The following is a 115,343-nucleotide window of genomic DNA, read 5'->3' as shown; positions in this document are numbered from 1 at the left end:
ATCGGGTTGAATCGATCACCATAATCCGCCCCCATGTTCGGCGGCGCCAGCATGCCCAGCATTAACACAGGGATCCCGCGCGCCTTCAGCCGGTCGAGGATGGCTTCGAGGTTCTTTCGCGTTTCCTCGGGCGCTATGCCCCGCAGGGCGTCGTTGGCGCCGAGCTCGAGGATCACGCCGTCCGTACCGTCAGGCACCGACCAGTCGACACGCGCCAGACCACTCGTCGTCGTATCGCCGGACACGCCGGCATTGGTGATGGCGACGTCAACGCCTTCCTCAATGAGCGCCTTCTGGAGCTTGACCGGCAGCGCATCGTCCGGCGGTAGCTGGTAGCCCGCCATCAGGCTATCGCCGAAGCCGACCAGTTGCAGCGGCTCGGCTGTCGCCAAGGGAACGGCGCCGAGAAGCCCTCCGACGATCACGGCGAAATGAAGCAGGGCTGCTTTAAATCTCATGGGGCCTTTCCTAAATTGGCGGATGCTGCAAGTGGCGGCGCGTGAAGGTTTCTTCGCGTCATCTATATAGGGCGAGAGCGCGTGAGAAAAACCATCATCGAACTGAAGAAGGCCGATCTGACGCTCGGCAATGCGGCCGCATCCGTCCACGTGCTGAAGGACATCGACCTGGAAATTGCCCAGGGCGAGGCGGTGGGCATCGTCGGCCCCTCCGGTTCGGGCAAATCGACACTTCTGATGGTGCTTGCTGGACTGGAAAGACTCGACAGCGGGGAAATCCATGTCAACGGCGCCCCGTTGCATCGGCTCGGCGAAGACGCGCTCGCCGATTTCCGCGGCAAGAACATAGGCATCGTCTTCCAGTCCTTCCACCTGATTGCCAACATGACCGCGCTGGAAAACGTCGCGATCCCGCTCGAATTGGCCAATGTCCGCAACGCCTTCGATATCGCCCGCAAAGAACTCGAAGCGGTGGGACTCGGCGAGCGCCTGCGCCACTATCCCGGCCAGCTTTCGGGCGGTGAACAGCAGCGCGTTGCAATCGCCCGTGCCCTCGCCCCGTCGCCCGCCGTGCTGATCGCGGACGAGCCGACCGGCAACCTCGACAGCGAGACCGGGCGGCAGATCGCCGATCTGCTGTTCGCCCAGCAGGCGGAACGCGGCATGACGCTGGTGCTGGTCACCCATGATTTGGCACTCGCCTCCCGCTGCTCGCGCCAGGTGCGCGTCGCCTCCGGCCGGATCGCTGCAGACGCCACCGCCAGCGCGCGCCATCCGGAAAACCAGCCGGCATGAGGACCCTTTCCGCCCGACTGTCGATCGCCTTTCGCATTGCCCTCCGCGAACTGCGCGGCGGCCTCAAGGGCTTTTACATCTTCCTCGCCTGCATTGCGCTCGGCACGGCGGCGATCGCCGCGGTGAACTCGGTCGCGACCGCGATCACCGGCTCGATCGCCTCGGAGGGCCGCACCCTGCTGGCCGGTGACGTACGCTTCGAACTCACCAATCGCGAGGCGGGACCGGCCGAGCTAAGCTTCCTTGAGGAGCTCGGAAAGGTCTCGGCCTCCACCGTACTCCGCTCGATGGCGCGTCTTCCCGACGGGGCGGACCAGTCATTGGTCGAGGTGAAAGCCGTCGACGGCTCCTACCCGCTGTACGGAACGTTCAAGGCGGAACCGGACCGGCCGCTCGCCGAACTCATAGCACCGGACGGCCCCCGTTACGGCGCGATCGCCGCGCCGCTGCTGCTCGAACGCCTCGGCCTAGCTGTCGGCGGCGAGATCCTGATCGGCAAGGCGCGCTTCGTCATCACCGGCACGATCGTCAACGAGCCAGACGCGATTTCCGACGGCTTCGGCTTTGCCCCGCGTCTGCTGACAAGCAGGGAGGCGCTGAAGGCGAGCGGCCTGATCGACACCGGCAGCCTCGTCGAGCACGCCTACAAGATCCGCCTTGCCGACCCCGCACCGGCCGCCGAAGCGATCCGGCAGAAGGCTCAGAGCGCGTTGCCGAATGCCGGATGGTCGATCCGCACGAGCGATCGTGCGGCTCCTTCGCTCACCGAGAACATCGAACGCTTCTCCCAGTTCCTGACGCTTGTCGGACTGACGGCCCTCGTGGTCGGCGGCGTGGGCGTTGCCAATGCGGTACGCGCCTTTCTCGATTCGAAGCGCACGGTGATCGCCACCCTGAAGTGCCTCGGCGCCCCGGCCTCCGTCGTGGTGATGGTCTATCTGTTCCAGATCGCCATCGTCGCCTCGATCGGCATCGTCGCGGGTCTCGTGCTCGGCGCGCTCGCACCGCTGGTCGCCGCCTATTATCTGGCCGGCTTCCTGCCGATCTCGACCGAACCGACGCTTTATCCGGGAGCCCTGCTGCTGGCCGCCGTCTTCGGCATGCTGGTGACGCTTGCCTTCGCCATCCTGCCGCTCGGTCATTCACGCCAGGTTCCGGCAACGGCCCTCTTTCGCGAACAGGGTTTCGAGCCGCGCGGCCTGCCCGCCTGGCCCTATGTCGCCGCGACCGCGCTTGCGCTATCTGCCCTCGCCGCTCTTGCAATCGTCACCGCCGAGGAGCGCCGGATCGCGACCATCTTCCTGGTGGCGATGGCTGCAGGCTTCCTGCTCCTGCGCCTGGTCGCGATGCTGATTGCCTACGTGGCACGACGCGTTCCGCACCCGCAATCGGCGGCCCTGCGACTGGCGATCGGCAATATACACCGTCCAGGCGCCCTGACGCCGGCCGTCACCCTGTCGCTGGGGCTTGGCCTCAGCCTATTGGTCGCCCTCGCCCTGATTGACGGAAATCTCCGGCGCGAACTCACCGGCAACCTGCCGGAGCGGGCACCCAATTTCTTCTTCATCGACATCCAGAAGGCGGAGATTGACGGCTTCCGCGCCGTTGTAAAGGACAAGGCGCCGGAGGGCAGCCTCGTCGAAGTTCCCATGCTGCGTGGCCGGATCCTGGCCTTCAACGGCAACGACGTGACCAAGATGGACGTCCCGCCCGAAGGCCGCTGGGTGCTGCGCGGCGACCGCGGCATCACCTATTCCGAAAAGGTGCCGGAGAATGCCTCGATCGTCGAAGGCAAGTGGTGGGAGGCCGGTTATGCCGGCGAACCGCTCGTTTCCTTCTCGTCGGAAGAAGCCCGCGAACTGGGTCTCAAGATCGGCGATACTGTGACCGTCAACGTGCTCGGACGCAACATCACCGCGACAATCGCCAACTTCCGCAAGGTCGAGTGGGAGAGCCTTTCGATCAACTTCGTCATGATCTTCTCGCCGAACACCTTTGCCGGCGCGCCCCATGCCTGGCTCGCGACCCTCACTGACCCGAAGGCGACAGGCGCGGACGAAGCAGCCGTCCTCCGTGCAGTCACCCAGGCCTATCCGACGATCACCAGTGTGCGCGTCAAGGATGCGCTCGACGTTGTGGACCGGCTCGTCGGTCAGCTGGCAACCGCCATCCGCGCCGCCGCCGCCATCGCCCTGATCGCCTCCATACTCGTCCTCTCTGGCGCCCTCGCGGCCGGCAATCGCGCCCGCACCCATGACGCGGTGGTCCTGAAGACGCTGGGTGCAACACGCTCCATGCTGATTCGCGCCTTCACCTATGAGTATTTCCTGCTCGGCGCCGCGACCGCCTGCTTTGCCTTGCTGGCAGGCGGCGCCGTCGCCTGGTACGTACTGAGCCAGATCATGCGGCTTCCCTCCAGCTTCCTGCCCGACGTCGCGCTCGCCACCATCGCGATCGCCCTCGTCACGACCATCGGCATCGGCTTGACGGGTACCTGGCGTATCCTCGGGCAGAAGGCTGCCCCCGTCCTTCGCGAGCTCTGACGGCACCGGCAGCGATCCACCAACGCCGGGCATCGGTCCGTAGGCCGTGATAACGGCATTTTGAGGTGTGCGGGTCTTGTCCCGCAGGCCCGGAAACCTCATATTGAAGCAAGGCATGCTGGAGCTCCGCAGCGGCGCCTGGGTATGAAACCCGACACCGTAACCATTCCGGAGCTTGAAAAGAGGAAACAATGTCTGAACTTCGCAACTACCAGAGTCGCATGGGCCAGGGTAACGCCCAGTCGGCGACGATGATCGATGAAGGCCTGCGCGCCTATATGCTGAAGGTTTACAACCTGATGGCGCTCGGCTTGGCGATCACCGGTATTGCCGCGTTCGTCACCGCACAGATGGCGATAAGCGACGGTCAGCTGACGGCATTCGGCCAGGCGATCTATCTGAGCCCGCTGAAGTGGGTTGTCATGTTCGCTCCGGTTGCCCTGGTGTTCTTCATGAGCTTCCGGATTCACTCGATGAGCGTCGCAGCCGCGCAGACGACCTTCTGGGTCTATGCCGCGCTGATGGGCCTGTCGCTTTCGTCCATCTTCATGGTCTACACGGGCGCAAGCATCGTGCAGACCTTCTTCGTGACGGCAGCGTCGTTCGGTGCCCTTTCGCTCTACGGCTACACCACGAAGCGTGACCTGTCGGCGATGGGTTCGTTCCTGATCATGGGCCTCTTCGGCCTGATCATCGCCTCGCTCGTCAACATCTTCCTGGCGTCGTCCGCGCTTGAATTCGCGATCTCCGTCATCGGCGTCCTGCTGTTTGCCGGCCTGACCGCCTATGACACGCAGAACATCAAGGAATCCTACTACGAAGCCGATGGTGCAGACGTCGCCGGCCGCAAGGCCATCATGGGCGCCCTGCAGCTCTATCTCGACTTCATCAACCTCTTCCTGTTCCTCCTGCGCTTCCTCGGAAACCGCGAATAGCAGGATTACGACCATAACGGAGACAGGCATTCGCCTTCTCCGCGAAACGAAGAACCCGCCGGAGACGGCGGGTTTTTTGTTGATACCTTGCCGCCTCCTCCTCGCGGCCTGACAGCGTCGCCGCCGCCTCAGTCGATCAGTTGCTGCGTCGCCCGGGCCGCGTGGAGGGGTGCGGCCACCAGCCGGACAAACTTCGCGATATCGACCGCCGGGTGGCGCGAGGCATAGACCACGTCCCGGTTCTTGATCGGAAAACACTGCCCCGTGATGAGGCTGTCGGCAGCCGACATGTCGAACCGGTAGACGATCGGGAACCGTCCTTCCTTGTCAGGCCTGAGGCCGTTTGCCTGGAGTTGGTGGAAACGTTCCGGCGTCAACAGGTCGGCGACGATCTCCGGCTCCTCGTAGCGGAAGACGAAATAGCCCCGCGCATCGATCCGCTCATCCGCCCCGCCGCCGGCCAGCGCGATCGCCTCCAGGAGATTGACGTCGTTCGAGCCAAAGGGGATCCGGTCGTTCTTCCACACCTCGCCGAGGGCGGTGAAAGTCCGTGGATCATGCGTGACGAAAATCTGGTCCTTCGGCTCGACATGGATATTTTCCGACGGGTTCTCGACGATCGACTGCAAAAGGACGGTGCCGGTTCTGCGACCACGGGCGAGCGTGACATAGGATTCATAGGGTGCCTTCGTCGGGCCGCCGGCCATGGCGATCACTTCCATGATCGTTTCGCCGGAGAGGCCGAGCGAAACCATCGAAGGCTTGCCGACCGCACCCGACACCGTGACGTTCCGTGATGATGTTGCCGCGCTGCTGACGATGACGTCCGGCTCGACCGCCTTGTGCACGAGCTCGGCCAGTATGGCCTGCCGAGCCTGTTCGAGTGTTCGGCTGGAGAAGCGGACCTGCCCGACATAGGGGACAGCGGCCTTGCCATCCGGCTGAACCGTCACCTCGATCTCGGTCTTCTTGGAATCCTGCGTCGAAAAGAGCCCGTCCGATCCCGCCTCGAAGATCGTCACGACGAGCCGGTCGCCGATCCCGATCACCGCACTACGAACCGCACCGCCGATGCCGAAACGCCGCTGGAGCATGCCGATCGAAAAGTCGGAGACGGTTCGCGCCGTCTTCGCATCGACGTCAACGATCTCGAAGACCGTTCGATGGCCGCGCTCGGTCTCCTCCGCCGGCCTGCCGGCCCGGTCATTTATATCCGACGCGAGGGGGCCCGCTCCAGGAACCGCCTTGCAACCAACGACAAAAATGCACAAGGCGACGGTGACAAAGCGTTTCAAATCCGTATTCCCCAACACAACCGGATTTAAAATAATTCCCCTATAGGTTTTGTAGCACGAAACAACGCTTAACATCCAGAGGTAGAATTTCCGCCAAATGGAGTACTCAGCCGCGAAACGCGGCTCGCAGAACGCGATCGTGGAGGACCCACCGTATGCCCCGCATAGCGGTTCCCCATTCGCCGTCCAATCATGAAAAAAGCCCCCGATCTTTCGACCGGAGGCTTTCTAAGAACCGCCAAATGCGAAGGACGCTTACGCGGCCTCTTCCTGGGTGTCGTCTTCCTCGATGCCCTTGCCACGCTTCGGGCCCTTGGCCAGATTGACCTCCACGAGGCGAACGGCCTCGGTTTCGGACATCTTGTTCACGGCAGCGATTTCGCGCGCCATGCGATCAAGGGCAGCTTCATAAAGCTGACGCTCGGAATAGGACTGCTCAGGCTGGTTTTCTGCACGATACAGGTCGCGAACGACTTCCGCGATCGAGATCAGATCGCCGGAATTGATCTTCGCATCATACTCCTGCGCACGGCGCGACCACATGGTGCGCTTGACGCGTGCCTTGCCCTGGACGACCTTGAGGGCGCGTTCGACGAAGTCCGTTTCGGAGAGCTTGCGCATGCCGATGCTGACGGCCTTGCCGACCGGCACCTTGAGACGCATCTTGTCCTTCTCGAAGTCGATCACGAAAAGCTCGAGCTTCATGCCGGCGACTTCTTGCTCTTCGATTGCCGTGATGATACCGACACCATGTGCCGGGTAAACGATCGACTCGCCGGTCTTGAAGCCCTGGCGCGTCGGGGATTTTTTCTGCTGGGTCGTCATTCGTTTCAAAAACTCCCTGTTATGCTCCCGGCATCACGCCGGTGCCGGGTCGGTCAGGCCCGGATGAGACGGGGGAAACCGTCGGGTCACTCCATGCTGGTCCGGCCCGCCACGCAAAACATCCCTATCGTCGCAACAGCAACGCGACAGACGAAGTCGCAGTGCCACGGTAACAGCGTTGGACGATGAGTTTGCTTTCGTGATGGTTCAGGGCATACCAAATGCCGCGAAGTGGAACAGTCTTGTCACCCTATCACAAAAATCTGAGGAAATCAATATTTTACTGCTGCGGCGCCACAAAGGGGCTTGTCACGCCCCAATGAGGCGTGATTCGTGATGATTCAGGCCAGACGGTGGCCGCGGCCACGCCGCGGCAGCCCGATGACGCTCAATCGCCGGAGCCTGGCTTCGTGGAGAAGTACAATTCGTACTTGCCTTCGACGCCGTCCATTTCCTTGGCTTCCGGCAGCGGATCCCGCTTGACCGTGATGTTCGGCCAGATCTTCGCATATTCTGTATTGATCTGCAGCCATTTGTCGAGGCCCGGCTCGGTATCCGGCTTGATCGCCTCGGCCGGACATTCCGGCTCGCAGACGCCACAGTCGATGCATTCGTCGGGATGGATGACGAGGAAATTCTCGCCTTCATAGAAACAATCGACCGGGCAGACCTCGACGCAATCGGTGTATTTGCAGCGGATACAGTTGTCGGTGACTATATAAGTCATGCGGGCACTCCAGGGTCTCGTTTCGGCGCAGGCGACGTTCGAGCCTGCCTCGCGGGCGAATGGTCAGGACCACAAACCGTATGATTGATGGACCGACGCGAGGTGCGGCTGGACAGGGACGTCAGCTACTGTGTTATCCGGCCTATAGCAAGGATAAACGATCCTGAAAATAGCCGAGAATGCCGAGAGTTTTTCTAATCGTCCGACCACGGATCGCCGGGCTGGAGGCGATCGATGGCACGACGCTCCTTCTTCGTCGGCCTCCCCGCACCGGGCAGGCGGGTCGCCTGCTCGAGAGGCCCGAGGCGCTCCCCCTCGCTCGGCGGAGGCGTCAGGTCTTCATAGAGGAGCCGCGCCTCTTCATACGGTCCGCGCCGCTCGCCGGCATTCGTGACTACGAGAATGAGGTCACGCCGCTCAAGGGCGACCTCCAGACGGTCACCTGGACCGACGAGATGGCTGGGTTGGCGCACCACTTGGCCGTTGACCCGCACGTGACCGGCGGAAACGCGTTCCTGGGCCAGCGTGCGCGATTTCAGGATGCGCGCGAAGAAGAGCCACTTGTCGATACGCTGGCGCGGACCGCTTTGTGGCTTCTTCCCGTCCATCTCACTTCTTCATCTGTTCCTTGAGCGCAGCGAGCTTGGCGAAGGGCGAATCCGGATCGATCGGCTTCTCCTTGCGCGGCGGCTTAGCCTCGAAGCGCGCGGGCTGCGACTTTGCGTCGCGGTCCGGACGCGGACCGCGATCCTTGCGATCACCACGCTCCTGACGGTCGCCCTTCTGGCCGAACCCGCCACGTCCGCCGTCCCGGTCGCGTCCCTTGCCGCCTTCGCCGTCACGACGGCGCTCATCGCGCCGACCCTCGGCCTGGCCTTCGGTCGCACCACGGTTCGGGCCGCGATTGCCGCCATGGCGCTGGCGGTCGCCCGCCGGACGCGCACCACGCTGGTTGTCGCTGCGGCCACCGGGGCGCCACAGGAGAACCGGCTTCGGCTCGGCGGGAACGGCAGCGTCCTCCGCGGAAGCCGCTTCGACGACAGCAGCATCAGCAACCGCTTCGACAACTGGCTGAGCCTCTTCAGTAGCCTCTTCGGTGCCGGCATCGACGTCAGCGTTCTCAGCAGCCGCATCGACATCCTCGGCCGGCTTTTCTTCGCCCGGCACGACGGAAGACGCGGTCTGCGACGCAAGAAACGCTTCCGCCTCTTCGGCCGTTACGCTGTCTGCGCGGTAGCCGAGGCCCTTCAGGATTTCTTCCATGTCGTCCGGCGTGGCGCCGAGGATCGACAGCATGGCGGTGGTGGTGGTGAAGCGGCGGCCGTCATAGGCGCCGTCCGGCCGCGTCGTCGCACCCGGCTTCCACTGCAGAAGCGGACGGATAAGGTCGGCAAGGCGCTCGAGGATGTCGATGCGCACGGCACGCTTGCCGAGGAAACGGAACCCCGCCAGTTTGTAGAACATGCGCTCGTAGCCTGCATCGGTGACCACGGAGGTACGACCGGCGGCAAGGACCGGGATCAGGTCCCCGTAACCCGCCTTGTCGAGTCCGTCGTTCTTCAGCGCCCAGAGCAGCGTGATGAGCTCGGCCGGCGCCGGCTTCAGCAGCGCCGGCATGAAGATGTGATAGGCACCGAAGCGCACGCCATAGCGGCGCATCGAGGCGCGGGCATCCTGGTCGAGCGACTTCACGTCGTCGGAGACGTCGCGACGGAAAAGCACGCCAAGGTTCTCGACGAGCTGGAAGGCCAGCCCCTTGGCGAGACCCTGGAGGTCTTCGGCGCGCGAAAGATCATCGAGCGGCTTCAGGACCGTCGAGATGTGGTGATTCACGAAGCGTTCGACACGAGCGACGACATGATCGCGCGCATTGCCGGTCAGCTGTTCGTCGGCCAGCAGGATGACGCGCGGATGCAGCATGTGATCGCTGCCCGTGAGGCGTGCGACGGGATCGCCGAGCCAGCGCACCAGACCGTCTGCGCTGATCGCGAGGTCGTTGTTGCCCGAAGCGTGCAGACGTGCCGCCCGCGCCTCGAACTCCAGCGCGAGCGCCTTGTGCGCAGCGGCCTCAACGGCCTTGGCATCGGGACCCTCGGTACCGGATATGGGCGTAAACCGGAAACCGGCGAGTTGTCCCATGTGATGTCCTTCCACGAAGACATCGCCGTTCACACTGATTTCAGCTTCCAACATCGCATTCTCTCTCAAGCGCTTCATGAGCACAGATGTCCTGCGATCAACAAAGCGTTTCGTCAACCTATCATGTAGCGCATCGGACAATCGGTCTTCGATTTCCCGCGTCTTTTCTTGCCAGTGTGTCGGATCGGCAAGCCAACCTGGCCGGTTCGATACATAAGTCCATGTGCGGATTTGGGCAATCCGTGCCGACAAGGTATCGATTTCGCCGTCGGTCCGGTCGGCACGGCGAACCTGCTCGGCCATGAAGTCTTCGTTGACCGCGCCATGGCGGACGAGGTCGAAGAACAGGCTCTGGATCAGGTCCGCATGCTGGGCCGGCGTGATGCGTCGATAGTCGGGAAGCGCACAGGCTTCCCACAGCTTCTCGACTCTTTCCGGTGTATTCGCCAGATCGGCCACTTCGGGATATCGCGCAAGGAAATCGAGCGCCTGCTGGTCGATGGCCGGCAAGGCGCGCGTCAGTCCCTCGACGCGCGGCGCGGCCTCAAGACTGCGCTGCAGCGCGCCGATCGACGAGAAATCGAATTTCGCCGTTCGCCATTGCAGAACCTTGACGGTATCGAACTGATGGCTTTCCAGCCGCTCGACCAGCTCGTTGTCGAAAGGATCGACCCGGCCGGTGACGCCGAAGGTTCCGTCCTTCAGGTGACGCCCGGCACGGCCGGCGACCTGTCCCAGCTCCCCGGGGTTCAGGTTGCGGAACTGATAGCCGTCGAACTTCCGGTCCTGGGCGAAGGCCACGTGATCGACATCGAGGTTGAGGCCCATGCCGATCGCATCGGTCGCCACCAGATACTCGACATCGCCCGCCTGATAGAGGCCGACCTGCGCGTTGCGGGTCCGCGGGCTGAGCGCGCCCAGAACCACGGCAGCACCACCCCGCTGGCGACGGATCAGTTCGGCAATCGCATAGACCTCGTCGGCGGAAAAGGCGACGATCGCCGTTCTCTGGGGCAGCCGGGTTATCTTCTTCTGGCCCGCGTAGAAGAGCTGCGACAGTCGCGGACGCTCCACGATCGTGATTCCGGGAAGAACCTGTTGCAGGATCGGCTTCATTGTTGCCGAGCCGAGCAGCAACGTCTCATCACGACCACGCAGGTGAAGCAAGCGATCCGTGAAGATATGGCCGCGCTCGAGGTCCCCGGCAAGCTGGATCTCGTCGATCGCGACGAAGGCCGCCTTCGTCTCACGCGGCATGGCCTCCACCGTGCATACGGAAAAGCGCGCGCCAGCAGGAGCGATCTTCTCCTCGCCGGTGACGAGCGCCACTTGGGAGACACCCACCCGCTCCACGACCCGCTGATAGACCTCGCGTGCAAGCAGGCGAAGCGGCAGGCCAATGATCCCGGAGCCATGTGCGACCATGCGCTCGATGGCGAAATGGGTCTTGCCCGTATTGGTCGGCCCCAGCACAGCAGTGACACCGCGGCCGCTCAGGATCATGGGTTGCGAATTCAATTACCGCTCCGCGCTGCAACGGACCGTCGTTCAAGAAGGGTGACCGGCGATCTCGCCCCACACATGGCGACGATTGCCGCCAAAGGCAAGCCACCCGAGGTTTGCGAACCATAATCAAGGGACACAGACCCCAGAATTCGGCTGAAATGACCCGAAATGCCAGTCCCGACGACTCCGGGAACAGTGTGCGAACGAATCGGCGACGAATCGCTGACTCCTCGTGATTCAGGATTTGTTCACGGCTAGATATCGGCGCAATTCGCGGAGTCGCCCACAAAATGCTGAATCGGATCAACGGCTTGTCGTGATGATTCCGAGATGTGGAGAGAACGGCTCGGAAGAGGGGAACAGAAAGCCGTCACGCCGCGTTGATTGAGCCGAGGCTAACCAAGATGACACTGTCGCCACCACCTGCAGAATGGATCAGCAACAAGCCTGGACGGAACTTCGTTCTGATCCACGGCATGGTCATGGCACCCGCGTTCTGGAAGGTCTTTGCCCCGGAAATCACCCGCAAGGGCAGGACCGTCGCCTATCCCCTTCCCGGGCATCATCCGTGGAACCTGCCAGTTCCGGGAGCGGTCATCTCGCCGGAAGCGGTCGTGGATGCGATGGCAGACGCGATTGGCCGAGATTTTGGCGGTGAGCAGGTCGACCTGATCGGTCATTCGACCGGCGGATTTCTCTCCCTCCTTCTTGCTGTCCGTCGCCCGGATCTCGTGCGCTCGGTCGTCCTCCTCGGAGGCTTCGCCTGCGGCCGCTTCGAGGGAAAGGAGCGATTTGCGGCCCGTTTGCTTCGGATCCCGCGGGTTGGCCCTTATGTGTTCCGCCATTTCTTCAAGCGCTGGATCTCGACCAGGGAACAGTTTCGCTGGGGCTCGATCGAATGCGTCTATGACAAGTCCTGCCCCTGGGAGGATGATCGCGCTGCCGCCGCGATGGAAATGGTCCGCGGTCATCTCCTGAAGACACGACCGGAGGACGTTGCGGCCTGCGTGCAATTCATGTCGGGCACCTCGATCCTCGCCGACCTGCCGAAAATCTCGATCCCGGTCCTTAACCTGATCGGCGTTCACGACGCGATCGTGCCTCCCTCCCATCAGTTGCGCCTGTCGAAGTTGCTGCCCAGGGCACAGACCGTGCTGTTCGGAGATTGCGGTCATCTTGTCATGGTCGAACAGAGGCACCGAATGAATAAGATCATCGGCAGCTTCATCGACCCATCTGCGACATCGGCCGCAGCCCTGATTGACCGCTGGTCTCGTTACTTTGAGCCTCTTCTCTCAGGAGAAGATATCGACCTCGGAACAATGAGCCTGGCATCGATGGAACAAACCTCGGCGCCCGACGTTGAGGCATCACGCAAACCGGAATTCGAATTTACCAATCGAGAGGGCCACCATGTTGAGTACAATTCTCATCGTCATCGTCATCCTGTTGCTGATCGGCGCCCTGCCCAATTGGGGCTATAGCCGAAACTGGGGCTATGGACCGTCCGGCGGCCTCGGGCTTGTCGTGCTTATTCTTGTCATCCTGCTGCTCATGGGCCGGATCTGAGCGTAGTCGAAACCGAAGAGGAAAAACGACGATGAAAAAGACACTTCTTGCACTTGCCCTCATCGCCCCGCTGGCATCGTGCACGGCGACCGAACGAGGTGCCTCCATCGGTGCCGCCTCCGGCGCCGTGATCGGTGGCGTGGCCACCAATTCGGTCGGCGGCGCTGCCGTCGGTGCCGTTGTCGGCGGAGCCGCGGGCGCCCTGATTGGCCAGTCACAGGAACGGTCCGGCTACTGCGTTTATCGCGACCGCTACGGACGCACCTATGAGGCACGCTGCCGCTGAACACGCCGCAGCGATGCTCCCAGAAGGCCGCCGGATGCCCCCACCGGCGGCCTTTGACGTTCGGCAAAGTGCCTTGCCGTTAACCCCTCGATCAAAGCCGGAACGAATCGGCGACGAATCGCTTACGGTCAATGTTTCTCGTTTTGTTCATCACCATATATTGTGGAATAACAATCTGTTAACCATAGGAAACCGTGGATATTAGGATTTCTGGCATTCGAGGCCCGCACGAATATTAACCTTCGCCACGGCGGTATGAAAAAAAGGCCGGCCCCGAAGGACCGGCCTTTGATGACCTCGCGTCCGCCTGCGAAAGTCACACGAAGAACTGGCCACCATTCGCAGAGATCGTCGAACCGGTGATGAAGCCGGCATCGTCCGAGGCGAGGAAAACCACGATGCGAGCGATCTCTTCCGGTTCGCCAAGACGCCCTACCGGGATCTGGGGAATGATCCGCTCGTTCAACACCTTTTCGGGGATCGCCCGCACCATCTCGGTACCAATATAGCCCGGGCAGACGGCATTGACCGTGATTCCCTTGGCCGCACCTTCCTGGGCAAGCGCCTTGGTGATGCCGAGGTCCCCGGCCTTGGCTGCAGAATAGTTCGCCTGACCCATCTGGCCTTTCTGGCCGTTGATCGACGATATGGTGATGACGCGACCGAAATTGCGGTCGCGCATGCCGGACCATACCGGATGGGTCATGTTGAACACCCCTGTGAGATTGGTGTTGATGACCTCGTTCCATTGTTCGGGCGTCATCTTGTGGAACATGGCATCCCGGGTGATGCCCGCATTGTTGACCAGCACCTCGACAGGGCCGATCTCGGCCTCCACCTTGGCAATGCCGCTTGCGCAGGCCTGGTAGTCGGACACATCCCACTTGAAGACGGGAATGCCTGTCTCGGCCTCGAAGGCCTTCGCCTTTTCGTCGTTGCCGGCGTAGTTCGCCGCGACCCGATAGCCCGCGGCCTTCAACGCGGTCGAGATCGCCGCTCCGATGCCCCGGGTTCCTCCCGTTACCAATGCCACTCTGCTCATGTCCTGATCTCCCCTCAGTGTAAACTTTCTCCGCCCACCGGCTCTTCTGACGGAGCCGTTGGTAGTGCAGTTTTATGACATGCAGTTCAGCCTCGGACGCGGTGGCACTGCCACCGCCCTCCTCCGGACCGTCTTTTCCTGTTCAGAGCGCCTCGAGGCACATGGCAACGCCCATGCCGCCGCCGATGCAGAGGGTCGCAAGACCCTTCTTTGCGCCGCGGCGCTTCATTTCGAACACCAGCGTATTGAGAATGCGGGCGCCGGAGGCGCCGATCGGGTGACCGATGGCGATCGCACCGCCATTGACGTTGACGATCGACGTGTCCCAGCCGAGATCCTTGTTGACCGCGCAGGCCTGGGCCGCGAAGGCTTCGTTGGCCTCGACCAGGTCGAGATCGGAAATCTTCCAGCCGGCCTTTTCCAGGGCCTTGCGCGAGGCCGGGATCGGCCCGGTACCCATGATCTGCGGATCGACGCCGGCCGTGGCCCAGGAGGCGATGCGAACGAGCGGCGTAATGCCGCGACGGGAGGCCTCGGCCTCGCTCATCAGCAGCGCGGCGGCTGCACCGTCGTTGATGCCCGACGCGTTACCGGCAGTGACCGTGCCTTCCTTGTCGAAGGCCGCGCGAAGCTTGGTCATGCTATCGAGCGTTGCGCCGATGCGGATGTATTCGTCGGCGTCGATCGTGACATCGCCCTTTCGGCCCGGCACGACGACCGGAACGATCTCGTCCTTGAACCGGCCAGCAACCTGTGCCGCCTCCGCCTTGTTCTGCGACGCCAGCGCGAAGGCATCCTGTTCGTCGCGGGTGAGCTGGAACTGGCGCGCGACATTCTCGGCGGTGATGCCCATGTGATAACCGTAGAAGGCGTCGGTCAAGCCGTCCTTGATCATCGTGTCGACCATCTTCAGGTCGCCCATCTTCGTACCGGCCCGCAAGTGCGCACAATGCGGGGCCATCGACATGGACTCCTGGCCGCCCGCGACGATGATCTTTGCGTCACCGGTGGCGATCTGCTGCATACCGAGCGCGACTGCGCGCAGACCTGAGCCGCAAAGCTGGTTCATGCCCCAGGCGGTTGCTTCCTGCGGAATGCCGGCCTTCATCGCCGCCTGGCGCGCCGGGTTCTGTCCGGCGCCGGCGGAAAGCACCTGGCCGAGGATGACTTCGTCCACTTCCTTGGCGTCGACGCCGGCCCGCGACAGCACGCCCTTGATGACGGTAGCCCCGAGATCATGAGCTGGCACATTGGCGAAGGCGCCGTTGAAGGAGCCCACCGCAGTACGGGCCGCGCTGGCGATGACGATGGATGAACTGCTCATGGAGGTCTCCTCGGATATTTTTCGCTTTGGTGATGAAACTGGCAAAGCTTTCCCTCCGAGTCAAACACGAAGAGCGACTGATGTTTCGTTCCTTAGTTGCGTCTTCTTGAGTTTCGTCAAATGCGGGTACCGCATTGCACAAAGAGATTGTCACCGGCCTTCTTTTGCGTTTACACTCACTGCGGGAAGAGCAAAAATCCACAAAAACAACGGGGTTAGGAGACAAAAATGGCCAAAGCCGATGGCGAGATCGTCATAAAGAAATATGCCAATCGACGCCTCTACAATACGGGCACCAGCACCTACGTAACGCTGGAAGACCTGGCCAAGATGGTCAAGAAGGGTGAGGAGTTCACCGTCCAGGACGCGAAGTCGGGAGAGGACATCACCCATTCCGTATTGACCCAGATTATTTTCGAGCAGGAGTCGAAGACCGGCAACACCCTGCTGCCGATTTCCTTCCTCCGCCAGTTGATCAGCTATTATGGCGACCAGATGCAGATGGTCGTGCCAAGCTTCCTCGAACACTCGATGAAGGCCTTCACCGAACAGCAGGTCCAGATGCGAGAGCAGATGACAAAGGCCTTCGGGGACACGCCACTGAGCAAGAACCTGCAGATGCCGATCCAGCTGATGGAAGAACAGGTCAAGCGCAACACCGAGATGTTCCATCAAGCCATGCAGATGTTCTCGCCCTTTCTGGGCGCTCAGCCGGCCAAGGAAAGCAAGAAGGCCGAAGCCAAGGACATCGACGAGCTGAAGGAGCAGCTGCGCACGCTGCAGAGCAAGCTCGACAACCTTTGAGATTGTCGTCGACGCACCCCGTCACATGACCATGCCAGGCAGGGGGAACCCTGCCTTTTTCAAATCTGCAGATCGGTGCCCGACCGGGCTCAGAGACCGATCGAAACGTCGCGCCCGGCCGATCGTATCGAGACCGCAAAGCCACCGATCACATCGATGAACGCGATCGTCATCAGGATGAAGAAGGTCTGCGTGGCCGCCCCCTTGACCAGCAGGAACTCGACAAGGAAGGCGATGAACACCAGCATCGACAGCATGTGGTTCAGCAAAGAACCGGAGCTGTTGCGGGTCGCCTTGAGGATTTCGACGAACAGCACGGCCAGCGCGGCAAGAATGAGCGCATCGCCGACCGACAGCGTCCAGACGGCACCGGACAACATCGACTGCGCCATGAGCTGATCGGAAAGGACCGCGACGCCCCCGCCGCCGAAGGCACCGATCATGGCAAGGTTGTAGAGAACCAGCGGCACGATCATCAACGGAATGGCAGCAAGCATGGGCATGTCCTCGATCGACGGAGCGTGGGGGACGCCTACCGTTGGGCAAGCGGTCGAGGTCGCGATTTAAGTCAAATACCTTGAAAAAATAAAGGCCGGCAAAATGCCGGCCTTAAAAAAGTCATCCGAAAATTCGGATGTTATGCGTTTTCCTTGACGGTCAGAACCTGACGGCCGCGATACATACCGGTCTTGAGGTCGATATGATGCGGACGGCGCAGTTCGCCGGAATTCTTGTCTTCGACGTAGGTCGGAGCCTTCAGCGCGTCAGCAGAACGGCGCATACCGCGCTTGGACGGGCTTGTTTTTCTTTTCGGTACAGCCATTTAACTTACTCCACATGACGGGCAAAACAGGTTTCCGCGGCCGGATGAGGCCGAACAGTACCTGTCTCGATCTCGGAATTTGGCGCGCTTATACATGCCCTGCAGGGCTTTGACCAGTCCCTGAGTCATTTTTTTCCGACCTGGCCCGGCGCATCGCCCCTCAGGCCTCGTCCTCGGGTACGATCCAGGTTTCGGCGATTGCGGCTTCGCGCCAGGCGATCCATGCAGGATGGGCCTCCATCGCCGCCATATAGTCAAGCGTATCATTGGACTTCGCGAGATCATAGACCCTGAAACGGTTGACCACCGGCGCGAACATCGCGTCTGCCGCGGAGAAAGCGCCGAACAGGAACGGCCCTCCCGAACGCTTGCGCATGTCGCGCCAGATGGTTTCGATGCGGGCCACGTCGTCCATCACGCCGTCAGGCAGGTCGATTGCACGCACCTCCCGCCGGATGTTCATCGGGCAGGCGCCGCGCAGCGCGCGGAAACCCGAGAGCATTTCCATCGAGATCGATCGCGCCATGGCCCGGTCGCCGATGTCTTCCGGCCACAGGCCGGCCTCCGGGAACAATTCCGCCGCATATTCGATGATCGCCAGCGATTCCCAAACCCTCAAGCCACCGTGATGAAGCACCGGCACGCGGCCAGTCGGCGAAATCTCCCGGAATTTCGGATTGCCCGCATCGAAATCGAAGGGAATGAGCCTTTCCTCGAAGGGGATCTTGCAGCCGGTCAGCGCCACCCAGGGGCGGAATGACCACGAGGAGTAGTTCTTGTTGCCGATATAGAGAATTAAAGGTTCCACCGTCGCGCTCCCGATTGGCTCGTCTTGCTCGAGGATAGGGGGCGATCGGCCCTCGCACCAACCAAACTTTCAAACGTCATTCATAAAGGCATTTGATGTATGCGCCCGAACGCTTGGCGCGTCGGTCGACGACATTGGCAAGACGTTTCATGCCCTTGCCGGGCTTCCCCGCCACACGCTCGATCGGATTGGGAAGAGAAACGGCAAGGAGGGCCGCCTGGGCAGATGTCAGCTTCGCCGCCGAGGTCTTGAAATGATGTCGCGCAGCGGCCTCGATCCCGTAGATTCCCGGGCCCCATTCGGCGATGTTGAGATAGATCTCCATCATCCGTTCCTTCGGCCAGATCGCATCGGCGACCATGGCGAGCGGGAGCTCCAGCCCCTTCCGGACCATCGACCGGCTATTCCAGAGATAGAGGTTCTTGACCGCCTGCATCGGAATGGTGCTCGCACCGCGGGTCGCCTGGCCGGACAGTGCGTCATCGACCACGCCCTTCATCTGTTCCCAGTCGACCCCGCTATGGAAACAGAACTGGCCATCTTCCGACATCATGACGGCACGCACGACATTGGGCGAGATGTCCTCGAAATCGACCCATCGCCGGTCGTAACCCTGAAAGGTGACGAGATCGGCGAGCATCAGCGTCGAGACCGGATGAATGAAGTCGATCCGATAGACGACGATCAGGGCATAGGGCAAAACGAGCAGCATGAGCGCTATTCGCAGCAGCTTGCGCAACAGGTCGGCCGGCCGCTGCCTTGCGGACCCGTCGTCCTCGATTTCGTCCCCGATATCGCTGTCTTCCGCCAAGGAGGGTCTGTCCGGTCTCTTCGAGTGCTTGTCTCTCTTAGCGGCCTTGATGAATGATAGCCAGACCGCACGGATCGGGACAGCCGCTTTTCCAGCCAGTTTACCGTTGCCAGCCTGTCGGACGCATGCCAAGAAAGCGGCCATGAACGCGCAAGTCACTCCCTTCGAAACGAAACTCCTGGCATCGGCCCGACAGACCGCAACCCTGTTGATGGAGCTCCTCTCCGCCGAACCACGCCCGCAGGAAATCACAAGGCCCGCACGCCTCTTGGACGCCATGCGCCACGGAGCATTGAACGGCGGAAAACGCCTGCGTCCCTTTCTTGTCGTCGAAAGTGCGGCACTCTTCGGTGGTGACAGCGCGGCCGCACTCCGCGTCGGCTGCGCGCTCGAATGCCTGCACAGCTATTCGCTCGTTCACGACGACCTGCCGGCCATGGACGACGACGACCTCAGGCGCGGCCAGCCGACGGTCCACATCGCCTATGACGAGGCGACCGCAATCCTCGCCGGCGACAGCCTGCTCACCTATGCCTTCGACATCATCGCCGCCCCGGAAACCGACCTTCCTGACCGGGCCAAGACCGAGCTGGTACTCGCCCTTTCGCGCGCCGCCGGCATCGGAGGAATGGCTGGCGGCCAGGCTTTCGATCTCGCGGCCGAAAAGCAGGCTCCAGATGAAGCCGGCATCGTCACACTGCAGGCGATGAAGACCGGTGCCCTGATCCGGTTTGCTTGCGAGGCCGGCGCCATCATCGCCGGTGCACCGGCCGCCGATCGTGACCGCATGCGCCGCTTCGGGGAGATTGTCGGCCGCGCATTCCAGCTTGCCGACGACCTGCTCGACCTCACCTCCGATGCGGCAACCCTCGGCAAGGCGGCCGGCAAGGATGCAGCCCGCGGGAAAGGCACGCTCGTCGCGCTGAAAGGGCAAGCCTGGGCGGAAGAGGAACTCGACAGGCTGGTCGGCGAGGCGACTGCTCTGGTCGCCGTCTATGGCGACAAGGCACAGACACTGACCGACGCCGCCCGCTTCGTTGCCAATCGCAAGAGCTGAACGGCCGAACGCATCCCGCAACAGACCCATCAAGCACCGATAGGTCCCGATCAAAACTACTGACGTGTTCGGAGAGCCTGGTCGAGCTAGTCTTGCTCCTCGTCGACCGAAGGAGGAGGGGCGCCGACTATGAATGACATAATCCAACATCTACCGCAGATCGTTGCGGCCTATCTCGTCTACCTGGTCGCCGTCATCAGCCCCGGCCCGGCGATCATGGCAATCGTGTCGACCTCTATCTCGGACGGGCGGCGGGCCGGGCTTACCATGGCGGCCGGCGTCTTTGCAGGCTCCTTCACCTGGGCCATGGCAGCCTCGATCGGCCTTGCCGCGCTTCTCACACAATATGCCGGCTTCCTGCAGATAGTGAAGATCGCCGGGGGCCTCTACCTGCTCTACCTCGCCGCGAAGGCCCTTCGTTCGGCCTCACGCAAGGACGACCAGATCCTGCCGGCGACCGGCAATCCAGAGAAACGCAGTCTGAGGCGCATATTCCTGCTCGGTTATGCCATCCACCTGACCAATCCCAAGGCGATCTTCGCCTGGGTCGCCATCATCTCGCTCGGGCTTCCCGCCAATGCCTCGGCCCAGGTCGTCGCCTTCATCGTCGTCGGCTGCCTGCTCACCGGCATGACGGTCTTCACCGGCTACGCCATCCTGTTCTCGACGGCACGCGCCTTCCGCGTCTATCGCGCCGCCCGCCGGGGCATCGACGCGACCTTGGGCGTGCTGTTCGCGGCGGCCGGGATAAAGCTGCTCGCCAGCCGGATATGAAAAGCGCCGCCCGAGGGGCAGCGCTTCTGTAAATCGTTGGCTCTTTGGTCCGATCAGGCCTTGATCGGCGCGATCTGGATCTCGACGCGGCGATTCTGCGCACGGCCTTCGGGAGTGGCGTTCGAGGCGACCGGCTCGTTCGGTCCGAAGCCCATGGCCGAGACACGGCGCCCGTCCAGCCCCTGGCTGAACAGATAGTTCGCCACCGACTGCGCGCGGTTCTGCGAAAGTTCCTGGTTGTGCGCCAGACTGCCGGTCGAATCCGTGTGACCGTTGATGTCTATCAGGGTCTGGTTGAACTTGTTCAGCACGACAGCAACCGAATTCAGCGTCGGATAGAACTGCGGCATGACCGCATACTGGTCGGTCGCGAAGGTGATGTTGGACGGCATGTTGAGGATGATGCGGTCGCCCATGCGGGTGACCGAAATGCCGGTGCCCTGCAACTGAGCGCGCAGCTCGGACTCCTGGCGATCCATGTAGTTGCCGATAGCGCCACCGGCCAGTGCGCCGATGCCGGCGCCGATCAGCGCCGCATTGCGGCCCTCGCGGCCGCCACCGCCGACGGCAAGACCGCCAAGCGCGCCCGCAGCCGCGCCCAGCATGGCGCCGCCGGCCGTATTCGACACCTTCTGCTCGCCGGTATAGGGATCGGTCGTCGTGCAGGCGGTGAGATAGATCGCGGCAAGCGCGAGAATCGAGAGCTTCTTGATCATTGTCGGACAAACTCCAGGAAAGGTCTGATTTCCGTCAACAGCCGAATTGCGGCATTATGAAGTTGCATGCCCCCGATCTTACTCGGCGGCACTCTTTCGGCCATAGCGCTTTTCGATGTAGTCGATGACGAGCGCCTCGAAATCCGATGCGATGTTCGGACCGCGCAGCGTCATCGCCTTCTGGCCGTCGATGAACACTGGAGCCGCGGGGCTTTCGCCGGTTCCCGGCAGCGAGATGCCGATATCCGCATGCTTGCTCTCGCCCGGTCCGTTGACGATGCAGCCCATCACCGCGACGTTGAGCCCTTCGACACCCGGATATTTCTCGCGCCAGACCGGCATGTTCTTACGGATGTCGTCCTGGATGCGCTGGGCAAGCTCCTGGAATATGGTCGAGGTGGTGCGCCCGCATCCTGGGCAGGCCGCAACGACCGGAACGAACTGGCGGAAGCCCATGACCTGCAGCAGTTCCTGCGCGACCTGCACTTCGCGGGTGCGGTCGCCGTTCGGTTCCGGGGTCAGCGACACGCGGATGGTGTCGCCTATGCCCTGCTGCAGGACATAGCCCATGGCCGCCGAGGAGGCGACGATGCCCTTCGACCCCATGCCGGCCTCGGTCAGCCCGAGATGGAGCGCATGATCGGAACGGCGGGCCATCATCGAATAGACCGCAATCAGGTCCTGGACCTGGGAAACCTTCGCCGAGAGGATGATCTTCGAACGCGGCAGGCCGATCTCCTCGGCCAGTTCCGCCGACAGCAGGGCGGACTGCACAATCGCCTCGCGAGTCACCTGGCGTGCCGAAAGCGGAAAACCCTCAGCCTGGTTCTTGTCCATCAGCCGGGTCAGCAGTTCCTGGTCGAGCGAACCCCAGTTGACGCCGATGCGCACAGGCTTGTCATAGCGGATCGCCATCTCGACGATATCGGCGAACTGCTTGTCCTTCTTGTCCTTGAAGCCGACATTGCCCGGATTGATACGGTATTTGGCCAGAGCCTCCGCACAGGCCGGATGGTCCGCGAGAAGCTTGTGGCCGATATAATGGAAATCGCCGACCAGCGGCACGTCGATGCCGAGCCTGAGCAGACGCTCACGGATCTTCGGAACCGCGGCGGCACTCTCGTCGCGATCAACCGTGATGCGGACGATCTCGGAGCCAGCCTTGTGAAGCTCGGCTACCTGCCTGACGGTCGCGTCGACATCGGCCGTATCGGTGTTGGTCATCGATTGCACGACGACGGGCGCGCCGCCGCCGACGATCACGCCGCCGACATCGACGGCAACGGTTTGGTGGCGCGGCTTGGGATCGAATTCGTCTGCTGAAGTCATGGAATGCCCTTGAACGGCAGGAAAATGTCAGAAACCAGGTGGATCAAACCCGTCCCCTTGTCAACTGCATGCTAAAGCACGGTCAACGTGCATAGGGTCCGATCAACAGGCGGACCAGATCTGCGAGCTTGGTAGAGACGACATCCATGTCCGGCATACGCATTTTCATGCCTTCCGTCGCATCAAGAAGCAGTGAAGCCACGAGCCGGGGAGCGACCCCGGCGCCGGCGAGATCGATCCGGCCAGCGGCTTCCTCGCTTTCCAGACCGACCGAGATCTCGTCTTCCACGGCGTTGATCCATTCGAGGAACAGGTCGCCGGCGAATTCGTCCTTGGCATCCAGGATCTCCGCCCCGTGGGGCGTGTCGGCGATCTGGCGGTACGGACGCACGATCGCCCGATCGAGCGCTTCATGAACCTTCTGGGCGGCGCCGCCCTCCCCTACGAAACAGCGGGCGACGTCTTCCCGCATCTCTGCCATCATGACGCTCATGCAGGCCCGGAAGATATCACCCTTGTTGCGGTAGAAGAGATAGAGCGCAGGGCGCGACAGGCCGGCAGCGCGAGCAATGTCGTCCATTGTCGTGCGCTTGTAGCCATAGGTGGTGAAGGCGGCGAAGGCCTGCTCCAGTATGGCCGCGCGCTTGGGGTCGGTCTTCAGGTCGTCCATGTTTGACATTATGACATATTTTGTTAATTTGTCACGAGACAGTTGATGGGAAATGCGACCCTAGTGCAGCGGGAGGACGAAGTGAACCTGATCGTCAATGGAAAAGCATTGAGCCTCGAGGTCGAACCGGACATGCCGCTTCTGTGGGCGCTACGCGACATCCTCGACATCAAAGGACCCAAATTCGGCTGCGGAGCAGGGCTCTGCGGAGCCTGCACGGTCATCATCGGCGGCGAGGCCGTCCGCTCCTGCCAGGTGGCGGCAGCCGACGTGACATCCGAGGTGCGAACGATCGACGAGCTCGCAAACGGCGACGTCCTCCATCCCGTGCAACAGGCCTGGATCGACGAGCAGGTCGCACAGTGCGGCTATTGCCAGGCAGGCCAGATCATGAATGCGGTCGCCCTTCTGGAGGCCAACCCCTCACCCAGTGACGCCGAAATCGATGAAGCCATGGCCGGCAATCTCTGTCGCTGCGGCACCTATCCGCGCATCCGGGCCGCGATCCACCGGGCCGCAACCCAAGTCACGGGAGCCTGATCATGTCCCGGATCGGAAAAATTGCCCGCCGCACCTTCCTGTTCGGCGCCGCCGCCGTCGCCGGCGGGGTCGCCTTCGGCTACTACAGCTACAGGAAACCCTTCGCCAATCCCCTTTCCGAGGAGCTGGCATCCGGGGAGGCCACCTTCAATCCATATGTGAAGATCGGCAGCGACGGTCGGACCACGATCATCGCACCCCGCGCCGAGATGGGTCAGGGCAGCTACACCACCCTTGCCGCGCTTGTCTGCGAGGAGCTCGACCTTCGCCTCGACCAGGTTTCGGTCGAGCACGGCCCCTCCTCGCCTGCCTACTACAATGCCGCGGCGTTGAGCGAAGGCGCACCTGTCCCGCAATTCGATGAGGGCATGGTCGCCGAGAGCCTGCGTGCCGCGATGAAGGTCGTCGCAAAGTTCGTGGCCCTGCAGTTCACCGGCGGCTCGACCTCGATGGCGGACGGCTTCGAGAAGATGCGCTATGCCGGCGCGGCGGCGCGTGAATCACTGAAGGAAGCGGCAGCCCTCAAACTCGGCGTCGCGTCATCGACCCTGAAGACCTTCGAAGGCGTCGTCAGCGACCCGGCTTCCGGCCGCAGCCTCACTTACGCCGAACTCGCGCTCGACGCGGCGGCAATCGAACCGCCCTCCGGCATTGCGCTGCGCGATCGCAAGGAGTGGAAGATCCTCGGCAAACCGCAGCCGCGCAAGGACATGCGGGCCAAGGTGACGGGCGCGCCGATCTTCGGCGTCGATGTCACGCTCCCCGACATGCTCTACGGAACCGTGCGGATGAACCCGAGCCCGGGCGGGGGGATGAAATCCTTCGACGCTGCCGCCGCCCTCGCCATGCCCGGGGTGCGGAAGGTGATCGCGATCGACAGCCCCTATGGCCAGGGCATCGGCGTAATCGCCGACAACACCTGGCGCGCTTTCCGGGCAGCCGAAACGGTGACCGTGGAATGGGAAGCCGGCCCCAACCCGAAGAGCTCGGCGGACATCGACGCGATCCTTGCCAGGACGCTCGATGGTTCCGACTTCTTCACGCTTCGAACCCTCGGAGACCCGGACCTCGTTTTCGCCGACGCGGCACGCGAAAGGGTGGTCGAGGCGCAATATGATGCGCCTTTCCTCTCCCATGCCACGATGGAGCCGATGAATGCGACGGCGCGCCTTAAGGACGGCCTGCTCGAAGTCTGGGCGCCGAACCAGGGGCCTACGCTGATCGAAGTGGTTGGCGCGCGCATCACCGGGCTTCCCGCCGAAAACATCAAGGTCCACACCACCTTCCTCGGCGGCGGCTTCGGTCGCCGCATCGAACCAGACTTTTCCGACTACGCGATCCGCCTTGCCAAGGAAGCCGAGGGACGCCCTGTCAAGGTGACCTGGACACGCGAGGAAGACATGACTCACGGCCCTTATCGGCCCGTGGCCAAGGGGCGCTACAAGGCGGTGCTCGACGACGATGGGCTACCCAAGGCATTGACGGGCTCTATCGCCGCGCCCTCGGTGGTCGCAAGCGCGGTAGGCCGCTACTATCCGGACGTGCCCATGGGCGGACCGGACAATTCCCTGATCGACGGCGCCTATAACCAGCCCTACGGCATCGAAAACTACCGGATAGACGGCCGCAAGGCGCCCCTCGGCATCCCGGTCGGCTTCTGGCGCTCGGTCGGTTACTCCTACAACTGCTTCATGCACGAGAGCTTCATCGACGAGATCGCCGCCGCCGGCGGCAGGGATCCGCTCGAACTCCGGCGCGCCCTGATGAAGGATTTCCCGGTCGCTCTTGCCGTCGTGGAGAAAGTGGCCGAAATGTCCGGCTGGTCAACGTCGCCCGCCCCCGGCCGCGCCCGAGGCCTTGCCTTCGCTCTTTCCTTCGGGACCTGGGTGGCGCAGGTCGTGGAGATCTCTGAGACCGATGGCGCGATCCGCATCGAGAAGGTCTGGTGCGCGGCAGACCCCGGCATCGTCCTCGACCCGCAGAATTTCAAGGCGCAGATGATGTCCGGCATCGTGTTCGGCCTCTCCGCGGCGATCGGCCAGGAAATCACCTTTGCCGACGGCGTGGTCGAGCAGAACAATTTCCATGCCTATGATGCACTGCGCATCAACCGGTGTCCGGTGATTGAGGTCGAGCTTCTCGAGAATGCCCACCGCATGGGCGGCGCCGGCGAGCCCGGAACGCCGCCGTCGATGCCGGCGCTCGGCAATGCGATCTTCGCCCTGACCGGCAAGCGGCTGCGGGCGCTGCCGTTCTCGAAAGAGGTCGACTTCGCCTGATCGATCAGTGCGCCGCCTCGCCGACCCTGTCGGCGTGGCGGGCAAGCCCCGACATCGCGAGCACCGCCAGATTGAGCAGCGACACGGCCGTATAGACGGTCGACAGGGAGGTGTATTCCGCGATGAACCCGATGACCGACGGCGCAAACAGGATGCCCGAGTAACCGAGTGATGTGACGACCGACAGCCCGATCCCTGGCGCGAGGCCCGGAATGTTGCCGCCCGCGGAAAAGGCGATCGGCACCATGTTGGAAATGCCGATGCCGGCGATCCCGAAACCGATCAGAGCGATCGTCACATTCGGCGCCTGACCGGCAATCACCAGCCCGACGAAAGAGGCGACGGTGCACAGCCTGAGCGTCAGAACAGCACCCAGCCGGTCGCGCACGAGGTCGCCGGCAAAACGCATCACCGACATCGCGAGCGAAAAGGCGGCGAAGGCGAAACCCGAGAGCGCCGTCGAGGCGGACAGTTCATTGCCGAGATAGAGCGCGCCCCAATCGAGGATTGCCCCCTCCGGGATCATCGAGAACAGTGCGATGATCCCGATCAGCCAGGGAAGCGGTGAAAGCGGCAGGCGGGTGCGCTCACGGCGCTCCGCCGGGTGCGGCCGGTCGGCAAGGATCATCGGGCGCGCGACAAGGAACAGGAGAACGCCGAGCCCCGCCACCAGAAGCGCGTGCCCCATCGGTCCGACATGGGCGATCAGAAACCCGCCGGTGGCCGAGCCGACAAGTCCGCCAAGGCTCCAGAAGGCATGGCACGACGACATGATCGAGCGCCGCATGGACCGTTCCACCTCGACCGCATTGGCATTCATGGCAACATCCATGGCACCGCCGAGCCCGCCGAACAGGAAGATCGCCACGACCCCGGCCGGCACCGACGAGACAAGGGTGATGCCGATCACCGTGGGGATGAAGAGCAACGCGGCGGCCTGAACAACGACGCTTGAACCGAAGCGGGCTATCTGCATGCCGGCTACCGGCATCATCACCAGCGACCCGATGCCGAAAACGAACAGCATGACGCCGAGGTCCGCTTCACTGAGCGACAGGGCCTTGGCGAAAACCGGGATCTTCGGAGCCCACGCTCCCATCATCAAGCCGTTCACGAAGAAGAGAAGCGAAACCGCCGCCCGCGTCCTCGTGAAATAACCACCCTTCGACGCGGCGTTGGTGTCGTTGATCGTTTCAGCCATGATCCACTCCTCGATTTGGCGGCACTTTATTTAAATCGATTGAAACGACAACCGCGAAATCGCCATGCGTGTCTCACATTTTGTTTCCCGGCGAAATGGCGAACGTGGCCCGCCGCGAACCCTGAAATGATGCAATTGACAGCCCGAGAGGAAAAAGAAAGATGGCGCCGTTCCTTTCGCGGGCTGTCATTGATTCCGGCGGCAACCGCCTTTCCCTCATTTTCTTCCACAGGTGCATGCGTGAAAACCACCGTCGGACTCGGCATCCTGCTGACCAGCCTGTCCTATTTCCTCTTCACGCTGCATGACGGGGTCATCAAGCTGCTGGTCGAGACGACGACCGTCTGGCAGATCCTTTTCTTCCGCAGTGTTACCATTCTCGCAGGCTGCTTCCTCTTCGGCGGCCCTTCCCTGGTTCGGGAAGCCGCGACGTCGCCGGTCGTCAAGCCGATGGTGATCCGCAGTTTCCTCCTGCTCGGGGCATGGCTGTCCTATTACAATGCCGCCCGCACCATGCAGCTCGCGGAGATCACGACGCTCTACTATGCAGCCCCCGTGGTCGCGACTTTGCTGGCCGTGCCGATCCTCAAGGAACGTGTGACCGCCCCGCGCTGGACTGCGGTCATCGTCGGTTTCGTCGGCGTTCTGGTCGCCACCAATCCGATCGGACTGCGGATCACCTTCCCCGTCTACCTCGCCCTGCAAGCCGCTTTTCTCTGGGCCTTCTCGACGGTACTCTTGCGTCGGACCGCCATGGGCGCCCGCTCGCTGGTTCAGATGACGGTCACCAACAGCTTCTTCCTGATTCTGACCGGCACCATGGTCTTTCAGGTCTGGCACCAGCCCAGCCTTGCCGAGCTGGGCCTGTCGCTGGCGACCGGCATCATCGGCGGCGTGGCCCAGCTCGCCTTCTTCGAAGGTATGCGCAAGGCGCCGATCTCCGTGCTCGCGCCGTTCGAATATACCTCCCTCGTCTGGGCTTTCGTGCTCGGCTATGCCATCTGGGGTGACGTTCCCGCAGCGAACGTCTTCCTCGGTGCGACCCTGATTTGCAGCGCCGGCCTGATCATCATCTTCAGCGAACGTTTGGCGGGGCGCAGCCAGGCGACCTGAGAGACCTACTGACCACTTGTCCTTGAGATCCTTTCATCCTGTCCGGCGCCGCCGGTCGGGAAAATAGCGCTTGCTATAAAGGCAACCAACGTATATACGAATATATGTAGATATATATGTGTGGAGGTTTCCCATGTCCCTCGATCGTGCAGTGCTGGCCTTTGCCGGCGTAATGGTTCTCCTGTCCGTCCTGCTGACGGTCTATGTGAGCCCGCTTTTCATCTGGTTCACCGTGTTCATCGGCGCCAACATGTTGCAGTCCGCCTTCACCGGTTTCTGCCCCGCAGCGATGATCTTCAAGAAACTTGGCTTTCGTCCCGGCACCGCATTCTGAGCGGCCAGAACCGAAGGAAATACCCATGAACGCCTTCACGCTTGCGCGTTTCGCCGCCCTCGCCCTCTGCTTCGGCGCCACCGGTTCCCTTGCAGCCGAGACCATCCGCTTGGACAAGGTGAAGGTGCTCGAATGGAAGGCCGTCTATGGCCGCGTGGAGGCGCGTGACAGCGTCGCCGCCCGCGCGCGCATCGGCGGCACCGTCGTCGACCTCAAGGTCACCGAGGGCGACGACGTTAAGGCCGGTGAGGTCATCGCGACCGTCAAGGACGAGAAGATCGACTTCCAGATCGCCGCGATCGAGGCCCAGTTGCTCGGCCTGCGGGCATCGCTCGACAATGCCCAGTCGGAACTGTCGCGCGGCGAGGAGCTGATCAAGCGCGGCGTCACCACCGCCCAGCGTCTCGACGCCCTGCGGACCCAGGTCGACGTCGTCCGCAACCAGATCGCCGCCGCCGAGGCCCAACGCTCCGTCGTCGTCGAGCAGGGCAAGGAAGGCGCTGTTCTCGCCCCGGCCGACGGCAAGGTTCTGACAGTTCCAGTCACCAGGGACGCCGTGATTATGGCGGGCGAGCCAGTCGCAACGATCGGCGGTGGAGGCTTCTTCCTGCGGCTCGCGATCCCTGAGCGGCATGCCGATCTCCTCCGCCAGGACGCCACCATCGAGATCGACGGCGGCAACGGCCACGAGAGCAAGGGCCGCCTCGCCAAGATCTATCCGGAAATCGATAATGGCCGCGTGATCGCCGATGTCGAGGTCGAAGACCTGCCCGCCTCCTTCGTCAACAAGCGCCTTCTGGTCCGCGTGCCCGTTGGCGAGCGGGACGCGCTTCTGCTGCCGGTTGCTGCGCTAACGAGCCGTTTCGGCGTCGACTATGTGACAGTCAAGTCGGGCGACGCCACGGTCGAGCGCGCTGTCGTCACCGCCAAACCGATCCTGCGCGACGGCAAGGAAATGACGGAAATCCTGACCGGCCTGTCTGCCGGCGACGAGGTAGTACTGCCATGAAGGTTCCCAGTCTCGGCATTGCGGGAAGCCTGACCAAGGGCTTCATCACCTCGCCGCTCACGCCTCTTTTCCTGCTCGCCGCCTTCGCGCTCGGCCTCGTCGCCTTGATGACGCTGCCGCGCGAGGAAGAGCCGCAGATCTCCGTGCCGATGGTCGACATCATAGTGCGGGCCGACGGCCTGAAGGCCGAAGACGCGGTCAAGCTCGTCACCGAACCGCTCGAGACCATCATCAAGGGCATCAACGACGTCGAGCACGTCTATTCGCAGACCTCCGATGACCAGGTCATGGTGACGGCCCGCTTCGTCGTCGGCACATCAGGTGATTCCGCAGTCCTGCGCGTCCATGACAAGATCCGCGCCAACATGGCCTCGATCCCGGTCGGCATTCCCGAACCGCTCGTTGTCGGCCGCACCATCGACGACGTGGCGATCGTATCGCTGACGCTGACCCCTTCCGCCGACAAGGGCGCCGACGTCGATTCGACCGCACTCACCCGCATCGCCCGGCAACTGCGCGTCGAGATGGCCAAGATCGACAATGTCGGCCTGAGCTACCTCGTCGGCGAAACCGGCGATGCGATCCGGATCGCCCCCCAGCCCGAAAAGCTGGCGCTCTACGGCATGACACTGCAGCAGCTCTCCGGCAAGGTCACCGCCGCCAACCGTTCATTCTCGACCGGCCTGGTGCGCAATGACGGCCGGCAGATCGAACTCGTCGCCGGGGAAACGCTCTCGACCCCGACCGAGATCGGCAACCTGTTGCTCACCACCCGTGACAACCGTCCGGTCTACGTCCGCGACGTGGCCGACGTTTCCTTCGTCACCGACACGGCGGACGCCCGCGCCTCGACCGTCACGCGGACGGAGAACGGCGAGCTGAAGCGCGTGCCGGCCGTGACGCTTGCGCTCGCCAAGCGTGCCGGCGCCAATGCCGTTCTGGTCTCGGAGGAGATCCTGCACCGCGTCGAGGAGCTGAAGGGTAACCTCATCCCCGACAGCATGGCGGTCGAAGTCACCCGCAACTACGGCGAGACGGCCAACGAGAAGGCAAACGAGCTGCTCTTCCATCTCGGCCTTGCCACGCTGTCGATCATCGCCCTTGTCTGGGTTTCGATCGGCCGCCGCGAAGCGCTGGTCGTCGCGATCGTCATTCCGGTCACCATCCTGCTGACGCTCTTTGCCGCCAACCTGATGGGCTACACGCTGAACCGCGTCTCGCTCTTCGCCCTGATCTTCTCGATCGGCATTCTCGTTGACGACGCGATCGTCGTCATCGAGAACATCGCCCGCCACTGGGGCTTCAACGACGGCAAGGACCGGCGCGAGGCGGCAATCGACGCGGTCGCCGAAGTCGGCAACCCGACCATCGTCGCGACGCTGACCGTCGTCGCGGCGCTTCTGCCGATGATGTTCGTCTCCGGCATGATGGGCCCCTATATGAGCCCGATCCCGGCCAATGCTTCGGCCGCGATGATCTTTTCCTTCTTCGTCGCGGTGCTCGTCACGCCGTGGCTGATGCTGAAGATCGCCGGCAAGGCCAAGCTTCATCATGACGACAGCCATGCGACCGGCGGCGTTCTCGGCGCCGGCTATGCGCGGGTTGCAGGCCCGATCCTCGCCATCAAGAAGAACAGCTGGATCTTCCTGCTGCTGGTGGGTGCAGCAACACTCGGCTCGCTGGCGCTGTTCTACACGAAGGACGTCACGGTCAAGCTCCTGCCCTTCGACAACAAGTCTGAACTGCAGGTCACCATCGATCTTCCCGAAGGTTCGTCGGTCGAAACGACGGATGCCGTCGCCCAGGCGGTTGCCAAGGTTGCGCTCGACACGCCCGAGGTCCTGAGCGTCCAGACCCATGCCGCGACCGCCGCCCCCTTCAACTTCAACGGCCTGGTGCGTCACGCCTATCTGCGTTCGGCGACCTATATGGGCGACGTGCAGATCAACTTGACGCCGAAGTCGGACCGCGACCGCTCGAGCCATGACATCGCGCTCGACCTGCGCCAGCGCCTTCTCGCTGAAGTGAAGGTTCCCGAGGGCACCTCGCTGAAGGTCGTCGAGCCGCCGCCCGGCCCGCCGGTCATGGCGACCCTGCTCGCCGAAGTTTATGGTCCGGACGCCGACACCCGCCGCGCCACCGCGGAAAAGGTCAAGGCTGCCTTCAAGTCGGTGCCGTTCATTGTCGACGTCGATGACAGCTATGGCCAGCCGGCGAGCCGCCTGCGCGCCACGATCTCAGGCGACGACCTCGACTTCTTCGGCGTCTCCGAAAGCGACGTTTTCGACACCCTGTCGATCCTCAACGGTTCGACGACGCTCGGCTACTCGCATCGCGGCGAAGGCCGCGCGCCGATCCCGATCGTCATCAGCCGTCCGAAGGGCGCCAAGGTCTTCGACGAAACCTTCCTGTCGACCCCGATCCCGGCCAATCTCCTGCCTGGCTCGCGCTCGGTGGTGGAACTCGGCGACGTCATCCTCGTCAACGAGGAAAAGGCCTCCTTCCCGATCTTCCGTCACAACGGCCGCTATGCCGAGATGGTGACGGCGGAGCTCGCGGGCGACTTCGAAGCCCCGCTCTACGGCATGCTTGCCGTGCAGGATGCTCTCGACAAGCAGGATTGGACGGGGCTCACGAAGCCGGAAATCGCGCTCCACGGCCAGCCGGAAGACCAGTCGAAGTCGGTCTTGTTATGGGACGGCGAATGGGAAGTCACCTGGGTCACATTCCGCGACATGGGTGCCGCCTTCATGGTCGCGCTGCTCGGCATCTACATCCTGGTCGTAGCCCAGTTCGGCTCGTTCAAGGTGCCGCTGGTGATCCTGACGCCGATCCCGCTCACCTTCATCGGCATCCTCGGCGGACACTGGCTGTTTGACGCGCCCTTTACCGCGACCTCGATGATCGGCTTCATCGCCCTTGCCGGCATCATCGTGCGCAACTCGATCCTGCTGGTCGATTTCATCCGCCATGCAAAGACCCCGGATCGGGATTTGACCGAGGTCTTGATCGAGGCCGGCTCGATCCGCTTCAAGCCGATCCTCTTGACCGCACTCGCGGCCATGATCGGTGCCGCCGTCATCCTGACGGACCCGATCTTCCAGGGACTGGCGATTTCGCTGCTCTTCGGGCTTGCGTCGTCGACGCTGCTGACCGTTCTCGTCATTCCAGCGATCTACAGGGTCCTGAGAACCTGAAACTTCACGAAGCCGACACGCAAAGGCCCGGGAACACCACGTTCCCGGGCCTTTTCTTTTACGCCTGATCTGCAGGCGCCTTTATTTCGCGGCGAGCCACTTCTCCGTCAGCTCGACCCAGAAACTGGTGCCGATCGGCAGGATGTCGTCGTTGAAGTCGTAACGAGGATGATGGAGAGGCGGATCGTTCGCCGTACGCTGGGTGCCGACGAAGAAATAGCAGCCCGGCCGCTCTTCCAGCATGTAGGCGAAATCCTCGCTGCCCATGGTCGGGCGCGGCAGATCGAAGACCTTTTCCGGCCCCGCGAACTGGGTCGCCAGCGTCCGGATGAAGTCCGTCTCATCTTTGTGATTGATCGTCGCGTTGTAGCCCCGCTGGTAGTCTATGGTGACGCCCATGCCGAAGCTCGCCGCCTGACCCTCGGCGATCATGCGGATGCGCTCTTCCAGCTGGTCGCGCACCTTCGGATCGAAGGAGCGGATGGACAGAAGCATCTCGGCGCGCTCCGGGATGACGTTGCTCGCGCCACCGGCATGGAAGGCACCCACGGTTATGACCGTCGGGTCGATCGGGTGGATGTTGCGCGACACGACCGTCTGGAGTGCCATGATGATCGACGCGCCGCAGACGATCGGGTCCGCCGTATCCTGCGGCTCGGCGCCGTGGCCGCCGCGTCCGTCGACGGTGATCTTGCATTCATCGACGGCCGCCATAATCGGCCCCTCGCGAAGGGCGAACTGGCCGAACGGGATGGTCGGATCGTTGTGAAGCGCAAAGACGGCGTCGCATGGGAACTTTTCGAAGAGCCCATCGTCCATCATGATCTTGGCGCCGCCGAAATTCTCCTCGGCCGGCTGGAAGATCAGGTGCACGACGCCGTCGAAATTCTTGCGTTCCGCAATGATCTTGGCAGCCCCCAGCAACATCGCCGTATGGCCGTCATGCCCACAGGCATGCATCATGCCAGGGTTCTTGCTCTGATATTCGAGGCCGGTTTCCTCAAGGATCGGCAGGGCATCGAAGTCGGCGCGAATGCCGATGCTCCTCGTGCTGGTGCCGCAGCGCAGCGTCGCGACGACGCCGGTCTTGGCGAGCCCGCGCGTCACCTCGTATCCCAGCGCCTCGAGTTGCCTGGCGACGTAGTCGGACGTGTTGAACTCCGAGAGGCCGATTTCCGGATGCTGATGGAGATAGTGTCGGGTCGCAACGACCTCGGCCATATAGTTCGAAAATTGGATCGTCATGTCAGGCACCACGGGTTGGTATGCGGTTTTCAAACATCCTGAACGCCGTCACGAGGACCCCGGTCAGGCACAGATAGATAAGCGCCAGCAATAGCAGCGGTTCGTAAGTGAGGTAAGTGTCCTGCCGGACTTTCGAGATCACCGCATACACGTCGATGACGGTGATCGTCGCCACCAGTGGCGTCGACTTGAGCTGCAGCACGGTCTCGCCGTTGAGTGTCGGCAGCGCCCTGTGCACGGCCCTCGGCAGCCAGACGCGCCGGAAGGCGGTGAACCGGCTCATGCCGAAGGCGCGCGCCGCCTCAAGTTCACCCTTCGGAACCCCGGCAAAGGCACCGCGCATCACCTCGCCCTCATAGGCCGCAAAGGACAGCATCAGGGCCGTGAAGCCATAAGGCCAGGCCTGGCGCAGATAGGGCCAGAGAAAGGAAGAACGGATCTCGGGGTATTGGGCGAAGAGCGAGCCGAGGCCGTAATAGAGCAGCCACAGCTGCAGGAGCAGCGGCGTACCGCGGATCAGGGTGCAGAATATCTTGGCGAGCCAGGCGAGCGGACGCGGGCCAGCCACCTGGACAAGTCCGATCGGCACGGCGAGCAGGAAGCCGACGATCGCTGTGGAAAACAGCATCAGCAGGGTTTGCCCGACGCCTGCAATCAGCCGCCCCTGGTATTTGGGCAACCAGTCCCAGCGCATGAACCACACCACACAGAAGACGAGGACGGCGAAGATCGCCATCAGCGCCAGCCGATGCGGTTCAAACAGGTGCCGGCCGCGCGGCGGTTGGTAGGCGGCGGGTGCGTCGGACACGGTATCGCTCATGGGCTCACACCGGCTCCGCTATGCCACGCCGCGCCCGGCGCTCGATGATGGCGATGACGATGTTGGAGACGAGCGTCAGGGCGAGGTAGAGAACGCCGGCCGCGCAGAAGAACAGCATATAGGCCTTGGTCGTGCCGGCAGCCTGGCGCGTGACGAGCGTCAGCTCGCTGAAACCGACGACGGCCAACAGCGCCGTGTCCTTGGTGGAGATCAGCCACAGATTGGCGAGCCCCGGAATGGCGTAAGGTAGCATGGCCGGTAGCGTCACCCGCGTCAGCGCCTTGAACGGCGACATGCCGAAGGCGCGGGCGGCCTCGATCTGCCCGGCGGGGACGGCCTTGATCGCCCCGCGCAGCACTTCGGTTGAGTAGGCGCCCTGGACCACGCCGATCACGAAGATGCCGGCGACGAGACCGCTGATATCAACAGGTGGCAGGCTGATCAGGGAAAGCAGGGCGTTCACCGCATCGGTGCCCGCATAATAGAGCAGCAGGATCAGCACCAACTCCGGCACGGCGCGGATCAGCGTCGTATAGACCTCCAGCAGGTCCCTGATGATCGGCCCGCCATAGAGCTTGCCGAAGGCGCCGCCGATGCCGATCACGATGCCAAGCGCATAGCCACCGATCGCAAGCTGCAGCGAGCGCACGAAGCCCTCGAGAAGAACGCCGCCCCAGCCGGGAGGCGATAACGCGAGAAGACTGAGATCGAAAAGACCGCCGGCCGCTGCCGCCATCGTGAACTACCCGAAAATGAACAAAGGAAAACGGCATGCGGCGGGATCGCCGCCGCATGCCCCGGGCTATGGCTCAGCCGCCGTAGATGTCGAAGTCGAAATACTTCTTGGAGAAGGTGTCATAGGTGCCGTTGGCGCGGATCGCCTTGATCGCGGCATTGACCTTGTCCTTGAGCTCGGTCTCGCCCTTGCGCAAGCCGACACCGACACCGGCACCGAGGATGGCCGGATCGTCGACGACATTGCCCTTGATCTCGCAGCAGGCACCTGCCTCCGACTTGATGAAGGCATCGAGCGCGATCACGTCGGCCTGCACGGCGTCGACACGGCCGGCGGCGAGATCCTGGTTGGCCTCATCCTGCGTCTGGTATTCCTTAACCTCGGCAGCGGTCGGGCCGAAATACTTGTTCACATAGTCCTGGTGGATGGTCGAGACCTGCACGCCGATGATCTTGCCGGCGAGGCCTTCAGGTGTCGCATCGAACTTTTCGCCCTTCGGCCCCATGATGGCGGTCGGCGTGTTATAATACTTGTCGGAAAAATCGATCGTCTTCAGGCGTTCTTCGGTGATCGACATCGAACCGACGATCATGTCGATCTTCTTCGAGGTCAGCGCCGGGATGATGCCGTCCCAGGCGACCGGCGTGATGACGCAGTCGAGCTTGGCTTCAGCGCAAAGCGCCTCCATGAACTCGACTTCCCAGCCGACCCACTTGCCGTTGGCATCCGGCGATGCGAACGGCGGATAGGGTTCAGCGGCAAAGCCCACCTTCACCTCTTCGGCGAGTGCCGAGCCGAACACTGCACCGCTGAGTGCCACGGCCATGACTGCGATCTTCATTGCATTCTTCATTCCAGTTCCCCTGTTTTATGACTTGGTGAAGTTCTCAATGGATAGAGCTGATGAATTTCTTCAGCCGCTCGGATTTCGGCGCGCCGAACACCTGGTCCGGCGGGCCCTGCTCCTCGATCACGCCCCCATGCAGAAAGACGACGTGGTTCGACACCTCACGGGCGAACTTCATCTCATGGGTGACGAGGATCATCGTCCGCTTCTCCTTGGCGAGGTCGCCGATGACGGAGAGCACTTCGCCGACCAGTTCCGGGTCGAGCGCGGAAGTCGGTTCGTCGAACAGCATGACGAGCGGCTGGATGGCGAGCGCCCGGGCAATCGCGGCGCGCTGCTGTTGGCCGCCCGAAAGGAAGGCGGGATAGGCATCCCGCTTCTCGTAGAGGCCGACCCGCCTCAGAAGCGTTTCGGCAATGTCGACAGCCTTGTCCTTCGGCATGCCGAGGACATGCACCGGCACCTCGATGACGTTCTGCAGAACGGTCATGTGCTGCCACAGGTTGAAACTCTGGAACACCATGCCAAGTTGGCTGCGGATGCGCTGGACCTGGCGGCGATTGGCCGGCATCAGCCCGCCATGCCCGTCCTTTTTCATCTCGATGGTCTCGCCATGCACCGTTACGGAGCCCGCACTCGGCAGTTCCAGCATGTTGATACAGCGCAGGAAGGTCGACTTGCCCGAACCGGAGCCGCCGATGATGGCAATCACGTCGCCTTGTCTGGCCGAGAGGGAAACACCCTTGAGTACTTCGAGAGGCCCGAACCGTTTGTGGAGATTCTGCACCTCGATGGCATGCGCCGATTCCGTCATGAAATACCGCCAATGTCCGGAGAAATACCTCCGGCAGATCGTTGCGACTGTTCCCGCCAGCTTCTTGTCTGCCCGGTGCGCCGCTGGACCACGCCCGGTGAATTGACGCGAGTTTTGCACTTGTGCGCCAATTATTCAACCGTATAAATAAAACGATACGCAGAGCCGCAAATGGTTGCCGGGTCTGCCCGTCGGAGGAAGAAGCGCATGAAGGAATACGGCTCGCAGGAAATGGCAAAGCCGCTGCGTCGCGTCCTGATGCGTCGCCCCGGACCAAGCCTGAGGGCCGCGGACCCGAAGAAATGGCACTATGGCCCGACCTTCGACGGCGAGAAGGCCATCGCCCAGTATGGCGAGTTCGCGCGCCTCGTCGCCGCCTCGGGAGCTGAGATTCTCTGGCTCGAGGACAATGGCGATGGCCTGGCTGATGCCATGTTCACCCACGACCCGTCACTGATGACGGACAAGGGTGCAATCATCCTCAAGATGGGAAAACCGTTGCGCGCCGGCGAGCCGGCGCTGCACGAGGCAGCCTATCGCAAGGCCGGCATTCCGATCCTCGGCCGCGTCGAGGCTCCCGGCACCGTCGAAGGCGGCGACTGTGTCTGGGTCGATGACAAGACGCTGGCGATCGGCCGCGGCGTGCGCTCGAACCAGGCCGGCATCGACCAGGTCTCCGCCATTCTTGCACCGCTCGGCGTGACCGTGCTCGGCTTCGACCTGCCGCTGTGGCAGGGCGAGGAGGCCTGTCTTCATTTGATGTCGGTCATCAGCCCGCTCGCCGACGACCTCGCGCTGGTACATGCCCCCCTACTGCCGGCAGCCTTCTATTTCCTTCTGAAGGAAAAAGGCATTCGGTTGGTGGTCGCACCCGAAAGTGAATTCGCCGCGAGCAGCGGCCTCAACCTCAACGTCCTTCCGACCGCTCCGAACAAGGTCATCATGGTCGACGGCTTCCCCGAGACCCGCGCGGCCATGGAAGCCGCAGGCTGCGACGTTCAGGTCTTCGCCGCGGATGCGCTCTGCATCGCCTGCGAGGGTGGCCCGACCTGCCTGACGCGCCCAATCCTCAGGCTCGAGCCATGACACGCCGCACCTTCCACAGGGCGGGCGAAGCCGAACGCCGCCAGGATCTGATCAGGGCCACGCTTGACTGTATCTCGGAACACGGATTGCAGGGCGCGACCGTGCGCCAGATCGCGGCCCGTGCCGGGGTCACCGGCGGCCTCATCCGCCACTATTTCACCGGCAAGGACCAGATGCTCCAGGCCGCCTATCGCGAGATTATGACGACGATGTCCTCGGCGGCGATCAATGCCGCGGAGACGGCCGGAGAGAGCGCACGCCAGCGGTTGCACGACTTCATCATCGCAAATGTCAGTCCGCCGGTCACCGACCCGCGCACCCTGTCCCTCTGGGCCGCCTTCATCAGCCATGTGCGCGTTGACCCGGAATTCGCCCGCATCCACCGCGAAAACTACCTCACCTTCCTGGACTCGCTCGAGACGCTAACGGCAGCTTTCCTCAAGGAATGCGGCCGCTCGGTTACGCCGGCCGAGTACCGGGAACTCGCGATCGCCATCAACGGACTTATCGACGGATTGTGGCTCGAAGGCTCTCTGGCTGGCGACCTTTTCGACGACGAGGCGCTGCCCCGCATCGCGCTTGCCTCGGTCGAGGCGCTGCTCGGTGGCCTGAGCCTCGTCGAAGCCAACGCCGTCGCACACGACAAGAGATGATTGGACAATCCATGCGTTACGCCACCATCACCGACCGCCTTGCCAATCTCGGATCCGGCAAATGGGCCATTCACATCGAGGCGCGGCGTAAGGCCGCCGCAGGCACGCCCGTCATCGAGTTGACGATCGGCGAACCGGATGTGCGTCCCGATCAGGCCCTGCTCGATGAATGCGCCCGCGCCATGTATGCGGGCCGCACCCGCTATTCTAACGGTCGCGGCGAGGCCTCAGTCGTGGCAGCACTGGTCGGGAAATACCGCAAGCGGCGAGCCGACGTGAGCGAGCGCAACGTGCTCTGCTTCCCCGGCACCCAGACCGCGCTCTTCACCGTCATGCTCGGCCTGCTCGAGCGCGATGACGATGTACTGGTCGGCGACCCCTATTACGCGACCTATGAAGGCGTGATCGCCTCGAGCGGCGCGCGTATGGTTCCGGTACCCCTTCATCCGGAAAAGCGCTTTCACCTCCAGGCAGAGGATCTGGAGCGTGCCGTGACCCCGCGCGCCCGTGTCCTGCTTCTCAACACGCCGCACAATCCGACAGGCGCCGTCCTGACCGCCTCCGAGATTGCCGCCATCGGCGAAGTCTGCCGCCGGCACGATCTCTGGATCGTCTGTGACGAAGTCTATGAAGAGCTGATCTTCGGCGCCGCCTTCGCCTCGCCCTTCGACGATCCCGAACTTGCCGAACGCACCATCGTCGTCTCGTCGATCTCGAAATCCCATGCCGCGCCGGGCTTCCGCAGCGGCTGGGCGGTGGGCCCCACGGAGTTCTGCGACCGTCTTCTGCCTGTCTCGGAAACCATGCTGTTCGGCGTGCAGCCGTTCATCGCCGACATGACCGCGATGGCCTTGACACAGCCGTTCGACACCGCCGCCGTCATGCGCGACAACTACGAGCGGCGTGCGAGACTGGTTGCCGGCATCCTCGACCAGGACGGCATCCTGAAGCCGATGATGCCGGAGGGCGGCATGTTCATCGTCGTCGACGTTTCCGCCTCGGGCCTCGCCGGCCAGACTTTCGCCAAGCGCCTGCTCGATGAAAAGGATGTCGCCGTCATGCCCGGCGCCTCCTTCGGCGAGGAGGCCGAAAACTTCATCCGCATTTCGCTGACGGTCGATGACACGCAGCTGGCAACCGCCACGGGGCGCATGGTCGACCTGGCAAATGAACTGCTCGGCGAGAAGGACACCCCGCGATGGGCGACAAAGTGAAGACGGTCGGCGAGGCTCTGGTCGACATTCTGGAAGCCAACGGCGTCGATGTCGTCTTCGGCATCCCCGGCGTCCACACCGTGGAACTCTATCGCGGCCTTGCCGGCGCAAAGATCCGTCATGTCACGCCGCGCCACGAACAGGGCGCGGGCTTCATGGCCGACGGCTATGCACGCGTCAGCGGCAAGCCGGGCGTCTGCCTCGTCATCACCGGCCCGGGCCTCACCAACACCATCACGGCCATGGCTCAGGCCCAGCAGGACTCGGTACCGCTGCTCGTGATCTCCGGGGTCAATGCCCGGTCGAGCCTTGGTCACGGTCGCGGCCGCCTGCATGAATTGCCGGACCAGCGGGCGATGATCGCGTCTTTCGCGCTGATGTCCCATACGCTCCTCGAGCCGGAAGACCTTCCGGCAGTGATGAAGCGCGCCTTTGCCATCCTCCGCTCCGGCCGTCCCGGCCCCGTGCATATCGAGATCCCGACCGACGTGATGGCAAGACCGATCGCACTGCCGCAGCCGGAGAATCCGCCCGTCCCCCGGCCGCGCGCCGACATCGCATCCGTTCTCGATCTCGCCCAGCGCTGCCGTCAGGCGAAGCGTGCGGTGATCCTGTGCGGTGGTGGCGCGGTTTCTGCCGCGCCAGGCATCGAGGTGCTGGCCGAACGACTGGACGCGCCTGTCGTCACCACAGTCAATGCGCGCGGCATGTTCTACCGGCATCCGCTGTCCGTTCCCGCAAGCCCAAGTCTTGCGGCCGTCCGCCGGCTGATCGCCGACGCGGACCTGGTTCTCGCGCTCGGTACGCAGATGGGCCAGACCGACTACGACATGTACGCCGACAACGGCTTCCCCGAACTTCCGCAGACTCTCGTGCGCGTCGACATTGACGCGGCGCAGCTCGCCCGCGGGCCGTCCGCTTCGCTGCCGATCCTCTCCACGGTCAACAATCTCGTAGACGACCTTTTGACCGAGCTTGCGGAGTTCGGTGGTGAAAAGACCGATGCACAGGGTGCGCTGAGAGCCTTGCAAGCACGCGAAGCGGCGCTTGCCGAACTGACGCCGAAGATGCGCTGCGAGATTTCCATTCTCGAGACGATCCGGGAAACGCTTCCCGGCGCAATCATCGTCGGCGATTCCACCCAGGCCGTATATTCCGGCAACCTCTACTATGAGGCCGATCGCTTGCACGGCTGGTTCAATGCCGCGACCGGCTACGGAGCACTCGGCTACGGGCCGCCGGCCGCCATCGGGGCGAGCATCGCGGAGCCGACAACGCAGATCGTCTGCCTGGTCGGGGACGGTGGGCTGCAGTTCTCGCTCGCCGAGCTCGGCGCGGCCAAGGACGCCGGCGCTCAGGTGATCTTCCTCGTCTGGAACAACGACGGCTATCAGGAGATCGAGACCTACATGATCGAACAGGGGATCGTGCCCGAAGGCGTGAAGCCGAGCCCGCCCGATTTCCTGAAGATTGCCGAGGCCTATGGCCTGCCGGCCGTCCGGCTTTCCGACGTGGATGCGCTGCCGGCAGCCCTGGTCGACGCCAGCCGGACGCTGGGCCCCACCCTGATCGAGATCCACGAGAGAAACACCCGCGGCGCCACCGCTTGATCGCGACGGGCTGCTCGCTCGTGCGGGCCGCTCCTTTTGCCGCACGAAGACTCTGCACGGATCCTTCACATGCCGCCGTAATTTGCCCGCCGCACTGCGCCCGGCCGCGCAGGCGGTTGCTTTAGCGCTTGGCTACGGCTTTGAAATAAGGCATAAAAAAGCCAATTTTCCCAGCGAAGCCACGAACCCATCTCCGCCTGGACCCGTTTTCTTGCCGCCCTCGCGTCGCATAGCTGCCTTTTTGAGTTCAGATGATTGAACGGAAGGCCAAAACCATGCAAAGCGATGCGCGGGAAGGCGGCAGCAGGCCAAGACGAACCCTGACGGCTTCCAGTAAACGAAACACCCGAGAATAAGTCTTTGCCCATGACGCTGCATGTTCAGTCGCGCGACTTAGATACCAGACAGATCGATCACAACGATGCGATCCGGGCCGCCTATTTCACGATCGAGGAGTTGCGCGAAAGCGCCGAAGCTCTGGCCCGCGACGGGGCCACCGACCTGCCCGGTCTGATCGACTTCGATTTCTTTGCGCGCCACCGCGAGAACGAGCGGGAAATCCTGCGCGTCTACCGGGCAACCGCAGCCGATGTCGAAGCCGGCGCGACCATCACGCCTGCCGCCGAATGGCTGCTCGATAACCACTACATCATCGAGGAAGCGATCCAGGAAGTCCGCCGTGACTTCCCGAAGAAGTTTTATCGTCAGCTCCCGACGATGAAGGTCGGGAACCGCGAGATCCCCCGCACCATGGCGTTGGCCTGGCTCTATGTGGCCCACACCCATTCGACCGTGTCGATGGAGGCCATGACCGCGCTTGTCGAAGGCTTCCAGAAACACCAGACGCTGGAAATCGGCGAACTCTGGGCGCTGCCGTCGATCGTCCGTTTCGTTCTCATCGAAAACCTGCGCCGCATTTCCACCCGTGTCGATCGCTCCCGCCGCATGCGCCGTAAGGCCAACGAGGTTGCCGACGAGATCATTCGGCTGAACGATGCGGCAAGCTCGACCGAACTCCTCAAGCAGATCGAACCGCTCGCCGAAGACAATACCTTCGCGACCCAGTTCCTGTACCGCCTCCGCAACGGATCGCAGAACACCAGCTTTGCGATCGCCTGGGTCGAGCAGCGCCTGGAAAAGGCCGGCCGCACCGCCGAGGAATCGATGACGGCGGAGCACAACCGCCTGTCTTCCGGCAACGTGACGACCGGTAACATCGTCAAGAGCCTGCGCGAGATCGACGACAAGGAATGGTCGGTCTGGGTGGAAGACGTCTGCCTCGTCGACAAGATCCTCGGCAACCACACCGACTATCGCGAACTCGACTTCGGTTCGCGTAACGCCTATCGCAACACGATCGAAAAGCTGGCCCGCCGCTCGGACAAGAGCGAGATTGAAATCGCCCAGATGGCGATCGATCTCGCGGCAGAAGCCGCCCGATCCGGGAAAACCGGCGTGACGCCGAATGTCGGCGGCTACCTGGTCGGCGCCCAGCGCCCGCTTCTTGAGCAGGCAATCGGCTACCGCATGCCGCTCTGGCGCAGCCTCGCCCTCGGCATCCAGCGCCTGAACTGGATTTCCATCGCCGTACCGGTCATCGGCCTGACGCTCACCGCAATGGCGGTTGTCGGTTATTTCCTGGAGATGGCCGGCCTGTCGACGCCGATGACCATCGTTCTGCTGCTGCTGTTCTCGCTGCCGGCGTCGGAAGGTGCGACGGGCCTCTTCAACACGTTGGTGACCTTCATCGCGAAACCCGCCCGCCTGACCGGCTACGAGTTCAAGGAAGGCCTGCCGGAAGATGCACGCACCCTCGTCGTAGTGCCCTGCCTGATTGCCAAGCGCGACGATGTCGACGAGCTGATCCGCAATCTCGAGGTCCACTACCTCACGAACCCGCGCGGCGAGATCTACTTCGCACTGCTGAGCGACTGGCGCGACAGCGCGGTCGAGGAAACCGCCGCCGATCTCGAGATCCTGGAATACGCAAAGGGCCAGATTGCCGAGCTTTCCGCCCGTTATGCGCATGACGGCAAGACCCGCTTCTACCTGCTGCACCGCCGCCGCCTCTTCAATCCGGCCGAAGGCGCCTGGATGGGCTGGGAGCGCAAGCGCGGCAAGCTGCACGAACTGAACCTGCTGCTGCGGGGCGACCGCGACACGTCCTATCTTCCGGGCGCGAACATGGTGCCGGAAAACGTCCAGTACGTGATGACCCTCGACGCCGACACGCGCTTGATGCGCGATGCCGTCACCAAGCTGGTCGGCAAGCTCTATCACCCGATCAACCGCCCGGTCCATGATCCGAAGACCGGCCGCGTCGTCAGCGGATACGGCCTTCTCCAGCCCCGCGTGACGCCCTCGCTGACCACCGGCAAGGACGCTTCCGTCTTCCAGCGCGTCTTTTCAATGAACCGCGGCGTCGACCCGTACGTCTTCACCGTCTCCGACGTCTATCAGGACATCACCGGCGAAGGCACCTTCACCGGCAAGGGCCTTTATCAGGTGGATGCCTTCGAGACTGCCCTCAAGGGACGGATCGACGAGAACACGGTTCTGAGCCACGACCTGCTCGAAGGCTCGATGGCGCGTTGCGCCCTAGTCACCGACGTCGAACTGGTCGAGGACTTCCCGACGCGCTACGAGGTCGAGATCTCACGCCAGCATCGCTGGGCCCGCGGCGACTGGCAGCTCATCCCTTACATCTTCGACCCAGCCCGCGGCATCACCTCGCTCGGCCGCTGGAAGATGGTCGACAACCTGCGCCGCTCGCTGACCCCGATGGCCTGGTTCCTCGCTTCCGTCCTCGGCTGGTTCGCCATGGATCCGGTCGGCGCCTTCATCTGGCAGCTTGTGCTGATCTTCTGTCTGTTCGTAGCACCGACACTGTCGCTGCTCTCGGGCCTGGTGCCCCGCCAGACAGACATCGTTCCTGCCGCCCATTTCCAATCACTGTGGTCGGAACTGCGCTCGTCGAATGCGCAGGTTGCCCTGCGCATCGTCTTCATTGCCGACATGGCCTACATGATGGGCGACGCGATCATTCGCTCGCTCTACCGCATGCTGGTCAGCCGCAAGCTGCTGCTCGAATGGCGCACCGCCGCCAGCATCCAGTCTTCTGCGCAGGGCAGCATTTCGACCTACTACCGCAGCATGCTGCATGCGCCGGTCGTGGCGGTCCTTGCCCTTTTCTTTGCGGCGCTGCCGGGCGGCTACGGCTTCCTGATCGGCCTGCCCTTCGCGATCATGTGGGTGCTCTCCCCGCTGGTCGCCTGGTATGTCAGCCAGTCGGCCGAAACCGAGGACAGCCTTTTCGTTCCCGAAAACGTCACCATCGAACTGCGCAAGATCGCGCGCCGTACCTGGCGATTCTACGAGACCTTCGTGACCGCGGGCGACAACTATCTGCCGCCGGACAACTTCCAGGAACGGCCGGAACCCATTGTCGCGCACCGGACTTCGCCGACCAATATCGGCGTCTACCTGCTGTCCGTCGTCTCCGCCCGTCATTTCGGCTGGATCAGCTTCGAGCAGACGATCGAGCGTCTCGAGCAGACGATTTCGACTGTCGAGCGCATGGATAAGTACCGTGGCCACCTGTACAACTGGTATCACACGGATACCCTGAAGACGCTTGGACCGCGCTACATCTCGGCAGTCGATAGCGGCAACCTCGCCGGCCACCTCATCGCGATCTCCTCGGCCTGCCGCGAATGGGCAGAGGCGCCCTCCGCCCATCTCCAGGGAAATCTGGACGGCATCGGCGATGTCGGAGGCATCCTTCTCGAGGTCCTGAAAGACCTGCCGGACGACCGCAAGACGGTTCGCCCGCTACGCCGTCGCCTTGAAGAACGCATCGTCGGCTTCAACAATGCGCTGTCCGCCGTGAAGCGCGAGCACGAATTCGCCTCGATCCGCATCATCAACCTGGCCGTTCTCGCACGGGATATCCAGAAGCTTGCGGCCAACCTCCATCACGAACTGCGCTCCGACCAGAGCGCCGAGGTGATCCGCTGGACGGAATCGCTGGTAGGCATCTGCGAAGCCCACATCGCCGATACCGCCTTCGACCTTTCGAACATCGATCCGCTGCGCCAGCGTCTGACGCTGCTGCGCGACCGCGCCCGCGACATCGCCTTCTCGATGGACTTCGGTTTCCTGTTCCGTCCGGAACGGCGCCTGCTGTCGATCGGCTATCGCGTCGACGGCCGGGAACTCGACGAGGCTTGCTACGACCTTCTCGCCTCCGAATGCCGCCTGACCAGCCTGTTCGCCATCGCCAAGGGCGATCTTCCCACCGAACACTGGTACCGTCTCGGCAGACAGGTCGTTCCGATCGGCGCACGCGCTGCTCTGATCTCCTGGTCCGGTTCGATGTTCGAATACCTGATGCCGCCGCTCGTCATGCAGGAACGCCAGGGCGGCATCCTCAACCAGACCAACAATCTGGTGGTCCAGGAGCAGATGAACCACGGCCGCCGCCTCAATATCCCGTGGGGCATCTCCGAAGCGGCCTTCAATGCTCGCGACCACGAGATGAGCTATCAGTACACCAACTTCGGTGTGCCGACGCTCGGCCTGAAGCGCGGTCTCGGCCAGAACGCCGTCATCGCGCCCTATGCCTCGATCCTCGCCAGCCAGTATTTCCCGGAGGCCGCGGTCGAGAACCTCGAGCGCCTGCGCAAGCTCGGCGCATTGGGTGCCTACGGCTTCCATGACGCGGTCGACTTCACGCCGACCCGCGTGCCGGACGGCAAGACCTGTGCGGTGGTATACAACTATTATGCCCACCACCATGGCATGTCGATCGCCGCAATCGCCAACGTCGCCTTCAACGGCCGCCTGCGCGAACTCTTCCACGCCGACCCGGTCATCGAGGCGGCCGAACTCCTGCTGCAGGAAAAGGCCCCGCGCGAGATCCCAGTGATGAGCGCGAAATACGAACCGCAGACACCCGGCAAGGGTCAGGCCGACCTGCTGCGCCCGGAAATCCGCACCGTCACCGATCCGGCGACCAAGGACCGCGCGGTCGCCTTCCTGTCCAATGGCCACTATTCGGTCATGCTGACGGCGACCGGTTCGGGCTATTCCCGCTGGAATGGTCAGGCCGTGTCCCGCTGGAAGTCCGATCCGACCGAGGATCGCACCGGCACCTTCATCTTCCTGCGCGACATGTCGAACGGCCAGTGGTGGTCGGCGACGGCCGCTCCGCGACGCGCCGAGGACGAGAAGTCCAAGGTCATCTTCGGCGACGACAAGGCCGAGTTCTTCAAGACCGTCGGCGACATCTCCACCCAGGTGGAGTGCATCGTCGCGACCGAACATGATGCCGAAGGCCGTCGCCTGACCATCCTCAACACCGGCCCCGAGGACCGCTTCATCGAAGTGACTTCCTATATGGAGCCCGTTCTGGCCCAGGACGACGCGGACAATGCCCATCCGCTCTTCTCGCGAATGTTCATCAGGACCGAGTTCGGCCGCCGCCGCGACGTGATCCGCGCTGAGCGGAACAAGCGCAGCCCCGGTGATGCGGACATGTGTGTCGCCCACCTCGTGGTGGACAATGCCGGCCCGGGCCGCCCGACGGAATTCGAAACGGATCGGCGCCGGTTCCTCGGCCGAGGCCGCAGCCTCGCCGAGGCTGCAGTCTTCGACCCGGGTGCCACGCTCTCCGGTACCGATGGCTTCACCCTCGATCCGATCCTCAGCCTGCGCCGCCTCGTGCGCGTCCCTTCAGGCAAGAAAGTCAGCGTCATCTTCTGGACGATCGCCGCGCCGAACCGCGAGAAGATCGACCAGGCGATCGAACGCTATCGTCACCCGGATGCCTTCAGCCACGAGCTCATCCATGCCTGGACCCGCGCCCAGGTCGAGCTTCGCCATATCGGGATCACCTCGCAGCAGGCCGCCGCCTTCCAGCACCTCGGCCGTTATCTGGTCTATCCTGACACACACCTCCGGGTCGATCCGGCAAGCGTTCGCAGCGGACTGACTACCCAGTCGGCCCTCTGGCCACTGGCGATCTCCGGCGATTATCCGATCTTCGCGCTACGCATCAATGACGACATGGATACCGACATCGCCCGCGAAGCGATGAGCGCGCTGGAATACCTGCGTCGGCGTGGCGTTGTCGCCGATCTCGCGATCGTCAACGAGCGTGCCACCTCCTATGCGCAGGACATGCAGCATGCTCTGGACCAGATGGCCGAGAACCTCAGGCATCGCCTGCCCGACGGCAGCGGCGGCAAGCCGCATGTCTTCGTCGTTCGCCACGACCTGATGGAAGACAGTGCGTCCCAGGCCCTGCTCGCCGCGGCTCGCGTCGTCCTGCATGCCCGCAACGGCAAGGTCGTCGACCAGATCAACCGGACCGTCTCGCTCTTCGCCACTCCGCGCACGCCAGACGGCTCTGAAGCCGAATGGCCGGGCCTGTTGCCAGCCATTCCAGCCGCCCCCTCGGCGATCTCGCCGGCGATCGACGGAACGGATCTCGACTTCTGGAACGGCTTCGGCGGCTTTGCCAAGGATGGCAAGGAATACGTCGTCCGTCTTGCCGGCCATCAGGCAACTCCGCAGCCATGGATCAACGTGATCTCGAACGAGGAATTCGGCTTCCACGTTTCGGCGGAAGGCTCAGGCTTCACCTGGAGCCAGAACTCGCGCGACTATCAGCTGACGCCCTGGACCAACGACCCGGTCGTCGACCGTCCAGGTGAGGCCTTCTACGTCGCCGACCTCGATACGGGCCGCACCTTCTCGCCGGTCAGCGCGCTGAACCTCGATGAAACGACCCGTTACGAGACCCGTCACGGCCTGGGCTACTCGGTCTTTACGAGCACGCATGACGGACTTGAGCTGCAGCTCACCCAGACGGTCGATCACAGCCGCCCCGTCAAGCTGTCCCGCCTCGTGCTCAGCAACAAGACGCGGGACACCCGCAGGTTCCGCGTCTACGGCTATGCCGAATGGGTCCTTGGCAACAACCAGCAGAAGACCGCGCCCTTCGTCCTTTCGTCCTTCGACGAAGAGACGTCCGCGCTCTTCGCGACCAACCCCTACGACATCAACTATCCGGGCCGCACCGCCTTCCTCGCCGGTCTTACCGCGCCCGATGGCTATACGGCGAGCCGCCGCGAGTTCATCGGTCGAAACGGCACGATCAAGCTGCCGCAGGCGCTTGCCCGCCAGTCGCGTCTCTCCGGCTCGGCCGAGACCGAGAGCGATCCCTGTGCAGCACTCGCCTTCGACATCGAGGTGCCGGCAGGAACCGAGCGGGATCTCACCTTCCTGCTTGGCGAGACGGACACGCCCGAAGCCGCCCGCGCCCTGATCGAAGCCATTCGCAAGGAACGCTTCGAGACGATCCTCGGCACGACAACCGACTTCTGGACCGGCTTTACCGGCCAGTTGCAGGTCCGGACCGACGATGCGGGCTTCGACACGCTGGTGAACCGGTGGCTGCCTTATCAGGCACTCGCCTGCCGTATCTTCGCCCGCGCCGGCTTCTACCAGGCCAGCGGCGCCTTCGGCTTCCGCGACCAGCTGCAGGACACGCTCGCATTCCTGCTTCACGAGCCCGCGCTCGCCCGCAGGCAGATCCTGAACGCCGCCTCGCGCCAGTTCGTCGAAGGGGACGTGCAGCACTGGTGGCTGCCGCGCACCGGCGCCGGCGTCCGGACCCGCATCTCCGACGACGTGGTCTGGCTCGCTCACGCGGTCGACCAGTATGTGACGACGACCGGCGACAAGGCTTTCCTCGCCGAGAAGCTGCCCTTCCTCGAAGGGCCACAGCTCGCCGACGGTCAGCATGACAGCTTCTTCGAGCCGTCGGTGACTGCGGATCAGGACAGCCTCTACGAGCACGCAGCCCGCGCGCTCGACCTCGCCGTCGCCCGAACCGGCCCCCACGGCCTGCCGCTCATTTTGGGCGGCGACTGGAACGACGGCATGAACCGTGTCGGCGAGAAGGGCGAAGGCGAAAGTGTCTGGCTCGGCTGGTTCCTGGCCTCCACCCTCAAGTCCTTCCTCGCCTATGCCCTCGAAAAGGGTGACCAAGCCCGCGTCACGCGCTGGACCGCCCATCTGACCGAGCTTTCGGATGCACTGGAACGCGCAGGCTGGGACGGCGACTACTATCGCCGCGGCTATTACGACGACGGCACGCCGCTCGGCTCGGCACAGTCCGAGGAATGCCGCATCGACTCGATCGCCCAGTCGTGGAGCGTGCTCTCCGGCGAAGGCAAGCCCGAGCACACGGCAAAGGCACTCGACGCCGCACTCGCCCAGCTGGTCGATGACGAGGCAGGCATCATTCGCCTATTCACCCCGGCCTTCGCCAAGTCCAGTGTCGATCCGGGCTATATCAAGGCCTATCCGCCCGGCGTCCGTGAAAACGGCGGCCAGTATACCCATGCGGCCATCTGGCTCGGCATGGCGCTCGCCAAAGCCGGCCGCCCGGCCGATGCGTGGCGCTGCTTCAAGATGCTGAACCCGATCAACCACGCGCTCGATGCCGAAGCGGCGGAACGCTATCGCGTGGAACCGTATGTGGTCGCCGCCGACGTCTACGGCGGAGATGCCTATCTAGGCCGCGGCGGCTGGACCTGGTATACCGGTTCCGCCGGCTGGCTCTACCGCTTCGCCATCGAAAGCCTGTTGGGGATCAGCCGCAAGGGCGGGGTCCTGTTCGTCAAGCCGGCCCTCCCGCCGCAATGGAACGACTTCGAAGCGAACCTCGCCATCGACGGCAAGACCCACGCGATCAAGGTCAAACGCCTGTCCACGGCAGCCGGCTACGCCGTGACGGTCGACGGCAAGGCGATCGCCGACCTAGATGCCGGCCACACGCTGTGACCGGCCCAGCGGCCGCCTGAGGACGGTCGTGGCCATCGCTGAAATGACAAAAGCCCCGCCGAGCGATCGGCGGGGCTTTTCGTTTCAGACGGCAGTAAGAAGCGTCAGGCGGCGAAGACCACCAGCAGGTCCTTCGCGTCGATCTGGTCCCCGGCCTTGACCAGCACTTCCGAGATCGTACCGTCGCGGTCGGCGTGCAGCGCCGTCTCCATCTTCATCGCCTCGATCGACAGCAGAACGTCCCCGGCCTTGACCGACTGGCCCGCGGCCACGGCCACGGTCGAGATGACGCCCGGCATCGGCGCGCCGACATGACCGGCATTCGCCGGATCGGCCTTGCGGCGTGCAGCACTGCCGGCAGCGCCATGGGCGCGATCCGGGACCTTGATGCGGCGCGGCTGGCCGTTGAGTTCGAAGAACACCGTCACCATGCCCTTGTCGTCGGTGGCGCCCATCGCCTGGTTGACGACGACCAGCGTCTTGCCCTTTTCGAGATCGACGAACAGTTCCTCGCCGGCTGGCAGACCGTAGAAGTAGTAGGGCGTCGGCAGCACGGAAACTGGACCATAGGTATCCGCAGCCAGAGCATAGTCGGTAAAGACCTTCGGATACATCAGGTAGGAAGCGAGCTCGAAGTCGCTGATCTTGCGGTCGAGCTTCTCCTCGATCGCCTTGCGCTCGGCTTCGAGGTCAGTGTCTTCGAGCAGTGAGCCGGGACGTACGGTGTAAGGCTGTTCGCCCTTCAACGCCTTCTTCTGCAGACCCTCCGGCCATCCGATCGGCGGCTGGCCGAGATCGCCGCGGAGCATCGAGACGACCGATTCCGGGAAGGACACGTCCTTCGCCGGATCGACGACGTCTTCGACCGTCAGGTCCTGGCTGACCATCATCAGCGCCATGTCGCCGACCACCTTGGAGGACGGCGTCACCTTGACGATGTCGCCGAACATCTGGTTCGCGTCGGCATAGGCCTGAGCGACCTCATGCCAGCGGGTCTCGAGGCCGAGCGAACGGGCCTGTTCCTTGAGATTGGTGAACTGACCGCCCGGCATTTCGTGCAGGTAGACTTCGGAAGCAGGCCCCTTGAGGTCGCTCTCGAAGGCAGCATACTGGTTGCGCACGGCCTCCCAGTAGAACGACAGGCGACGGATCCAGTAGGGGTCGAGGCCCGGATCGCGTTCCGAACCGCGCAGCGCCTCGACGATCGAACCCAGGCAGGGTTGTGAGGTGTTGCCCGACAGGCTGTCCATCGCCGCATCGACCGCATCGACGCCTGCCTCGACAGCGGCCAGAACGGTCGCGGCCGAGATGCCCGAGGTGTCGTGCGTGTGGAAATGGATCGGCAGGCTGGTCGCTTCGCGGAGCGCCTTGAACAGGATCCGGGCCGCAGCCGGCTTCAGGAGGCCGGCCATGTCCTTGACCGCGATGATATGCGCACCGGCCTTTTCCAGTTCGGCGGCCAGCGAGGTGTAGTACTTGAGATCGTATTTCGGCCGAGCGGAATTGAGGATGTCACCCGTATAGCAGATGGCTGCCTCGCAGAGCTTGTTCTCTTCCGCCACCGCATCCATCGACACGCGCATGTTCTCGACCCAATTCAGGCAGTCGAACACGCGGAAAAGGTCGATGCCGCCGGCAGCCGCCTGGCGTACGAAATATTTCACGACGTTGTCGGAATAGTTCTTGTAGCCGACGCCGTTTGCGCCGCGCAGCAGCATCTGCAGCAGGAGGTTCGGGGCCCCTTCGCGCACGAGCGCCAGACGCTCCCACGGGTCTTCCGTCAGGAAGCGCATCGACACGTCGAAGGTCGCGCCGCCCCAGCATTCGAGCGACAGGAGATTCGGCAGGGCCCGCGCATAGGCGCCTGCGGCCCGTGCAATGTCATAGGTGCGCATGCGGGTCGCCAGCAGCGACTGGTGGCCGTCGCGCATCGTCGTGTCGGTGACGAGCACGCGCGTCTCGTTGCGCATCCATTCGGCGAACTTGACCGGCCCGAGCCTGTCGAGAAGTTGCTTCGTACCGTCCGGGATCGGCGCGTCGATGTAAGGCACCACCGGCTCCGCCGCATCAGCCGGCGGACGTGGACGACCCTTGGCCTCGGGATGCCCGTTGACGGTCACGTCGGCGAGGTAGGTCAGCAGCTTCGTCGCGCGGTCCTGGCGCTTCACCTGGGCGAAGAGCTCGGGCGTCGAGTCGATGAACCGCGTCGTATAGCTGTTGTCGCGGAACTTCGGGTGCCCGATGATCGCCTCGAGGAAGGTAAGGTTCGTCGCGACGCCGCGGATGCGGAACTCGCGCAGAGCGCGGTCCATGCGCTGGATCGCCTCATGCGGCGTCGGCGCCCAGGCGGTCACCTTTTCGAGCAGCGGATCGTAGTAGCGAGTGATGACCGCTCCCGAATAAGCCGTACCGCCGTCGAGGCGGATACCGAAACCGGTCGCGCCGCGATAGGCGGTGATCCGGCCGTAATCCGGGATGAAGTTGTGTTCCGGGTCTTCGGTGGTGATGCGGCACTGGAGCGCATGGCCGTTCAACCGGATGTCGGACTGGGCCGGAACGCCGGATTCCGCCGTTCCGATCGCGTGTCCGTCGAGGATGTGGATCTGCGCCTTGACGATGTCGATGCCCGTCACGACTTCGGTGACCGTGTGCTCGACCTGGATGCGCGGGTTGACCTCGATGAAGTAGAACTTACCGCTGTCGGCATCCATCAGGTATTCGACGGTGCCGGCGCCCACGTAGTTCGTGGCCTGAGCGATCTTCAGCGAGTAGGAGGCCAGCTCCTGGCGCTGAGCCTCGCTGAGATAGGGAGCGGGTGCGCGTTCGACGACCTTCTGGTTGCGGCGCTGGATTGAACAGTCGCGCTCGAACAGATGGACCACGTTGCCGTGCATGTCGCCGAGGATCTGGCTCTCGACGTGGCGGGCCTTCTCGACCAGCTTTTCGAGGTAGACTTCGTCCTTGCCGAAAGCCGCCATCGCTTCGCGCTTCGCTTCGGTGACTTCGCGAGCCAGGTCCTTCGGGTCACGGATCGCACGCATGCCGCGGCCGCCGCCACCCCAGGATGCCTTGAGCATCACCGGATAGCCGATCTCCTCGGCCATACGGGCGACTTCCGCCATGTCGTCGGGCAGCGGATCGGTCGCCGGGACCACAGGGACGCCGACGGAGATCGCAAGATTGCGCGCCGCCACCTTGTTGCCGAGCTGCCGCATGGTCTCGCCGCGCGGCCCGATAAAAGTAATGCCTGCATCGTTGCAGGCATCGACAAACTCAGGACTTTCGGAAAGCAGGCCATAGCCCGGATGAATGGCGTCCGCGCCGGAAAGCTTGGCCACACGGATCACCTCGTCGATCGACAAGTAGCTTTCGATCGGTCCGAGTTCGCGGGCCAGATGGGGGCCACGTCCAACCTGGTAACTCTCGTCCGCCTTGAATCGATGCAGGGAGAGCTTGTCCTCCTCCGCCCATATCGCAACCGTTTTCAGGCCAAGTTCATTGGCCGCGCGGAACACGCGAATGGCAATTTCGGATCGATTGGCAACGAGAATCTTGGATATGGACAAATCGGTCTCCTCAGTCGATTTAGCGGAGCATGCTGCACCTGCGAAATCTCCATATCCTGTTGTGCCCGGAAGTTCAATTTCTCCGACCGGGGCCCGCTAATTTTCCGCGCGGTTTCAGGTGATCAGGCCGAGCCGGAAGGCAAGCGCCACCACGTGCTGCCGGTTCTTCGCCCGCAGCTTGTCCTGGATACCGTTCATGTACCAGTCAACCGTGTGGTTTGAGATGTTGAGCACCTTGCTGATGTCGTTCGACGTCATGCCGTCTGCAAGATAGTTCAAGACTTCCATTTCACGCCGGGTCATGCGCGTGTCGACCTTGGTGGCCTCCATCACATCCTCGGCCTGTTTGCGAAGCTCGAGCAAACGCCAGAAGGCCTTCTTCGCCACCGCATCGAAAAGGGTTATCTCGACCGGAGACAAATCGACAGGCTTGCCGCCGACGGTCATGTTGCCGAGCAGACCGGTGCGCCCATGGACAGGAAAGATGTAGCCGTCCTGCAGGCCGAAGCGCACAGACTCCATCATCATGCGCTCCATCCGCTTGCGGTGCGGGTCATTCTTGAAGAAACCCAGCGTGTCGCTCCAGCGGAATCCCTTCTGTGCCTGACCGAGATAACGGATCGTCGGATCGATCAGCACGAATTTCTTCGTGATATAGGTCTCCGGCCAGCGCTCCGGCCAATGTCCCATCAGAACCAGTGACATCGGGTTCTCGTTCGGCTTCGGCTGGCGAACGATGCCGTAATATTCGAACCGATAGAGACTGAACAGCTTCTGCAATTCAGCCACCACTTCTTCCGCATTCCGGTACTCGTCGGCGATGACCAGGAACTGGACCAACTGATTAACGCTCACACGAACCCCCCAAAAAGTCATCACCCGAGCGAAATCACGAAAAAGCCATACGGCGCCCGTTTCTATCGGCCTTGGCCGGGTGGAATTGGGGCATAAGCTAACATATTCGGTTAGGAGGCATTTAAATCTAACACATGAAATCTAGCCATCCGTGCAAAAGCTGACCACCACAATCATGCGGGTCGGAATGTGAATGACCGACCATTCCTGGGTGGATTGCGCGTCTGCGGGCCGCCGAAAAGATGCAATCGACCCGCCATGCACTATGGCATATGTCCTTGTCGGTTTATAAGAAAAACGGTTGAAACAGCGCGCGCCATTCAGGCCCGCTGATGGGGTAAAGCAATTGTCCTTGTTCCAGGTTTACATCAAGGCTCTCAAATATCTGGCGGCCTACCGCCTGCGGGTGACCATGGTGGTCATTGCCAACATCATTCTGGCGGTCATTACCATCGTCGAGCCCGTGCTCTTTGGCCGGATCATCGACGCCATCTCGGAAAAGGGCGATGCCAAGACCATGCTGATCGCCTGGGGCGGTTTCGGCGTATTCAACACGATTGCCTATGTGCTGGTCGCCCGCGAGGCCGATCGGCTCGCCCATGGCCGTCGCGCCGATCTTCTGACGGAGGCCTTCGGCCGCATCATCTCCATGCCGCTCAACTGGCATCACCAGCGTGGCACGTCGAATGCCCTCCACACCCTGCTGCGTGCAAGCGAGACCCTTTTCGGCCTCTGGCTTGAGTTCATGCGGACTCACCTGGCGACCGCCGTGGCCCTCACCCTGCTCATTCCGACCGCCTTCTCGATGGACTGGCGGCTGTCCTCCGTGCTGATCGTCCTCAGCGTGCTCTACGTCCTGATCGGCAAGACGGTGATGAACCGCACCAAGGAGGGTCAGGCCTCCGTGGAAAGCCACTACCATACGGTCTTTTCCCACGTCAGCGACTCGATCAGCAATGTCTCGGTGCTTCACAGCTACAACCGCATCGAGGCCGAGACGCGTGCGCTGAAGCAGTATGCCCAGCAGCTGCTCGCCGCCCAATATCCGGTGCTCGACTGGTGGGCGATCGCCAGCGCCCTCAACCGCATCGCCTCCACAGTTTCGATGCTGGTCATCCTGGTGATCGGCACGATCCTCGTCCAGCAGGGTGAACTCAAGGTCGGCGACATCATCGCCTTTACCGGCTTTGCCGGCCTGCTCATCGGTCGACTGGACCAGATGCGCCAGTTCGCCACCCAGATCTTCGAGGCACGATCCAAGCTCGAGGATTTCTACCAGCTTGAGGATTCCGTCCAGGAACGCGAGGAACCGGCCGGTGCCGCCGAACTCAAGGACGTGAAGGGAGACGTGGAGTTCCGCGAGGTCTCCTTCGATTTCGCAAACACCACCCAGGGCGTTCACGACGTCTCCTTCTCGGTGAAGGCCGGGCAGACGATCGCCATTGTCGGACCGACCGGTGCCGGCAAGACGACGCTGATCAACCTGCTCCAGCGCGTTCACGAACCGCAAAAGGGCAAGATACTGATCGACGGTACGGACATTTCGACCGTCACCCGAAAATCGCTGCGCCATTCGATCGCGACGGTGTTCCAGGATGCCGGCCTGCTCAATCGCTCCATCCAGGAGAATATCCGCCTGGGTCGCGAGGACGCGAGTGACGAGGAAATCCTCAAGGCCGCCGAGGCCGCGGCAGCGACGGACTTCATCGAAAGCCGCCTTGCCGGCCTGACGACCGTCGTCGGCGAACGGGGCAACCGTCTCTCCGGCGGCGAGCGCCAGCGTATCGCGATCGCCCGCGCGATCCTGAAGAACGCCCCGATCCTCGTTCTGGACGAGGCGACCAGTGCGCTGGACGTCGAGACGGAAGCGCGCGTGAAAGCAGCGATCGACCGCCTGCGCAGGAACCGCACGACCTTCATCATCGCGCATCGACTTTCCACCGTGCGCGAGGCCGACCTCGTGCTCTTCCTCGATCACGGTCGCATCGTCGAGATGGGCGGTTATGACGAGCTCAGCGCCAGCGGCGGTCGCTTTGCCTCCCTGCTCAAGACGAGCGGCCTGCTGACCGAGGAAACGGCCGCGGCCTCCGCAGCAGCACCCTGAAGTCGTCCCGGCATCGCCGGGAAGACAAGCGGCCGCGGTCTCAATCGACGGCGGCCGCCAAGCCTTATTCGGCCGCGACGGCCGGCGGCAGGCTGTTCTCGTTGCCGGCCGCGCCCGCACCGCCCGCGCCCTCGACCTTCCCCTTGTTCTTCGGCTCACGACCGAAGAACAAGGCATAGGCTGCCGGCAGCACCAGGATGGTGAGAACGGTCGCCACAAGGATGCCACCCATCATCGCATAGGCGAGCGGACCCCAGAACACGCCGCGCGAGATCGGGATCAGCGCCAGAACGGCCGTGAGTGCCGTGAGCATGATCGGCCGGAAACGGCGGATTGCCGAGCCGATGATTGCTTCCGAACGCTCCATGCCCGCAGCGATGTCCTGGTCGATCTGGTCGATCAGGATGATCGAATTTCGGATGATGATCCCGAGCAGGGCAATCACGCCGAGGATCGCCACGAAGCCGAAGGGGGCGCCGCTCACGAGCAGCGCGGCAGCAGCACCGATGATGCCGAGCGGACCGGTCGCCAGCACCAGCATCGCCTTTCCGAAATGCTGCAGCTGGATCATCAGCAACACCACGATGACGAGCAGCATGATCGGGGCCTTGGCAGCGATCGACGCCTGGCTTTCGGCACTGTCTTCCGCCCCGCCCTGTACCTCGATCTTGTAACCGGCCGACAGGCTGGCGCGCAGGTCCTGCAACTGGCCATAGATATGTGTCACCATGTCGTTCGACTGTACGCCGTCCGGCAAGGTGCCGCGCACCGTGATGGTCGGCAGGCGGTCGCGGCGCCACTCGATGCCCTGTTCCAGAACAGGAACCACGCGAGCCACCTGCGACAGCGGAACGAAGGCGCCGTTGTCGGTCGGAATGTAGACCGAGTTGACCGCCGTCAACAGCTGCCGGCTATCGTCCGGCTCGCGGGCGACAATCGATATGGTCTCCTCACCGGCCCGGACATCGGCGAGCGGCGCACCGCTCATCGTCGCCTGCAGCATCTGCCGCAGGCGCTGCGACGTGACGCCGAGCGCACGGGCGCGGTCCTGGTCGACCACCAGCTTCATCGCGGGCACCGGCTCCAGCCAGTCGTCGTGAACGGCACTCAGCAGCGGATTGGCAAGAAACACGGCCTTCACTTCGTCGGCAATACGGCGAACCTCGGCCCGATCCGAACCCGAGACGCGCATCTGCACGGGCCAACCCGTCGGAGGGCCGAGGAAGAGCCGGTCGACCTTCGAACGGATGGACGGAAAGTCCTCGGCGAGGATGCCGCGGAGCTTGGCAATCAGGCGCTCGCGTGCCGGCTCGTCATTCGCCATAACGAGAAGCTGGGCGAAGTTCGGATTGCGCAACTGCTGGTCGAGCGGCAGGAAGAAGCGCGGTGCGCCCTCGCCGATATAGGTCGCGACGAAGCGCTTGTCCGGGTCGTCCATGATCCGGCCTTCGAGCGCCTTGGCCTGCGTCTCGACCTCGTTGATGCTGGTCCCTTCCGGCAGCCAGAGATCGACCAGGATTTCAGGACGCGAGGACTGCGGGAAGAAGTTCTGCGGAATGAACTGGAAGGCCCAGAGACTGGTGACGAAGGTGGCGAGCGTCAGGCCGATCACGATCAGCCGATGGCGCACGGCCCAGCCGACCGTCGCGCGGAGGCGCCGGTAGAAGCCGGTATCGAACACGTCCTGGTGGCTTCCGGCGTGGTGCCGCTGCTTGAGGATCATGTAGCCGAGCCAGGGCGTGAAATAGACCGCCACGAACCAGGAGACGACCAGGGAAATGCCGACCACGTAGAACAGCGAGCGCACATATTCGCCGGCGGTGGATTCGGCGAAACCGACCGGGATGAAGCCCGCGGTGGTGATCAGAGTGCCGGTCAGCATCGGGAAAGCGGTCGAGGTATAGGCAAAACTCGCCGCGTCGATCTTGTGCAGCCCCTCTTCGAGCTTTCGCTCCATCATCTCGACCACGATCATCGCATCATCGACAAGCAGGCCGAGCGCGATGATCAGCGCCCCGAGCGAGATGCGCTGCAGATCGATGCCGAGTTCGTACATGATGGCGAAGGTGGCGGCGAGCACCAGCGGGATGGCGATCGCGATCACCAGACCTGAACGCCAGCCGATCGACACGAAGGACACCACCAGCACGATGGCAAGCGCCTCGACCAGCGCCTTCATGAACTCGCCGACCGCCTCGCGCACCACCTCCGGCTGGTTCGAGATCTGTGCGACCTCGACGCCATGCGGCAGCGATGCTTCGAAGCGCTGGAAGGTTTCCTCGACAGCCTTGCCGACATCAGTGACATTGAAGCCCTTGGCCATCACGACCCCGACCTGGACGCTGTCATGGCCGTTGAAGCGGAACTTGCGCTGGTAGGGATCTTCGGTGCCCTCGGTGACCGTGGCAATATCGCCGAGACGGGTCACCTGCTGGCCGGCCCGCAGCCTCAGTTCGCGAATGTCCTCGGCGCGGCCGAACCCGCCGTCGACGGAGATGCGGACCGAGCGTTCGCCCGTATCGATCGTTCCCGCGGGATCGATGGCGTTCTGACCTTCCAGCGCATTCTTGATATCGCTGAACGTCAGGCCGCGCTCCGCAAGAACCTTGGAGGAGACGTCGATGTAGATCTTCTGCGGCTGATCCCCGAGAATGACCGCCTTCTCGACGCCCGGCGTCGTCAGCAGCATGTCGCGCGCCTGGATGGCGTAGGTCTTGAGCTCGGGATAGCTGTAGCCATCGCCGGACAGCGAGTGCAGGGTGATGAAGGTGTCGCCGAACTCGTCGTTGAAATACGGCCCGAGCAGGCCTTCCGGCAATTCGCTCGAGATGTCTCCCACCTTCTTGCGCACCTGGTAGAAGGCGTCAGCCACGTCATCGGCATTGGTATCGCCTTCGACCTGCAGGGTGATGATCGCGCTGCCGGCCCGGGTGTAGGACTTGACCCAGTCGAGATGCGGCACTTCCTGCAGCTTGCGCTCGATCTTGTTGACCACCTGGTCCTGCATGTCGGTGATCGAAGCACCTGGCCAGACGGCCTGAACGACCATCACGCGGAAGGTGAAGTCGGGGTCTTCCTTCTGGCCCATGCGCATCAGTCCGAGCACACCGGCGATCAGGATCAGGCCGAACAGGAAGCGCGCGATGCTCGGGTGACCGATCGCCCAGCGCGACAGATTGAAGGAACCCTTATCGGTGGACGTGGTCATGGCGTAAATCCGTTTTCGAAAAGGTTGGGTCAGTGGGTCTGGCTGATAGGTGTGATGCTGCCGGTGGCAAGCGAGGCCTGCTCGGCATCGGCGGCCGCAAGCTTCACCTTCAGATCCTCGCTCATGAACTGCGTCCCCGCGACGACGACGAGGTCGCCGGGTTTGAGGCCTTCCGACACGCGCACGCCGGCGTCGGAGAAATCGACCACGGTGACAGGACGCTCATGCACCGTCTTTGCTACCGGATCGACCGTCCAGACAATCGGACGGTCTGCGGGGTCACGCGCAAGCGCGGTGAGCGGCAGGCTGAAGAGCGGCTGGCCGCTTTCGGCATCTGCCCGGACCGATGCCGTCATGCCGAGCAGCACCCGGTCGTCGGCCGGTAGCGACACGCGGACGGAGAACGTGCGCGACGCCGGATCGGCACTGCCGGCGACCTCGCGAACCTTGCCGTCAAGAGCGACGCTGTCATTCGACCAGACGCCCACCTTGACCGCCTTGCCGGGGGCAAATGCGAAGACGTCGTTCTCGGGAACGGCGATCGAGACTTCCTTTTCGCCGTCGACGGCGACCGTCACCACCGGCGTGCCGGCAGCGACAACCTGCCCCGCATCGGCATGGGTCGCGGTCACGATGCCGTCCTTGTCGGCCGTGAGTTCCGCATAGCCGACCTGGTTTTCCGCCTGGGCGAGCACCGACCGTGCGGAATCGCGTGCCGCGACCGCCTGGTTGTAGGCGAGCTGCGCCTGTTCGAGCTGGGCCTTCGCCGCCACCTGCTGCTTGAACAGCTGGTCGGCACGCTTCATCGCGAAGTCGGCGGTCTCGACCTGCCGTTCGGCCGCGACGAGATTGGCACGCGCGCTCGTCACCGAAAGCGCGTAGTCGGTGGCATCGAGCCTGGCGAGCACATCGCCCGCGCGAACCCGGTCACCGATGTGGACGCTGCGCTCGACGATCTTGCCGCCGATCCTGAAACCGGCCGCCGCTTCGCTGCGGGCGCGGACGGCGCCCGAATAGCTGAGCTGGCGCGTCATCGCGGCCGGAGCCACCTCGACGACCTTGACCGGACGGACCGGTTCCTTCGGCGCTTCCGCCGTTTCGGCGGAGCAGCCGACAAGCGCTGCAACGAGCAGCAGGGGAAGGACGGTTTTCTGATACATGGGACGCTATCCTCGGCGAAGGGCGGCCTTCGCGGCTGGTCGTTTATTCTCGCAATTTGATCTTCTGTTTCGGGCCGCGATCAGGCCTTGAGGGCACGGATCGCGAATTCGGTCAGCTCGGTCGGAGATGCGCGGTTCTCCTTGCTCAGGCACTGGGCGACGAGCTGCGGATGGCTGAGGATGACGGTGCTGGCACCGAAGCAGCGCGACGCCACAACCGCATCCTGATTGGGAAATTCGCCGGCGGCGATCCCGTCCTCGATGATCTTCTGAAGAACCTCGTTGATCCGGTCGATATGCTGGTCGATGACGTGCCAGTTCTGCTCGATGGCGACGATCACCATTTCGTGGACCTTCTCGGCGTCCATCATGGTCTCAACAGTCAGGCGATGTTCCATCTCGACATAGCGGCGGAGCCGTTCCTCTGCGCTGATCGGCAGGGAAGCGATGCTGAGGGCCAGTTCGTAACCGGCGCCGAGCATCCGGCTGCAGAGCCCCTGCAGGATCTCCTTCTTCGACTCGAAGAAGCGATAGATGTTCGCCGGCGACATGCCGAGGTCACGGGCGATGTCGGCGACATTGGTCTTGCTGTAGCCATAGTGGCGGAAAAGCCGTTCGGCGGAATCGAGAATCCGCTTGACGTTTTCCTGCCGCGCAAGGCTCTCGGATGAATGGCTTTCGCTTTCGGTATTGACGGTGGCCATGATCAAATCCTGATGACTGACGAATTTCGAATTTCGTCAATTGTAAATCGACAGATGATTTTTGTCAACCTCGCCCGCCCCGAGAGACCTCCTTCTCGAGGGCGGCACATCGGGATCAGGTTGGAAGCAGGCGGTGAAATCACTTGTTGCCGTCCGGATTGTGCCTATATCGTCAGCGCACCGCGGGCGGAGAATCGTCGGCCCGCCGGCCGGCCCAAAGACAGGACCAGAATGAACCGCTGATGGCCTTCCGCTTCGTCCACACTGCCGACATCCACCTGGATTCGCCCCTTCGCTCGCTGTCCTTGCGCAACAGGGAACTCGCGGACCTGATCGGCGACTCGACCCGCCAGGCGCTGGTCAGGATCGTCGATCTCTGTGTCGAGGAGCAGGTCGACGCGCTCGTCATCGCTGGCGATCTCTATGACGGCGACCAGACATCGATGAAGACGGCGCGCTTCCTCGCCTCGCAGATGCAGCGCCTGCATCAGGCAGGGATCGCCACCTACACGATACGCGGCAACCACGACGCCCTGTCGCGCATCACCCAGGAACTCGTTCTGCCGCCCTCGGTGAAGGTCTATTCCGGCCGGGCCGAGGCCGTGGAAGTGGAAAAGGGAGGCCTCGGCATAGCCTTTCACGGCCTGAGCTTTGCAAGACCCCAGGCGCTCGAAAGCCTGCTGCCCAAATACCGGCCACCGCTGCCGGACAGGGTCAATGTCGGGATCATGCACACCAGCCTTGCCGGCGCCCCCGGCCACGACGTCTACGCCCCGTGCAGCCTCGCCGACCTGCAGGGCTCGGGTTTCGACTACTGGGCGCTCGGCCATATCCACCAGCGCAGCGAGTACCCGGGCCACACGACGGTCGTCATGCCCGGCATGCCGCAGGGTCGCGACATCAACGAGGCAGGCCCGAAGAGCATATCGCTCGTGACCATCCACGACGACCGCAGCCTCACCGTCGAGGAGCGGCTGACGAGCATCGCGGAATTCGCACGTCTTCCCGTCGACCTGAACCAGGCCGCCAGCTGGTTTGACGTCGTCGAGACGATCGAAACATCCCTCGCCAAACTGCGCGACCGTACACCCTCGGATCATCTTGTCGCCCGCCTCGTGCTGACCGAAACGACGCCGTTGTCCTGGCGCCTGCGCCGCGACCGGGACCTACTGCTCGCCGAAGCCGAGCAGCGCGCCGAAGGCATTGGGCGAGCCTGGATCGAAAAGATCGAGATCGCCACCAAGGCGCCGGGCGAGACATCCACCCGGTCGAGCGCCGATCCGCTGATCGAGCTTGCCGAACTGATGCGGGACGACGTGTCGATCCGCCACGGGCTGCGCGAGGAAGTCCGTCGCATGGTCAAGGAACTGCGCGACGAACTCCCGCCCGAAAGCCGCGGCTTCACCGGGAGCGACGAAACGGAGTTCGAAGCCTATGTCGAACGGCTGCTGGCCGAAGGCAGCGACGATATCGTTGCCCGCCTGAGGAGCGACGGGGCGAGGGCCGCCGAATGAGGCTGCGACGGCTCGACCTCACCCGCTACGGCAAGTTCACCGACCATGTGATCGACTTCGGCGCGGTCGAACCGGGCGCGCCGGATCTCCACATCGTCTACGGTCTCAACGAGGCCGGAAAGTCGACCTCTCTCTCCGCCTATCTCGATCTGCTCTACGGGATCGAGGAACGCAGCCGTTACAATTTCCTGCATGCCTACAATGCTATGCAGGTCGGCGGCTGCCTGGAATTCGCCGGCGTGTCCCACGACCTGAAGCGCGTCAAGCAACGCGCCGGATCGCTGCTCGACGGGCGCGGCGAAGCGGTGCCTGAGGCGTTGCTGTCCGTGCCGCTGGCCGGGATCAGCCGGGACGCCTATCGCACGATGTTTTCGCTCGACGACGTGACGCTCGAGGAGGGCGGCAATGCCATCCTCCAGAGCAAGGGTGACCTCGGCGAACTGCTCTTCTCGGCCAGCGCCGGTCTGGCGGGTGTAAGCACGACGCTGGGCGCCATCTCGGACGAGGCCGACACTCTCTACAAGAAACGAGCCCGCTCCACGCGGATCGCCGAGCTGAAGCAGAAGCTCGCCGAATTGAAGGCGCGGCGCGACGAAATCGACACCCTGGCGTCGACCCATGCCGGCCTCGTCGCCGCACTCAGCCAGGCCGAGGCTGCCTATGACGAGGCAATGCATGCGCGCGGCAATGCAAGGGCGAGAAGCGAGGCGATCACCCGCCTGTTGCGCGCCCGCCCGCTTGCCGCCGAATGCCGCCGGCTTGAAGCGGAGCTCGCCGAAAACGCCGGCCTTCGGCGTCCCCCGGCCGACTGGGCTCGCGACCTCCCCGGCCTGATGGAGGAGGAGACCAGGCTCGCGACCCGCCTTGCCGGCATCGAGGCGGACATGGAGCGCTTGCGACAGGAAATCGAAGGCAGCGAGCTCGATGAACCCGTTCTCGCGCTTTCCGACCGGATCACCCATCTCGCCAGGGGGCTCGCGCGTTTCGCCGGAGCAGAGGAAGATCTGCCGAAGCGGCGGATTGCCCTTGCCGCCCGAAATGCCACCATCGACGGCATCCTGACCCGACTGGACCGGACGGGATGCGAGACGCCGGCAGACCTGCTTCTGCCGGCCGCAACCGTCGGCGCCCTGCGTGACTTGATCGAGATGCGGTCCGGCGTGGAGGCACGGCTGCAGACCGCAGCCCGCGAGCTCGCGGCGGCGAAGGCCGCCAAAGAGCGCGTCGATTCCGAACACGAGGCCGTGGTCGCACGTGGCGAGGACGCCGACCCTTCGATGATTAACCGGCTCACGGCAACCTTGACGATTGTCCGCCGCAGCGATCATGCGACTCGGTTGCGGCTTGCGGAGCGCAGTCTCGGTGATCTGGAGCGCCGATTTGCCGAAGCCGTCCGTCTGTTTGCCGAGCTCGCCGACGGTGATCTCCTTGACGGCGAAGCTCTCCGTATCCTTGCCCTGCCCGATCCGCGACAACTCGAGATCTGGCGCGCGGCTCTCGCCGCCGTGGACAGCCGCATCGCCGACCATACCGAACGGCGACGCCAGCTCGTCACCCAGCACAAACAGGCCGAAGCGCGGATCGCCACCCTCGGCGCACGCAGCGGGCTGGTCGAGGATGCCGAAGTAATCCGACTGCGTGCTCAACGCGACGCGGCATGGAGGAGCCATCTTCAGCGGCTGGACAAGGAAAGCGCCGAGGCTTTCGAAAAAGCCATGCTTGCCGATGACCTCGGGACCACGGCGCGCATGGCGGCGATGCGCGATCTTGCCGATCTGCGCACCCTCACCGAGGAACGGACGGTTGCGGCAGCGGGGATCGACCGCCAGGAGGAATTGCTGGACGAAGCGAAATCTGAACGGGAAAGGCTCCTGTCGGAACTTCGGGACACACTGCCGAAGTTCTTGTCCGTCAGCGCCGACGGCAACCTTGCCCGGCTGTTCTCGTTGATCGAGCAACTTGTCCGCGCACGCTCCGACGCCCAGTCCGCCTGGGAGCGCCTGGAGGCGACCCGGCACGAGATCGCGACGGCGCGGGCCGATGCCGAACTCGACCGTGACGCGCTCGCCGCGGCCCTCGACGCGGCCGGCATCGAGCGAACGGGAGAAACGCTCCCCGAACTGCTCGAGGTGGCCGAGGCCGCCGTAACCGCCGGCAACAGCAGGGCGGCTGCCCGGACGGCGGCGGAAAAAGCCATCGCCGACCATAAGCGTGCGCTTGACGATCGGCGGCGCGAATTCGAGGAAGCCGAGAGAGACCGGGACGACTGGCAAGCTCGGTTCTCGGCTACCCTCGCGGAAACCTGGTTCGGCGAGATCGCCTCGACCGGGGCGGTACGTGAAATCCTCGAGACCCTCACCGAACTCGCCCCCGCCTTGAATGATCGAGACGAATTGGCGCGACGCATCGCCACGATGGAAAAGGATCAGGCCGACTTCGTCGCCGAGGTGCAGGACATCCTGTCGAATCTTGGCGAAACCGCCGACCCGGCTTCGGCCAGCCGCACCGCTGTGACGCTCGCCGCTCGTCTGGAAAAGGCGCGCCATGACCAGTCGCTGCGCTCCGATAAAATCGCCGCCCTCGATCGCCTCGCCGAAACCCAGCGCAAGCTCAGGCAGGATCTCGCGGAACACGCCGCCCGCAAGAGCGAGCTCACCTCGTTCTTCGGGGTCGACACGCTCGCCGAGGTCTCGCTCGCGCTCGAAACGGCAAACGAACGGGCCCGCCGCGAGACGCGCCTCGCTGCCCTTCGGGAACAGATCCTCGCCGAATTGCATGCCGCCACGATCGAAGCCGCGCTGGCCGACGTGGAGGCGAGTGATTTCGACGCCATGGAACAGGAACAGGCAGAGCTTGCCGCGCGGCTCGACGATCTCGACGAGCGCGCAAGACAGCTCTTCGCCGAGAGGACGCGGGCGGGTGACAGGCTGGATGCGGTCGGCGGCGACGATCAGGTCGCCCGGATCGAAGCCGAACGCCGGACGATCTTGCTCGAGATCGAGGAGCACGCAGCCAGTTACCTGCGTCTCAAGAGCGGCGTGCTGATTGCCGGCGAGGCCCTGCGGGCCTACCGCGACAAGCATCGCTCATCGATGATGAAACGCGCCTCGGAAGCCTTCCGCCTCATCACCCGTGGTGACTATACCGGCCTTGCGACCCAGCCGGACAAGGACCGCGAAACCCTGATCGGCCTGTCGCGCCAGGGTGGTTCGAAACTGGCGAGCGAAATGTCCAAGGGAACCCAGTTCCAGCTCTACCTGGCGCTTCGCCTCGCCGGCTACGAGGAGTTCGCCGCAAGCCGGCCCTCCGTTCCCTTCATCGCGGACGACATCATGGAGACCTTCGACGAGCCGCGCTCGGAAGAAGTGCTTAGGCTGTTCGGGGAAATGGCGAAGATCGGCCAGGTCATCTATCTCACGCACCATCGCCATCTCTGCGACATCGCCCGGCGTGTGGTGCCTGAGGTCAGGATCCATGAGATCGCCAGCTAGCCCGCAGGCCGGCCCCGTCACATTTTTCTTGACGGGATCGCCCCCGCACGGGCAGTCGTTGACCCGTTGATACCGGCGGCCGAATGGCCGCGCTGACAATTCCGGATGTGAGACGGTTGGCTAAGAATTCGCAAGCAGCGCCTGGTACCCGCGTGACCCTTCCCAGGGCCCTCTCCAAGCTCGGCTACTGTTCCCGTACCCAGGCGGAAAAGCTTGTGGCCGGTGGCCATGTCACCGTCGGCGGCAGGCGCGTCACAGATCTTTCCGCCTGGGTCGACATCAGCACCGATCGCATCGCCGTCGACGGCAAGCCGGTCGGTGCTGAACGCCGCGTCTACCTGATGCTGAACAAGCCGCGCGGATTGGTGACGACGCGGGATGATCCCGAAGGCCGGCAGACGGTGTTTTCCTGCCTCGAGCATCTCGACATCCCGCATGTTTCCCCCGTCGGCCGCCTCGACAAGGCGAGCGAAGGCCTCCTGCTCTTCACCAACGACACCGTGCTCGCCCAGCGCCTGCTCGACCCGGAAAGCGACATCGCCAAGATCTATCACGTGCAGACGCGCGGCCGCCCCGGCGAAGCCGATCTGGCCCGCATGACCGCCGGCATCCTCGATGATGGAGAGCTGCTGAAGGCCGCCCGCGTCCGGATTCTCCGGGAAGCCGACAAGACCTGCTGGCTGGAATTCGAACTTCATGAGGGCAAGAACCGCGAGATCCGCCGCATGCTGGAGGCAACCGGCTTCGAGTGCCTGCGGCTGGTGCGGGTCGCCTTCGGTGAACTGCTGCTCGGCGACCTTGAGAAGGGCAGCACACGTTTCCTGACGGAGACCGAAGTTGCGGCGCTGAGGCGTCACGCCGGTCGCGCTTGAACGTCACGTGGAATGACTTTCGCGCGACATAGGTGAGCTGCTAGGCTCGAAAGATCGGTTGTCGATGACAGGAGCGGGATTTCACCCATGAGCAGGCTACACACGGAAAACCACCTTGTTTCGCGCATCGGCTGGCTGCGTGCCGCCGTTCTCGGTGCCAATGACGGAATCGTCTCGACAGCCAGCCTCGTCGTCGGCGTGGCCTCCGCCTCCGCAGGCAGCTCCGAGGTTCTGGTGGCGGGCATTGCCGGTCTCGTTGCCGGGGCAATGTCGATGGCGGCGGGTGAATATGTCTCCGTCAGCTCGCAATCCGACACCGAGCAGGCCGACCTGAGCCGGGAGCGCAAGGAACTTGAGACCCAGCCGGAATTCGAGCGGGAGGAGCTCGCCCAGATCTATGTCGCCCGCGGTGTCGATCCGGAGCTTGCACGACAGGTCGCCGACCAGTTGATGGCCAAGGACGCTCTGGCCGCCCATGCCCATGACGAACTCGGCATTTCCGAAATGACCACCGCCCGGCCGATCCAGGCAGCCCTGACATCGGCCGCGACCTTTGCCGTCGGCGCTGCCCTGCCATTGCTGATGGTCGTCGTTTCTCCGGCGAGCACCCTGGTCTGGACCGTCTCCGTCGCTTCGCTGCTGTTCCTCGCCCTCCTCGGTGCGGTCGGAGCCAAGGCCGGGGGCGCGAACATTGCGCGCGCCACGCTGCGCGTCACGTTCTGGGGAGCCTTCGCCATGGCGCTGACGGCCGGAATTGGCGCGGTCGTCGGAACCGCAGTCTAGCTCCGCAGACATTCGTTCACGCGAGAGTACCGGCGCCATCCAGGACGGCGCCGGCGCGGAGATCAGAGCCGAATTGACCTCAGGCCTTGGCAAAGGCCAGCAGGTCGGCGTTCAGCTGGTCCTTGTGGGTATCGGCAAGGCCATGCGGCGCGCCGGCATAGACCTTGAGCTCCGCATGCGGGATCAGCTGCTTCGAAGCCTTCCCGGCGGCGTCGATCGGCACAATCTGGTCGTCGTCGCCATGCACGATCAGAGTCGGCACGTCGAACTTCTTCAGATCCTCGGTAAAATCGGTCTGCGAGAAGGCGACGATCGAGTCATAAGTGTTCTTGTGACCCGCCATCATGCCCTGCAGCCAGAAATTGTCGATCATGCCCTGCGACGCCTTTGCGCCTGGACGGTTGAAACCGAAGAACGGACCGCTGGCGATATCCTTATAGAGCTGCGACCGGTCGGTGAGGCTCGCCGCCTGCAGGCCGTCGAAGACCTCCTTCGGCAGGCCGCCGGGGTTCTTTTCGGTCTTGACCATCAGCGGCGGCACCGCCGAGATGAGACCCGCCTTGGCAATCCGCGCGGTTCCATGCCGCCCGATATAGCGGGCGATTTCGCCGCCGCCGGTCGAAAAGCCCGCCAGGATGATATCCTTGAGGTCGAGGGCCTCGATCAGATCGGAGAGATCGTCGGCATAGTGGTCCATGTCATTGCCGTCCCAGGGCTGGCTGGATCGCCCGTGACCACGACGGTCGTGGGTGATGACGCGGAAGCCGTTCTGAGCTAGGTGAAAGGCCTGCGCTTCCCAGCTGTCGGAGCTGAGCGGCCAGCCGTGGCTGAGGATGACGGGCTGACCGGTCTTCGGACCCCAGTCCTTGTAGTAGATTTCGACGCCGTCGCGAGTCGTGATCGTGCTTGTCATTGTCTTCACTCCTGTTGAATTCAAGTTGGATTGGTTGATCTGGGCAGCCGTGGCGCGCCCTGTCGGACCGCCTGCCGCGATGAGGGCGGCGACCGCCCCGACGGCACCGGCGACAAGGAGATCGCGGCGGGAGGTCGGGAATTCGCCTGGTCTTGTTGTGGTCCCGTTTTTCATCATTGCCTGCTTTTCTGTCTGTTGATTGCCTGAGCGTTCCGGAGCGCTGGTTGATGTGATAATGGCGGGAGCATCGCCACACGAATGGCAAAATTGACAAGCATAAGGTCGGAAGTGACAAAGCGTTTGATCCACGACACGATGGAAATCGCCATCGCCAGCTATCCCGATGCCTGGCGAGCGGCGGTGTATGGCCTGACCGACATGTTTTCGGTGGCGGCGAAATACGAGCTTCAACAATCGGGGCCGGATGGCCGCCAGTTGCGGATCAGCCATCACGAATTGAATGCGTCAGGTTCGGTGTCGAAGGTCTATGATACGCATCCCGCCGAGCGGGAACGCGCGCTCGTGGCCGTGGTGTTGCCACCCGGCCTCGGTGACGACCTGCCGTTCGGCGAACGCATGGGCGCATTTCCCGAGTGGATCAGGAGCCATCACCAGGCGGGGGCAATCATCTGCTCGGCCTGCGGCGGTGCTTCGCTGCTCGCCCAGACCGGACTGCTCTCCGGCCGCGCGGCGACGACCCATTGGCTGCATGGCGACACGATCGCCAAGCGGCACCCGGACATTCGGATCGATACCGACAAGATGTTGCTCGACGAGGGCGACATCATCACCGCCGGTGGCATGATGGCTTGGACGGATCTGGGCTTGCGGCTGATCGACCGCCTCCTCGGCGCCGGCGTGATGCTGGCGACGGCCCGGTTCATGCTGATCGATCCCGGTGCCCGCGAGCAGAGCTTCTACGCCAAGTTCATCCCGCGTCTCGACCACGGCGATACCGTGATCCTCAACGTCCAGCACTGGCTGCACGGAACGGATTCGAGAGGTCTTAACCTGCAGATGATGGCGGAACGGGCCGGCCTCGGCGAGCGCACCTTCCTGAGGCGTTTCCAGAAGGCGACGGGCATCAATCCGACCGAATATTCGCAGCGACTGCGGGTCGCGAAATCGCGCGACCTGCTCGAGCAATCGAACCTGTCGATCGAGCAGATCGCCTGGGCGAGCGGCTACGAGGATGCCAATGCCTTCCGCAAGATCTTCCGCAAGATCGTCGGAGTTTCGCCCGGAGAATACCGCATGCGCTTCTCGATCGGCGGTGCGGCCGAAAGCGATGATCGCAAAGCGGCCGACAAAGCCGACGTTTGAGTGTCACGCGCCCGGGCGGGCGCAGCCTCAGGCGGCGCCGTCCTCCGTCTGCAATGCCGGCCAGTGCACCTGGTCGAGGCTCGACAGCATGCCGTTGGCGATTTCCCGCTCGCCCATGATCACCCGGTCTGCTCCTAGCTTTGTCAGGTGCTCCACTTCGGCATCGGTATGAGCGCGGGCGAGGATGAGGATCGCCGGATTGATCTCGCGCGCCCGCTGGATGACGTTTCCGGCTTCGAACGCGTTCGGGATGGCGACGGCTATGCTCTTGGCCGCGGCGATATTGGCAAGCTCGAGCACCTTGGCTGAAGTCGCATTGCCCATGATCACTTCGGTTTCCTGGCGCAACAGCTCTTCCAGCGGCCGGTCGGAATCCTCGATGACGAGGAACGGAACGCCGCTGGAGCGAAGATTGTCGACCACGATCTTGCCCACGCGGCCACAGCCGACGACGATCGCGTGCCCGGTCAGCGCGCTCGCCACCGACGCCGTGGCCTCGTTCTCCGGCGCCACGGTCGCGGCGATTGTCGGCTCCACCCCTTCGCCACTCACCGCGGAAACGGTCGTCGCTGCATCGACGCTCGCGACCTTTTCACCGCCCTTCGGCACAAGGCGCGCCTCGATACGCGGAATGATGCGATCGGCGAGGTAGAAGACCGCGGGGTTCAGGATGATAGAGATGATCGCGCCGGCGAGGATCAGGTCGCGGCCCTCCTCCGGCAGCAGCTTCAGGCCGACGCCCAGTTCGGCGAGGATGAAGGAGAATTCGCCAATCTGCGCGAGGCTCGCCGAGATTGTGAGCGCAGTGCCCGCCGGCATGCGGAAGGCCCGCACGATCAGGAAGGCGGCGAGCGACTTGCCGATAAGAATGATGAAGACGGTGGCGAAAACCTTGAACGGGTTGTCGACCAGAATATTGGGGTCGAACATCATGCCGACGGAGACGAAGAACAGCACGGCAAAGGCATCGCGCAGCGGGAGGCTTTCCTGGGCGGCCCGGTGCGACAGCTCGCTTTCCGACAGCACCATGCCGGCAAAGAAGGCGCCGAGAGCCAGCGACACGCCGAACAGCTGGGCCGAGCCGAAGGCAACCCCGAGCGCGACAGCCAGCACGCCGAGGCGAAACAGTTCGCGCGATCCGCTGTGCGCAATCACGTGAAGCATCCACGGGATCACCCGCCGCCCGATGACCAGCATCAGGCCAAGAAAGGCACCCACCTTAAGGAAGGTGAGCGCAAGCACCCAGCCGAGATTGAGCTCAATGTCGAAAAGATCGGCAACGGCAGCCGACAGGGCATCGGCATGAATGCCCGTCTCACCTGAATTGGCAAAGGCCGGAATGAGGACCAGAGCCAGCACCATGGCGAGGTCTTCGACGATCAGCCACCCCACCGCGATCTTGCCCCGTTCCGTCTCGACGAGACGCCGCTCCTGCAACGCCTTGAGCAGCACCACGGTGGAGGCGACCGACAGCGCGAGACCAAAGACGAGACCACCACCCATCGGCCAGCCCAGGAGCCAACCCATGCCCCAGCCGAGCAGCGTGGCGAAGCCGATCTGCACGATTGCGCCGGGGACGGCCACGCCACGCACCGAGAGCAGGTCCTTGAGCGAGAAATGCAGACCGACCCCGAACATCAGCAGGATGACGCCGATCTCGGCAAGCTCCGGCGCCAGATGCTGGTCGGCGACATAGCCCGGCGTGTGCGGTCCGACGAGGATGCCGGCAAACAGATAGCCGACCAGCGGCGGCAGCTTGAGGCGGTGGGCGACGTAACCGAATGCGAATGCAAGCACGAGACCGCCGACAATCGTGGAAATCAGGGGCGTATCGTGCAGCATCGAACCTCACTGGAAATGTTACATGGAAAGTGCCATATATGGTTTAATTCAACCAATATGGGCAGTATAGAACCATGGGTCAAGGTTCGCCGTCACCGATTTTGACGCCTTCACTCTGCCGCGCGGCACGCGGAATGCTCGACTGGACACAGAATGAGCTTGCCGAGCGCTCGTCGGTCTCGCGTAGCACCATACGTGACTACGAGGGCGCACGCCACGAACTGCATCGTGCGACGGCTGCCCAACTCATCCAGGCACTCGAAGCCGGTGGCGTGATTTTTCTTGAAATCGAGGGCCTTGGCGTCGCCCTGGCCGAACGTCGCTGACCACCGCGCAGCCCTGAACCCGATCGCCGCCGGCTTATCGTGCGGAAAGGTCGCGGAGTTCGCGCGGCAGCCGGTTCATCGCTTCGACCCCGGTCTCGGTCACGAGAAATTGATCCTCGATCATCAAAGCACCGAGCCCTTCGGCATAAAAGGGCGCCTCCAGCGCCACGACCATGTTCGGCTGTAGGATCTCGCCGCTGTTCGCAGAAAAGAACGGCCACTCCTCGATGCCGACACCGCCTCCGACGGAATGGCCGAAATGGCCGCGGTGGTATTCGGTGAAACCATCCCTGCGCATCGAGGAGAGCATCGCCGCATGGACGGCGCCGAAGCTGTTGCCCGGCCGGAGCTCGGCGAGCCCGGCGGCGAAAGCATGCTCGAGAGCGGCGAAGATCCGCTGGGCAAGCGGAGCGGGCGACCCGAAGGAAAAGGTCCGGGCACCGTCCGAGGAGTAGCCGTCGACCAGCGTGCCGACATCGGCCTTGATGATGGCGCCCGGCACGACCCGCGCGTTCATGTCGGAAAGATCGGATCCGACGGAAATGTAATCCCAATGGCCGCTCAGGGAAAAACCGCCGGCGGAAGCCGCCGCCTGCGCACCGGCCTTCCACGCGCTGGAAAGAACAGCAAGCGGCACGCCCGGCGCGACCGCCTCCGCCATCCGGACGAGGCCGCCTTCGGCAGCCAGCGATGCGTGTCTCAAAAGTTCGATTTCCCGTGGCGATTTCACTGCCCGGAGACGCTTCAGCACGATCGAACCATCGACGAAGGTGACACGCGGCAAGGCAAGTTTCAGGGCTTCGAAATCGGCTGCCGGCACGAATTCGAGATCGACACCGATCGTCCCCGCCGCCAGCCCCTTTGCTTCAAGGATCTCACCGAGCAGGGCGAAACAGGCCTCCCGGTCGAAGGTCTCCGGTCGCGGCCCGGCGCGTCCCTGAGACCGGTAGGCGACATCGACCGCTTCCCCGCTCGCGTCGGCATTGTCGGCGAGGACCGCGAGATCCACCGTGTCGATCCAGATACGATGGGTCCGAAGGTCGACCTCGGGGGCCGCCTTGCGGATCTGCCCCGCGGCATGGTCGCTGGCCACGGCGCCGATCCGCATGGCCGCGTCGGCCGGCACCACGGCAATCGCCGCCCCGGCCCGGCCCCACATCATGGCAACCCCGGCCGGCGCCCCGACCACATAGCGAAACGCCTCCGGCTGGAAGATGGCAAGAGCGTCCAACCCGGCCTCGGCCATCAGGCGCTCGGCACGCCGGCGATCGATGTCACTCACAAGCACCTCCACGAACGGCCGCACCTCAGGGGGCCAGCGGCTTCATTGTTCGGCCAGAACACATATCCCCGGATGGCGACGCTGCAAAGCGCAGACCGCCGCATCCCCACGGGGGATTGGCCCCGATCGCACTCAGACGCCGCTCGCCTTGCCGTCGTCGGCCTTCTCCTCGATGTGGTCGAGGACTTGATCCGGTACGACCTCTCGCGTCAACTCCTCGATCTCCCCGTCAGCCTCGGTCGGAATTTGAAGATGCTTTGCGATAGCGGAAACCATGGCGATCAGTTGTGTTGCCTCGTGTTCGGCAAGGAGTGAAATCTGCAGATTCAAGTCAGCTCTCTTGTCGGCTGCCGCCGACATCCGGTTCTGGCTGATCAGGACGAAGGTGGAGAGGAAGATCGCTTCTACCGAAGCGAACATCGCCAAGACGACAAGAGAGGGATCGAACGGCGGAAGCACCGGAAGGAAACCCAAATTGACGGTGATCCACAGTCCGAAGAAGAGGATGTGAAGGTACACGAAGAGCATTGAACCGACGAAGCGCGTGATCGCAGCGGCGACTTTCTCCTCGCGCGACGCCTCTTCTCGTTCCCTCACCCGCCGGTCGAGCAGCGCTTCGATATTGCGATCAAGCTTGCCGGCAATCGCCGGCCGTCTCTCCGTCTGTTCCATTTCGGGCTCCTTTGCCCGGCAACCCCGTTCATCCAAAAAGGTTCCTTCGCTTGCGTTGCCCGCCTCCGATTGCCATCTCTTGATCATGTTTGTTCGATAGTTCGTCGTGGCCAGGCCTCAACGGCCTTTGACCGCTCGTTTACGAATTGTCGTGAGGATGGGACGCATCCATCCGGTACGGCCGGCGCGGCGGGGAAAGTTGCATGAGACATTATCTGGGCGGGCTCGCCGCCCGAACGCGAAGCGAGGCGAGAGATCGCCATCTGGCCTTCTATTTGACCTTCGTCGCAGGCGCCATCAACGCAGGCGGCTTCATGGCCGTGCACCAATACACATCTCACATGTCGGGCATCGTTTCCGCCATTGCCGACAATCTCGTTCTCGGCAACAGTCTGCTCGTCTTCGTCGGGTTCTCCTCTCTCCTGTCCTTCGTCGCCGGTGCTGCGGCTTCGGCGGTGCTGATCAACTGGGCCCGCCGTCGGAACCTTGAATCGGAATACGCCCTGCCGCTCGCAGTCGAAGCCGTGCTGCTCCTCGTCTTCGGCCTGTCCGGTCTCTTCCTGCGGGCAGGTCTGCCGTCGACGATCCTGCTGACAATCGGCCTGCTCTGCTTCATCATGGGGCTGCAGAACGCCATCATCACCAAGCTCTCCGGCGCGCGCATCCGCACCACCCACGTGACGGGGCTCGTGACCGACGCAGGGATTGAGATCGGCAAGCTATTCTACTGCAACAGCTCCGACCACGCGGATCTGCCTCCCGTCGTCGCCGACCGCGCGAAGCTTGTCCTGCTGCTCTCCCTGATCGGCCTCTTCTTCTTGGGCGGCATCATCGGCGCCCTGCTGTTCAGCCGCATCGGCCTGCCCGCCGCCGCCCTCTTCGCCATCCCCCTCGGCCTCTTCTCGTCCTTCCCGCTTGTCGCAGACCTGCGCGCCACCCGCCCGTCGAAAGGTTAGGAACGGAACAATGCCCCCGCCTTCGGCAGATGGGGTCTTTGGCCATCGAATTGTGCGGTTGCGAACGCGGCGAGGAAAGTGCTAGGCGACGTACGCGACTTGGACACGTGAAGATCGAAAGGCCGCCGGGGCGACTGGATCTCGGGCAGGGTGAGCGATGAAAACCGGTATCAATGCGATTGGCCTTCGATTGGCGAGCAACGAGCGCCTCGAAGCCTGGATCTTTCCCATCCTCTGGGCCCTGCTTGCCTCCGCAATGCTCGTCGAAAGCGATGTATACCGTTACGTCACGATAGCCCTGGTCATCTTTGCCTTCTGGCGCCACCCTTCCGAGGTGCGGCGCGTTTCACGCGACTGGCTTGCTGTGCTCTGCTATGTCTGGAGCGCCTATGTCCTCGTGCGCTTCACGATCGGAATCGCTGTTTACGGAGAGAAAGGCTCCTCGGAATGGCTGTATGCGTTCCCAGCCTTCTTCCCCCTGGTCGGGGCCGCGCTGTACGCGACGCGCCGATATCTGTTCACGGCGGCCACGGTGTTGGTTCTCGCAGGCCTAGTCGGGCTACTCGCCACGATGGACTTTCGGGCGGTCATCGAAGGTAACCTGGCGCCGCCACTGTTTCACAAGAACCCCATTCACGCCGGTGTCGGAAGTTCCATGCTCTTCATCACCGCGTTGTTCTGGTTGCTTTATGCCGGAGAAACAGGCCGGTTGTCCGGTCGGGGAAAGTGGCGGTATCTGATCCCGGCCTGCGCAACGATGGCACTTGGTCTCCTCGGCGCGCTCGGCGCGCAATCGAAGGGAGCATGGCTGGCGCTCGCCGCAACGCTCGTCCTTATGGGTCTGTTGGCTTTGTTCCACATTGCAGGCAAAGGGCGAATCTACCTTTTTGGCGGCCTCATTGTCGTCGGCGTATCGGCTGCCGTCGTCGCATCGCCCTATGTGCTCAAGGTTGCGGGCTCGACGGTCGATGCGGCAATCGAGCTGACTGACGGGGCGCTGCTCACGGATGGCCCAGTCAGAGCCATGCGATCTGCGATCGAGAAGCCCTCCACACCCGAGGCGATGCGCGAGCGCCTGATGCTGTGGTCGGATGCCCTTGAGCTCATCCAAGCATCCCCCCTGGCCGGCTGGGGAAATCTGTGGCTGCGTGAGTGGCGGCAGACCACCTATTCAAGTGTCGGTTTCACGCTGATCCACAACGGCTATCTGGAAATCATGGTGAGACATGGATTCCTGGGGCTTACGATCCTTGCCGTTTTCGCATTTGCATCAGCCTGGCGAATCAATCGCGCCCACCGCGAAGGACTCATCTCCATGAGCCTTGCTCTTTATCTGTTCAGCATCAGCTTCTTCTTTTTCGCGACGATCGCGACGAACTCCAACAACCGTCTGGCGATCGGCGAAAGCTTCTTCATTTTCGCAGCCGCCGCTGTCTTCGCCCTCACGCTTGTCCGGAAAGCTTCGCTTGCCGCAGGAGACAAGCCACGGATCTGAACGGCAGCGCCGATCGGTCTCGGACCCAAGCCGGCCGAGCGGGGCAGGGTCGGCGACCCACGATTGCCCTGGCTCCCATTTGAGTTACCGGAAACGGCGTCGCGAGCGGGGTTATCGGATGATGACCGGAACACACTGTTCTGATGACATTAGATCGTGCCGCCGCTGCCGTGCATCGATTCGTTCTGGAGTTCAGCCTTACGCAACGCGATGAAATCCACGATTTCGGCGCTCGGCTGGTAACCACTCACCAGAACAGAAAGAAGCTCCTTGGTTTCCTGAACCTTCCCGGCATTCATGTATCCGACGAGGCGCGCAATATGCTCTTCCAACGTCTGTAGCGGAAGAAAATCGTCCTTGGCCCGCATGATCAGCGGATGCTGGCTGGGAGAAGGATTGTCGCCCATCAGAAGCTCTTCATAGAGCTTTTCGGCCGGGCGCAAGCCGGTCATGATCAACTCTATATCGCCGTTGGGGTTGGATTCGTCCTTTACGGTCAACCCTGACAGTTCGACCATGCGCTTTGCGAGGTCGATGATCTTGACGGGTTCACCCATATCAAGAACGAAAACATCGCCCCCATTTGCCATCGCACCCGCCTGGATGACCAGTTGCGACGCCTCCGGGATGGTCATGAAGAAGCGCGTTATTTCAGGGTGCGTCAGCGTGATCGGACCACCTTCACGTATCTGCTGGCGAAACAGCGGCACCACCGAACCCGACGAGCCAAGGACATTGCCGAAACGTACCATGGAGAAGACGGGCGCTTCGCACGTCTCCGACAAGGCCTGAAGGACCATCTCGGCCAGTCGCTTGCTTGCTCCCATCACATTCGTCGGCCTTACCGCCTTGTCCGTGCTGACAAGGACGAAGCTCTTCACCTTGTGGTCGATCGCGGCCTTGGCAACGATCTCCGTGCCGAGCAGGTTGTTGCGAATGCCCTCAATGAGATTGTGTTCCACAAGCGGAACATGCTTGTAAGCAGCCGCGTGATAGATGGTGTCAACGGACCAGCTCTTCAGTATCTCGCGGATACGCCGGTCGTCGCGCACCGACGCGAGAAGCGGCGTCACGAGATTGATGCATTGCGGAAAGTGCCTGCACAGTTCGCTGTGAATGGCGTAGAGGCCATATTCGTTCTGCTCCACCAGCAGGAGGTGCTTCGGACCGATCGTCAGGATTTGCCGACACAATTCGCTGCCGATCGACCCACCGGCCCCTGTGACCAGAACGGTTTTGTCTTTGATGTTTCGGCGCAGAAGAGCCTGATCGGGGTCTACCGGCTCACGACCAAGAAGGTCGTTGACGTCGAGCTCCTGAAAAGCGGCAGAATCAACCCTTCCCTGTGCAATCTGGCTGACGTTCGGCGCAGTTCGCACAGCTACTCGTTTGCCGCGGAGGCTCTCGATGATCTCCTTGCGCCGGGACGCCTTCAAGGTCGGCAGGGCAAGCAACACGGTGCGCACGTTGTGTTTGGCGACGAGTGCACTCAACTCTTGGGGATCATGGACTTTAACCCCATTGATGACCGAATGGTGAAGGCTCCTGTCATCATCGAGAAATCCGACGACACGTTGGTCGCCGGAATTAGCAAGGGCGCTTGTCAATTGCCGCCCGATCGAGCCCGCCCCGTAGATCAGGACATTCGATTGCTCATTGCCCCTGAGCACCCTCTGGTAAGCTTCGCCAAACAAACGACGGACGACCAAGCGGCTCAGTCCGACGGCGATCAGAAGCAACAAAGGCTGCAGAATCCCCACCGTTCGCGGGATTCCCGGAACGCTGATTGACGTGAAGATTGTCATGTAGATAAGGCCATAAAGCCCGACCGCCTTGACGATTGAAAAGAAGGCTTCCCAGCCGATAAAGCGGAAAACGGCGCGATAAAGGCCAAAGCGAATGAAGATCGGTATGGCGATGGCGATCGATGCAGGGATCGTGACGTACTGAACGCCTGACAACGCGACCCAACCATCAAGCCGCAGACAGAAGGCAAGCCACACCGTAAGAGTGCACAACACCATGTCCACGCCAAGCGCAATGATACGCTTGACGATCCGCGGTATGCTCAGAATTCGAGATATTATTTCCTCAGTCATCGTGCTGGCTTCGACATTCAATACACCAATACAAACTGCGAGTTCCGACGCGCCCGACCGTTTCGGTTACCCCTTACACTGCGAGCCGGGCATTGCAAGGCCCGTCCCGTGACAACGCAGTTGACGCTCATGGCACCTGGATCGACGCCGGCTCGATATACCGGGAGATGTCGACACAAGAGGCCAAGCCTCGTGTAACCGTAGGAACCTGACTGGCGAAAGCGTTCGATTCATGACGTGATCGCTTTCCGCCGTGCAGAGGGTTTCAATGCAAATGGATTCATCCGCACAAGGCTTTAGCGAGTGAGTTTCAGGAACTCCGCCCGCAGTCGTTCACGATGGCCCGCCCGGGCCTACCAATCGGGTCAACGTTTCCGTACGGCGCTCCAATCCCGAAAAATCAACTAGAAGCTGTTTCTGTAGACTTCAAACTCCGTCGCCTGTTCCAGAGCGGCGGCAATTTCGCCCGTCCTGATTTCGGGAAGCAGCGCCTTCATTTCCGGTCGTTTCATCATCGCCAGAAGCTGCCGACTGAGAGACGGCTCACTCGGATGGAACGCGTCGATGAACTCGGCTGCACGGCCATCATAGGATCCTATGTCCGTAAAATCGAATGTGATCACGCCTAGGCTTTCCAGCGACGACCGGAACTCGGCGGACCGGAAAAGCCGCCAAAGCCCGTGGTCGGCAGATCTTTCGATCGCATCCACGACGACGGGATTGTAGGAGGTCGTCACGCCGACGAGCGCAATCCCTCTTTTCCTGGCAGCATTCACAAGCTCGCGAAAAGCCGAAAGTTCCGCGGCGTCCGGCTTGGCGGACTTGATGAAAGGCGCGACGCCCTTTTCGATTCTCTGTAGTGCATCATCCGGCGTTGCTGCGCCCGCTTTCATGCCGCGATAGATGGTTCCGTACTGATAAGATCCATCCAGCCGAAAACCGACACCGTTCTGGGCCGACAGGCCAACTGCCCATTGCGAATAGTTCGGCTCTTTCGGCCAAACCGACAGCCGCGCAGATCCATTCACGTAAGACCGCGCCAACTGCGTCAGGATATAGGCCGCTTCATGGGGATATTCGATGTCTCCTTTGGCCATCCTGTCGGATTCAGGAGACCACGAGTCACTGAACATGAAGTAGTCGAGCGAGAAGATGATGACCTTCGGATCGTATTCCAGTTTCGCGAGAAACTGCGCAATATCGCCTAGGCGCGCAGCGGTGTTTCCAGCGTTATAGAACGTGTATGGCGCGAATTGTTTGCTGCGCCATTGATTCGTACGTGAACTGCCGAGAACAACGACCTCGGCCTTGCGCATGTTGGCGGATGTAACCTTCAGTCCGAAATTGTGGTCGGAATATTTCTGGAGAAACAGCAGCGGCACTCCACGGGATTGAGCCCAGGCGACGACGGAAACCGGCACCAGTTCTCCGCTCAGCAGAAAGGGAACTGCCAGCACAGGCAGAATGAGGAACGGGAGGAGAAACGTCCGAACGCGCGCAAAGAAATCTGATGCTCCGGGACCGGCAGAAACCAAGGTTTCAGAACTTGAAGTAGATGAATTGCTGCGCATAGGAACTTCCTTCGGACAGGTGCACCACGGTCGCGCCGAGAATAATCGCGATTGCTGCGTAATATGTGGCCCACCTGAGGCTCGCCGACATGGCGTAGATTGACAGTCTCTTGTAGGTAAACACGTCGCAAGCCAGCGACGCCGATATCGTCAGGAGAGGTAAACCAAGCGGAAGCGTTCTTTGACCCGAACTGAAATCGAGGACCCGCTCATAGATGCTGATCGCGTCACTCATGCTGGCAGCACGGAACAGCACCAAGGTACTGCAAACGATCAGGAACGTGATCATTGTCCGGCCAAGCACGAGTATTTGGTCTGGAATATGGTATTTCGCCCAGAAGCGATTGCGCGCTTCAAGGCTCAGCGACGACGACACGACCAGCGTCCCGTGAATCAAGCCGAAAATGAGGAACTGAACGCCGCCTCCGTGCCACAGACCGACCAACGTGAACGAGGTCAACAGGGCAATCGCCATTCCCACGCGGCCACGCTTGCGAAACCGAAAATGTATCGGCGTGAATACGTAGTCCCTGAACCAGCTGGAAAGACTGATGTGCCAGCGGCGCCAGAACTCCGCCACGGTGGTGCTGAGGTAAGGTTGCCGGAAGTTCGGGATTAGATCGATGCCGAGCAATCGGGCGCTTCCGATGGCAATCAGTGAGTAACCAGCAAAATCCGCATATACCTGAAAAGCGAAATAGACCGTGGCAAGAAACAGGTCCGCCGCACTATGGGTCTGATGGCTCGCATAGACGCGATCGACGTACGGGGCAAGCGTGTCGGCAATCACCACCTTGTAGAAGTACCCGAGCAGGATGAGCTGCATTGCGCTGACCGTTCGACGGTAATCGAAACTTCCAACGCGGCTCATCTGAGGGATCAGGTGTTCAGCCCGCTCGATCGGGCCAACGGAAAAATTCGGGAAGAAGAGGATAAAATTGAAGAATGTCAGCAACCTGCGTTCCGCTTCGATCTTCTCGACATAGACGTCGATCAGGTAGCCTGCGGCGGTAAATGTGTAGAACGAAATACCGATAGGAAGGATCAGATCGAAGCCGATGCCGAGTTCAACGGCAAAATGCATCGAGGGCAGATACTTGTAGAAGGCAAGCGGGAAGAAAAGCACGCCGAGCAACGCGACAAATCCCATGTCGCGAAACCGGCCGTCTTCAATGCGGGAGAGGGCAAGACCGCCAAGATACGCGCATCCGGCCACGAAGAACGGAATGTACCACCGGGCTTCAAGGAGCAGGAGAAAAAAGCAACTGAATGCGAGCAGGCAGAGTTCACGCCTGCGGCCCGCAGCCACGAGCGCCAGACACAACGTGGCGGCCGCTATGAAGAGGAGGTAGCGGGGATCACTCAGCGCCATCGGAAACTGTTACCGTGCAACGCCTTACGCCGGCCGTGCGATAAACACGCAGGATACCGTCATCTTCTTCTTGAGCGACATCTCGAGCGTCTGATTGGTTGCCGGCAGATAGGCGCAGCTTTCGATCCTGAACCCCGCGCTTTCAACGAACGCCTTCAATGCATCAGGACTGTCGGCATTGAACAGGTGGTCGGGCGCAGGACTGTTGATCGGCATGTTGAGAAACAGCCTGCCCTCCTCCGAAAGCAGTGGCTGGATCACACGCAACGCATCGAGGGGCTTCTCCATGTGCTCCAGAACTTCGCTGAAGACGACACTGTCGAACTTCGCCTGCGGGGCATCGAAGAAGTCCTGCAACTCGAGACTTGGCAGCGCCTCGAGCCCCAGCTTGGCGAGCGCTTCGCGAGTAAGTTCAATTGACGCCTCGGAGATATCCCAACCGGTTACGGCACCGGCTCGCTTGTCCGCCGCGGCGAAATAAAGGAAGAGGCCGTGGCCCGGGCCGATTTCGAGGTGCCTGTATCCTTCCGGATTACGCGCCAAAAACTCCGTGCGGTAATAATCCATGACCCCGGTGTGATTCGACCACCACAACTGGGTCATCAGCAGCCCGTTCATGTAGCGGGTCATGTATTCCTTGTTACTGTAGACAAGTTCATACGCTTCCGCGAACGTGCTCAGTCGATATCGGCCGTTCCGACGAAAGAAAAGCTCCTCGTCCAGCTGCTCCCTGCAGAGCCACGCATAGTCGGCAGCGTAGGTCGACAACTCCGCTCCGGTCAGCTTGATGACATGGCCAGCGAGATCGTTCAGCGTCTCCAGGTCGTCGCTGCTCACGGCCTTAAGCCTGCGGTCCAAAAACTTCTCATGGTCCGGAAACGCATCAAGTTGAATTTTCAGGACCTTATTCAGGTAGTCGTACTTATCAGAAAACACTGCGCAACGCCCCTTCTTGATGCGCTCAGATGCGGCGTGTATAGACGAACACCACCAACACCGCAACAAAACCTGCAGAGAGCTGAAGGCCGATGTCCGATAAACTGATTGCGCTATTTGCCGAAGAATTGGGCGTTGACCCTTCCGAACTTTCGGACGGCAGCAACCCCGATACGGTAGAAAGCTGGGACAGCCTTGCAGCGATGCGTCTGGTGGCCGCGATCGAAAGCGAATTCGACGTCACGCTGTCGGGCAAGGAAGTTATGAAGATGCGGACGATCGGCATCGCCCGAGAGGTGCTCGCTGCAAAGGGCGTGACCTTTTGATGGGCAGCCACGTAGATCCCGACAAGGATCGAATTCGCAGCCTTTCCAAACTCTGGCGCAGCTACACCTACGAGGAAACGCAGGAGAGCGATAACGACGTCTTCGTTGCTTTCTCTTCCACGTTCACGGATCGCGGGATCGCCGACTTCTTTGGCGCCTTGCTGCTAGAGGCCGGTCACGCCAATCCTCGGGTCAGCGTCGCCGACTACAATCAGGTCACCCAGATCTGCCTGAACCATCGGGATGCTTTCGGGACCCCCGAGCCGGAAGCCATTGTCATCTTGTTCCGGCTGGAGGATCTCTCGAACACGGACGATCCCCGGACAACACGCGAGGCGACGGACGTGCTGTTGCGCGCCGTTACTCTTCTCAGGGAACAGTTTCAGGGCATGATCGTGCTTTGCCTCCCCCCAAAGCCGAGAGGGTTTACCGAGGGGATTTCAACCTTCTCCAAACCATCGGCCCTGATGGGCGTCTGGTATGAGACGCTGGCCAGGATCCATGATCTGGCAAGCTCGAACTCCGGCATCTACACCGTCGATCTTGAAGAAGAAATTTCGCGATTGGGGGAAGCCCAGAGCCTTAGCCCTCGCGACGAAATGCTCTATCGCCAACCGTATTCCCCAAGATTTCAGCTGCGGATCGCGGACAGGCTGTTGCGCATCCACGCCGCAAGGAAGCGCGAGCCGAAGAAATGTATCGTTGTCGATTGCGACAACACACTTTGGGGCGGGATCATCGGCGAGGACGGCCTTGACGGCATCTCGCTGTCGGATGATTTCCCCGGCAGGCCTTATCGCGAGTTTCAGCGGCAACTCAAGAAGATGCGCGATTCCGGGATCTTCCTCGCGGTTTGCAGCAAGAACAACCCCGCTGACGTCGACGAGATCTTCGAGCGTCACAGCGGCATGATCTTGAAGAGAGACGACATCTCCTCCTGGAGAGTGAATTGGGAACCAAAGTCCAAGAATCTCGCGGAGATCGCCAAGGACCTGAACATCGGCCTGGATTCCCTGGTTTTCATTGACGACAATCCGTTCGAGATCGATGAAGTCGGCACGAACGCACCGGGCGTCACGTGCCTGACGGTCCCGGAGGATGCCACGGATATCCCGACCCTGCTGAAGGCCGCGTCCCGACTGTTCGACAGGCTTGAAATCACCAGCGAAGACTTGCAGCGCGTAGCAATGGTCCGGCACGAGGCGGCCCGCAACGAACTGGCGCAACAACTCGCGCCGGAACAATATCTTGCGAGCCTTGACCTCAAGGTGACGATCATAGTTCCGGACGAGAGCGACATCGCGAGGGTCACCCAGTTGGTCAACAAGACCAACCAGTTCAACGCGACATCGAGGCGCTATACGGCGCAGGAGATCACGGCATATCTCAAGGATCCGACGACCGACCTGTTCTGCGTCAGCGTGGAAGATCGGTTCGGCGAATACGGGATCGTCGGCGTCGCAATACTCAAGCACTTTGACGGCCGTTCCGAATTTGACACGTTGCTGATGTCCTGTCGTGTCCTGGCACGCGGGATTGAATCCGCAATCATCAGCTTCGGCATCGAGTTGGCGCGACGGAAGGGTTCGAAGCGTGCGGTCGGCGAGATCATTGCGACCAAGAAGAACGGGATGGTAGCTGACCTCTTCCTCCGACACGGTTTCGAATTGCGCGAGACCGACAGCGGTCGTTCGACATTTGACAGAAGCACCGACGAGCTTGCCGTTCCGGAATACATTCAGGTCGTGAAGCCGGATATTAGCGATGACTGGCGATAGCACCATGATCCCTGATGATCCTGCCCTGGGATACGATCCTCGCAAGCTGTTCCATCTCGGATATGTGGTTCCCAACATGGAGCGATCCATTAAGGCATGGACGAAGCTCGGCGCGGAAATCCTCGTACCGCCTGCGATTGACCCGATTCAGAAGGTGAGCTGTGCGCTCCTGTTGTTCCGGGGCGCGGCGCCAATCGAACTGGTGGCACCGTTGGACGCAAACGACAGCCCGGTGGCGAACCGTCTGGCGCGCGGGGGAGGGCTGGATCATATCTGCTTGTTCACCGACGATTTGGCGAGTGACCTGAACGATCTTGTCGCAGGCGGCGCCCAGGTTGTGGCGGAGCCCAGCTATGGCGCCGTCTTTGACAGGGAGATCGCTTTTGCTCTGACAAGGGTAGGCTTGGTGGTGGAGTTGATGACAAAACGGCGCATCGGAAAGCACGCTGCCGACCCCTTAGGGGAGGCTACGGCCATATGGGGCCTGAACAGCTGATCGGCCCCAGCACGTCGAAACGCCAACTCTGTGGTGGCGATCAGGCCCCGCATGCATTAACATCCAAGCCGGACTATCAAACGCGGCAGGCAAGCTCTTTCGCTGAATTGCCCCTGTCTCGAAGGCGCAACGTCTCGCGTACCTCAAAAAAGGATAGCATGCCGTCTTTCCGGGCTGTAACGAAAAAGCCCCGTCGCTCTGCCCAAGAGGCACCACGGCGTATCTAGGCGACACGGCATCGTGAAAATCTATATCTGGAAGAACACATGAACGAACGCAGCTACGCTTCTGACGGGGAAATCAGCCTTGTTGACGTCTATCGCTTTATCAAGGAAGGCTGGAAGACGTTTGCGCTTGCCGCCGCGCTGGGAGGCATCATCGGTGCTGGCCTCAGCTATCGCATGCCGGACCAGTTCTCCGCGACAGGCCTGATACGCCCCGCTCAGGTCTCAGACGTTCCGCTGGAGGATATCAACGTCCTGGTCGAAAAAATGCGTTCGCCCACCTTCTTCACCGCGAAGACACTTGAGGCGTGCGGCTCGACAGACGGGAAACAACTGAGCGATGCAATCAACGCAAGCATATCCAGGCAATCGGCATTCATTTCTGTTTCCTACCGGTCCGGAAGTTCGCAACTGTCGCGAGATTGCCTTCAGGCCGTGCTGAGCGACGTCAATGAGAACCAGGCCGAATTGATGGCCGCGCGTTCGAAAAGCGTCGAAGATGATCTGAAGGCATCAAAGAAGCTATTGGCCTACACTGACATCAAGCAACGAAACGAGCTTGAGCTAACTCAAGACGGGCTTGAGTTGGCCGAACAGGAGCTCGCGGACGCGAAAACTGTCCTGGGCCAACTCGAAGCCGCGGCTGCACGTCTCACTCAAGATGATGACCACTCGCTGGAGTCTTCCATGCTTCTATCCGTGGTTCTGTCGAAGAAAGCAGACATTCGAAGCCTTGAATCCAGCATTCAGGATCTCGGCAAGAGACTGAACTTGCTTCAATCCTCGCAGGAGGACATATCGCTCGACTTTGACAGCGAAGTATATCAAAGCGACAAGAAGGGCGCCCTACTAAAGAATCAGGAAAAAAAATCGAGAACATTGAGGGCTCGTATCAGCGAGCTGGAGCGCGATCTGTTGCCGCCCGCAACAGAAGCCGCAAAGTTTGCCACGCCGATCTACGCCCCCGAATATGCGGTCGGACCCAGACGCATGATGTTCACTGTCGTGGCACTGTTGTTTGGTGCCCTTGCGGGATTGGGGTTGCTTCTGGTTCGACATCTTGCCAGACATGCCGTACAGAGGCTTGGATAAGGTGATGTTTGGTGAACGCTCAGAGCAGGCTCGGCTTGCTTGGTCGAACCAAATCGTCGACGGCTCCCCCTTCCTAGCAGGCTCTCACTTCGATTTGTTGGGGGTCCCGGAGGTTCGGCCGGATCTAACCCTTGGGGCAATCCGGCTTGAATGTTATCCCATCTTGAACTTCTCCACCGCAGCCAGGCTGGGGCATTGATGATTGTGGCAAGACCACACCTTTGGCACCTGAAACAGAAGTCTGGTGTGGTCGGCAGGGACCGGCGGCAGCCGGCAGACCTGAAACTGACACTTGAACCGGATACCCAAGGGGCAACCGAAACCAGACTCACACGAAACACAATGCTTGAGCGTAAGAGTACGAGGCGCCAGCCTGAGACAAGCTGTTTCCACGAACGGACGGGTTATCTATGACAAAACGGGCACTTATCACGGGGATTACAGGGCAAGACGGTTCCTACCTAGCGGAATTTCTGCTCGACAAGGGCTATGAGGTTCACGGCATAAAGCGGCGTTCGTCGCTGTTCAACACGCAGCGAATCGACCACATCTATCAGGATCCTCATGCGCATCATCAGCGCTTGAAACTCCATTACGGCGACCTCACGGACAGCTCGAACCTCACCCGCATTCTCGCCCAGATCGAGCCCGACGAGGTCTACAATCTAGGGGCCCAGTCCCACGTCGCCGTGAGCTTCGAATCCCCCGAATACACTGCTGATGTTGATGCGATCGGCACCCTGCGCTTGCTTGAGGCGATACGGTTTCTCGGCCTCGAGAAGAAGACGCGTTTCTATCAGGCTTCCACCTCTGAACTTTATGGTTTGGTCCAGGAAGCGCCGCAACGCGAGACCACGCCTTTCCACCCGCGCAGTCCGTACGGGGTGGCGAAGCTTTATGCATACTGGATCACGGTAAACTATCGTGAAGCCTACGGGATCTACGCCTGCAACGGCATCCTGTTCAACCATGAGAGCCCACGTCGCGGCGAAACCTTCGTGACCCGCAAGATCACGCGCGGATTCTGCAACATCGCGCAGGGTCTCGAGGACTGTCTCTACATGGGCAATATCGACGCCTTGCGCGATTGGGGCCATGCAAAGGACTATGTCCGCATGCAATGGATGATGCTGCAGCAGGACGTACCGGAGGACTTTGTGATTGCGACAGGCGTCCAGCAGTCGGTGCGCGAGTTCATCGTCTGGACCGCACAGGAACTTGGCATCACGCTTCGCTTCGAAGGTTCCGGCGTGGACGAGATCGCTGTGGTCGAAGCCGTCACCGGCAATGATGCCCCGGCGGTCAAGCCCGGAGACGTGATCCTGCGGATCGATCCGCGCTACTTCCGTCCAGCCGAGGTCGAGACATTGCTGGGCGACCCCAGCAAGGCGAAGGAAAAACTCGGTTGGACGCCGGAGATTACGGCCAGGGAAATGTGCGCCGAAATGGTGGTTGAAGATCTCAAGACGGCTCGCCGACACGCTCTCATCAAAGCACACGGGTTGGAATTACCGGTGTCGATCGAAGGCTGAAATGGCCGGCGGATCATGGCCGTCGCACTGTGGGGGCCATGATCTTCCTTGCAAACGGGGGCAGCAGTCGGTATCGAGGCGTTGGTTTTCCCTTTGATGAGCAATCCATGACGTCACACGTCGCAAAGCCGTTTGCCTGCCTGCTGGATCAGCCCGTGACTCTGGGTGATCAGCGAGGATGCATCAAGATCCTCTACGAAAAAGGCAATGTCGTCCTGAAACGCTCGACCTCGCAGAAGGGCGTTTTTCGCGGACTCCATCGGCAGCGAGCGCCCTCGTTGCAGGACAAGATCATCCGTGTCCTATCCGGACGGATCTACGATTTCGTCACCGATCCCGACGATCCACAGGGTGTTATCTGGTATCGCGAGATTACTCCGGAAACGGACTGGGTTCACATTGCCGCCCATCTTGCACACGGATTCTATGCGATTACCGACGTCGAGTTCGAATATTTTTGTGACGGCCGTTATGATGAAGCCGCAGAGGACAGCTACTTCGTCGCTGACGTGTTGAGCGAGGCACTTTCGCTCGGAGACATGCAGCTTTCGAACAAGGACAAGGCAGGGATCCCGCTTGCCCGGCCTGTTCGCCAAGCCAATTGAGAGTGAACCGATGACCAAGCTGACCTTGCTGACTGCGTGTTACAACAGCGCGTCCACTGTCGCGGATACGCTTAAGTCCGTGAACGCGCAGGACTATCCCGAAATCGAGCACATCATTATCGATGGGAACTCGAAGGACAACACCGTGGAGATCTGTCGCAATGTCGGGACGCGGATCACGAAAATCGTCAGCGAGCCCGACAAGGGGATCTACGACGCCTACAACAAGGGCCTCACCTTTGCCACCGGCGAAATTATCGGCTTCATTAATTCGGACGACTACTATGCCTCCGGCAATGTTGCCTCTCAGGTAATGAAGGTGTTCGAGGACCCGGCGGTTGATGCTTGCCATGCCGACCTGGTTTATGTGAACCCCCAGCACACCGAACAGATCGAGCGGCATTGGCATTCGAAGCCGATTACACGCGCGGCTTTACGCAGCGGGTTCATCCCCGCCCACCCAACGGTGTTCCTGCGTCGCAGCGTCTATGAAAAGGTCGGCAACTTCGACCTGTCCTACCGGCTCGCCGCCGACTATGAATTCCTTTTGCGGACGTTCTACACATACAATGTCCAGTCGGTCTATGTCCCGGAAATCTGGGTACGGATGCGCTCGGGCGGCGCGACCGGCGGCAACATGAAGTCGATCCTGCGGCAGAACAACGAAATTCGCGCCGCGCAGGAAAAGCATGGCGTTCGTTGCTCGACGGTAAGGTTCTACGGCGTAAAGATCATCGACCGGCTCATGCAGCGCGTACGCGGGCGCTTCGTCAAGGCTCCGGACCTCCTGGCGACGAGATGACCATGATTGACGGCAAACGAGTTCTGGCACTGATACCCGCTCGGGCAGGGTCAAAGGGGCTGCCTCACAAGAATATCCGGCCGTTGCTCGGCAAGCCGCTTCTGGCGTGGCCGATCGAGGCTGCCAGGGCGTCAGCATATGTCGACCGGGTGATCCTGTCGACCGATTCGCCTGACTACGCCGATATCGGTCGCAAGTATGGAGCCGATGTGCCATTCCTGCGCCCCGCGGAGCTCGCCTCGGACAAGGCCCCCAGCATCGACTTCATACTGCATGCCATTGATTCGCTTGAAGCAGCAGGCGACCGTTTCGACCTGCTGGTACTGTTGGAACCCACCTCGCCGATGACCGAGGCATCCGATATCGACGGCGCGCTTAGGGCTTTGATGTCGCGCCCGGAACTCACGGCGGCCGTAGGAATTTCCGCGATGGAAACCCAGCATCCGGCTTTTGCCGTGCGCCGCGACCCCGAATCCGGACAGATCGTCCCTCTGCAGGGTGGCGACTTCGGCACGTTGCCGAGGCGTCAGGACCTTGAACCTGTTTATGCACTGGACGGCAGCTTCTATCTGTCGACAATTGACGCAATTCGCCAGAAACGTGGCTTTTGCCACGATGCGACGATGGGAATTTCGACAGATCGCTTCAAGTCTCTCGAAGTTGATGATCTCACTGATTTCATCTGCATCGAAGCGATCATGAAGCACCGGGCGGAAAACGCCGTCTCTGAAGGAGATAAATCATGAAAAGATGTACTCGCTGCCTTAACGTCGAAACCGTCGACACGCTGACCTTCGATGAAGAAGGTGTTTGCAGCGTGTGCCGCCAGTCCGAATACAAGGCTGAGGCCATCGACTGGGACGACCGTCAGCGCCAGCTTGACGAACTCATCGCCGAATATGCGAACAAGGGGCTCTACGACTGCATCGTACCGTTCTCGGGCGGAAAAGACAGTGTTTTCCAGCTCTGGTACATCGTCCGCAAGCTAAAGCTGAAGCCTCTGGTCGTGCGATTCAACCATTGGGGTTACCGGCCAAAAGTCGAAGAGAACAACACCATGGTGTTCAAGAAGCTCGGCGTCGATGTGGTAGAGTTCCAGCCCAACTTCCATGTCGTGCGCGAACTCATGCTGGAAAGCTTCAAGCGCCGGGGCGACTTCTGCTGGCATTGCCACACGGGCATCTATGCCGGTGTCATGCATATGGCTGTGCGTTTCGAGGTGCCGCTGTTGTTCTGGGGAGAGAGCACCGCTGAATACCATAGCTGGTACACCTTTGAAGAAATGGAAGAAGTCGACGAGAAGCGCTTCAACCGGCTCATGAATCAGGGCATCACTGCCGATGACATGTACGAGTTCCTCGGCGGGCGTGTCGAGATGCGCGACCTTTGGATGTTCAACTATCCCAAACGCAAGGACCTGATGAAGCTCAAGGTCCGTTCAATCTGCCTGGGCAACTACATCAAGTGGGACACCCGTTCGAACGTCGAGCTCATCGGCAAGGAACTGGACTGGTTCGGACACGAGGTCGAAGGCGTACCGCCGGAGTATCACTACGAAAAGGTCGAATGCACTTTCCAGGGAATGCGTGACTATTCGAAGTTCGTGAAGCGTGGCTATGGCCGCACGAACCACCTGATGTCGATCGACATCCGCCACGGCCGCAAGACGCGCGAAGAGGCTTTGCGCCTCGAAGCCCAGTACGACGGCAAGCGCCCCGCCTCGATGGACTGGTTCCTTGAGATCCTTGGCATGACGGAAGACGAATATTACGAGTATCTTCGGCCCCTCGCGATCCATCCATGGGAGTTTGACCGGGCCAAGGTCGAAACCGGGCCTGTGCCTTATGACTTCGACAAATGGGACCGCACGGATTTGAGTGATGTTCCGCTCGGACCGCAAGACAAGACCTGGGGGCGAGTCAGGAATACGAAAGACACGGACAAAGGCGAGTGAGATGATTGTCATCGTCGACTACGGCATGGGTAACGTCCGGTCCTTGTCGAACGCGTTCGAGTATCTCGGCTACGACACCGAGATCAGCCGCGAACCTGCGGCCTTCGCGGCGGCGGACAGGCTCGTTCTGCCCGGTGTCGGCGCGTTCGGCGATGCCATCGGCCTTCTGCGTTCGCTCGACCTCGAAGGCCCGTTGAACGACCAGGTCCTCGGCCAGGGCAAACCCGTCCTTGGAATTTGCCTAGGGATGCAACTCATGGCCAGCGTGAGCCACGAGCACGGCACGCACAAGGGTCTGGGCTGGTTTGATGCCGATGTCATGCCGATGATTTCTACGCCTGAGGCCAAGGTGCCGCAGGTCGGCTGGAACCAGTTGCAGATTTGCGGCGAGGAGTGGCTGTTCAAGGGTCTGCCGGCCAAGGGAAACGACGTGTACTTCGTCCACTCCTTCCATATGGTCTGCAAGGACCAAAACGATGTCATCGCCACTACCGATCATGCGCAGACGGTTACTGCCGCGGTGGCACACGGCAATATCGTGGCAACCCAATTTCATCCGGAAAAGAGTCAGGACAACGGGTTGCAGATCCTGCAGAACTGGATGGACAGGGAATTCTGAATGCTGAAGAAACGCATCATCCCCAAGTTCCTGATCCGTGACGGTCGACTGGTCAAGGGCATCGAGTTCTTCGACCAATGGCGCGAAGCGGGAAATCCGGTTTCGACGGCCAAGGTCTACGACAGCTATGGTGTCGACGAGATGATCTTTCTCGATATCGACGCAACTCTACAGAATCGCCCGCCCGAAGGGCGTATTATCGAGAGGGTGTCCGAAGAGGTCTTCATGCCCCTGACCGTCGGCGGCGGGATTACGACGCTTCAGCAGATCGAGGCCTTGCTGAAAGCCGGGGCCGACAAGGTCTGCATCAACTCGTCGGCGATCGATCGTCCCGGTTTCGTCACGCAGGCGGCATCGCGTTTCGGCGATCAGTGTATCGTGGTTGCTGTCGACTATCGCACCGGCCCGGAAGGGTCGTTTGTCTACCGACGTTGCGGGACCGAAAGGACCGAACTCGATGCGGTGGAATGGGCCTTGCGGATGGAAGATGCTCATGCCGGTGAAATCATGATGACGTCGATCGATCGCGACGGCACGATGGAAGGCTACGATCTGGAAATGATCGCCGCTCTTTCAGACCGGCTCCAGAAGCCACTGATTGCCTCAAGCGGCGCAGGAACGCTGAAGCACTGCATGGATGCTCTGGATGCAGGGGCTTCGGCCATCACGATCTCGTCCATGTTCCTATTCACCGACCAGAGCCCGATCAAGGTCCGCAGCTATCTTTCGACAAACGGGCGGAACGTTCGCTCGCAACACGGTAGCAGGTCGTGAGACCCGTCTCGGATATCCGCACTTCGCTGACCCCGACACAGTTGGCCGGCTATGCGACAGCACAGTTGAATAACCAGTTTCCGGATCCGGATCCGGTCAACGTCGATGACCTGCGTGATGCAGTACCCCAGGCGTTGGCACGGCTTGCGCATTGTTTTGCGCAGATCGACAACAAGTACTTCTTTGACGGCACGCAATCGGTCTTCAGCCACCTGCATGGCGACCAATATGCAATGTGGCTTTATTTCCTGTCGAACGAATTGTTCCGTCAGGGAGGCGACGCTGCGGTGTGTAGCAAGCTGTTTCTGCTCAACAAGGCACTACATGGCTGCGACATCTATTATGAGGTGGCGCTGCCCGAGATCTTTCTTCTTGTGCACCCGTTGGGCACCGTTCTGGGGCGCGGTGATTATCAGGATTACTTCGTTTCCTATCAGCGCTGCGGCATCGGTTCGAATCGGGATATCTATCCCCGGCTGGGCAAGCATGTGACACTCCGTCCAGGCGCAGCCGTCCTCGGAAAGAGCGTCGTCGGAGACAATTGCCAGATTGCGGCCGAAACGCTGGTTCTCGACACTGATATTTCGGCTGGCACCCTGGTCATGGGCCGCCCCGGCCAGCTGCGCATGAAGCCCAATACCGCGCCATATCCCCTCTGGCGCACGATCGGATAAGGATCCAACCCATGTCCCGTGACAAGACCGACAATCAATCGCTCAGCCAGCGCCTGCACGCTGTGATACCCGGTGGGGCGCACACCTACTCGCGCGGAGACGATCAGTTTCCATCCAATGCACCGGCTCTGCTGGAACGTGGCGAAGGCGCCTATGTCTGGGATGTGGATGGCAACCGTTATCTGGATTACGGAATGGCGCTGCGATCGGTCACGTTGGGCTACGCGCACCCCAAGGTGAATGCCGCCGCGATCGCCGAGATCGGGAAGGGCGTAGGCCTCACCCGGGCATCGATGACCGAGCTGCGCGCCGCCGAACGCCTGAACCAGTTGATCCCCGCGGCCGAGATGGTGAAGTTCGCCAAGAACGGCTCGAACGTGACCACCGCGGCAGTGAAGATCGCTCGCGCCTATACGCGCCGCAAATACGTGTGCGTGCCCCGCCAGCATCCGTTCTTTTCGTTCGACGACTGGTTCATCGGGTCAACCGCGATCAAGCGTGGGGTTCTCTCCGAACATGCCAGCACGACGCTGTTGTTCGACTACAACGACATCAACTCGTTGGCGGCTCACTTTGAGGCATATCCCGGCCAGATCGCCGCAGTCATGCTGGAGCCTGCGACGCATATCACGCCCTGCAGCAGCACCTGTTCGGCCCGGTGGCCGCAGATACCCTGCGCGGACTGCCCGGAGAACAGCACCAATTTCCTGCATCAGGTGCGTAACCTCGCCCACGCGAATGGCGCGCTGTTCATTCTCGACGAGATGATCACTGGATTCCGCTGGCACCTGAAAGGCGCTCAGCATTTCTTCGGGGTGGAGCCCGATCTCGTGACATTCGGCAAGGCCATGGCAAACGGCTTTGCCCTGGCAGCAGTGGCCGGTAAGGCCGAATACATGGAAGTCGGAGCAATCAACAAGCCCGGAATGGAGCGCACCTTCCTCCTCTCCTCGACACATGGCGGAGAGATGCCTGCACTGGGAGCCTTCCTTGCCGCCGTCGATATCTGCGAGCAGGAGGACGTTCCGGCACATCTTTGGTCGTACGGTGCACGGCTGAGGGAAGGGCTGCAGGCCCTCGCGGCCGAACGCGGACTGGCCGACCATTTCCTCGTGGAAGGCCCAGCGGTTGCACTGAACTACGTCACCCGCGACGCGACGGGGCACGCAAGCCCCGTGATGCGTACGATCTTTGCGCAAGAGATGCTGCGCAACAGGGTCATGATCCCCTGGATTTCCATCTCGCTGACCCATGGCCCCTCAGAGCTCGACCAGACACTTGTGGCAGCGTCGAAGGCCCTGGACGTGTACGCGACGGCGCTGAACGGAAACCCCACCGATTTCCTTGAAGGCGAACCTGTAAAGCCTGTCTTCCGCCCCACAAACTGAGGTCTCGTTCATGAGCAGCGTTCAGACATTGCCGGACTTGTCGGGAAAGACGGTGCTGATCACAGGCGGCGCCGGCATCTTGGGGCAGAATTTCTGCAAAGGCTTCGCGGCGGCCGGCGCAACCGTAGCCGTGCTCGATCGCGATGCCACGTCCACGGCGGAGGCAGCCGAAGCCACCGGAAACGGTGCCTTCGGCGTTACCTGCGACATCACCGATCCACAATCGGTGCGCGAAGCACTGGCGGCAGTCGTCACAAGGACGGGCCAGCTGGATGTGCTGATCAACAACGCCGCATCGAAATCGCGCGATGTGCGTGCCTTCTTCACGCCATTCGAGGACTACGACCTCGAAATCTGGCGTGACGTGATGTCGGTGAACATCGACGGGATGTTTCTGATGTCGCAGGCTGCCAGTAGGCAGTTTCTTGCACAGGGCAAAGGTGGATCGGTGATCAACATAGCCTCGATCTACGGGCTCGTCGGGCCCGATCCGCGCATCTATGAAGGGTCCTATTACCTTGGCGGCCCGATCAACACGCCCGCAGTCTACTCGGCTTCCAAGGCGGCCGTCGTCGGGCTGACGAAATGGCTCGCGACACATTGGGGACCCCACAACATACGGGCGAATTGCCTTGTGCCCGGTGGGGTGTCGAGCGGTCAGAATGGCGTGTTTCAGCAGAACTACGCTCAGCGAACACCCATGGGGCGCATGGCCGAGGCCGAGGAGATCGTCGGCCCCGCGGTGTTCCTTGCATCGGATCAGGCAAGCTACATCACCGGTCAGGTGCTTGCCGCCGATGGCGGCTGGACGGCGTGGTGATATCGGCAGGATGTTTGTTGTCCTTTTGAAATTTCTCGAGGTCGGCAGTCGGGCGCTCTTTGTCGTCTTCACGACCTATTCGCTTGAAGTCGGACAGGCGGGACAGTTCGGCCTGCTCGTGACGTTGCAGGGACTGGCCTCCTTTGCGATCGGCTATGAGCGCCACATCGACCTGATGCGTCGCATGGTCGGCCGTGAGCCAGCAAGCTTCGATCACGCTGTCGCCCGGGCGCTGGTGCTCTTCGCCACCAACTATCTGCTTTGCGTCCCGCTCCTCGTGCTCGCTCTGGTCGTTATGGTCAAGGCATCGCCCGCCATCATCGCCATGTGCGTGACCATCGCGATTGCCGAGCAATTGATGAACTTCGCCTATCAGATGGCCATGGTCGAGCCGCGCTATCGTTCAATGCTGGTGGTGACGGTGGCAAAGAATGTCGTGATCGCGTCCGGGGTGCTCGCCGGGGCGCTCTGGGGCAAAGCACTCACGCTTCAATTCGTCGTCGGGATCTGGGCAGGGGCATCGCTTGCGACGCTTTTGGTGATAGCGCTCCTGTGGACCGGCCTCCGCGGGCGCTCGCCGGAAAGTGCGGCAAGCGCTGGCTATCGTGAAATTGTCGCGGGGCAGTACCGCGGTTCATGGACGCATTTTCTCCTTGGGTTGACTGCAGTTCTGACCCTGCAGTCGGATCGCCTGTTGGTCGGCGCGCTGCTTTCGCATGAACAGGCCGGTATCTTCTTTCGCCACATTCTCCTGACGGCGATGCTGTATCAGGTGTTCAACATCGCCTTCTTCAATCGGATTCTGCCGACGGTATTTGCGTCCGGCCAGCAGCGGGACTCTAAGGCGCTTGAAGCGATAGTCAGGCGGGAGTTCCAAAGAGTTTTGATCTTCTGGCTGTTGACCGCCATTTGCATTTTCGGGTTCTTCGTGCTGGCACCAGTGGAACTCATTCTCGCCTACAGGCTCGACCTTGCCTATTTTGGCGGTTTGCTGGTCGTGTCGGCGATCCGGGCGCGCGCGGATCTGAACGGCCTCGTATTCAACGCGCTGCATCAGGAAACATTTGTCTTCCGCGCACAGGTTCTGTCATTTGCGATAGGGCTTCCGATCATGATCGGAGCGGCCGTGTGGTACGACATTCCCGGCGTGATTGCAGCGACGGGGGTCAGCGCTACGGCCTACCTGATCCTCACCAAGATACGTCTCGTGCGCATGACCTCGGAGAATTCACATGTCGACTGAACGCAAGAGCACGGTGCTGATCTATTCGATTCACCGCACTGAACCCTGGTTTCGCCATCTCGGGCGTAATATGGGGTTTCACCGCAGCTACACCGTCTCGGATCTGCGGGGCGAGGGCGATTTCTGCGTCGTCGACGATTTTCAACGCCACCAGAAGATCTTTTATGACAAGCACGCCAACTCATCAGAATTGTTGAGTCAGGGCGAGGTCCAGGACATTGTGGCCCGCTGCCGGGTCCTGCGCTTCATGGGCGAGCGGCGTGCCTCGGCGATGGCCCTGGCGATGGCAGAGGCGTTCAAGGGGGTGCTCGACAAGACCAGACCCGACGTGATCTTGAGCTTCCCGATCGACCGGTACGTCTCGGACGTTCTGTCCATCATCGCGCTCAAGCGGGGCATCCCGTTCTACGAATTGACGGTTTCTGCGCTTCCCCACATGTCGATGTTGATGAAGAAGGGTGTCCTGTGCATGCATAACGCGCCACCCGATCCTGACGAGGTCACGCGCCATGTCGACGCATTGACGGCCCCACTCTTCACGCCGTCATACGTTCAGGGGGCTGCGAACTTCACCCAGTACCGCTTCCTCAAGGTCTTCCTGTATTTCCGCTTGAGAGGCCTCATCTTCTGGTTCATCTCGCTACTGAAGCGAGATCGCCTGAATCTCCACTATCTCGATGCGCAAAGCTTCCTCGGGCACAAGCCAAGTCTGTCCGACCGTAAGATAACAGCCATGGTCGATTATGATTGGCGCAGCAAGATTGAAGCGTTCGACAAGAGCCGGCGGGTGTTTTTCGGCCTTCAGTTGTTCCCCGAGGCATCGATCGACTACTGGGTTCATGATCTCAAGCTGATCGAACATGAGGATCTTCTTGTCGAGACCGCCGATGCTTTTACAAGCGCCGGCTATGTGATCCTTGTCAAAGATCATCCGCTACAGTTCGGATTCCGACAGTTAGGATTGATACAGAGGCTCCTCGCCCTGCCCAATGTCGTTCTGCTGCCCTATGAAGTCAGCGGAATGGAAGCGCTCGGCCTCTGCGGCGTGAATTTCACCTGCACGGGCACACTCGGCTTGCAGGCCGCCTTGGCTGGCGCGAAATCAATCACGACGCGGAACTACTACACCACCGAGGGAGATTTCATCCTTCTCGAGAACCGCGATCAAGTCCCTTCGCTTCCTCAGATGGTCGAGGCCTTTCCGCTGGTCCAGGACCTTTCCGCAAGACAGAGACGGATTGTCGCAAAGCTGCTCAAGGGAAGTTTCCCTTCGGACTTCTTTTCATTCAAGGGCTTTGATCCGGAAAATCCATCAAACGGAGCAACCGAACTCGGCCAGATCGTAGGTCAGGAGATCAGGCAGTTGATGGCTGTGCAGCCAAATCAACAGGAAGGCGACGGCCCAAGTACGACCGGCAATTGAGCCCCAGCAACGGCTTTCATCTATCGCAGGGACGGTCGTTTCTGTTTGACCCGCGTAGTTCGGCAGGGTTTATGGAGCCCATCAGCCAGTGAACCGTAACGGAGAGCGGCACCCAGTCCGGCTGATCTAACATTCAACGCGAAAGTTGCACCGCACATCGTTCTCAGGCAATCTCGATCAGGATTTCATGACGTCGCTCATCAAACGAACACTGCTCGGTGCTTCTTGCGCTGCTGGCGACAATCCCGAATTTCGGCAGATTTCCGATCTGCCCGACATACTATTCAAGACTCCGGTCGACGGAACTCTTGAGTTGGAATACTCTTGCCAACCATGCGCAGGGAGATTGCGGGCATCAAACGCTTCTCCCCGGCTCGACCGCACAGCTTGGTCGGCCGCCGGGGCGCCAGATCAAACGCAAGGACTCGTCTCGTGAGGATGCATCCCGCGCTCTTCATGATTGTCGTCTGGCTCGGGGCGCTCAGCGCGTTTCTGGTGCTTCCTTTCCAGTTGACCTACCGGACAATCTCGACCGATGGCTTCCTGATCCTTTTGGCGTTCCTGGCCGTGTTCTGCTTGGGCGGCCTCCTGAGAACGGTCTACCTGCCTCAGCGACCGGTTCAGGCACCTACCGAAATCGACTTTTCGCGGGCAGATCTCCTCCTGAAGTCGATCGCCGTAGTCGGCTGCATTTCGATGGGCTATGAGCTCGTTCGCGGCGCCGGGCTCGACCTGGCCTCCGCCTACACCGCTCGTTCGGAGCAGGCCCAGGCCATGTTGCTCGGGACCATGTCGCAAAGCTCCGGCGCGTTTAAGATCGGTTTTTTGTGTTATCCCGCGAGCTATGTCTACCTAGTTCGTGCCGTCTTGTTCAAAAGCAAGCCGAATTGGGTGGAAATCTTCATTTTCGGTGTGCTTCCAGGTGCGCTAGCAAGTCTGGCCATGGGCGGGCGAACGCCGCTTTTCAGTACCATGGCCTATGCGTTTCTGGCTTATGCGGCGCGGCCGTATCTCTGGGGTCGCGTCAAAGCGCTCGGTGCCGCCAAGCCGCACCGGATTCATCCTTTGGTAAAGATCGTCGCGATCGTCCTGGCCCTTATCGGGTTTAACTACTTCATCAATGTCTTCATCACACGTGCCGAACTGGACGGTGGCGGACAGGAGATGTTGCGGTTTGCCGCAATCCGGTGGGGTGTCACATTTGGCGGCCCCCAGGCCGAATGGATGGTCGATCTCCTGGGCTCGACGACGACCTATCTGATCTTTGTCTTCGTCTGGTACTTCATTCAGGGCATCGTCATTTCGAATTCATTGTTCGCGACTTACACCGGCGGCCCGCTGATGGGGGTTTACGGCATCGAGATCACGACGGCGATCATGCGTCGCCTCGACCCCGACGGAGTGGCCCAAAACTTCAAATACCTGCTGGATCACGACATCTATGGTTTTTATCCATCTGCGTTTGGAACGCTTTATGTCGACTATCTATACGGCGGCCTGGTAATTGCGCTGGTGTGGGGATGGCTGGCAGCCCTAGTCTATCGGAATACCAGGCTCGGGCAAGATGCACGCTGGTTTGTTTTCGCCCCCTTCGTCACGCTGGGGATCTTTTTCAGCATCGTGAACACGCCCCTTGGCTTCAGCAACGGCTTCATCACGCATGTTTGGCTGGTCTTGGCATTTGTTCTCATGCGCCGTCCGGCCGATGCAGTCGTTGCCAGGAACTCATCCACGACTTGAAGGATCCTATCTGCAATTTGCCCGGTTCTAAGACCCGGACACGAAATCAACAACCAGCGAGGAGCTCGACCAGGAAGGAGAACCGGATGCGATGCAGGTCCGATTTGGGTCGCCGTCTCGCCTGCCCTGGCAAGTCTTTGGTGCCAGACACCAGTTTTTCGCGCGGGGATCCCTGGACTGGCCGGAACGACAACACTGTGTTGCATAGGGCGGCTACGAGACCCGCCGAGGCGGGTCTCGTAGCCGATTGAGGGGCATTGATGACACAAACCATTCTTGTAACGGGTGCGGCAGGTTTTCTGGGTCGACAACTCGTACCCTTCCTCCGCCGGGACGGGCGGGTTCTGGCCGGCATGCGCACCACCACTGCAATGGATACGGACAGCGTCGCCCTGGGGGACCTGACCGACACACCCGATCTCGGAGCGGCGCTTAGCGGAGTCAATTGTGTCGTTCATTGCGCTGCAAGGGCACACATCCTGCACGAAACGGTAGACGACCCTCTGCCCTTGTTCATGCGGGCGAACCGGGATGCGACATTGCATCTGGCACGGCAGGCGGTTGGGGCAGGCGTCAAGCGCTTCGTGTTCATATCGTCGATCGGCGTGAACGGAAACCAGACCGATGGCGCTCCCTTTCGCGAGACCGACCCGCCGGCACCTCATTCGCCCTATGCGGTCTCCAAGCTTGCTGCCGAAGAAGGGCTCGCCCAGATCGCCGCCGAGACGGGATTGGAGGTGGTTGTCATCCGTCCACCGCTGATCATCGGTCCTGAGCCCGTCGGGAACCTGCGGTCCTTGTCGCACATGATCAGCAGGGGCTTCCCGCTGCCCTTTGGCCTCGCGACGAGAAACCGTCGTTCATTGGTGAGTGTCGGCACACTGTGCGACCTGATCCGCCATTGCACCATCCATCCGAACGCTCTCGGGCGGCCGATTCTGGTCGCGGAAGAGAAACCCATGAGCACGCGTGAAATTCTCGAACGTCTGGCGGCCGCCACGGGACAACGGGCACGCTTTGTGCGCGTTCCCGTTTTCTTGCTGCGTGCGGCCTTGCGCCTCATTGGGAAACGCGCGATGGATCAACAGCTGTTCGGTGACCTCGAGGTCGATATCACCGCCACGAAATCCAGATTGAATTGGGCGCCTCCCCGCAACGAATTCTTCCGAGACAAGGATTGATCATGTCGACATTCATCATCGCCGAGGCTGGGGTGAATCACAATGGTCAGGACCATCTTGCCTATGCGCTTGTCGACGCCGCCGTCGACGCCGGCGCCGACGCGGTGAAGTTCCAGACCTTTTCCGCCGACAAGGTGGTGCAGAAATCCGCCGCAAAGGCAAAATACCAGCAGGAGGCAACGGGCGAAGGCAGCCAGTATGAGATGCTGAAGAAGCTCGAGATGAGCCACGACCTGCATCGCGGGCTGTTCGCGTACTGCGCAAGACGCGGAATTGAATTCATGTCGACACCCTTCGACGCGGAATCGGCCGATTTCCTTGTCGACTTGGGCATGTCGCGCATAAAGATCCCGTCGGGTGAGATTACCAACCATGTGTTTCTGCGGCACCTTTCCCGCAAGGGGTTGCCGCTCATCCTCTCGACGGGCATGGCCACGATGGACGAGATTGTCGATGCCGTCTCGGTCTTGCGGAAGCATTGGGCCGGAGCGCGCAACCTCGACGAATGTCTGACGATCCTGCACTGCACGTCGAACTACCCGACGGCACCGGAGAACGCCAATCTCCGGGCGATGCAGTCGATTGCAGTTTCGACCGGCTTGCCCGTCGGTTACTCGGATCACACGTTGGGGATCGCCGTATGTCCGGCAGCAGTGGCCCTTGGCGCGACGGTCGTGGAGAAGCACTTCACCCTCGATCGAACCATGGAGGGTCCGGACCACAAGGCGTCGCTCGAACCATCGGAGCTGAAGACCATGGTCGAACAGGTCCGCGTTGTAGAAGCTGCATTGGGAAGTGCCGACAAAAGCCCAACCGATTCGGAACAGGAAATGCGTGTGCTCGCTCGTCGCTCGATCGCGGCAACGCGCAACTTGCCGGCGGGTACCATCCTGGCCGCATCCGATATGGCGATGCTGCGGCCTGCGGTCGGGATATTGCCGCGCCATCACGATTCGCTTATAGGGCGGGTGCTGAAGCGGCCCGTCACAGACGGGCAAGCCCTTCAATGGGATGACATCGAAGGCGCGTGAACGAATGCGCAAGGTTCTCTATGTCTCGGGTACACGCGCCGATTTCGGGCTGATGCAATCCAGCCTGAAACGGATCGCGGCGGATCCTGCCCTCGACCTTGCCGTCCTGGCGGCCGGGATGCATCTTGATCCTCGGTATGGCGAGACCTGGCGCGAGATAGAGGCCTCTGGCTTGCGGATTGCTGCCAAGGTCGCCGTCCCCCTGCATCCGGCAACCGGCGCGACCATGGCAAGAAGCATAGGCGCCATGATCAGCGCCTTCGTCGACGTGATGGAGGCCGAGGGTCCCGATACCGTTCTGCTGCTGGGTGATCGGGGAGAAATGCTGGCAGCCGCGATCGCGGCCATCCACCTGAACGTCCCGGTGGCCCATATCCACGGCGGTGAACGGTCCGGGACAGTGGACGAATCCGTGCGTCACGCCATATCGAAGTTGTCCCACCTCCATTTTGCCGCAACCGAGGAGTCGCGCGCGCGGCTGATAAGATTGGGTGAGCGACCCGATTGCGTGTACGTCACCGGAGCCCCCGGCCTCGATGGTCTGACCGATGGGCCGCTGCGCACCCGCGACGAGGTCTTCGCCGAAATGGGGTTCGATACGGCCCGGCCGGTCGCGCTGGTCTTGTTCCACCCGGTTCTGCAGGAAGCGGAGGACGCCGGTGAAAAGATCCGCGCCGTGCTCGAGGGGCTTCGTCGGGCGCAATGGCAAAGCGTCGCGCTCTTGCCGAATGCCGATGCGGGAAGCAACGCGATCCGCGCCGTCTTCGAGACCGAAACGCTCGAGGGGATGAAGACCTTCGTCCACCTTCCGCGCGCCGAATTCATCCAGATCATGGCTGTTGCTGATGCGATGGTCGGGAATTCGAGCTCCGGCATCATCGAGGCAGCCAGTTTCGGGACGCCGGTCCTGAACCTTGGATCACGTCAGAACCTGCGCGAGCGCAATGCCAACGTTATCGACCTTCCCGAAGACGCAGCCGCGATTGCGGACCGGTTGGCGTCGATCCGCGTGACGCCAAGGCTCGCCGCCGTTAATGTCTACGGGGACGGGCGGGCTGGCGAAAGACTTGCGTTTCACCTTTCCACCCATCCTCTTGGGGCGGAGATCCTGAAGAAGGTCCTAGCATATTGAGCACGATCCTGATTGGAGCCGGTGGCCATGCAAAGGTGGTCTTTGAGGCATTGATTTTCGCTGGAAGTGATCCCACGCAGGTCACCGTACGGGCCGACCACGAAGGGGAGTTCATGGGCAGGCTCGTACAGGCGCCGGAATGCCTCGCGGACATGCGGGGAATGAAAAGCCACGTCGCCATAGGGAACAACGCCGTGCGTATCCGTCTGCTGGACAGGGCTCGCGCCTCCGGAAGCGAATTGTTGAGTGTTGTCCATCCCGACGCCTCCCTTTCGCCCAGCGCGACAATCGGGCAAGGCACGTTCGTAGCCTGCCGCGCAATCGTGTCGTCGCAGGCCAGGGTCGGGCACGGCGTGATCATCAATCACGGGGCGATCGTCGATCATGATTGCGTGATTGGTGACGGCACGCATATAGCACCGGCCTCGACCCTTGGTGGAGCTGTTCTGATCGGAAAAAATGTCCTGGTGGGTTCCAATGCGACCATCCTGCCGGGTATCGAAATCGGCAACGACGTTGTGATCGGAGCCGGATCTGTCGTCACCAAATCCATCCCCCATGGCGCGGTTTGGATAGGAAATGCACGCATTGTCAGGGAGTGACGAGCGAATGAAAACGGATTGCATTGCGGAAGAAACCACATTGCGCGAGGCCCTTGCGCGGCTCGATGCCTCGGGCCGCGGCGTGTTGGTGATCCTCTCCGAAGGCGGCGAAGTCCGCCGAACCGTTACTGACGGCGATCTGCGACGTCTGATCCTCAAGGGCGCCTCGCTTGAGGATCCGGTCAGGGGCCTGCCTCCGCGCGTCCCGGTCACGGCCCCGCAGGGGATCTCGCGTGTCGAGGCGCTCGGCATCATGGATGAAAATCACTTGGATCATCTGCCGGTCGTTGATGCCGGCAATCGGCTGGTCGAAATGTTCGACCGCAAGACCTTGTCGAAACGAATTTTCCTCTCGTCGCCGCACATGGGCGACCTGGAACGCGAATACGTCGACGAGGCATTTCGCTCGAACTGGATTGCACCACTTGGCCCCAACGTCGATGCCTTTGAACGGGAAATCTGCGAGATGATCGGCATCAGGGCGGCCGCGGCCTTGTCGTCGGGCTCCGCCGCAATCCATCTTGCGCTGCGGCTGTTGGGTGTGGGATCGGGAGATCGGGTATTCTGTTCCTCGTTGACCTTCATCGCGAGCGCGGCCCCGATTGTCTATCAGGATGCCGAACCGGTCTTCATCGATGCCGAACCCGAGACATGGAACATGTCGCCCAAGGCGCTGGAACGTGCCTTGGCTGAAGCAAAGGCCGAAAGGAAGCTTCCGAAGGCGATTGTCGTGGTCAATCTCTACGGCCAGAGCGCCGACATGGACCCAATTCTGGAGCTTGCCGACTACTACGGTGTCCCGGTTGTCGAGGATGCAGCCGAATCTCTCGGAGCGAAGTACAAGGGCCGCAACAGCGGCACATTCGGTCGTCTGGGCGTATTCTCGTTCAACGGCAACAAGATCATCACCACGTCGGGCGGCGGCATGCTTGTCTCCGACGATGCCGATCTGATCGCGCGGGCCCGCTTCCTGTCCACGCAGGCACGCGAGCCTGCACTCCATTACGAGCACAAGGAGATTGGATACAACTATAGGATGAGCAACATTCTTGCCGGTATCGGCCGCGGACAACTCAAGGTGCTTGATGACCGGATCGAGGCACGCCGCAGGATGTTCGATACCTACGTCACCGAACTCGCCGGAATTCCGGGGATCGAGTGGATGCCCGAACCGACATGGAGCTTCTCGAACCGCTGGTTGACAGCCTGCACACTCGATCCGACCAAAAGCAGGATCGACAATCATACACTGTTGAAGAAGCTGGCTGACGATCTGATTGAGGCACGGCCCATCTGGAAGCCGCTGCATCTGCAACCGGTGTTTAAGGGGTGCAGCTATTATCAGCATGACAATACCAGTGTGTCGGATTCGCTCTATGATATCGGCTTGTGCCTGCCCTCGGGATCAAACATGACGCAGGACGACATTGCCCGTGTCACGGGCAAGATCCGCTCGCTGATGGGTTGAACGATGCTGAAGCGCTCTATCGATATCATACTCAGTCTTCTGGCCGGACTCGTGTTTCTGCTGCCATGCATTCTTGTGGCGATTCTCGTCAAGGCAACCTCGAAGGGGCCGGTCCTGTTCTGGTCGGATCGGGTGGGCCGCGACAACGCGATCTTCAAGATGCCCAAGTTTCGCAGCATGCGGACCGATACGCCGAACGTCGCCACTCACCAACTGACGCAACCTGAGGTCTACATCACTCCCGTCGGCAAGTTCATTCGAAAGACCAGCCTCGACGAATTGCCGCAGATCTGGTCGATCCTCGTCGGCGACATGAGCATTGTCGGCCCGCGCCCGGCTCTGTTCAACCAGGACGACCTAATACAGCTACGCACCGAGGCAGGCGTCCATAAACTGCGCCCCGGCCTCACCGGGCTTGCTCAAGTGCGCGGGCGCGACGACCTCAGCATTGAGGAAAAGGTAGCGATGGATCGGGAATACCTGGAGCAGCAGTCGCTTTGGCTGGACATCAAGATCATTCTCATGACTCTTCCGGTCATCACCTCCCGTACCGGCATACGCCACTAGGAGACGACGCGCGGGGCTGCATTCCGCGGCAACAGGCCGACATGCGATCGGCGAAACGGTGCAGATTCTACTTATCGTTGGCGCTGATTGCCGACCGGCTTGCTACCGCTTGAACATTCTGCTGGCGACTGTTTGTGCCCACAAGAAACAGCTTCCGGATGTTGGCTCAGTGCTTCCTCCTTGCCCAGGGAAGAAGGAGCCCAGCACAACTCATCATTGGTGCCATCTGATGTTGGCACCATCACAAATCCGCCTTTGCGGAACACCCCCCGTGATGCAGTCCATGGCCGAGCGCATGTTGGCCGGCACGCACACCCACGGCGTGGTACATCACTACGCCTTGCCGCTCGGGCCGAAAACACGCAACAGTGTGAGCGTATTTCTGTCGCTGCCCGGCACGCGCCCGGAATTCCGGTCAGCCTCAGTGAAGAACGCCGGGGACTGTTCGGTAACCCTATGAAATTCAGAGGATATCGAATGCTTGGCGGAAACTGGAGCTGAGAGCACCATTGAACCCGGCGCAGACAGCGGCGACTACACCCACGACGGAGTTGAAGCCGGCTTCGTGCTGTCCGGTCGTCTCGATCTTTGGGTGTCCGGGCAGTTCTTTCAGCTCGAAAGGGGAGACAGCTTCTCCTTCAAGAGCACCGAGGTTCACCGCTGCGCAAACAGCGGTGACGAACCCACCAAAGTGGTCTGGGTGATTACCCCTCCACACTACTAGACCACGGCACATGGCTTCGAAAAGGCATCAGACCGCTTACGAGGCCGAAGCCTTTGCCCAATCGCTCGAATCCTTTCCCGAAGGGAGGCAATCACCCTCTTCGGGGATGTCTCGGATTGAACCCGATCGTCTTCAGCGGTTCATTGAGCCTGTTGGCACGTTTGAAGCCAACGACGGAGCTTTGCCGGCCTTTGACATCCAAGTCGCTGTCAGAATCGGACGATCTGGCGGATGGCCTCCCCGGTGGCAAGACGCTCGAAACCCTCGTTGATCTCGTCGAGTGAAATCGTGTGCGTCACGAGTTTCTCGATCGGCAGGCGGCCGGACTGCATCATCGCGGCGAAACGTGGAATGTCGCGCACCGGAACGCAGGAGCCGACATACGACCCCTTCAGTGTCTGCTCCCCGACTGTCAGCGAGACGGCCGGTATGTGCAACTCGGCCTTCGGATTGGGCAGACCGCCGGTGACGGTCGTACCGCCACGGCGCGTGATGTCGTAGGCAAATTTCAGTGCCGGCGCCGCACCGGCCAGTTCGACGGCAAGATCGACCCCGCCGCCGGTGAGTGCCTTCACCTGTGCGACGGCATCATCCGCCATGGGGTCGATCACGTGGGTCGCCCCCAGCTCAAGTGCCATGGCTCGCTTGTTCTCCGCGGTATCGGCGGCAATGATCGTCTGTGCCCCGGCGGCGATGGCTCCCAAAAGCCCGGCAAGTCCGACACCGCCGAGACCGATGACAGCGCAACTCTCACCCATCTTCAGTTCGCCGGAGTTCAGCACCGCCCCGACGCCTGTCAGCACCGCACAGCCGAGCAGCGCGGCCTTGTCGAGCGGGATGGACTTGTCGATCTTGACGCAGGAGTTCACCGAAACGACTGCATGGGTGGAAAAGGCGGATACGCCGATGTGATGGTTAACGGGTTGTCCCTTGTAGCGGAGCCTGCGTTCGCCACCGATCAGCGTCCCCTTGGCCGCGGCCGCGGCACCGGGTTCGCAGAGTGCCGGCCGACCGGAGGCGCAGGGAACGCAGTGGCCACAGGACGGGACGAAGACGAGAACCACGTGATCCCCCGGGACGAAGCGGGAAACCCCGGGGCCGACAGCTTCGATGATACCCGATGCTTCATGGCCGAGTGCGACCGGCATGTCCCGCGGGCGGTCCCCATTGATCACCGAGAGATCGGAGTGACACAGGCCGGCCGCGACCATCTTTACCCGCACCTCCCCTGCACCCGGCTCGTCCAGATCCACCTCGACGATCTCGAGCGGCTTGGTATCCTGATAGGGGCGCGCTGCACCCATGGACCTCAGAAGCGCAATCCTGGCTTTCATCTCGAATTTCCTTGTTTCAATAGATTTTCAGAGGCGTCCGAAGGACAGTGCGGCGATCACCGCAAGGCTGAAACCAATGGCCAGGGTGATGAGCGCGACACGCCGCCGCTCCCGCTCGGCCCCGATCCGGTTCTGCTTCAGTTTCGGGCGCGGCGTGTAGGCTGGCACGTCGATCGCCAGCGGGCTCGCCATCTCCATCTTGTAGGCAAGAAACCAGACCAACCCGAGCCCGGCCACCCAGAGCATCAGCGACCAGCCCCAGAGCGAAGGCATGCCGAGCGTCCAGTGGCCTTCGACGTCGGTGAAGGCATAGTTGCCGAAGATCAGGCCGGGACCGAGCGCGAGGAAGAACCAGGCAAGTGTGACCGACCAGGCTGTCGAGCGCAGCGCCCTGATCCGCGCGCTGCCGGCGAGCTGGATAAACAGAAAACGCCTTGCTTCCTCGCCTTCTTCGCCGAATCCGCGGCGCTGTGTGAAGGCCGACACGAGCAGGGTGACCGCAATATTGGCGGCCATGCCCCAGGCAGCTGAATAGATCGTCCACGGATTGCGCCCCCAGGGCAAATCAAGCCCGAAGAAGGAGAGAACCGCGATACCCAACGGGTCGGTAAGCAGGACGCCGGCAATACCAAAACCCACGCCGGTCACGACGGCTGGTCGCGTCATCCAACGCAGCCAGGTCATGCCGAGCAGGGGTACCCAGAGCTGGAAGGACAAAGGCAGGGCAAGTGAGGCCAAGAGCGTGAGCGTGACCGGCGTGAGTATCTGCATCAGCACGCTGGCGAGCAGCAGCAGGCCGATGACCACCCGTGTCACCGTCACCGTGTCCTGCCGCGACAGGCTCGAATGGAAGAAGGGCTTGTAGAGGTGGCGGACCAGCGTCTCGCCCGCGGAAAGAAGTGCGAGCCCAGCCATCAGTTGCACGCCAGCGAGGAGGCCGATGAACAGCCAGGCCGAAAACCAGGGCGACAGCGCCGACAGCAATCCCGAAAGACCGCGCCCGGGATCGACGAGCGCATGGGCACCGATGATCGCCATGCAGAAGGCGGCCAGCGCGCCGAAGGCTCCAGCCACCACCCAGGTCTGCCCGGCGGCCAGGCCGCGCGGACTTGAGGTCGACAGCACCACCTTCATGATCATCGGACTGGCCTGCAGGCCCATCAGGGTCATGGCGAAGGACAGGTTGGCAAGCGCCGTGCCCTCGTGCCCCGCAGCAGCTTCCTTGCCGATGCCCGCAGTGAATTGGACCACGCCGGCCACCAGAAAACGGGTGGCTGTCGTCGGTTCGGCCGCCATCCTTGAAAGCCCGGCGTTGAGCGCGGCAAAGCCGCCGGCGTCGATCAGCGAGAACACGGCCAGGACCACCAGCGCCGCCGCCGCCAGCACGGACTGGATCGCGCCGAGATAGCCGCTGGCGCGCATGCCGCCGATCACCACGCTTCCGAAAAGCAGTATGCCGAGGAGGCTTGATGCCATTGCCTGCGAAACCATCCCGCCGCCGAGCGCGACCATCAGTCGGGCCAGTGCCTGAAGCTGCAGGCCGGCAAAGGCAACCGCAAACAGCACCGCGACAATCGCGGTTACTGCGGTTAGGAATTCCGACCCCCAATAGGCGCGCAGCAACTCCGCCAGCGAGGAGATACGCAGGCGCTGGCCCAGCAGCCAGATCCGCTTGAAGAAGATTACCCCCGGAAGGGCCAGCGCAATGCCGGCCTGCAGCACTGCGGCAAGGCCAAAGCCGTGGCGGCCGATCTGTTCCACGCCGGCAAGCGCGGCCCATCCGGACATGCTTGCGCCAGCGATGACCAGTGCCGAAATCCACGGCGAAAGACCGTGTGCAGCGGAAAAATAGGTCTGATAGTCACCATTTGCACGGGCGCTGAGACGCGCCCAGTAGAGCGTGGCGACGGCATAGAACAATCCGTAGAGCGGCAGCCAGATCAAAGGCCTTCCTCCCGCTTGTCCATCGGCTTGATGTGGAAGCGCGAGAAGGCGCCACGCAGACCATGCCGAGTGAAGAGATAGGCAAGGAATCCGACCGCCAGCACGCCAAACAAGGTGAGGCCGGAGTAGTAGTCCGCCATCGTCAGGACACCGCCGGCCGCCGAAACGACGAAGACGAGACCCAGCACTCCATAGGCCCCGATTCCAAGCGCCGCTTCGCCCTGAGTGAAGCCGGTGTCGAATATTCCATTGACAATGATATGGGCTGCAAAGGCGACAACAATGAGAAGCACGCCTGCTGACGACAACGACCAGAGGTCATCCTTCATGCCCTCGAGGAATACGCCGAGACCGAGGAAACCAAGGACGGCCCAGATTGCAAAGATCAGGACGGCACGTTCGATGTGAGGACCGGTTGGGTTCATGATACGATTTCCTGCGTTTCCTCAGAGGGAAGTCTCCGGCCGGGAACGTCCCGGCCGGCGTTTGCCGGATCAGTTCGGACGACCCTTTTCCTCGACCGTCGGCGCGGCCGCGGACGGCTCGGTATAGACGACCTTGGAGAGGTCGCTCAGCGTGTGCGGCCGATGAACCGTTTCGGCAGTCAGTCCGATCTCGCCGAGAAGCGTGTCGACAAAGGGGGCCTGCGTGCGGTAGCGCAGCGCCGAGCTGACGACCTGTTCGGCAAGGTTTCCATCCCGCGGCGAGCCACCTTCGACCCCTTGCATCATGGTCGAGCTGCCATGGCCGGAGAGACCGGGCAGTCCCTCCACATGCATGATCTTGATGCCTTCGATCTTCTCCATGGGCTTGACGCTTTCGCGGATGATCGCGGGCAGGTTTTCGACCAGCGCCTTGTGCAGGGCCGAACGCCGGCTGGCGTCGGTACGCATGTTCTCCGCCGCGTTGAGCTTTTCCTTGCCCTCTGCCTCGACCTTCATGCGGGCTTCAAGCGCTGCGACCGCGATGCGGTCGGCATCGGCCTTGTCCTTGGCCGCCACCTTTTCCGCTTCCGCGAGGATGCGAACACGCACGGCTTCCGCTTCCGCGGAACGTTCGGCCTCGATGCGCTCGATGGCCTTCTGGCGGTTGGCGATCTCGGTGTCGCGGATCGTCAGCACGCGTTCCTGGGCCTCGACCATGGCAGCACGGGCCTGCTCTGCCTGCGCCTGTGCCTCGGAGCGCTCCTTGGACTTCAGCGAGACCGCGATCTCGCGAGTCTGCTCCTCGATCTGGATCGTCTCGCGCCGGCGGATCTCCAGCATCTCGACTTCGCGTTCCATATCGATGCGGCTGCGTTCGACGGCTTCGCGCTCCTTGAGCTTCACCGCTTCGATCTCGCGTTCCCTGAGGGCATTCTGTGCGGCAATTTCGGACTTCTTGGCCGCCCGTTCGATCGCCACCTGGGCCTCGTGCGACAGGCGGGCATATTCACTGTCCCGCTCGATTTCGAGACTGCGCTTCTCGGCCTCGAGGTTCTTGGCACGGATGGCGACGGCGGTATCTTTCTCGATGTCGTTGCGCTTCTTCTTGCGGCTCTCGATCTGCTCGGTCAGGCGCGTCAGACCTTCGGCGTCGAAGGTGTTCGAAGGATCGAACAGCTTGATGTCGGTCTGGTCGAGAGAGGTCAGCGAGACGGACTCAAGCTCGAGGCCGTCAAGCGCCAGGCTTTCCGCCACCTCCTGCTTGACCTCCTTGACGAAGGCCTGGCGGCTTTCATGGATATGCTCGAGCGTCATCTTGGCGGCGGCACCCCCCATGGCGTCGACGAAGCGACCCTGGATCAGGTCCTTCAGTTGCTCCGCGTTCATGGTACGGTTTCCGAGGCTGCGGGCGGCAGTAGCCACTGCTTCGGTGTTCGGCGAAACGCGGACATAGAACTCCACGGTTAGCTCGACACGCATGCGATCCTTGGTGATCAGCGATTTTTCGCGGGCACGCGTCACTTCCAGCCGCAGCGTATTCATATTGACTTCAGTGAGGTCGTGCAGGATCGGCAACACCAGCGCACCGCCGCCCATGACGACCTTCTCGCCACCGAAGCCGGTGCGAACGAAGCTCACGTCCTTGGTGGAACGGCGATAGAGCCAGTGCAGAAGATAGGCGGCGACAGCGATGACGATGGCCGCCAGAATGATGATGGCAATGACGTCTGCACCCTTCATGGACGTATTCCTTTTGAATGAGCAGGGGTTTCAGGCAGATGATGGAATTCAGGCACGGGCGCTCTCCTCCGTGACGAGGAAGGCGGTCGCGAGGACGGCTATGCCGAAGGCCATGCGGTTGAGGATGTCGGCGACATTGTAGGCAACCGAGAGGCTGCCATCGTCGACCATGCCGGCAAAGGCAGTGAGAAAGTTGCCGAGCGGATAGATGGCCCAGCCGATGGTAACGATCAGTCTCAGCCAGAAATAACCGCGACGCAGGTGGTCGCCGGTAGAGGCACGGACGACGTCATCCATGCGGCCGAAATAGAACTCGCCGAGCAGATAAAGCCAGAAGACCAGCCCGATCAGGAAGGCAAGTGTCGGATGCATGAACTGCGCCTCGCCGAGATAGCGGACGAAGACCATCAGCGCGGAGACCACCGTGAGACGCCAGAAGAGCCCGGCCGTCAGTCTTCCGGCGGTGCGCGCAAGGAAGAAGAGCGCGATCACCTGCAGCGGCATGGATATCGACCAGCCCACGTAGTGATAGACCACCGGCACGCCCTGGCCGGCGAGCCAGGCCTCGCGCGCTTCGTAGACGGAGCCGATGCCGATCAGCGCCGCAATTGCGCAGAGCGCCACGGGGATCCGCCATTTCTGGCCCACCCAGGCTGCGCCCATCAGCAGAAGCACCGTGGTCGCGGCCAGGCCGAACAGGGCGACAGAAAAGCTCGCCGCAGTCAGGTCGGATGTCTGGTAGACCACCATGGTTATTGTCCCCCTTGAAGGAAAATGTCGTGTCGCATTGGGTTCTCCCTAAATCTGCGTCCGGATGTGCGGCGACCGTGCGTAGAGCGCCACCATGGGCAGGATGAGCAGGCCGAAGATGAACTGCTGCCATTTGAAATCGAGGCCGATGCCGACCAGGAAGCTCGAGAGCACCTGGAGGACGAGCACGCCGATGACGGTAAATCCGTAGCCCCCGGCTCCGCCGAGAAGCGACGTACCCCCGACCACCACGGCCGCCAGCGTCAGGAACAGGTATTGGTCGCCCACTCCGATGAAGCCGCCACCTGACCAGCCGAGCAGCAGACCGCCGGTGAGCGCGGCAAAGAAGCCGGAAAGCGCATACATCATGACCCAGTAGCGCATCTCCGAGATCATCACCCGGCTGGCGGACGTCCTGTTCACGCCGAGCGCGTAGAGGTAGCGTCCATAGACCGTCGTCCTCAGGCCGATGATCAGGATCAGCGCGATGACAGCCCAGATAAGGATGACCGGCGGGAACGGCAGTCCGAAGGTGGACCCGTTCATCGCGGAAATGTTGGAGAGCCATGCCGGCACCGTGCCGAATACGTTGCCGGAATAGGCCGAGCCGATCGACGTGACGATCTGCACACCGCCGGAAATCGCAAAGCCGGTACCGAGCGTGACGATCAGCGCCTGCCCCTGCAGACGATAGCTGAGCAGGCCGTTGATGACCCCGAGAACGGTGCCGATGAGGAGCACGATCAGCGTGGCGAGCCATGGCGGGACGCCGAGGCCGATCAGATACAGCAGTCCCACATTGGCACCGCCGATGATGAAGGGGATGGAGAGATCCAGACCGCCGAGCAACGCGACCAGCGTCTGGCCGATCGAAGCGATACCGAGGAACGAGGCGAACAGCAGCATCGACTTGATGTTGTTGCCCGAGGCAAAGCCCTCGATGTTCATCGAACCGACCGAAAACAGGCCCGCAAGCACCATGATGCCGATAAAGGCGGAACGGTTCTGCTGGAACTGCCGGCCGAGAGTGCGGGTGAGCACGAGGATGGCGAGCAGGATCAACAGCGAGATCACGTTCCAGATGTTGAAGAAGCCTTCGATGGAAAGCGACAGCAACAGGAAGG

General features: G+C 61.9%; 93 protein-coding genes (2 of these 93 only partly in view). 53 read left to right on the top strand and 40 right to left on the bottom strand.

All coding sequences use genetic code 11. The features are described from left to right. Positions 1-458: the 5' portion of an arylesterase gene (locus ACX93L_RS17995; RefSeq protein ID WP_459406082.1), read on the bottom strand. It extends 184 nt beyond the left edge of the window; 458 of the gene's 642 nt are visible here — the first part of the coding sequence; the start codon lies at positions 456-458; its stop codon lies off the left edge, out of view. A gap of 81 nt (positions 459-539) precedes the next feature. Between ACX93L_RS17995 and ACX93L_RS17990 the strand changes: the two genes are divergently transcribed. From ACX93L_RS17990 to ACX93L_RS17980, 3 genes are all read left to right on the top strand, one after another. Next, complete coding sequence (locus ACX93L_RS17990) at positions 540-1,253, top strand: ABC transporter ATP-binding protein (protein ID WP_459406081.1); 714 nt, start codon at positions 540-542, stop codon at positions 1,251-1,253. Then, on the top strand, positions 1,250-3,796 hold the full coding sequence (locus ACX93L_RS17985) for an ABC transporter permease (protein WP_459406080.1): 2,547 nt from the start codon (positions 1,250-1,252) through the stop codon (positions 3,794-3,796). The genes ACX93L_RS17990 and ACX93L_RS17985 overlap by 4 nt, the downstream gene beginning before the upstream one ends. A 191-nt stretch (positions 3,797-3,987) precedes the next feature. Then, positions 3,988-4,731 (top strand): Bax inhibitor-1/YccA family protein, encoded by a 744-nt coding sequence (locus tag ACX93L_RS17980; RefSeq protein WP_459406079.1) that lies wholly within the window; start codon positions 3,988-3,990, stop codon positions 4,729-4,731. A gap of 128 nt (positions 4,732-4,859) precedes the next feature. Here the strand turns inward: ACX93L_RS17980 and ACX93L_RS17975 are convergent, their stop codons facing one another. The 5 genes from ACX93L_RS17975 to ACX93L_RS17955 form a co-directional block, all read right to left on the bottom strand. Further along, positions 4,860-6,026, bottom strand: coding sequence for a polysaccharide biosynthesis/export family protein (locus ACX93L_RS17975; protein WP_459406078.1), 1,167 nt, complete (start codon positions 6,024-6,026; stop codon positions 4,860-4,862). 255 nt (positions 6,027-6,281) lie between these two features. Further along, positions 6,282-6,851, bottom strand: coding sequence for a CarD family transcriptional regulator (locus ACX93L_RS17970; protein WP_169593634.1), 570 nt, complete (start codon positions 6,849-6,851; stop codon positions 6,282-6,284). Between the two features lie 388 nt (positions 6,852-7,239). Next, on the bottom strand, positions 7,240-7,578 hold the full coding sequence (fdxA, locus tag ACX93L_RS17965) for a ferredoxin FdxA (protein WP_169593632.1): 339 nt from the start codon (positions 7,576-7,578) through the stop codon (positions 7,240-7,242). Between the two features lie 194 nt (positions 7,579-7,772). After that, positions 7,773-8,186, bottom strand: coding sequence for an RNA-binding S4 domain-containing protein (locus ACX93L_RS17960; RefSeq protein WP_459406077.1), 414 nt, complete (start codon positions 8,184-8,186; stop codon positions 7,773-7,775). 1 nt (position 8,187) lies between these two features. Continuing rightward, on the bottom strand, positions 8,188-11,220 hold the full coding sequence (locus ACX93L_RS17955; protein WP_459406256.1) for a helicase-related protein: 3,033 nt from the start codon (positions 11,218-11,220) through the stop codon (positions 8,188-8,190). A 335-nt stretch (positions 11,221-11,555) separates the two neighbouring features. Between ACX93L_RS17955 and ACX93L_RS17950 the strand changes: the two genes are divergently transcribed. The 3 genes from ACX93L_RS17950 to ACX93L_RS17940 are packed head-to-tail and all read left to right on the top strand — an operon-like array spanning position 11,556 to position 13,078. After that, positions 11,556-12,707 (top strand): alpha/beta fold hydrolase, encoded by a 1,152-nt coding sequence (locus tag ACX93L_RS17950; RefSeq protein WP_459406076.1) that lies wholly within the window; start codon positions 11,556-11,558, stop codon positions 12,705-12,707. Then, entirely contained in the window at positions 12,637-12,792 is a 156-nt protein-coding gene (locus ACX93L_RS17945) for a DUF3309 family protein (protein WP_115670414.1), read from the top strand. Before ACX93L_RS17950 ends, ACX93L_RS17945 begins: the two co-directional genes overlap by 71 nt. Before the next feature lie 31 nt (positions 12,793-12,823). Further along, complete coding sequence (locus tag ACX93L_RS17940; protein WP_169593626.1) at positions 12,824-13,078, top strand: glycine zipper domain-containing protein; 255 nt, start codon at positions 12,824-12,826, stop codon at positions 13,076-13,078. Positions 13,079-13,394: 316 nt separating this feature from the next. Here the strand turns inward: ACX93L_RS17940 and phbB are convergent, their stop codons facing one another. Together phbB and ACX93L_RS17930 are read right to left on the bottom strand one after the other, a co-directional pair. Continuing rightward, positions 13,395-14,120 carry a beta-ketoacyl-ACP reductase gene (gene phbB / locus ACX93L_RS17935; RefSeq protein ID WP_169593624.1) on the bottom strand — a complete coding sequence of 242 codons (726 nt, stop codon included), beginning with the start codon at positions 14,118-14,120 and terminating at the stop codon, positions 13,395-13,397. 142 nt (positions 14,121-14,262) lie between these two features. Next, positions 14,263-15,444 carry an acetyl-CoA C-acetyltransferase gene (locus ACX93L_RS17930; protein ID WP_459406075.1) on the bottom strand — a complete coding sequence of 394 codons (1,182 nt, stop codon included), beginning with the start codon at positions 15,442-15,444 and terminating at the stop codon, positions 14,263-14,265. 228 nt (positions 15,445-15,672) lie between these two features. Between ACX93L_RS17930 and phaR the strand changes: the two genes are divergently transcribed. After that, positions 15,673-16,248, top strand: a complete 576-nt coding sequence (gene phaR / locus ACX93L_RS17925) for a polyhydroxyalkanoate synthesis repressor PhaR (RefSeq protein ID WP_459406074.1) — start codon at positions 15,673-15,675, stop codon at positions 16,246-16,248. Between the two features lie 89 nt (positions 16,249-16,337). On the opposite strand, the gene ACX93L_RS17920 is transcribed toward phaR, so the two are convergent. From ACX93L_RS17920 to mtgA, 4 genes are all read right to left on the bottom strand, one after another. Next, complete coding sequence (locus ACX93L_RS17920) at positions 16,338-16,745, bottom strand: hypothetical protein (protein ID WP_459406073.1); 408 nt, start codon at positions 16,743-16,745, stop codon at positions 16,338-16,340. 140 nt (positions 16,746-16,885) lie between these two features. After that, positions 16,886-17,071, bottom strand: coding sequence for a 50S ribosomal protein L32 (rpmF, locus tag ACX93L_RS17915; protein WP_169593616.1), 186 nt, complete (start codon positions 17,069-17,071; stop codon positions 16,886-16,888). 160 nt (positions 17,072-17,231) lie between these two features. Then, positions 17,232-17,879: a glutathione S-transferase family protein gene (locus tag ACX93L_RS17910; protein ID WP_459406072.1), complete on the bottom strand. Its 648-nt coding sequence runs from the start codon at positions 17,877-17,879 to the stop codon at positions 17,232-17,234. Between the two features lie 76 nt (positions 17,880-17,955). Next, positions 17,956-18,690: a monofunctional biosynthetic peptidoglycan transglycosylase gene (gene mtgA, locus ACX93L_RS17905; RefSeq protein ID WP_459406071.1), complete on the bottom strand. Its 735-nt coding sequence runs from the start codon at positions 18,688-18,690 to the stop codon at positions 17,956-17,958. A gap of 142 nt (positions 18,691-18,832) precedes the next feature. Here mtgA and ACX93L_RS17900 point away from each other — a divergent pair, with 142 nt between their 5' ends. Beyond that, positions 18,833-19,747 (top strand): polyprenyl synthetase family protein, encoded by a 915-nt coding sequence (locus ACX93L_RS17900; RefSeq protein ID WP_459406070.1) that lies wholly within the window; start codon positions 18,833-18,835, stop codon positions 19,745-19,747. Positions 19,748-19,876: 129 nt separating this feature from the next. Next, positions 19,877-20,521, top strand: coding sequence for a LysE family translocator (locus ACX93L_RS17895; RefSeq protein ID WP_459406069.1), 645 nt, complete (start codon positions 19,877-19,879; stop codon positions 20,519-20,521). Positions 20,522-20,574: 53 nt separating this feature from the next. Here ACX93L_RS17895 and ACX93L_RS17890 read toward each other — a convergent pair whose 3' ends face one another. The 3 genes from ACX93L_RS17890 to ACX93L_RS17880 form a co-directional block, all read right to left on the bottom strand. After that, positions 20,575-21,237 (bottom strand): OmpA family protein, encoded by a 663-nt coding sequence (locus ACX93L_RS17890; protein WP_169593605.1) that lies wholly within the window; start codon positions 21,235-21,237, stop codon positions 20,575-20,577. Positions 21,238-21,315: 78 nt separating this feature from the next. Beyond that, positions 21,316-22,566 carry a flavodoxin-dependent (E)-4-hydroxy-3-methylbut-2-enyl-diphosphate synthase gene (gene ispG, locus ACX93L_RS17885; protein WP_459406068.1) on the bottom strand — a complete coding sequence of 417 codons (1,251 nt, stop codon included), beginning with the start codon at positions 22,564-22,566 and terminating at the stop codon, positions 21,316-21,318. Positions 22,567-22,648: 82 nt separating this feature from the next. Then, positions 22,649-23,245 carry a TetR/AcrR family transcriptional regulator gene (locus tag ACX93L_RS17880; protein ID WP_459406067.1) on the bottom strand — a complete coding sequence of 199 codons (597 nt, stop codon included), beginning with the start codon at positions 23,243-23,245 and terminating at the stop codon, positions 22,649-22,651. A gap of 72 nt (positions 23,246-23,317) precedes the next feature. Between ACX93L_RS17880 and ACX93L_RS17875 the strand changes: the two genes are divergently transcribed. Both ACX93L_RS17875 and ACX93L_RS17870 read left to right on the top strand, forming a co-directional pair. Next, a complete protein-coding gene (locus ACX93L_RS17875; protein WP_459406255.1) occupies positions 23,318-23,776 on the top strand; it encodes a (2Fe-2S)-binding protein in 459 nt (152 codons plus the stop codon). Between the two features lie 2 nt (positions 23,777-23,778). Beyond that, positions 23,779-26,055: a xanthine dehydrogenase family protein molybdopterin-binding subunit gene (locus ACX93L_RS17870; RefSeq protein WP_459406066.1), complete on the top strand. Its 2,277-nt coding sequence runs from the start codon at positions 23,779-23,781 to the stop codon at positions 26,053-26,055. Between the two features lie 4 nt (positions 26,056-26,059). On the opposite strand, the gene ACX93L_RS17865 is transcribed toward ACX93L_RS17870, so the two are convergent. After that, the gene (locus ACX93L_RS17865; RefSeq protein ID WP_459406065.1) at positions 26,060-27,256 is read right to left on the bottom strand and encodes an MFS transporter; all 1,197 of its coding nucleotides are present in this window, start codon (positions 27,254-27,256) and stop codon (positions 26,060-26,062) included. A 240-nt stretch (positions 27,257-27,496) separates the two neighbouring features. Between ACX93L_RS17865 and ACX93L_RS17860 the strand changes: the two genes are divergently transcribed. The 4 genes from ACX93L_RS17860 (at position 27,497) to ACX93L_RS17845 (ending at position 32,909) form a co-directional block, all read left to right on the top strand. Beyond that, positions 27,497-28,369, top strand: a complete 873-nt coding sequence (locus ACX93L_RS17860; RefSeq protein ID WP_459406064.1) for a DMT family transporter — start codon at positions 27,497-27,499, stop codon at positions 28,367-28,369. A 133-nt stretch (positions 28,370-28,502) separates the two neighbouring features. Next, the gene (locus tag ACX93L_RS17855; protein ID WP_169593589.1) at positions 28,503-28,703 is read left to right on the top strand and encodes a YgaP family membrane protein; all 201 of its coding nucleotides are present in this window, start codon (positions 28,503-28,505) and stop codon (positions 28,701-28,703) included. Positions 28,704-28,728: 25 nt separating this feature from the next. Beyond that, positions 28,729-29,712 (top strand): efflux RND transporter periplasmic adaptor subunit, encoded by a 984-nt coding sequence (locus ACX93L_RS17850; protein ID WP_459406063.1) that lies wholly within the window; start codon positions 28,729-28,731, stop codon positions 29,710-29,712. Further along, on the top strand, positions 29,709-32,909 hold the full coding sequence (locus ACX93L_RS17845) for an efflux RND transporter permease subunit (protein WP_459406062.1): 3,201 nt from the start codon (positions 29,709-29,711) through the stop codon (positions 32,907-32,909). Before ACX93L_RS17850 ends, ACX93L_RS17845 begins: the two co-directional genes overlap by 4 nt. Before the next feature lie 81 nt (positions 32,910-32,990). Here the strand turns inward: ACX93L_RS17845 and ACX93L_RS17840 are convergent, their stop codons facing one another. The 5 genes from ACX93L_RS17840 to ACX93L_RS17820 all read right to left on the bottom strand — a co-directional run bounded on the left by ACX93L_RS17840 (position 32,991) and on the right by ACX93L_RS17820 (position 37,371). Beyond that, a complete protein-coding gene (locus tag ACX93L_RS17840; RefSeq protein ID WP_459406061.1) occupies positions 32,991-34,154 on the bottom strand; it encodes a M20 aminoacylase family protein in 1,164 nt (387 codons plus the stop codon). A gap of 1 nt (position 34,155) precedes the next feature. Further along, positions 34,156-34,974, bottom strand: a complete 819-nt coding sequence (locus ACX93L_RS17835) for an ABC transporter permease (protein WP_459406060.1) — start codon at positions 34,972-34,974, stop codon at positions 34,156-34,158. 4 nt (positions 34,975-34,978) lie between these two features. After that, complete coding sequence (locus ACX93L_RS17830; RefSeq protein ID WP_459406059.1) at positions 34,979-35,710, bottom strand: ABC transporter permease; 732 nt, start codon at positions 35,708-35,710, stop codon at positions 34,979-34,981. Between the two features lie 73 nt (positions 35,711-35,783). Beyond that, the gene (locus ACX93L_RS17825) at positions 35,784-36,563 is read right to left on the bottom strand and encodes a transporter substrate-binding domain-containing protein (RefSeq protein ID WP_459406058.1); all 780 of its coding nucleotides are present in this window, start codon (positions 36,561-36,563) and stop codon (positions 35,784-35,786) included. A 34-nt stretch (positions 36,564-36,597) separates the two neighbouring features. Further along, positions 36,598-37,371 (bottom strand): ABC transporter ATP-binding protein, encoded by a 774-nt coding sequence (locus ACX93L_RS17820; RefSeq protein ID WP_169593574.1) that lies wholly within the window; start codon positions 37,369-37,371, stop codon positions 36,598-36,600. Between the two features lie 207 nt (positions 37,372-37,578). On the opposite strand from ACX93L_RS17820, the gene ACX93L_RS17815 reads away from it, so the two are divergent. From ACX93L_RS17815 to ACX93L_RS17795, 5 genes are all read left to right on the top strand, one after another. Continuing rightward, entirely contained in the window at positions 37,579-38,457 is an 879-nt protein-coding gene (locus tag ACX93L_RS17815) for a dimethylarginine dimethylaminohydrolase family protein (RefSeq protein WP_459406057.1), read from the top strand. Next, positions 38,454-39,110: a TetR family transcriptional regulator C-terminal domain-containing protein gene (locus ACX93L_RS17810; protein ID WP_459406056.1), complete on the top strand. Its 657-nt coding sequence runs from the start codon at positions 38,454-38,456 to the stop codon at positions 39,108-39,110. Before ACX93L_RS17815 ends, ACX93L_RS17810 begins: the two co-directional genes overlap by 4 nt. Before the next feature lie 11 nt (positions 39,111-39,121). After that, positions 39,122-40,324, top strand: a complete 1,203-nt coding sequence (locus tag ACX93L_RS17805; RefSeq protein WP_459406055.1) for a pyridoxal phosphate-dependent aminotransferase — start codon at positions 39,122-39,124, stop codon at positions 40,322-40,324. Further along, entirely contained in the window at positions 40,309-41,934 is a 1,626-nt protein-coding gene (locus tag ACX93L_RS17800; protein ID WP_459406054.1) for a 5-guanidino-2-oxopentanoate decarboxylase, read from the top strand. The genes ACX93L_RS17805 and ACX93L_RS17800 overlap by 16 nt, the downstream gene beginning before the upstream one ends. A 366-nt stretch (positions 41,935-42,300) precedes the next feature. Further along, positions 42,301-50,787: a GH36-type glycosyl hydrolase domain-containing protein gene (locus ACX93L_RS17795; protein WP_459406053.1), complete on the top strand. Its 8,487-nt coding sequence runs from the start codon at positions 42,301-42,303 to the stop codon at positions 50,785-50,787. Positions 50,788-50,891: 104 nt separating this feature from the next. Here the strand turns inward: ACX93L_RS17795 and pyc are convergent, their stop codons facing one another. Then, positions 50,892-54,353: a pyruvate carboxylase gene (gene pyc / locus ACX93L_RS17790; RefSeq protein ID WP_459406052.1), complete on the bottom strand. Its 3,462-nt coding sequence runs from the start codon at positions 54,351-54,353 to the stop codon at positions 50,892-50,894. Between the two features lie 114 nt (positions 54,354-54,467). Further along, entirely contained in the window at positions 54,468-55,208 is a 741-nt protein-coding gene (locus tag ACX93L_RS17785) for a LuxR family transcriptional regulator (RefSeq protein ID WP_459406051.1), read from the bottom strand. A 346-nt stretch (positions 55,209-55,554) separates the two neighbouring features. Between ACX93L_RS17785 and ACX93L_RS17780 the strand changes: the two genes are divergently transcribed. Continuing rightward, on the top strand, positions 55,555-57,312 hold the full coding sequence (locus tag ACX93L_RS17780; protein WP_459406050.1) for a glucan ABC transporter ATP-binding protein/ permease: 1,758 nt from the start codon (positions 55,555-55,557) through the stop codon (positions 57,310-57,312). A gap of 64 nt (positions 57,313-57,376) precedes the next feature. Here ACX93L_RS17780 and ACX93L_RS17775 read toward each other — a convergent pair whose 3' ends face one another. The 3 genes from ACX93L_RS17775 to ACX93L_RS17765 all read right to left on the bottom strand — a co-directional run bounded on the left by ACX93L_RS17775 (position 57,377) and on the right by ACX93L_RS17765 (position 62,384). Next, positions 57,377-60,520 carry an efflux RND transporter permease subunit gene (locus ACX93L_RS17775; protein WP_459406049.1) on the bottom strand — a complete coding sequence of 1,048 codons (3,144 nt, stop codon included), beginning with the start codon at positions 60,518-60,520 and terminating at the stop codon, positions 57,377-57,379. Between the two features lie 29 nt (positions 60,521-60,549). Then, positions 60,550-61,680 carry an efflux RND transporter periplasmic adaptor subunit gene (locus ACX93L_RS17770; protein WP_459406048.1) on the bottom strand — a complete coding sequence of 377 codons (1,131 nt, stop codon included), beginning with the start codon at positions 61,678-61,680 and terminating at the stop codon, positions 60,550-60,552. An 80-nt stretch (positions 61,681-61,760) separates the two neighbouring features. After that, positions 61,761-62,384, bottom strand: a complete 624-nt coding sequence (locus ACX93L_RS17765; protein WP_459406047.1) for a TetR family transcriptional regulator — start codon at positions 62,382-62,384, stop codon at positions 61,761-61,763. A 242-nt stretch (positions 62,385-62,626) separates the two neighbouring features. Here ACX93L_RS17765 and ACX93L_RS17760 point away from each other — a divergent pair, with 242 nt between their 5' ends. From ACX93L_RS17760 to ACX93L_RS17745, 4 genes are all read left to right on the top strand, one after another. Then, positions 62,627-63,898 (top strand): metallophosphoesterase family protein, encoded by a 1,272-nt coding sequence (locus ACX93L_RS17760; protein ID WP_459406046.1) that lies wholly within the window; start codon positions 62,627-62,629, stop codon positions 63,896-63,898. Then, entirely contained in the window at positions 63,895-67,389 is a 3,495-nt protein-coding gene (locus ACX93L_RS17755; protein ID WP_459406045.1) for an ATP-binding protein, read from the top strand. Before ACX93L_RS17760 ends, ACX93L_RS17755 begins: the two co-directional genes overlap by 4 nt. Before the next feature lie 83 nt (positions 67,390-67,472). Beyond that, complete coding sequence (locus ACX93L_RS17750) at positions 67,473-68,261, top strand: pseudouridine synthase (RefSeq protein WP_459406044.1); 789 nt, start codon at positions 67,473-67,475, stop codon at positions 68,259-68,261. 87 nt (positions 68,262-68,348) lie between these two features. Beyond that, positions 68,349-69,044 (top strand): VIT1/CCC1 transporter family protein, encoded by a 696-nt coding sequence (locus ACX93L_RS17745; protein ID WP_459406043.1) that lies wholly within the window; start codon positions 68,349-68,351, stop codon positions 69,042-69,044. A 79-nt stretch (positions 69,045-69,123) separates the two neighbouring features. Here the strand turns inward: ACX93L_RS17745 and ACX93L_RS17740 are convergent, their stop codons facing one another. Next, on the bottom strand, positions 69,124-69,957 hold the full coding sequence (locus tag ACX93L_RS17740) for an alpha/beta fold hydrolase (protein WP_459406042.1): 834 nt from the start codon (positions 69,955-69,957) through the stop codon (positions 69,124-69,126). 288 nt (positions 69,958-70,245) lie between these two features. On the opposite strand from ACX93L_RS17740, the gene ACX93L_RS17735 reads away from it, so the two are divergent. Next, complete coding sequence (locus ACX93L_RS17735) at positions 70,246-71,280, top strand: GlxA family transcriptional regulator (protein WP_459406041.1); 1,035 nt, start codon at positions 70,246-70,248, stop codon at positions 71,278-71,280. Positions 71,281-71,307: 27 nt separating this feature from the next. On the opposite strand, the gene ACX93L_RS17730 is transcribed toward ACX93L_RS17735, so the two are convergent. Beyond that, positions 71,308-73,122: a cation:proton antiporter domain-containing protein gene (locus ACX93L_RS17730; protein ID WP_459406040.1), complete on the bottom strand. Its 1,815-nt coding sequence runs from the start codon at positions 73,120-73,122 to the stop codon at positions 71,308-71,310. 74 nt (positions 73,123-73,196) lie between these two features. Here ACX93L_RS17730 and ACX93L_RS17725 point away from each other — a divergent pair, with 74 nt between their 5' ends. After that, on the top strand, positions 73,197-73,448 hold the full coding sequence (locus ACX93L_RS17725; RefSeq protein WP_459406039.1) for a helix-turn-helix transcriptional regulator: 252 nt from the start codon (positions 73,197-73,199) through the stop codon (positions 73,446-73,448). Between the two features lie 34 nt (positions 73,449-73,482). Here the strand turns inward: ACX93L_RS17725 and ACX93L_RS17720 are convergent, their stop codons facing one another. Together ACX93L_RS17720 and ACX93L_RS17715 are read right to left on the bottom strand one after the other, a co-directional pair. Then, positions 73,483-74,730 (bottom strand): M24 family metallopeptidase, encoded by a 1,248-nt coding sequence (locus tag ACX93L_RS17720; protein ID WP_459406038.1) that lies wholly within the window; start codon positions 74,728-74,730, stop codon positions 73,483-73,485. 132 nt (positions 74,731-74,862) lie between these two features. Next, the gene (locus ACX93L_RS17715; RefSeq protein ID WP_459406254.1) at positions 74,863-75,402 is read right to left on the bottom strand and encodes a DUF1003 domain-containing protein; all 540 of its coding nucleotides are present in this window, start codon (positions 75,400-75,402) and stop codon (positions 74,863-74,865) included. Positions 75,403-75,605: 203 nt separating this feature from the next. Between ACX93L_RS17715 and ACX93L_RS17710 the strand changes: the two genes are divergently transcribed. Continuing rightward, a complete protein-coding gene (locus tag ACX93L_RS17710; protein WP_459406037.1) occupies positions 75,606-76,358 on the top strand; it encodes a YoaK family protein in 753 nt (250 codons plus the stop codon). A gap of 157 nt (positions 76,359-76,515) precedes the next feature. Then, complete coding sequence (locus ACX93L_RS17705; protein ID WP_459406036.1) at positions 76,516-77,853, top strand: O-antigen ligase family protein; 1,338 nt, start codon at positions 76,516-76,518, stop codon at positions 77,851-77,853. A 149-nt stretch (positions 77,854-78,002) separates the two neighbouring features. Here the strand turns inward: ACX93L_RS17705 and ACX93L_RS17700 are convergent, their stop codons facing one another. From ACX93L_RS17700 to ACX93L_RS17685, 4 genes are all read right to left on the bottom strand, one after another. Continuing rightward, positions 78,003-79,952, bottom strand: coding sequence for a polysaccharide biosynthesis protein (locus ACX93L_RS17700; protein WP_459406035.1), 1,950 nt, complete (start codon positions 79,950-79,952; stop codon positions 78,003-78,005). 404 nt (positions 79,953-80,356) lie between these two features. After that, positions 80,357-81,523 carry a hypothetical protein gene (locus ACX93L_RS17695; protein WP_459406034.1) on the bottom strand — a complete coding sequence of 389 codons (1,167 nt, stop codon included), beginning with the start codon at positions 81,521-81,523 and terminating at the stop codon, positions 80,357-80,359. Then, entirely contained in the window at positions 81,492-82,895 is a 1,404-nt protein-coding gene (locus ACX93L_RS17690) for an MBOAT family O-acyltransferase (protein WP_459406033.1), read from the bottom strand. The genes ACX93L_RS17695 and ACX93L_RS17690 overlap by 32 nt, the downstream gene beginning before the upstream one ends. Positions 82,896-82,919: 24 nt before the next feature. After that, positions 82,920-83,831: a class I SAM-dependent methyltransferase gene (locus tag ACX93L_RS17685; RefSeq protein WP_459406032.1), complete on the bottom strand. Its 912-nt coding sequence runs from the start codon at positions 83,829-83,831 to the stop codon at positions 82,920-82,922. Between the two features lie 92 nt (positions 83,832-83,923). On the opposite strand from ACX93L_RS17685, the gene ACX93L_RS17680 reads away from it, so the two are divergent. The 24 genes from ACX93L_RS17680 (at position 83,924) to ACX93L_RS17565 (ending at position 108,026) form a co-directional block, all read left to right on the top strand. After that, a complete protein-coding gene (locus tag ACX93L_RS17680; protein ID WP_169593523.1) occupies positions 83,924-84,157 on the top strand; it encodes an acyl carrier protein in 234 nt (77 codons plus the stop codon). Further along, a complete protein-coding gene (locus ACX93L_RS17675; RefSeq protein ID WP_459406031.1) occupies positions 84,157-85,935 on the top strand; it encodes an HAD-IIIC family phosphatase in 1,779 nt (592 codons plus the stop codon). The genes ACX93L_RS17680 and ACX93L_RS17675 overlap by 1 nt, the downstream gene beginning before the upstream one ends. Further along, on the top strand, positions 85,922-86,431 hold the full coding sequence (locus tag ACX93L_RS17670; RefSeq protein WP_459406030.1) for a VOC family protein: 510 nt from the start codon (positions 85,922-85,924) through the stop codon (positions 86,429-86,431). Before ACX93L_RS17675 ends, ACX93L_RS17670 begins: the two co-directional genes overlap by 14 nt. Before the next feature lie 266 nt (positions 86,432-86,697). Beyond that, entirely contained in the window at positions 86,698-87,747 is a 1,050-nt protein-coding gene (locus ACX93L_RS17665; RefSeq protein WP_459406029.1) for a GumC domain-containing protein, read from the top strand. A gap of 410 nt (positions 87,748-88,157) precedes the next feature. Next, on the top strand, positions 88,158-89,279 hold the full coding sequence (gene gmd / locus ACX93L_RS17660; RefSeq protein ID WP_459406028.1) for a GDP-mannose 4,6-dehydratase: 1,122 nt from the start codon (positions 88,158-88,160) through the stop codon (positions 89,277-89,279). Positions 89,280-89,317: 38 nt separating this feature from the next. After that, a complete protein-coding gene (locus tag ACX93L_RS17655; protein ID WP_459406027.1) occupies positions 89,318-89,884 on the top strand; it encodes a dTDP-4-dehydrorhamnose 3,5-epimerase family protein in 567 nt (188 codons plus the stop codon). A 10-nt stretch (positions 89,885-89,894) separates the two neighbouring features. After that, positions 89,895-90,686 carry a glycosyltransferase family 2 protein gene (locus ACX93L_RS17650; RefSeq protein ID WP_459406026.1) on the top strand — a complete coding sequence of 264 codons (792 nt, stop codon included), beginning with the start codon at positions 89,895-89,897 and terminating at the stop codon, positions 90,684-90,686. Further along, positions 90,683-91,432 carry an acylneuraminate cytidylyltransferase family protein gene (locus tag ACX93L_RS17645; protein ID WP_459406025.1) on the top strand — a complete coding sequence of 250 codons (750 nt, stop codon included), beginning with the start codon at positions 90,683-90,685 and terminating at the stop codon, positions 91,430-91,432. Before ACX93L_RS17650 ends, ACX93L_RS17645 begins: the two co-directional genes overlap by 4 nt. Then, positions 91,429-92,640 carry an N-acetyl sugar amidotransferase gene (locus ACX93L_RS17640; RefSeq protein ID WP_459406024.1) on the top strand — a complete coding sequence of 404 codons (1,212 nt, stop codon included), beginning with the start codon at positions 91,429-91,431 and terminating at the stop codon, positions 92,638-92,640. Before ACX93L_RS17645 ends, ACX93L_RS17640 begins: the two co-directional genes overlap by 4 nt. 1 nt (position 92,641) lies before the next feature. Then, positions 92,642-93,259 (top strand): imidazole glycerol phosphate synthase subunit HisH, encoded by a 618-nt coding sequence (hisH, locus tag ACX93L_RS17635; protein ID WP_459406023.1) that lies wholly within the window; start codon positions 92,642-92,644, stop codon positions 93,257-93,259. Beyond that, a complete protein-coding gene (gene hisF / locus ACX93L_RS17630) occupies positions 93,260-94,033 on the top strand; it encodes an imidazole glycerol phosphate synthase subunit HisF (protein WP_459406022.1) in 774 nt (257 codons plus the stop codon). It begins immediately after the preceding gene. Then, entirely contained in the window at positions 94,030-94,707 is a 678-nt protein-coding gene (locus ACX93L_RS17625; protein ID WP_459406021.1) for an LbetaH domain-containing protein, read from the top strand. The genes hisF and ACX93L_RS17625 overlap by 4 nt, the downstream gene beginning before the upstream one ends. Positions 94,708-94,718: 11 nt before the next feature. Continuing rightward, positions 94,719-96,095, top strand: a complete 1,377-nt coding sequence (locus tag ACX93L_RS17620) for a glutamate-1-semialdehyde 2,1-aminomutase (RefSeq protein WP_459406020.1) — start codon at positions 94,719-94,721, stop codon at positions 96,093-96,095. 10 nt (positions 96,096-96,105) lie between these two features. Further along, entirely contained in the window at positions 96,106-96,915 is an 810-nt protein-coding gene (locus ACX93L_RS17615; RefSeq protein WP_169593500.1) for an SDR family oxidoreductase, read from the top strand. Continuing rightward, positions 96,893-98,158 (top strand): MATE family efflux transporter, encoded by a 1,266-nt coding sequence (locus tag ACX93L_RS17610; RefSeq protein ID WP_459406019.1) that lies wholly within the window; start codon positions 96,893-96,895, stop codon positions 98,156-98,158. The genes ACX93L_RS17615 and ACX93L_RS17610 overlap by 23 nt, the downstream gene beginning before the upstream one ends. Then, the gene (locus ACX93L_RS17605; protein WP_459406018.1) at positions 98,148-99,581 is read left to right on the top strand and encodes a hypothetical protein; all 1,434 of its coding nucleotides are present in this window, start codon (positions 98,148-98,150) and stop codon (positions 99,579-99,581) included. The genes ACX93L_RS17610 and ACX93L_RS17605 overlap by 11 nt, the downstream gene beginning before the upstream one ends. 438 nt (positions 99,582-100,019) lie before the next feature. After that, a complete protein-coding gene (locus ACX93L_RS17600) occupies positions 100,020-101,321 on the top strand; it encodes an oligosaccharide repeat unit polymerase (protein WP_459406253.1) in 1,302 nt (433 codons plus the stop codon). Positions 101,322-101,581: 260 nt separating this feature from the next. Further along, on the top strand, positions 101,582-102,502 hold the full coding sequence (locus ACX93L_RS17595; protein WP_459406017.1) for an NAD-dependent epimerase/dehydratase family protein: 921 nt from the start codon (positions 101,582-101,584) through the stop codon (positions 102,500-102,502). A gap of 2 nt (positions 102,503-102,504) precedes the next feature. Then, positions 102,505-103,533: an N-acetylneuraminate synthase gene (neuB, locus tag ACX93L_RS17590; protein WP_459406016.1), complete on the top strand. Its 1,029-nt coding sequence runs from the start codon at positions 102,505-102,507 to the stop codon at positions 103,531-103,533. A 4-nt stretch (positions 103,534-103,537) separates the two neighbouring features. After that, entirely contained in the window at positions 103,538-104,665 is a 1,128-nt protein-coding gene (neuC, locus tag ACX93L_RS17585; RefSeq protein ID WP_459406015.1) for a UDP-N-acetylglucosamine 2-epimerase, read from the top strand. Then, positions 104,662-105,267, top strand: a complete 606-nt coding sequence (locus tag ACX93L_RS17580; RefSeq protein WP_459406014.1) for an acetyltransferase — start codon at positions 104,662-104,664, stop codon at positions 105,265-105,267. The genes neuC and ACX93L_RS17580 overlap by 4 nt, the downstream gene beginning before the upstream one ends. An 82-nt stretch (positions 105,268-105,349) precedes the next feature. Then, a complete protein-coding gene (locus tag ACX93L_RS17575) occupies positions 105,350-106,735 on the top strand; it encodes an aminotransferase class I/II-fold pyridoxal phosphate-dependent enzyme (RefSeq protein WP_459406013.1) in 1,386 nt (461 codons plus the stop codon). 3 nt (positions 106,736-106,738) lie between these two features. Next, positions 106,739-107,302 (top strand): sugar transferase, encoded by a 564-nt coding sequence (locus ACX93L_RS17570; protein ID WP_459406012.1) that lies wholly within the window; start codon positions 106,739-106,741, stop codon positions 107,300-107,302. A gap of 481 nt (positions 107,303-107,783) precedes the next feature. Then, positions 107,784-108,026 (top strand): cupin domain-containing protein, encoded by a 243-nt coding sequence (locus ACX93L_RS17565; RefSeq protein WP_459406011.1) that lies wholly within the window; start codon positions 107,784-107,786, stop codon positions 108,024-108,026. A gap of 209 nt (positions 108,027-108,235) precedes the next feature. On the opposite strand, the gene ACX93L_RS17560 is transcribed toward ACX93L_RS17565, so the two are convergent. From ACX93L_RS17560 to ACX93L_RS17535, 6 genes are all read right to left on the bottom strand, one after another. Then, positions 108,236-109,360, bottom strand: a complete 1,125-nt coding sequence (locus tag ACX93L_RS17560) for a zinc-dependent alcohol dehydrogenase family protein (RefSeq protein WP_459406010.1) — start codon at positions 109,358-109,360, stop codon at positions 108,236-108,238. Positions 109,361-109,387: 27 nt separating this feature from the next. Further along, positions 109,388-111,304, bottom strand: coding sequence for a hypothetical protein (locus ACX93L_RS17555; protein WP_459406009.1), 1,917 nt, complete (start codon positions 111,302-111,304; stop codon positions 109,388-109,390). Then, positions 111,301-111,729: a hypothetical protein gene (locus ACX93L_RS17550; protein WP_459406008.1), complete on the bottom strand. Its 429-nt coding sequence runs from the start codon at positions 111,727-111,729 to the stop codon at positions 111,301-111,303. Before ACX93L_RS17550 ends, ACX93L_RS17555 begins: the two co-directional genes overlap by 4 nt. Positions 111,730-111,798: 69 nt before the next feature. Continuing rightward, the gene (locus tag ACX93L_RS17545) at positions 111,799-113,469 is read right to left on the bottom strand and encodes a flotillin family protein (RefSeq protein ID WP_459406007.1); all 1,671 of its coding nucleotides are present in this window, start codon (positions 113,467-113,469) and stop codon (positions 111,799-111,801) included. Between the two features lie 48 nt (positions 113,470-113,517). Then, complete coding sequence (locus ACX93L_RS17540; protein WP_459406006.1) at positions 113,518-114,219, bottom strand: bacteriorhodopsin; 702 nt, start codon at positions 114,217-114,219, stop codon at positions 113,518-113,520. Positions 114,220-114,267: 48 nt separating this feature from the next. Further along, positions 114,268-115,343, bottom strand: partial view of an ABC transporter permease gene (locus tag ACX93L_RS17535; protein ID WP_459406005.1) — the 3' portion only. Its footprint extends 286 nt past the window's final position; only the last 1,076 of its 1,362 coding nucleotides appear in the window; the start codon falls outside the window, past its right edge — the gene reads right to left on this strand; its stop codon occupies positions 114,268-114,270.

Source organism: Rhizobium sp. CAU 1783, from assembly GCF_054551725.1.
This window is presented reverse-complemented; position numbering and strand designations above follow the sequence as displayed.

Coding starts and splice junctions, on each gene's coding strand:
- ACX93L_RS17985 (WP_459406080.1), top strand. CDS start 1,250: ATGAGGACCCTTTCCGCCCGACTGTCGATCGCCTTTCGCATTGCCCTC.
- ACX93L_RS17980 (WP_459406079.1), top strand. CDS start 3,988: ATGTCTGAACTTCGCAACTACCAGAGTCGCATGGGCCAGGGTAACGCC.
- ACX93L_RS17970 (WP_169593634.1), bottom strand. CDS start 6,851: ATGACGACCCAGCAGAAAAAATCCCCGACGCGCCAGGGCTTCAAGACC.
- fdxA (WP_169593632.1), bottom strand. CDS start 7,578: ATGACTTATATAGTCACCGACAACTGTATCCGCTGCAAATACACCGAT.
- ACX93L_RS17960 (WP_459406077.1), bottom strand. CDS start 8,186: ATGGACGGGAAGAAGCCACAAAGCGGTCCGCGCCAGCGTATCGACAAG.
- ACX93L_RS17955 (WP_459406256.1), bottom strand. CDS start 11,220: ATGATCCTGAGCGGCCGCGGTGTCACTGCTGTGCTGGGGCCGACCAAT.
- ACX93L_RS17945 (WP_115670414.1), top strand. CDS start 12,637: ATGTTGAGTACAATTCTCATCGTCATCGTCATCCTGTTGCTGATCGGC.
- ACX93L_RS17940 (WP_169593626.1), top strand. CDS start 12,824: ATGAAAAAGACACTTCTTGCACTTGCCCTCATCGCCCCGCTGGCATCG.
- phbB (WP_169593624.1), bottom strand. CDS start 14,120: ATGAGCAGAGTGGCATTGGTAACGGGAGGAACCCGGGGCATCGGAGCG.
- ACX93L_RS17930 (WP_459406075.1), bottom strand. CDS start 15,444: ATGAGCAGTTCATCCATCGTCATCGCCAGCGCGGCCCGTACTGCGGTG.
- phaR (WP_459406074.1), top strand. CDS start 15,673: ATGGCCAAAGCCGATGGCGAGATCGTCATAAAGAAATATGCCAATCGA.
- ACX93L_RS17920 (WP_459406073.1), bottom strand. CDS start 16,745: ATGCTTGCTGCCATTCCGTTGATGATCGTGCCGCTGGTTCTCTACAAC.
- rpmF (WP_169593616.1), bottom strand. CDS start 17,071: ATGGCTGTACCGAAAAGAAAAACAAGCCCGTCCAAGCGCGGTATGCGC.
- ACX93L_RS17900 (WP_459406070.1), top strand. CDS start 18,833: ATGAACGCGCAAGTCACTCCCTTCGAAACGAAACTCCTGGCATCGGCC.
- ACX93L_RS17895 (WP_459406069.1), top strand. CDS start 19,877: ATGAATGACATAATCCAACATCTACCGCAGATCGTTGCGGCCTATCTC.
- ACX93L_RS17890 (WP_169593605.1), bottom strand. CDS start 21,237: ATGATCAAGAAGCTCTCGATTCTCGCGCTTGCCGCGATCTATCTCACC.
- ispG (WP_459406068.1), bottom strand. CDS start 22,566: ATGACTTCAGCAGACGAATTCGATCCCAAGCCGCGCCACCAAACCGTT.
- ACX93L_RS17880 (WP_459406067.1), bottom strand. CDS start 23,245: ATGTCAAACATGGACGACCTGAAGACCGACCCCAAGCGCGCGGCCATA.
- ACX93L_RS17870 (WP_459406066.1), top strand. CDS start 23,779: ATGTCCCGGATCGGAAAAATTGCCCGCCGCACCTTCCTGTTCGGCGCC.
- ACX93L_RS17865 (WP_459406065.1), bottom strand. CDS start 27,256: ATGGCTGAAACGATCAACGACACCAACGCCGCGTCGAAGGGTGGTTAT.
- ACX93L_RS17855 (WP_169593589.1), top strand. CDS start 28,503: ATGTCCCTCGATCGTGCAGTGCTGGCCTTTGCCGGCGTAATGGTTCTC.
- ACX93L_RS17850 (WP_459406063.1), top strand. CDS start 28,729: ATGAACGCCTTCACGCTTGCGCGTTTCGCCGCCCTCGCCCTCTGCTTC.
- ACX93L_RS17845 (WP_459406062.1), top strand. CDS start 29,709: ATGAAGGTTCCCAGTCTCGGCATTGCGGGAAGCCTGACCAAGGGCTTC.
- ACX93L_RS17840 (WP_459406061.1), bottom strand. CDS start 34,154: ATGACGATCCAATTTTCGAACTATATGGCCGAGGTCGTTGCGACCCGA.
- ACX93L_RS17835 (WP_459406060.1), bottom strand. CDS start 34,974: ATGAGCGATACCGTGTCCGACGCACCCGCCGCCTACCAACCGCCGCGC.
- ACX93L_RS17830 (WP_459406059.1), bottom strand. CDS start 35,710: ATGGCGGCAGCGGCCGGCGGTCTTTTCGATCTCAGTCTTCTCGCGTTA.
- ACX93L_RS17825 (WP_459406058.1), bottom strand. CDS start 36,563: ATGAAGAATGCAATGAAGATCGCAGTCATGGCCGTGGCACTCAGCGGT.
- ACX93L_RS17820 (WP_169593574.1), bottom strand. CDS start 37,371: ATGACGGAATCGGCGCATGCCATCGAGGTGCAGAATCTCCACAAACGG.
- ACX93L_RS17815 (WP_459406057.1), top strand. CDS start 37,579: ATGAAGGAATACGGCTCGCAGGAAATGGCAAAGCCGCTGCGTCGCGTC.
- ACX93L_RS17810 (WP_459406056.1), top strand. CDS start 38,454: ATGACACGCCGCACCTTCCACAGGGCGGGCGAAGCCGAACGCCGCCAG.
- ACX93L_RS17805 (WP_459406055.1), top strand. CDS start 39,122: ATGCGTTACGCCACCATCACCGACCGCCTTGCCAATCTCGGATCCGGC.
- ACX93L_RS17800 (WP_459406054.1), top strand. CDS start 40,309: ATGGGCGACAAAGTGAAGACGGTCGGCGAGGCTCTGGTCGACATTCTG.
- ACX93L_RS17795 (WP_459406053.1), top strand. CDS start 42,301: ATGACGCTGCATGTTCAGTCGCGCGACTTAGATACCAGACAGATCGAT.
- ACX93L_RS17775 (WP_459406049.1), bottom strand. CDS start 60,520: ATGACCACGTCCACCGATAAGGGTTCCTTCAATCTGTCGCGCTGGGCG.
- ACX93L_RS17770 (WP_459406048.1), bottom strand. CDS start 61,680: ATGTATCAGAAAACCGTCCTTCCCCTGCTGCTCGTTGCAGCGCTTGTC.
- ACX93L_RS17765 (WP_459406047.1), bottom strand. CDS start 62,384: ATGGCCACCGTCAATACCGAAAGCGAAAGCCATTCATCCGAGAGCCTT.
- ACX93L_RS17760 (WP_459406046.1), top strand. CDS start 62,627: ATGGCCTTCCGCTTCGTCCACACTGCCGACATCCACCTGGATTCGCCC.
- ACX93L_RS17755 (WP_459406045.1), top strand. CDS start 63,895: ATGAGGCTGCGACGGCTCGACCTCACCCGCTACGGCAAGTTCACCGAC.
- ACX93L_RS17750 (WP_459406044.1), top strand. CDS start 67,473: ATGGCCGCGCTGACAATTCCGGATGTGAGACGGTTGGCTAAGAATTCG.
- ACX93L_RS17745 (WP_459406043.1), top strand. CDS start 68,349: ATGAGCAGGCTACACACGGAAAACCACCTTGTTTCGCGCATCGGCTGG.
- ACX93L_RS17740 (WP_459406042.1), bottom strand. CDS start 69,957: ATGACAAGCACGATCACGACTCGCGACGGCGTCGAAATCTACTACAAG.
- ACX93L_RS17730 (WP_459406040.1), bottom strand. CDS start 73,122: ATGCTGCACGATACGCCCCTGATTTCCACGATTGTCGGCGGTCTCGTG.
- ACX93L_RS17725 (WP_459406039.1), top strand. CDS start 73,197: ATGGGTCAAGGTTCGCCGTCACCGATTTTGACGCCTTCACTCTGCCGC.
- ACX93L_RS17715 (WP_459406254.1), bottom strand. CDS start 75,402: ATGGAACAGACGGAGAGACGGCCGGCGATTGCCGGCAAGCTTGATCGC.
- ACX93L_RS17710 (WP_459406037.1), top strand. CDS start 75,606: ATGAGACATTATCTGGGCGGGCTCGCCGCCCGAACGCGAAGCGAGGCG.
- ACX93L_RS17705 (WP_459406036.1), top strand. CDS start 76,516: ATGAAAACCGGTATCAATGCGATTGGCCTTCGATTGGCGAGCAACGAG.
- ACX93L_RS17700 (WP_459406035.1), bottom strand. CDS start 79,952: ATGACTGAGGAAATAATATCTCGAATTCTGAGCATACCGCGGATCGTC.
- ACX93L_RS17695 (WP_459406034.1), bottom strand. CDS start 81,523: ATGCGCAGCAATTCATCTACTTCAAGTTCTGAAACCTTGGTTTCTGCC.
- ACX93L_RS17690 (WP_459406033.1), bottom strand. CDS start 82,895: ATGGCGCTGAGTGATCCCCGCTACCTCCTCTTCATAGCGGCCGCCACG.
- ACX93L_RS17680 (WP_169593523.1), top strand. CDS start 83,924: ATGTCCGATAAACTGATTGCGCTATTTGCCGAAGAATTGGGCGTTGAC.
- ACX93L_RS17675 (WP_459406031.1), top strand. CDS start 84,157: ATGGGCAGCCACGTAGATCCCGACAAGGATCGAATTCGCAGCCTTTCC.
- ACX93L_RS17670 (WP_459406030.1), top strand. CDS start 85,922: ATGACTGGCGATAGCACCATGATCCCTGATGATCCTGCCCTGGGATAC.
- ACX93L_RS17665 (WP_459406029.1), top strand. CDS start 86,698: ATGAACGAACGCAGCTACGCTTCTGACGGGGAAATCAGCCTTGTTGAC.
- gmd (WP_459406028.1), top strand. CDS start 88,158: ATGACAAAACGGGCACTTATCACGGGGATTACAGGGCAAGACGGTTCC.
- ACX93L_RS17655 (WP_459406027.1), top strand. CDS start 89,318: ATGATCTTCCTTGCAAACGGGGGCAGCAGTCGGTATCGAGGCGTTGGT.
- ACX93L_RS17650 (WP_459406026.1), top strand. CDS start 89,895: ATGACCAAGCTGACCTTGCTGACTGCGTGTTACAACAGCGCGTCCACT.
- ACX93L_RS17645 (WP_459406025.1), top strand. CDS start 90,683: ATGACCATGATTGACGGCAAACGAGTTCTGGCACTGATACCCGCTCGG.
- ACX93L_RS17640 (WP_459406024.1), top strand. CDS start 91,429: ATGAAAAGATGTACTCGCTGCCTTAACGTCGAAACCGTCGACACGCTG.
- hisH (WP_459406023.1), top strand. CDS start 92,642: ATGATTGTCATCGTCGACTACGGCATGGGTAACGTCCGGTCCTTGTCG.
- hisF (WP_459406022.1), top strand. CDS start 93,260: ATGCTGAAGAAACGCATCATCCCCAAGTTCCTGATCCGTGACGGTCGA.
- ACX93L_RS17620 (WP_459406020.1), top strand. CDS start 94,719: ATGTCCCGTGACAAGACCGACAATCAATCGCTCAGCCAGCGCCTGCAC.
- ACX93L_RS17615 (WP_169593500.1), top strand. CDS start 96,106: ATGAGCAGCGTTCAGACATTGCCGGACTTGTCGGGAAAGACGGTGCTG.
- ACX93L_RS17610 (WP_459406019.1), top strand. CDS start 96,893: ATGGCGGCTGGACGGCGTGGTGATATCGGCAGGATGTTTGTTGTCCTT.
- ACX93L_RS17605 (WP_459406018.1), top strand. CDS start 98,148: ATGTCGACTGAACGCAAGAGCACGGTGCTGATCTATTCGATTCACCGC.
- ACX93L_RS17600 (WP_459406253.1), top strand. CDS start 100,020: ATGCATCCCGCGCTCTTCATGATTGTCGTCTGGCTCGGGGCGCTCAGC.
- ACX93L_RS17595 (WP_459406017.1), top strand. CDS start 101,582: ATGACACAAACCATTCTTGTAACGGGTGCGGCAGGTTTTCTGGGTCGA.
- neuB (WP_459406016.1), top strand. CDS start 102,505: ATGTCGACATTCATCATCGCCGAGGCTGGGGTGAATCACAATGGTCAG.
- neuC (WP_459406015.1), top strand. CDS start 103,538: ATGCGCAAGGTTCTCTATGTCTCGGGTACACGCGCCGATTTCGGGCTG.
- ACX93L_RS17570 (WP_459406012.1), top strand. CDS start 106,739: ATGCTGAAGCGCTCTATCGATATCATACTCAGTCTTCTGGCCGGACTC.
- ACX93L_RS17560 (WP_459406010.1), bottom strand. CDS start 109,360: ATGAAAGCCAGGATTGCGCTTCTGAGGTCCATGGGTGCAGCGCGCCCC.
- ACX93L_RS17550 (WP_459406008.1), bottom strand. CDS start 111,729: ATGAACCCAACCGGTCCTCACATCGAACGTGCCGTCCTGATCTTTGCA.
- ACX93L_RS17545 (WP_459406007.1), bottom strand. CDS start 113,469: ATGAAGGGTGCAGACGTCATTGCCATCATCATTCTGGCGGCCATCGTC.
- ACX93L_RS17540 (WP_459406006.1), bottom strand. CDS start 114,219: ATGGTGGTCTACCAGACATCCGACCTGACTGCGGCGAGCTTTTCTGTC.